117 protein-coding genes, 1 tRNA gene and 2 pseudogenes (2 of these 120 running past the window's edge) are annotated in these 115,343 nt (G+C 45.2%); 37 read left to right on the plus strand and 83 right to left on the minus strand.

The features are described from left to right. Nucleotides 1–1,175: the 3' end of an acyl-CoA dehydrogenase FadE gene (gene fadE, locus HGO23_RS14235; protein ID WP_209027042.1), read on the plus strand. The gene continues 1,273 nt to the left of window position 1, outside the view; only the last 1,175 of its 2,448 coding nucleotides appear in the window; the start codon falls outside the window, past its left edge; its stop codon occupies nucleotides 1,173–1,175. A gap of 72 nt (nucleotides 1,176–1,247) precedes the next feature. Here the strand turns inward: fadE and lysA are convergent, their stop codons facing one another. Then, a complete protein-coding gene (lysA, locus tag HGO23_RS14240; protein WP_209027043.1) occupies nucleotides 1,248–2,540 on the minus strand; it encodes a diaminopimelate decarboxylase in 1,293 nt (430 codons plus the stop codon). Nucleotides 2,541–2,746: 206 nt separating this feature from the next. Here lysA and HGO23_RS14245 point away from each other — a divergent pair, with 206 nt between their 5' ends. Next, a complete protein-coding gene (locus tag HGO23_RS14245) occupies nucleotides 2,747–3,676 on the plus strand; it encodes a LysR family transcriptional regulator (RefSeq protein ID WP_209027044.1) in 930 nt (309 codons plus the stop codon). On the opposite strand, the gene HGO23_RS14250 is transcribed toward HGO23_RS14245, so the two are convergent. Beyond that, on the minus strand, nucleotides 3,659–4,573 hold the full coding sequence (locus tag HGO23_RS14250) for a LysR family transcriptional regulator (protein ID WP_209027045.1): 915 nt from the start codon (nucleotides 4,571–4,573) through the stop codon (nucleotides 3,659–3,661). The genes HGO23_RS14245 and HGO23_RS14250 overlap by 18 nt on opposite strands. Nucleotides 4,574–4,767: 194 nt before the next feature. On the opposite strand from HGO23_RS14250, the gene HGO23_RS14255 reads away from it, so the two are divergent. Next, nucleotides 4,768–5,598 (plus strand): MBL fold metallo-hydrolase, encoded by an 831-nt coding sequence (locus HGO23_RS14255; protein WP_425330518.1) that lies wholly within the window; start codon nucleotides 4,768–4,770, stop codon nucleotides 5,596–5,598. 957 nt (nucleotides 5,599–6,555) lie between these two features. On the opposite strand, the gene HGO23_RS14260 is transcribed toward HGO23_RS14255, so the two are convergent. Continuing rightward, nucleotides 6,556–7,080, minus strand: coding sequence for a prepilin peptidase (locus HGO23_RS14260; RefSeq protein WP_244589832.1), 525 nt, complete (start codon nucleotides 7,078–7,080; stop codon nucleotides 6,556–6,558). 359 nt (nucleotides 7,081–7,439) lie between these two features. Between HGO23_RS14260 and rsmE the strand changes: the two genes are divergently transcribed. The 4 genes from rsmE (at nucleotide 7,440) to ruvX (ending at nucleotide 10,236) form a co-directional block, all read left to right on the plus strand. Next, nucleotides 7,440–8,171, plus strand: a complete 732-nt coding sequence (rsmE, locus tag HGO23_RS14265) for a 16S rRNA (uracil(1498)-N(3))-methyltransferase (protein WP_209027047.1) — start codon at nucleotides 7,440–7,442, stop codon at nucleotides 8,169–8,171. 9 nt (nucleotides 8,172–8,180) lie between these two features. Further along, nucleotides 8,181–9,140, plus strand: a complete 960-nt coding sequence (gene gshB / locus HGO23_RS14270) for a glutathione synthase (protein ID WP_209027048.1) — start codon at nucleotides 8,181–8,183, stop codon at nucleotides 9,138–9,140. A gap of 110 nt (nucleotides 9,141–9,250) precedes the next feature. After that, the gene (locus HGO23_RS14275) at nucleotides 9,251–9,814 is read left to right on the plus strand and encodes a YqgE/AlgH family protein (RefSeq protein ID WP_209027049.1); all 564 of its coding nucleotides are present in this window, start codon (nucleotides 9,251–9,253) and stop codon (nucleotides 9,812–9,814) included. After that, nucleotides 9,814–10,236, plus strand: a complete 423-nt coding sequence (ruvX, locus tag HGO23_RS14280; protein ID WP_099134418.1) for a Holliday junction resolvase RuvX — start codon at nucleotides 9,814–9,816, stop codon at nucleotides 10,234–10,236. The genes HGO23_RS14275 and ruvX overlap by 1 nt, the downstream gene beginning before the upstream one ends. 54 nt (nucleotides 10,237–10,290) lie before the next feature. Here ruvX and HGO23_RS14285 read toward each other — a convergent pair whose 3' ends face one another. After that, on the minus strand, nucleotides 10,291–11,307 hold the full coding sequence (locus HGO23_RS14285; RefSeq protein ID WP_209027050.1) for a type IV pilus twitching motility protein PilT: 1,017 nt from the start codon (nucleotides 11,305–11,307) through the stop codon (nucleotides 10,291–10,293). Nucleotides 11,308–11,329: 22 nt separating this feature from the next. On the opposite strand from HGO23_RS14285, the gene HGO23_RS14290 reads away from it, so the two are divergent. The 5 genes from HGO23_RS14290 to hemW are packed head-to-tail and all read left to right on the plus strand — an operon-like array spanning nucleotide 11,330 to nucleotide 15,246. Continuing rightward, nucleotides 11,330–12,055 carry a YggS family pyridoxal phosphate-dependent enzyme gene (locus HGO23_RS14290; RefSeq protein ID WP_209027051.1) on the plus strand — a complete coding sequence of 242 codons (726 nt, stop codon included), beginning with the start codon at nucleotides 11,330–11,332 and terminating at the stop codon, nucleotides 12,053–12,055. Nucleotides 12,056–12,082: 27 nt separating this feature from the next. After that, nucleotides 12,083–12,904 (plus strand): pyrroline-5-carboxylate reductase, encoded by an 822-nt coding sequence (gene proC, locus HGO23_RS14295; RefSeq protein ID WP_099134421.1) that lies wholly within the window; start codon nucleotides 12,083–12,085, stop codon nucleotides 12,902–12,904. A gap of 33 nt (nucleotides 12,905–12,937) precedes the next feature. After that, nucleotides 12,938–13,501 (plus strand): YggT family protein, encoded by a 564-nt coding sequence (locus HGO23_RS14300; protein WP_099134422.1) that lies wholly within the window; start codon nucleotides 12,938–12,940, stop codon nucleotides 13,499–13,501. A 28-nt stretch (nucleotides 13,502–13,529) separates the two neighbouring features. Next, nucleotides 13,530–14,123 (plus strand): XTP/dITP diphosphatase, encoded by a 594-nt coding sequence (locus HGO23_RS14305; protein WP_099134423.1) that lies wholly within the window; start codon nucleotides 13,530–13,532, stop codon nucleotides 14,121–14,123. Further along, nucleotides 14,116–15,246: a radical SAM family heme chaperone HemW gene (gene hemW, locus HGO23_RS14310; RefSeq protein WP_209027052.1), complete on the plus strand. Its 1,131-nt coding sequence runs from the start codon at nucleotides 14,116–14,118 to the stop codon at nucleotides 15,244–15,246. Before HGO23_RS14305 ends, hemW begins: the two co-directional genes overlap by 8 nt. Nucleotides 15,247–15,352: 106 nt before the next feature. Here the strand turns inward: hemW and HGO23_RS14315 are convergent, their stop codons facing one another. The 5 genes from HGO23_RS14315 to trmB form a co-directional block, all read right to left on the minus strand. Beyond that, nucleotides 15,353–16,297, minus strand: a complete 945-nt coding sequence (locus HGO23_RS14315; RefSeq protein ID WP_209027053.1) for a siderophore ABC transporter substrate-binding protein — start codon at nucleotides 16,295–16,297, stop codon at nucleotides 15,353–15,355. A 125-nt stretch (nucleotides 16,298–16,422) separates the two neighbouring features. After that, complete coding sequence (locus tag HGO23_RS14320) at nucleotides 16,423–17,145, minus strand: DUF2884 family protein (RefSeq protein WP_209027054.1); 723 nt, start codon at nucleotides 17,143–17,145, stop codon at nucleotides 16,423–16,425. A gap of 80 nt (nucleotides 17,146–17,225) precedes the next feature. Further along, complete coding sequence (gene glsB, locus HGO23_RS14325; RefSeq protein WP_099134427.1) at nucleotides 17,226–18,197, minus strand: glutaminase B; 972 nt, start codon at nucleotides 18,195–18,197, stop codon at nucleotides 17,226–17,228. A 47-nt stretch (nucleotides 18,198–18,244) separates the two neighbouring features. After that, entirely contained in the window at nucleotides 18,245–18,571 is a 327-nt protein-coding gene (locus HGO23_RS14330) for a YggL family protein (protein ID WP_099134428.1), read from the minus strand. Continuing rightward, the gene (gene trmB, locus HGO23_RS14335; RefSeq protein ID WP_099134429.1) at nucleotides 18,571–19,290 is read right to left on the minus strand and encodes a tRNA (guanosine(46)-N7)-methyltransferase TrmB; all 720 of its coding nucleotides are present in this window, start codon (nucleotides 19,288–19,290) and stop codon (nucleotides 18,571–18,573) included. Before trmB ends, HGO23_RS14330 begins: the two co-directional genes overlap by 1 nt. A gap of 256 nt (nucleotides 19,291–19,546) precedes the next feature. Between trmB and mutY the strand changes: the two genes are divergently transcribed. The 4 genes from mutY (at nucleotide 19,547) to HGO23_RS14355 (ending at nucleotide 22,312) form a co-directional block, all read left to right on the plus strand. Continuing rightward, complete coding sequence (gene mutY / locus HGO23_RS14340) at nucleotides 19,547–20,587, plus strand: A/G-specific adenine glycosylase (protein WP_099134430.1); 1,041 nt, start codon at nucleotides 19,547–19,549, stop codon at nucleotides 20,585–20,587. A 58-nt stretch (nucleotides 20,588–20,645) separates the two neighbouring features. Further along, the gene (locus tag HGO23_RS14345; protein ID WP_099134431.1) at nucleotides 20,646–20,918 is read left to right on the plus strand and encodes an oxidative damage protection protein; all 273 of its coding nucleotides are present in this window, start codon (nucleotides 20,646–20,648) and stop codon (nucleotides 20,916–20,918) included. 92 nt (nucleotides 20,919–21,010) lie between these two features. Further along, nucleotides 21,011–22,084: a membrane-bound lytic murein transglycosylase MltC gene (gene mltC / locus HGO23_RS14350; protein WP_099134432.1), complete on the plus strand. Its 1,074-nt coding sequence runs from the start codon at nucleotides 21,011–21,013 to the stop codon at nucleotides 22,082–22,084. A 152-nt stretch (nucleotides 22,085–22,236) separates the two neighbouring features. Continuing rightward, a tRNA-Phe gene (locus HGO23_RS14355) sits at nucleotides 22,237–22,312 on the plus strand. 348 nt (nucleotides 22,313–22,660) lie between these two features. Here HGO23_RS14355 and HGO23_RS14360 read toward each other — a convergent pair. From HGO23_RS14360 to HGO23_RS14410, 12 genes are all read right to left on the minus strand, one after another. After that, nucleotides 22,661–23,668, minus strand: coding sequence for a tyrosine-type recombinase/integrase (locus HGO23_RS14360; protein WP_209027055.1), 1,008 nt, complete (start codon nucleotides 23,666–23,668; stop codon nucleotides 22,661–22,663). Between the two features lie 101 nt (nucleotides 23,669–23,769). Beyond that, complete coding sequence (locus HGO23_RS19730) at nucleotides 23,770–24,369, minus strand: hypothetical protein (RefSeq protein ID WP_425330499.1); 600 nt, start codon at nucleotides 24,367–24,369, stop codon at nucleotides 23,770–23,772. After that, nucleotides 24,305–24,781, minus strand: coding sequence for a TraI domain-containing protein (locus tag HGO23_RS19735; protein WP_244967811.1), 477 nt, complete (start codon nucleotides 24,779–24,781; stop codon nucleotides 24,305–24,307). The genes HGO23_RS19730 and HGO23_RS19735 overlap by 65 nt, the downstream gene beginning before the upstream one ends. A 227-nt stretch (nucleotides 24,782–25,008) precedes the next feature. Continuing rightward, nucleotides 25,009–25,698 carry an N-6 DNA methylase gene (locus HGO23_RS14370; protein ID WP_209027056.1) on the minus strand — a complete coding sequence of 230 codons (690 nt, stop codon included), beginning with the start codon at nucleotides 25,696–25,698 and terminating at the stop codon, nucleotides 25,009–25,011. Between the two features lie 108 nt (nucleotides 25,699–25,806). Further along, a complete protein-coding gene (locus HGO23_RS14375; RefSeq protein ID WP_099108873.1) occupies nucleotides 25,807–26,730 on the minus strand; it encodes a DUF1281 domain-containing protein in 924 nt (307 codons plus the stop codon). A 90-nt stretch (nucleotides 26,731–26,820) separates the two neighbouring features. Continuing rightward, complete coding sequence (locus HGO23_RS14380; protein WP_209027057.1) at nucleotides 26,821–27,114, minus strand: TA system toxin CbtA family protein; 294 nt, start codon at nucleotides 27,112–27,114, stop codon at nucleotides 26,821–26,823. 31 nt (nucleotides 27,115–27,145) lie between these two features. Beyond that, on the minus strand, nucleotides 27,146–27,688 hold the full coding sequence (locus tag HGO23_RS14385) for a hypothetical protein (protein WP_209027058.1): 543 nt from the start codon (nucleotides 27,686–27,688) through the stop codon (nucleotides 27,146–27,148). Between the two features lie 118 nt (nucleotides 27,689–27,806). Beyond that, nucleotides 27,807–28,271, minus strand: coding sequence for an antirestriction protein (locus HGO23_RS14390; RefSeq protein ID WP_209027059.1), 465 nt, complete (start codon nucleotides 28,269–28,271; stop codon nucleotides 27,807–27,809). 103 nt (nucleotides 28,272–28,374) lie between these two features. Then, nucleotides 28,375–28,959 carry an antirestriction protein gene (locus tag HGO23_RS14395; protein WP_244967812.1) on the minus strand — a complete coding sequence of 195 codons (585 nt, stop codon included), beginning with the start codon at nucleotides 28,957–28,959 and terminating at the stop codon, nucleotides 28,375–28,377. Nucleotides 28,960–29,353: 394 nt separating this feature from the next. Continuing rightward, nucleotides 29,354–30,646 carry a DUF6602 domain-containing protein gene (locus tag HGO23_RS14400; protein WP_209027060.1) on the minus strand — a complete coding sequence of 431 codons (1,293 nt, stop codon included), beginning with the start codon at nucleotides 30,644–30,646 and terminating at the stop codon, nucleotides 29,354–29,356. A 418-nt stretch (nucleotides 30,647–31,064) separates the two neighbouring features. Then, complete coding sequence (locus HGO23_RS14405) at nucleotides 31,065–31,982, minus strand: integrase domain-containing protein (protein ID WP_209027061.1); 918 nt, start codon at nucleotides 31,980–31,982, stop codon at nucleotides 31,065–31,067. Nucleotides 31,983–32,222: 240 nt separating this feature from the next. Continuing rightward, the gene (locus HGO23_RS14410; protein WP_209027062.1) at nucleotides 32,223–32,414 is read right to left on the minus strand and encodes a hypothetical protein; all 192 of its coding nucleotides are present in this window, start codon (nucleotides 32,412–32,414) and stop codon (nucleotides 32,223–32,225) included. Nucleotides 32,415–32,588: 174 nt separating this feature from the next. Between HGO23_RS14410 and HGO23_RS14415 the strand changes: the two genes are divergently transcribed. The 5 genes from HGO23_RS14415 (at nucleotide 32,589) to HGO23_RS14435 (ending at nucleotide 40,954) form a co-directional block, all read left to right on the plus strand. Then, a complete protein-coding gene (locus HGO23_RS14415; RefSeq protein WP_209027063.1) occupies nucleotides 32,589–32,768 on the plus strand; it encodes a hypothetical protein in 180 nt (59 codons plus the stop codon). Between the two features lie 655 nt (nucleotides 32,769–33,423). Then, a complete protein-coding gene (locus HGO23_RS14420) occupies nucleotides 33,424–35,613 on the plus strand; it encodes a type VI secretion system Vgr family protein (RefSeq protein WP_244967813.1) in 2,190 nt (729 codons plus the stop codon). Between the two features lie 94 nt (nucleotides 35,614–35,707). After that, on the plus strand, nucleotides 35,708–36,118 hold the full coding sequence (locus HGO23_RS14425; RefSeq protein WP_231571671.1) for a DcrB-related protein: 411 nt from the start codon (nucleotides 35,708–35,710) through the stop codon (nucleotides 36,116–36,118). A gap of 13 nt (nucleotides 36,119–36,131) precedes the next feature. Beyond that, entirely contained in the window at nucleotides 36,132–40,727 is a 4,596-nt protein-coding gene (locus HGO23_RS14430; RefSeq protein ID WP_209027064.1) for an RHS repeat-associated core domain-containing protein, read from the plus strand. Beyond that, complete coding sequence (locus HGO23_RS14435) at nucleotides 40,727–40,954, plus strand: hypothetical protein (protein WP_187652303.1); 228 nt, start codon at nucleotides 40,727–40,729, stop codon at nucleotides 40,952–40,954. The genes HGO23_RS14430 and HGO23_RS14435 overlap by 1 nt, the downstream gene beginning before the upstream one ends. 70 nt (nucleotides 40,955–41,024) lie before the next feature. On the opposite strand, the gene HGO23_RS14440 is transcribed toward HGO23_RS14435, so the two are convergent. Both HGO23_RS14440 and HGO23_RS14445 read right to left on the minus strand, forming a co-directional pair. After that, nucleotides 41,025–41,345 (minus strand): SymE family type I addiction module toxin, encoded by a 321-nt coding sequence (locus tag HGO23_RS14440; protein ID WP_209027065.1) that lies wholly within the window; start codon nucleotides 41,343–41,345, stop codon nucleotides 41,025–41,027. Nucleotides 41,346–41,442: 97 nt separating this feature from the next. After that, nucleotides 41,443–41,814: a helix-turn-helix domain-containing protein gene (locus HGO23_RS14445; RefSeq protein ID WP_244208751.1), complete on the minus strand. Its 372-nt coding sequence runs from the start codon at nucleotides 41,812–41,814 to the stop codon at nucleotides 41,443–41,445. Nucleotides 41,815–41,915: 101 nt separating this feature from the next. Between HGO23_RS14445 and HGO23_RS14450 the strand changes: the two genes are divergently transcribed. The 8 genes from HGO23_RS14450 to HGO23_RS14480 all read left to right on the plus strand — a co-directional run bounded on the left by HGO23_RS14450 (nucleotide 41,916) and on the right by HGO23_RS14480 (nucleotide 48,823). Next, complete coding sequence (locus HGO23_RS14450; protein ID WP_209027066.1) at nucleotides 41,916–44,612, plus strand: CHC2 zinc finger domain-containing protein; 2,697 nt, start codon at nucleotides 41,916–41,918, stop codon at nucleotides 44,610–44,612. A gap of 233 nt (nucleotides 44,613–44,845) precedes the next feature. Next, a complete protein-coding gene (locus tag HGO23_RS19980) occupies nucleotides 44,846–45,535 on the plus strand; it encodes a tyrosine-type recombinase/integrase (RefSeq protein WP_342355489.1) in 690 nt (229 codons plus the stop codon). A 1-nt stretch (nucleotide 45,536) separates the two neighbouring features. After that, nucleotides 45,537–45,956 (plus strand): tyrosine-type recombinase/integrase, encoded by a 420-nt coding sequence (locus tag HGO23_RS19985; RefSeq protein WP_342355490.1) that lies wholly within the window; start codon nucleotides 45,537–45,539, stop codon nucleotides 45,954–45,956. Nucleotides 45,957–46,513: 557 nt separating this feature from the next. Continuing rightward, nucleotides 46,514–46,777, plus strand: a complete 264-nt coding sequence (locus tag HGO23_RS14460) for a hypothetical protein (RefSeq protein ID WP_244967814.1) — start codon at nucleotides 46,514–46,516, stop codon at nucleotides 46,775–46,777. Between the two features lie 268 nt (nucleotides 46,778–47,045). Continuing rightward, nucleotides 47,046–47,378, plus strand: a complete 333-nt coding sequence (locus HGO23_RS20080; protein ID WP_425330519.1) for an HNH/ENDO VII family nuclease — start codon at nucleotides 47,046–47,048, stop codon at nucleotides 47,376–47,378. Then, nucleotides 47,375–47,806 carry an SMI1/KNR4 family protein gene (locus HGO23_RS14470; RefSeq protein WP_209027067.1) on the plus strand — a complete coding sequence of 144 codons (432 nt, stop codon included), beginning with the start codon at nucleotides 47,375–47,377 and terminating at the stop codon, nucleotides 47,804–47,806. Before HGO23_RS20080 ends, HGO23_RS14470 begins: the two co-directional genes overlap by 4 nt. A gap of 310 nt (nucleotides 47,807–48,116) precedes the next feature. Continuing rightward, a complete protein-coding gene (locus tag HGO23_RS14475; protein ID WP_244967815.1) occupies nucleotides 48,117–48,296 on the plus strand; it encodes a hypothetical protein in 180 nt (59 codons plus the stop codon). Next, nucleotides 48,296–48,823: an SMI1/KNR4 family protein gene (locus HGO23_RS14480; protein ID WP_209027068.1), complete on the plus strand. Its 528-nt coding sequence runs from the start codon at nucleotides 48,296–48,298 to the stop codon at nucleotides 48,821–48,823. The genes HGO23_RS14475 and HGO23_RS14480 overlap by 1 nt, the downstream gene beginning before the upstream one ends. Before the next feature lie 284 nt (nucleotides 48,824–49,107). Here HGO23_RS14480 and HGO23_RS14485 read toward each other — a convergent pair whose 3' ends face one another. From HGO23_RS14485 to HGO23_RS14510, 6 genes are all read right to left on the minus strand, one after another. Next, nucleotides 49,108–49,533 carry a hypothetical protein gene (locus HGO23_RS14485; RefSeq protein WP_209027069.1) on the minus strand — a complete coding sequence of 142 codons (426 nt, stop codon included), beginning with the start codon at nucleotides 49,531–49,533 and terminating at the stop codon, nucleotides 49,108–49,110. Between the two features lie 633 nt (nucleotides 49,534–50,166). After that, entirely contained in the window at nucleotides 50,167–51,681 is a 1,515-nt protein-coding gene (locus tag HGO23_RS14490) for a conjugal transfer protein TraG N-terminal domain-containing protein (protein ID WP_209027070.1), read from the minus strand. Next, nucleotides 51,678–52,016 carry a hypothetical protein gene (locus HGO23_RS14495; RefSeq protein WP_209027071.1) on the minus strand — a complete coding sequence of 113 codons (339 nt, stop codon included), beginning with the start codon at nucleotides 52,014–52,016 and terminating at the stop codon, nucleotides 51,678–51,680. The genes HGO23_RS14490 and HGO23_RS14495 overlap by 4 nt, the downstream gene beginning before the upstream one ends. A 5-nt stretch (nucleotides 52,017–52,021) precedes the next feature. Then, complete coding sequence (locus tag HGO23_RS14500; protein ID WP_209027072.1) at nucleotides 52,022–53,461, minus strand: integrating conjugative element protein; 1,440 nt, start codon at nucleotides 53,459–53,461, stop codon at nucleotides 52,022–52,024. A gap of 11 nt (nucleotides 53,462–53,472) precedes the next feature. Further along, complete coding sequence (locus HGO23_RS14505) at nucleotides 53,473–54,441, minus strand: TIGR03756 family integrating conjugative element protein (RefSeq protein WP_209027073.1); 969 nt, start codon at nucleotides 54,439–54,441, stop codon at nucleotides 53,473–53,475. Beyond that, a complete protein-coding gene (locus HGO23_RS14510) occupies nucleotides 54,438–54,836 on the minus strand; it encodes a TIGR03757 family integrating conjugative element protein (protein WP_209027074.1) in 399 nt (132 codons plus the stop codon). The genes HGO23_RS14505 and HGO23_RS14510 overlap by 4 nt, the downstream gene beginning before the upstream one ends. Before the next feature lie 167 nt (nucleotides 54,837–55,003). On the opposite strand from HGO23_RS14510, the gene HGO23_RS14515 reads away from it, so the two are divergent. Then, nucleotides 55,004–55,669, plus strand: a complete 666-nt coding sequence (locus HGO23_RS14515; protein ID WP_209027075.1) for a CPBP family intramembrane glutamic endopeptidase — start codon at nucleotides 55,004–55,006, stop codon at nucleotides 55,667–55,669. A 199-nt stretch (nucleotides 55,670–55,868) separates the two neighbouring features. On the opposite strand, the gene HGO23_RS14520 is transcribed toward HGO23_RS14515, so the two are convergent. The 11 genes from HGO23_RS14520 to HGO23_RS14570 form a co-directional block, all read right to left on the minus strand. Further along, the gene (locus HGO23_RS14520) at nucleotides 55,869–56,345 is read right to left on the minus strand and encodes a hypothetical protein (protein ID WP_099125729.1); all 477 of its coding nucleotides are present in this window, start codon (nucleotides 56,343–56,345) and stop codon (nucleotides 55,869–55,871) included. Between the two features lie 77 nt (nucleotides 56,346–56,422). After that, complete coding sequence (locus HGO23_RS14525) at nucleotides 56,423–59,170, minus strand: conjugative transfer ATPase (protein WP_209027076.1); 2,748 nt, start codon at nucleotides 59,168–59,170, stop codon at nucleotides 56,423–56,425. Next, nucleotides 59,170–59,571: a TIGR03751 family conjugal transfer lipoprotein gene (locus HGO23_RS14530; protein ID WP_209027077.1), complete on the minus strand. Its 402-nt coding sequence runs from the start codon at nucleotides 59,569–59,571 to the stop codon at nucleotides 59,170–59,172. The genes HGO23_RS14525 and HGO23_RS14530 overlap by 1 nt, the downstream gene beginning before the upstream one ends. Continuing rightward, nucleotides 59,559–59,909 (minus strand): hypothetical protein, encoded by a 351-nt coding sequence (locus HGO23_RS14535; RefSeq protein WP_209027078.1) that lies wholly within the window; start codon nucleotides 59,907–59,909, stop codon nucleotides 59,559–59,561. Before HGO23_RS14535 ends, HGO23_RS14530 begins: the two co-directional genes overlap by 13 nt. Then, nucleotides 59,909–61,321: a TIGR03752 family integrating conjugative element protein gene (locus tag HGO23_RS14540; RefSeq protein WP_209027079.1), complete on the minus strand. Its 1,413-nt coding sequence runs from the start codon at nucleotides 61,319–61,321 to the stop codon at nucleotides 59,909–59,911. The genes HGO23_RS14535 and HGO23_RS14540 overlap by 1 nt, the downstream gene beginning before the upstream one ends. After that, complete coding sequence (locus HGO23_RS14545; RefSeq protein ID WP_209027080.1) at nucleotides 61,311–62,144, minus strand: TIGR03749 family integrating conjugative element protein; 834 nt, start codon at nucleotides 62,142–62,144, stop codon at nucleotides 61,311–61,313. The genes HGO23_RS14540 and HGO23_RS14545 overlap by 11 nt, the downstream gene beginning before the upstream one ends. After that, a complete protein-coding gene (locus tag HGO23_RS14550) occupies nucleotides 62,141–62,797 on the minus strand; it encodes a PFL_4703 family integrating conjugative element protein (RefSeq protein ID WP_209027081.1) in 657 nt (218 codons plus the stop codon). Before HGO23_RS14550 ends, HGO23_RS14545 begins: the two co-directional genes overlap by 4 nt. Continuing rightward, nucleotides 62,797–63,171 (minus strand): TIGR03750 family conjugal transfer protein, encoded by a 375-nt coding sequence (locus HGO23_RS14555; RefSeq protein WP_209027082.1) that lies wholly within the window; start codon nucleotides 63,169–63,171, stop codon nucleotides 62,797–62,799. The genes HGO23_RS14550 and HGO23_RS14555 overlap by 1 nt, the downstream gene beginning before the upstream one ends. Before the next feature lie 10 nt (nucleotides 63,172–63,181). Then, complete coding sequence (locus HGO23_RS14560; RefSeq protein ID WP_241538216.1) at nucleotides 63,182–63,514, minus strand: TIGR03745 family integrating conjugative element membrane protein; 333 nt, start codon at nucleotides 63,512–63,514, stop codon at nucleotides 63,182–63,184. 79 nt (nucleotides 63,515–63,593) lie between these two features. Then, complete coding sequence (locus tag HGO23_RS14565) at nucleotides 63,594–63,830, minus strand: TIGR03758 family integrating conjugative element protein (protein WP_209027084.1); 237 nt, start codon at nucleotides 63,828–63,830, stop codon at nucleotides 63,594–63,596. Continuing rightward, nucleotides 63,827–64,156, minus strand: coding sequence for an integrative conjugative element protein, RAQPRD family (locus HGO23_RS14570; protein WP_209027085.1), 330 nt, complete (start codon nucleotides 64,154–64,156; stop codon nucleotides 63,827–63,829). Before HGO23_RS14570 ends, HGO23_RS14565 begins: the two co-directional genes overlap by 4 nt. Before the next feature lie 146 nt (nucleotides 64,157–64,302). On the opposite strand from HGO23_RS14570, the gene HGO23_RS14575 reads away from it, so the two are divergent. Next, entirely contained in the window at nucleotides 64,303–64,995 is a 693-nt protein-coding gene (locus HGO23_RS14575; protein WP_209027086.1) for a DUF5710 domain-containing protein, read from the plus strand. A 129-nt stretch (nucleotides 64,996–65,124) separates the two neighbouring features. Here HGO23_RS14575 and HGO23_RS14580 read toward each other — a convergent pair whose 3' ends face one another. The 9 genes from HGO23_RS14580 to HGO23_RS14620 all read right to left on the minus strand — a co-directional run bounded on the left by HGO23_RS14580 (nucleotide 65,125) and on the right by HGO23_RS14620 (nucleotide 72,531). Continuing rightward, the gene (locus HGO23_RS14580; protein WP_209027087.1) at nucleotides 65,125–65,763 is read right to left on the minus strand and encodes a hypothetical protein; all 639 of its coding nucleotides are present in this window, start codon (nucleotides 65,761–65,763) and stop codon (nucleotides 65,125–65,127) included. Between the two features lie 134 nt (nucleotides 65,764–65,897). Further along, on the minus strand, nucleotides 65,898–66,656 hold the full coding sequence (locus tag HGO23_RS14585; RefSeq protein WP_209027088.1) for a TIGR03747 family integrating conjugative element membrane protein: 759 nt from the start codon (nucleotides 66,654–66,656) through the stop codon (nucleotides 65,898–65,900). A 9-nt stretch (nucleotides 66,657–66,665) separates the two neighbouring features. After that, complete coding sequence (gene traD, locus HGO23_RS14590; protein ID WP_209027089.1) at nucleotides 66,666–68,729, minus strand: type IV conjugative transfer system coupling protein TraD; 2,064 nt, start codon at nucleotides 68,727–68,729, stop codon at nucleotides 66,666–66,668. Then, nucleotides 68,726–69,265, minus strand: a complete 540-nt coding sequence (locus tag HGO23_RS14595) for an integrating conjugative element protein (RefSeq protein WP_209027090.1) — start codon at nucleotides 69,263–69,265, stop codon at nucleotides 68,726–68,728. The genes traD and HGO23_RS14595 overlap by 4 nt, the downstream gene beginning before the upstream one ends. Further along, nucleotides 69,241–69,939 carry a TIGR03759 family integrating conjugative element protein gene (locus HGO23_RS14600; RefSeq protein WP_209027091.1) on the minus strand — a complete coding sequence of 233 codons (699 nt, stop codon included), beginning with the start codon at nucleotides 69,937–69,939 and terminating at the stop codon, nucleotides 69,241–69,243. Before HGO23_RS14600 ends, HGO23_RS14595 begins: the two co-directional genes overlap by 25 nt. Then, entirely contained in the window at nucleotides 69,939–70,481 is a 543-nt protein-coding gene (gene pilL2 / locus HGO23_RS14605) for a PFGI-1 class ICE element type IV pilus protein PilL2 (RefSeq protein ID WP_209027092.1), read from the minus strand. Before pilL2 ends, HGO23_RS14600 begins: the two co-directional genes overlap by 1 nt. A 165-nt stretch (nucleotides 70,482–70,646) precedes the next feature. Further along, a complete protein-coding gene (locus HGO23_RS14610; protein WP_209027093.1) occupies nucleotides 70,647–70,928 on the minus strand; it encodes a helix-turn-helix domain-containing protein in 282 nt (93 codons plus the stop codon). A gap of 336 nt (nucleotides 70,929–71,264) precedes the next feature. Next, on the minus strand, nucleotides 71,265–71,732 hold the full coding sequence (gene tenpIN, locus HGO23_RS14615) for a type III toxin-antitoxin system TenpIN family toxin (RefSeq protein ID WP_209027094.1): 468 nt from the start codon (nucleotides 71,730–71,732) through the stop codon (nucleotides 71,265–71,267). Between the two features lie 205 nt (nucleotides 71,733–71,937). Beyond that, the gene (locus HGO23_RS14620) at nucleotides 71,938–72,531 is read right to left on the minus strand and encodes an SMI1/KNR4 family protein (protein WP_209027095.1); all 594 of its coding nucleotides are present in this window, start codon (nucleotides 72,529–72,531) and stop codon (nucleotides 71,938–71,940) included. A gap of 277 nt (nucleotides 72,532–72,808) precedes the next feature. Here HGO23_RS14620 and HGO23_RS14625 point away from each other — a divergent pair, with 277 nt between their 5' ends. Then, the gene (locus tag HGO23_RS14625; RefSeq protein WP_209027096.1) at nucleotides 72,809–73,777 is read left to right on the plus strand and encodes a hypothetical protein; all 969 of its coding nucleotides are present in this window, start codon (nucleotides 72,809–72,811) and stop codon (nucleotides 73,775–73,777) included. 83 nt (nucleotides 73,778–73,860) lie between these two features. Here the strand turns inward: HGO23_RS14625 and ssb are convergent, their stop codons facing one another. The 25 genes and pseudogenes from ssb to HGO23_RS14745 form a co-directional block, all read right to left on the minus strand. Continuing rightward, entirely contained in the window at nucleotides 73,861–74,376 is a 516-nt protein-coding gene (gene ssb, locus HGO23_RS14630; protein ID WP_209027097.1) for a single-stranded DNA-binding protein, read from the minus strand. Nucleotides 74,377–74,392: 16 nt separating this feature from the next. Further along, on the minus strand, nucleotides 74,393–74,698 hold the full coding sequence (locus HGO23_RS14635) for a hypothetical protein (protein WP_416776488.1): 306 nt from the start codon (nucleotides 74,696–74,698) through the stop codon (nucleotides 74,393–74,395). After that, a complete protein-coding gene (locus tag HGO23_RS14640; protein ID WP_069317030.1) occupies nucleotides 74,679–75,143 on the minus strand; it encodes an STY4534 family ICE replication protein in 465 nt (154 codons plus the stop codon). The genes HGO23_RS14635 and HGO23_RS14640 overlap by 20 nt, the downstream gene beginning before the upstream one ends. Before the next feature lie 306 nt (nucleotides 75,144–75,449). Then, entirely contained in the window at nucleotides 75,450–77,450 is a 2,001-nt protein-coding gene (locus HGO23_RS14645) for a DNA topoisomerase III (RefSeq protein ID WP_209027098.1), read from the minus strand. Nucleotides 77,451–77,463: 13 nt separating this feature from the next. Next, nucleotides 77,464–78,177 (minus strand): PFL_4669 family integrating conjugative element protein, encoded by a 714-nt coding sequence (locus tag HGO23_RS14650; RefSeq protein ID WP_209027099.1) that lies wholly within the window; start codon nucleotides 78,175–78,177, stop codon nucleotides 77,464–77,466. Nucleotides 78,178–78,555: 378 nt separating this feature from the next. Further along, nucleotides 78,556–79,279: pseudogene (gene arsH, locus HGO23_RS14655) on the minus strand (arsenical resistance protein ArsH). 6 nt (nucleotides 79,280–79,285) lie between these two features. After that, nucleotides 79,286–79,720, minus strand: a complete 435-nt coding sequence (gene arsC, locus HGO23_RS14660) for an arsenate reductase (glutaredoxin) (RefSeq protein WP_209027100.1) — start codon at nucleotides 79,718–79,720, stop codon at nucleotides 79,286–79,288. 52 nt (nucleotides 79,721–79,772) lie between these two features. Next, entirely contained in the window at nucleotides 79,773–81,056 is a 1,284-nt protein-coding gene (locus HGO23_RS14665) for an arsenic transporter (protein WP_209027101.1), read from the minus strand. A gap of 60 nt (nucleotides 81,057–81,116) precedes the next feature. Further along, on the minus strand, nucleotides 81,117–81,470 hold the full coding sequence (locus HGO23_RS14670) for a metalloregulator ArsR/SmtB family transcription factor (RefSeq protein WP_209027102.1): 354 nt from the start codon (nucleotides 81,468–81,470) through the stop codon (nucleotides 81,117–81,119). Between the two features lie 195 nt (nucleotides 81,471–81,665). After that, complete coding sequence (locus tag HGO23_RS14675) at nucleotides 81,666–82,889, minus strand: STY4528 family pathogenicity island replication protein (RefSeq protein ID WP_209027103.1); 1,224 nt, start codon at nucleotides 82,887–82,889, stop codon at nucleotides 81,666–81,668. Nucleotides 82,890–82,997: 108 nt separating this feature from the next. Beyond that, a complete protein-coding gene (locus HGO23_RS14680; RefSeq protein WP_209027104.1) occupies nucleotides 82,998–83,252 on the minus strand; it encodes a ParE family toxin-like protein in 255 nt (84 codons plus the stop codon). Nucleotides 83,253–83,287: 35 nt separating this feature from the next. Then, the gene (locus tag HGO23_RS14685; RefSeq protein WP_209027105.1) at nucleotides 83,288–83,863 is read right to left on the minus strand and encodes a DUF2857 domain-containing protein; all 576 of its coding nucleotides are present in this window, start codon (nucleotides 83,861–83,863) and stop codon (nucleotides 83,288–83,290) included. 76 nt (nucleotides 83,864–83,939) lie between these two features. Beyond that, on the minus strand, nucleotides 83,940–85,514 hold the full coding sequence (locus tag HGO23_RS14690; RefSeq protein WP_209027106.1) for a ParB family protein: 1,575 nt from the start codon (nucleotides 85,512–85,514) through the stop codon (nucleotides 83,940–83,942). A gap of 3 nt (nucleotides 85,515–85,517) precedes the next feature. Further along, the gene (gene dnaB-PI, locus HGO23_RS14695) at nucleotides 85,518–86,879 is read right to left on the minus strand and encodes an SPI-7-type island replicative DNA helicase (protein WP_209027107.1); all 1,362 of its coding nucleotides are present in this window, start codon (nucleotides 86,877–86,879) and stop codon (nucleotides 85,518–85,520) included. Further along, a complete protein-coding gene (locus HGO23_RS14700; RefSeq protein ID WP_209027108.1) occupies nucleotides 86,866–87,258 on the minus strand; it encodes a hypothetical protein in 393 nt (130 codons plus the stop codon). Before HGO23_RS14700 ends, dnaB-PI begins: the two co-directional genes overlap by 14 nt. Beyond that, nucleotides 87,255–88,142, minus strand: coding sequence for a ParA family protein (locus HGO23_RS14705; protein WP_209027109.1), 888 nt, complete (start codon nucleotides 88,140–88,142; stop codon nucleotides 87,255–87,257). The genes HGO23_RS14700 and HGO23_RS14705 overlap by 4 nt, the downstream gene beginning before the upstream one ends. 339 nt (nucleotides 88,143–88,481) lie before the next feature. After that, a complete protein-coding gene (locus HGO23_RS14710; protein WP_209027110.1) occupies nucleotides 88,482–89,540 on the minus strand; it encodes a tyrosine-type recombinase/integrase in 1,059 nt (352 codons plus the stop codon). Nucleotides 89,541–89,585: 45 nt separating this feature from the next. Further along, nucleotides 89,586–91,208, minus strand: coding sequence for a TraI domain-containing protein (locus HGO23_RS19740; protein ID WP_244967965.1), 1,623 nt, complete (start codon nucleotides 91,206–91,208; stop codon nucleotides 89,586–89,588). 3 nt (nucleotides 91,209–91,211) lie between these two features. Beyond that, a pseudogene (locus HGO23_RS19745) lies at nucleotides 91,212–92,702 on the minus strand (UvrD-helicase domain-containing protein); the annotation flags it as partial. Between the two features lie 136 nt (nucleotides 92,703–92,838). Continuing rightward, the gene (locus tag HGO23_RS14720; protein WP_099137425.1) at nucleotides 92,839–93,036 is read right to left on the minus strand and encodes a TA system toxin CbtA family protein; all 198 of its coding nucleotides are present in this window, start codon (nucleotides 93,034–93,036) and stop codon (nucleotides 92,839–92,841) included. Nucleotides 93,037–93,044: 8 nt separating this feature from the next. Further along, nucleotides 93,045–94,013 (minus strand): ArdC family protein, encoded by a 969-nt coding sequence (locus tag HGO23_RS14725; protein ID WP_099137426.1) that lies wholly within the window; start codon nucleotides 94,011–94,013, stop codon nucleotides 93,045–93,047. 138 nt (nucleotides 94,014–94,151) lie between these two features. After that, nucleotides 94,152–94,523 (minus strand): hypothetical protein, encoded by a 372-nt coding sequence (locus HGO23_RS14730; RefSeq protein ID WP_209027112.1) that lies wholly within the window; start codon nucleotides 94,521–94,523, stop codon nucleotides 94,152–94,154. 333 nt (nucleotides 94,524–94,856) lie between these two features. Beyond that, nucleotides 94,857–95,486 carry a hypothetical protein gene (locus HGO23_RS14735; RefSeq protein WP_209027113.1) on the minus strand — a complete coding sequence of 210 codons (630 nt, stop codon included), beginning with the start codon at nucleotides 95,484–95,486 and terminating at the stop codon, nucleotides 94,857–94,859. 416 nt (nucleotides 95,487–95,902) lie between these two features. Next, nucleotides 95,903–96,196 (minus strand): hypothetical protein, encoded by a 294-nt coding sequence (locus HGO23_RS14740; protein WP_209027114.1) that lies wholly within the window; start codon nucleotides 96,194–96,196, stop codon nucleotides 95,903–95,905. Between the two features lie 89 nt (nucleotides 96,197–96,285). After that, nucleotides 96,286–97,203 (minus strand): integrase domain-containing protein, encoded by a 918-nt coding sequence (locus tag HGO23_RS14745; RefSeq protein WP_209027115.1) that lies wholly within the window; start codon nucleotides 97,201–97,203, stop codon nucleotides 96,286–96,288. 1,136 nt (nucleotides 97,204–98,339) lie between these two features. On the opposite strand from HGO23_RS14745, the gene HGO23_RS14750 reads away from it, so the two are divergent. From HGO23_RS14750 to HGO23_RS14765, 4 genes are all read left to right on the plus strand, one after another. After that, nucleotides 98,340–99,308: an IS30 family transposase gene (locus tag HGO23_RS14750; protein ID WP_209027116.1), complete on the plus strand. Its 969-nt coding sequence runs from the start codon at nucleotides 98,340–98,342 to the stop codon at nucleotides 99,306–99,308. A 344-nt stretch (nucleotides 99,309–99,652) separates the two neighbouring features. Beyond that, nucleotides 99,653–101,152, plus strand: coding sequence for a hypothetical protein (locus HGO23_RS14755; protein ID WP_209027117.1), 1,500 nt, complete (start codon nucleotides 99,653–99,655; stop codon nucleotides 101,150–101,152). A gap of 83 nt (nucleotides 101,153–101,235) precedes the next feature. Further along, complete coding sequence (locus HGO23_RS14760) at nucleotides 101,236–101,895, plus strand: hypothetical protein (protein WP_209027118.1); 660 nt, start codon at nucleotides 101,236–101,238, stop codon at nucleotides 101,893–101,895. Between the two features lie 13 nt (nucleotides 101,896–101,908). Beyond that, the gene (locus HGO23_RS14765; RefSeq protein WP_209027119.1) at nucleotides 101,909–102,310 is read left to right on the plus strand and encodes a hypothetical protein; all 402 of its coding nucleotides are present in this window, start codon (nucleotides 101,909–101,911) and stop codon (nucleotides 102,308–102,310) included. A gap of 100 nt (nucleotides 102,311–102,410) precedes the next feature. On the opposite strand, the gene HGO23_RS14770 is transcribed toward HGO23_RS14765, so the two are convergent. The 3 genes from HGO23_RS14770 to HGO23_RS14780 form a co-directional block, all read right to left on the minus strand. Beyond that, a complete protein-coding gene (locus HGO23_RS14770) occupies nucleotides 102,411–105,011 on the minus strand; it encodes an autotransporter family protein (protein ID WP_244967816.1) in 2,601 nt (866 codons plus the stop codon). Between the two features lie 1,031 nt (nucleotides 105,012–106,042). Further along, the gene (locus HGO23_RS14775) at nucleotides 106,043–107,011 is read right to left on the minus strand and encodes an IS30 family transposase (protein WP_209027116.1); all 969 of its coding nucleotides are present in this window, start codon (nucleotides 107,009–107,011) and stop codon (nucleotides 106,043–106,045) included. Between the two features lie 277 nt (nucleotides 107,012–107,288). Next, the gene (locus tag HGO23_RS14780; RefSeq protein ID WP_209027121.1) at nucleotides 107,289–108,797 is read right to left on the minus strand and encodes a hypothetical protein; all 1,509 of its coding nucleotides are present in this window, start codon (nucleotides 108,795–108,797) and stop codon (nucleotides 107,289–107,291) included. 443 nt (nucleotides 108,798–109,240) lie between these two features. Here HGO23_RS14780 and HGO23_RS14785 point away from each other — a divergent pair, with 443 nt between their 5' ends. Continuing rightward, a complete protein-coding gene (locus tag HGO23_RS14785) occupies nucleotides 109,241–109,585 on the plus strand; it encodes a hypothetical protein (protein ID WP_209027122.1) in 345 nt (114 codons plus the stop codon). 350 nt (nucleotides 109,586–109,935) lie between these two features. Here the strand turns inward: HGO23_RS14785 and HGO23_RS14790 are convergent, their stop codons facing one another. The 6 genes from HGO23_RS14790 to HGO23_RS14815 all read right to left on the minus strand — a co-directional run. Further along, nucleotides 109,936–111,450 (minus strand): conjugal transfer protein TraG N-terminal domain-containing protein, encoded by a 1,515-nt coding sequence (locus HGO23_RS14790; RefSeq protein ID WP_209027123.1) that lies wholly within the window; start codon nucleotides 111,448–111,450, stop codon nucleotides 109,936–109,938. 2 nt (nucleotides 111,451–111,452) lie between these two features. After that, nucleotides 111,453–111,767, minus strand: coding sequence for a hypothetical protein (locus HGO23_RS14795; RefSeq protein WP_209027124.1), 315 nt, complete (start codon nucleotides 111,765–111,767; stop codon nucleotides 111,453–111,455). Next, on the minus strand, nucleotides 111,764–113,143 hold the full coding sequence (locus HGO23_RS14800) for an integrating conjugative element protein (RefSeq protein ID WP_244967966.1): 1,380 nt from the start codon (nucleotides 113,141–113,143) through the stop codon (nucleotides 111,764–111,766). Before HGO23_RS14800 ends, HGO23_RS14795 begins: the two co-directional genes overlap by 4 nt. Nucleotides 113,144–113,189: 46 nt before the next feature. Continuing rightward, nucleotides 113,190–114,167, minus strand: a complete 978-nt coding sequence (locus HGO23_RS14805) for a TIGR03756 family integrating conjugative element protein (RefSeq protein WP_209027126.1) — start codon at nucleotides 114,165–114,167, stop codon at nucleotides 113,190–113,192. Between the two features lie 3 nt (nucleotides 114,168–114,170). Next, a complete protein-coding gene (locus tag HGO23_RS14810) occupies nucleotides 114,171–114,590 on the minus strand; it encodes a TIGR03757 family integrating conjugative element protein (RefSeq protein ID WP_209027127.1) in 420 nt (139 codons plus the stop codon). Between the two features lie 211 nt (nucleotides 114,591–114,801). Beyond that, a protein-coding gene (locus HGO23_RS14815; protein WP_342355491.1) for an autotransporter domain-containing protein crosses the window boundary here: on the minus strand, nucleotides 114,802–115,343 show its 3' portion. The gene runs 79 nt beyond the window's last position; only the last 542 of its 621 coding nucleotides appear in the window; the start codon falls outside the window, past its right edge; its stop codon occupies nucleotides 114,802–114,804.

Consider the following 115,343-nt stretch of genomic DNA (forward strand, 5'->3'; position numbering starts at 1 on the left):
ACCTGATGGATGCTGCGGCAACAATGATCACAAGCGGCATTATGCTGGGCGAAAAACCTGCCGTTCTGTCTGCTATCGTGAAATATCACTGTACCCACAGAGGCCAGCGTTCCATTATTGATGCAATGGATATTGCTGGTGGTAAAGGTATCTGCCTCGGCCCATCCAACTTCCTGGCTCGTGGTTATCAGGGTGCACCTATCGCCATTACCGTAGAAGGTGCAAACATTCTGACCCGCAGCATGATTATCTTTGGTCAAGGTGCAATCCGCTGCCATCCTTATGTTCTGGCTGAAATAGCCGCAGCAGAAAACAATGATGTTAAAGCGTTTGATAAAGCATTGTTCGGTCACTTAGGACACGTTGCCAGCAATACATTGCGCAGCCTGTGGTTAGGTATTACCAATGGCAGAACCAGCAATACCCCAGTCAATGATGCAACGCGTCGTTACTATCAGCACATCAATCGACTGAGTGCAAACCTTGCCTTAATGTCTGATGTTGCCATGGGGGTATTGGGCGGGAGTTTGAAACGCCGTGAACGTATCTCTGCCCGTTTAGGAGATATTCTGAGTCAACTTTTCCTGGCAACAGCGACCTTAAAACGTTACGAAGATGAAGGTCGCCAAAAAGAAGATTTACCACTGGTTCAATGGGCTGTAGAAGATGCCTTGTATCAGGCAGAACAAGCCCTAAACGATTTGCTGCGTAACTTCCCAAATCGCCTGGTTGCCGGTTTAATGCGAGTTATCATCTTCCCGTTAGGTCGCTCACATACTGCACCATCCGATAAATTGGATCACAAACTGGCACAGATATTACAAACACCTTCCGCAACTCGTGACCGGGTTGGTCGTGGGCAATATCTGACACCAAGTGAGCATAATCCTCATGGATTACTGGAAGAAGCACTGCATGACATTATTGCCTCAGAGCCTATTCACACTCGCCTGAGCCGTGAAGCAGGTAAAAATCTGAGTTTCACATGTCTGGATCAGTTGGCTGAAAAAGCATTAGCGGATAATAAGATCACTAAGGAAGAAGCTGATATCCTGAAACGTGCAGAAGTCAGCAGACTGCGTTCAATCAATGTTGATGAATTTGAAGCAGATGCATTTGCTGTCCCCAATGCAACAAAAAAGTCTAAAAATCAGCAACAGACTAAAGCAGCCTGATGCTGGAATGGTACAGATATTAAATAAGTAATGAGAAAAATATGGGGGCTTTATGCCCCCGTATTTTTACATTTATTCCAATGACAACAATTCTTGTATTGTCTGCCGACGTCGAATTAAACGAGGTTCACCATCAACAAACAATACTTCAGGGATCAGAGGCCGACTATTATAATTTGAGGACATAGATGCACCGTAAGCACCTGTATCATGGAAAATCAGATAATCACCGACAGCAACATTAGGCAACATACGGGGAATAACCTCCCCTCCTTCCAACTGAGTAAAGACATCTCCCGATTCGCATAATGGCCCTGCCACCAACGTCTCCTGTAAGTTTGTCCTCTCGCTGCTCTTACCTTCACTATTTTGCCCATTTCCAGATAACTCATTTTCAGACAACACAGAAATATGGTGATAACTGCCATACATTGCTGGACGCATCAAATCATTGAAACCTGCATCTGCCAGCACATAATGGCGACTTCCCATCGACTTTACCGCCCGTACTTCTGCCATCAAAATCCCTGCTTCGGCGACCAAAAAACGGCCGGGTTCAATTTCCAGCTCAATATGATGCCCCAAATGCTGCTCAATACGTTGGCGTGCTTCATGCCATAAACTGTAATAATGGCCAGTATTTACAACTTCTTCACCGATTTTATAGGGGATGGATAACCCTCCTCCTGCTGAAATGGCCTGAATATCCACCTCGCACAATACAACCTGCTCCACCATAGCATTACAGACATTAGCGAGATGTTGATAATCAACTCCTGAACCAATATGCATATGCAAACCTATCAGGTTCAGTTTATATTGACGAACTTTCTCAAGTGCTAAAGGTAGATCCTGAAACCAGATCCCATGCTTACTATTTTCACCGCCGGTATTCGTTTTCTGGCTATGACCATGACCGAATCCCGGATTGATGCGCAGCCAAACCGAATGGCCTGACTGACGCTGACCAATCTGCTCCAGCATATCGATAGAGCCTGCATTAACGGGGATATCTAACTCAATTACACGATCCAACGTCTCTTCATTAATCAGATCAGCAGTGAATACGATTTCAGATTTATCACGTCCTGGCTGAAATCCGGCATGAAGCGCACGTTCAATTTCTCCTAATGACACCGAATCCACTTTGACGCCTTGCTTCCTCATCAAACGCAGAATATGGGTATTGGAACAGGCTTTTTGTGCAAAACGAATAACATCAAACTTATTTAATTGATTTATTTTATTGACAATTATAGCGCTGTCATAGATCCACAGTGGTGTTCCATAAACAGTGGACAAGCTAAGGAGGTTCTCTGGTGTAAAATTATTGCCGAAAGAAACGGTAAGAGTTGGTTTTGTCATTGGGGTTTTCTCATATCAGCAGATGCTTCATTATTGACACCAATAAGACAGGAATAAAAATATCCTTTTTACTATCACCTATTCATCTACGATATCGTTTTGCTTTCTTTTTAAACGCATTATTATATGGTATCCAATTTATATGACTCCCAATATAGATAATTACCTGACGTGAGACAGCAAACCAAATAAAAAGGGGGAAAGTTATGCACGCCTGTTCATGGCGACATATAGAGATTTTTCATGCAGTCATGACCACCAAGAATCTGACTGATGCAGCGGTTTTATTGAAAACCTCACAACCAACGGTGAGCCGTGAACTAGCACGCTTTGAACAATTGCTGAAATTTAAGTTGTTTGATCGGATAAAAGGGCGTTTATTCCCAACGACACAAGGAATAAGACTATTTGAAGAGGTACAGCGCTCCTATTACGGGCTGGAAAGAATACTCAATACGGCAGATTGTATCCGCCAGTTTGAATATGCCCAACTATCCATTACCTGTTTGCCAGTATTCTCCCAATCCTTATTGCCTAAAGCCTGTCATAGCTTTATCCAATCCTACCCTGATGCGCAACTAACAATCATTCCACAAGAATCTCCACTACTGGAAGAATGGCTTTCAGCACAACGCCACGATCTCGGTTTGACTGAACATATGCAGACACCCGCAGGAACTGAACGTGAAACTTTGATGACATTGAACGAAGTTTGTGTTTTGCCTGCCAACCATCCACTCACGCAAAAATCGCGACTAGAACCAGAAGATTTTCATGGACAGCCGTTTATCAGCCTTTCTATTACAGATAGCTACAGGCAACTGATTGATGCGATATTTAATAAGCATCAGGTTTCACGCAAGATGATTATGGAAACCCACAGTGCGGCATCAGTATGTGCCATGATCAGTGAAGGTATTGGTGTATCGATTATTAACCCGCTGACGGCACTGGATTATCTGGATAAAAATGCCGGGTTCTGCATACGACCATTCAGTATCGAAATTCCGTTCACAGTCAGCTTAATTAAACCTATTCACCGCCCATCTTCAGAACCCGTCGAAATATTCATTGCTCATCTAAAACAGCAGGCTGAGCTATTTCCACAAAAATTAGCATTAGCTTTTCAACATTAATTGTTGCCAGTCGGGAGAAGATGCAAACCACTCAACCAGAAAATCCAACAATGCCCGCAAAGTAGCGGGCATATTTTGACGACTAACATAAATACCGTAAATTCCCATTGCCTGAGGTTGGTAATCAGGTAATAGATCAATCAACTGGCCGGATTTTAAGTAAGATGAAACGGAATAATAAGGTTGCATAGTGATACCAGCTCCTTGCAATGTGGCTTCCATAAGTACCGTTGATTCATTGGCACTTAACGTACCACTGACAGGAACTGAATACTGCTGATGCTGTTTTTCGAACAGCCATAAGCTTTTACCAAAAAAGTTATATGTCAAACAATTATGTTCTGCCAGATCGGCGGGTTTTTGCGGGATTATTTTCCCATCTAAATAAGAAGGAGCGGCACAAACAACAGAATGACAAGTCGATAGCGGGCGAGCAATCAAATTTGGCTCCAGATTATTGGTAATGCGGATTGCTAAATCAATACGTTCTTCGACTAGTTTAATGACTTTATTATTGATTTGCAGATTAACAGCGACATGAGGATACTTCCGCATAAATTCAGGAATCGCCACAGACAGAGCGCTGATTCCCAACGATTGAGAACAACCTACCCTTAATAATCCTTTCAGGGTATGAGCCTCTGCCGATTGCTGAGCCGGCATCGCTTCCGCTAACTTCATTAATTTAAGGCTACGCTGATAAGCCTGCTCTCCCGCTGAAGTCAGACTTATTTTGCGCGTTGTGCGATGCAGAAGACGAACTTCTGCCCAGCTTTCCATTTCAGATAGATAACGTGACACCATTGCCCGTGACATATCAAGTCGTTCTGCTGCTGCACTCAAACTGCCTTGTTCAACAATTGTGACAAAAACCTGTGCTGCGGTGATCCTGTCCATCTTGTCTCTGTATCTCCATGTTGATTAGCTCGATATATGCAACAAATAGTTGCCAGTTATGGGATTTTTAAATCGAAATATGCAATTTATGATACGAGTGATTCAAGCAAATAAGCATTTTTGTATATAGGAATTCGATTATGGCTCATAAAACAATACGAAATACCGTTCTGGCTGCAACACTCTCTCTGGGAATGGGGACATTCGCTCAAGCTGCCGATCTTAAGTTAGATGTCTACAATCCGGGCGAAGCCGGCATCTTCCCAGTCTCTTCTGAAATCATCAGTGGCAAACATGAAGTTGTACTGATCGATGCACAATTCAAAAAAAGCGACGCTCAAGAACTGGTCAAAATGATCCAACAGACCGGTAAAAAACTAACAACGATCTACATCAGCCAGTCTGATCCTGATTTTTATTTCGGCCTTGATGTGATCACTGAAGCTTTCCCTGATGCCAAAGTGATCGCCTCACCTGAAACGATTAAAGCTATCAAAGAAACCAAAGATGGTAAACTGGCCTATTGGGGTGGCATCTTACAAGATCAAGCACCCGAAAAAATTATTGTTCCTAAACCATTGAAAGGAAAAACCTTTACTGTAGATGGTGAAAAACTGATTGTTGAAGGTTTAAATGGCCCTGCCGCAGACCGCACTTTCGTATGGATCCCGAAATTAAAAGCAGTTGTTGGTGGTGTAACTGTTTCTGACAACATCCATGTATGGATTGCTGATACTCAGACTAAATTATCGCGCCAGCACTGGATGCAGACATTAGAGCGAATCAAAAGCTTAAAACCTGAAACTGTGGTTCCCGGTCATTATTTGGGGAATTCATCAATGACATTGGAATCAGTAAATTTTACCCAAAATTATCTGACAACACTGGAAAAAGAATTACCAAAAGCAAAAGATTCAGAAGCATTAATTTCAGCCATGAAAAAACATTACCCAAACCTTGCTGATGAATCCAGTCTTGAGTTAAGTGCCAAAGTATTGAAAGGCGAAATGAAATGGCCTCAATAAATTAAAAATATGGGTGTTACGAAAAGTAGCACCCATATTTTATTAGAACAGAAAGCCCTAAAATAAGTACTTTCATCCAACATAAAACTCAAAATATCTCACACTACAATTATAAAACTTAAAAGACTAACGAATAAAATAAACGCTCTCAACCATTCTGCCCAACCACTCTAACAAAAAATAAAGTATCAGAACAAATTAGTGATAACATTTATTTAAAAACTTCCTTTAATGCTTTATATTTATCACTATACAAAACTTAACAAGATAATAGGAAAAACAACAAAAAAACCTATTAGATGAACATAAAATAGCCTTAATTAATATGACATTTATCTCCCTTTTAAGTTCTAAAATAATTAATTAATTTAAGTTGTGATCAATAGGCCATAATTAAATAAATCCGCTTGAATAAAAATCTCACTTTTTTTTAAATTTGGTGTCGGCGGAGAGATAAGCAAACAACCTAAGATAATTAGATGCTTTTAACATCTAGATTATGCAAAGTGACCTGCTTAAAGCCAACTAGATGCTTCTAACGTCTAGCGCATGCAAGATGAGCTGCCTACACCCACTAGATGCTTCCAACGTCTAGCGTATGCAGGATAGCTGCCCAAGCCTACTGGATGCTTTTAACATCCATTGTATGCAAAAAGCAGTTGAGTACATTAGATGCTTTTAACATCTACCATGTGCGTAATGTGTACACTAGGTTCAAATCTTGCTCTCTCCGCCACTTTTTATTTCCCCACAGCCTGTCATTGCCATCAATCAAGTTCAATAGGCTGTCCGGCAGAAATATTCTTTGCATTCGGCAACCATAACCTTCCCCACATACCACTACAGTGACAAGCATAAACATGTTGTATCTTTTCTTTTTTTGATGTACTCCCTGATGTTTAAAAGGGGAAGCATCATGTTTAGATTTGCTGTGATAATTATCTAAAATTACTAAAGCTAAATCACGTTAGCTCCATGAAAATTAAAAACCATCAAAAGTATGGCAGAAAAACAGAGATAAGGCCCAAAAGCGATAAATTCAGGGTAGCTTTTTCTTTTCAGCCAAATCATAACAAACCCTAATAGACCAGATAATGAAGCCAGCAACATCAACACGGGTATCATATCTACACCAATCCATGCACCAATTGCGGCAGTCAACTTTAAATCGCCGTAACCTATCCCCTCTTTCTTCAATGTATACCGACAAAGCCAATATAATATCCATAAAAATAAATACCCTGATATGGCGCCATATATCGCACTCTTTATTGGAACTACTTCATTATTACTATTAAGTACCAATCCAAGCCATAATAAAGGTTGAGTGAGCATATCTGGTAGCTGATAAGTTTTTATATCGATAACTGCTAATAAAAACAAAACGATGCAGAAAAATAAAATTATTATTTCATTCATACTGACTAAATTATTGGACCATTCATTTTTCTCATCCATGAAAATGTTCAATATAGTTTCCATAAAATAACATCCCTGTTATTCCCGACGTCTTTCAAGTTGCAGCTTTTTGACTACATCTTGAAATCCACAGGGCATACCGATATCCCTTATTTATTCTCTGATATTAATCAGAACACGGTGAATACTAAATTCCCGTTCAGCTCATTGGCAATAGGAAATCCATTAAAACAGTCATAATGAAATAAATATGCGAGCCAACTCGCAACTATACATCGGGTTTCTTTTAGTCTGAGAGATAGCTTGATCATGCAATCAGCGCTCATTTATCATGGCGATAAATCAACTTTATGATATAGCGTTAGGCTATATCTGAACTATCTGGAAAGGAACTATCCGGAAAAAAGAAGGAAAGAAAAAATATGCGAATTCCCCGCATCTATCATCCTGAGTCACTCATTGTAGGAACCGTAATCAACCTGAGTGATGATGCTACCAATCATGTTGGCCGTGTGCTCAGAATGAATAGTGGACAACAATTGCAACTCTTTGATGGTAGCAATCAGATTTTTGATACAGAAATTACTGAAGCCAGTAAAAAAGCAGTCAAAGTGCGCATCCTTGCAGGCAAATTGTCTAACTGCGAATCACCATTGGATCTGCATCTGGGGCAAGTCATGTCCCGTGGTGAAAAAATGGAATTCACAATTCAAAAATCCGTTGAATTAGGCGTTAATACTATTACGCCATTACTTTCTGAACGCTGTGGTGTGAAACTGGATGCAGAAAGGCTGGAAAAAAAATTACAGCAATGGAGAAAAATCGTAATTTCTGCCTGTGAGCAATGCGGACGCAATCAGATCCCTGAGATCCGTCCGGTTATGTCACTCGAAGCATGGTGTGCAGAAAACGATAGCAGCCTAAAATTAAATTTACATCCCCGTGCCAGCCAAAGTATCAATACACTGCCATTACCAGTGAAAAAAGTTCGTCTGTTGATTGGCCCAGAAGGGGGATTATCCGACGAAGAAATAGAAATGACGGCAAATCACCAATTTACTGATATCCTGTTAGGCCCTCGCGTCCTGCGGACAGAGACGACGGCACTCACTGCAATTACAGCATTACAAGTGCGTTTTGGTGATCTGGGTTAAGGAGAAAGAATGATCAAGCTCGGTATAGTGATGGATCCAATCTCATCCATCAAAATTAAGAAAGACACTAGTTTTGCCATGCTGCTGGAAGCACAGAAACGCGGATGGGAAATCCATTACATGGAGATGAATGACCTCTATCTGCATCAGGGAGAAGGTCGTGCACGAACCCGTTTACTTACAGTGGAGGAGAACCCTCAACAGTGGTATCAGTTTGGCAGCGAACAGGATATTGCCCTTGATACACTGCATGTTATCCTGATGCGCAAAGACCCTCCTTTTGATACTGAATATATTTACGCTACTTATATTCTGGAAAGAGCTGAAGCCAAAGGCAGCCTGATCGTCAACAAACCACAGAGCCTGCGTGACTGTAATGAAAAACTGTTTACCGCATGGTTCCCCGAATTGACACCAGATACTCTGGTAACACGCAACGCAAAAACTCTGCGTGAATTTCACCAAAAACATGGTGATGTTATCTTTAAACCACTAGATGGTATGGGCGGCGCTTCCATTTTCCGCCTGAAGCAAGATGATCCGAATATCGGTGTGATTATTGAAACCCTGACCGAACATGGTAGCCGCTTCTGTATGGCACAAAATTTTCTGCCAGCCATTAAGGATGGAGATAAACGTGTACTGGTTGTTGATGGCGAGCCAGTGCCTTACTGCTTGGCTCGTATCCCAGCCCAGGGTGAAACCCGTGGTAACCTTGCAGCAGGCGGGCGTGGAGAAGCTCGTCCACTGTCAGAAAGTGACTGGACTATCGCACGCGCAGTCGCTTCTGTCTTAAAAGCGAAAGGTTTAATTTTCGTTGGGCTTGATATCATTGGTGACCGTTTAACTGAAATCAACGTTACCAGCCCAACTTGTGTACGTGAAATAGAAGCCGCTTTTCCTGAAATCTCCATTACAGGCATGTTAATGGATTCGATTGAAAAACGATTGGAAAAACAGACAGTATAATAGGTTAGACAGCTTCCATTGCCTGACAGCATTTGCCATTTATCATGTGAGCCCACATACTGTGTGGGCCAACCCATTCGTACATTGTAAAAATAACTATCAGAAAGCACATGAATCTACAGCATCATTTTCTCATCGCCATGCCTTCGCTCACAGATCCTTATTTCAATCGTTCTGTAGTTTATATCTGCGAACATGATCAAAACGGGGCAATGGGGTTAATTATTAATAAACCGATAGCTCAGATTTCTATTCAAGGGATCTTGAAGAAGTTGGGTATCGCCCCCGGAGACAGAGACGATAATATCAATCTGAATAAGCCTGTAATGGCTGGCGGCCCACTGTCTGAAGAGCATGGTTTTATTTTACACACACCACAACCCGGCTTCAGTTCCAGCATCCAAATCTCTAATGAAACGATGGTTACCACTTCCAAAGATATGTTGGAAGCACTAGGTACACCACGCCAACCGAAAAATGTTTTAATGACTCTTGGATACTCAAGTTGGGAAAAAGGCCAACTGGAAAAAGAAATTATGGAAAATAGCTGGCTTACCGTCAGTGCAGAGGCCTCCATTATTTTCAATACCCCTGTTACCGACCGCTGGCGTGAAGCCGCATCCTTATTGGGAATTAAGATCCACAATCTCGCATTACAAGCAGGACATGCCTGATGAAAAATCGCACAGTGATTGCATTCGATTTTGGTACTCGTAGTATTGGTGCAGCTATCGGGCAGGAAATAACCAGCACAGCCAGAGCATTAGATTCTTTCAAAGCAAAAGAAGGTTCTCCCAATTGGGATATGATTGAAAAGCTCCTCAAAGAGTGGCAACCCGATTTGGTCATTGTTGGCCTGCCACTCAATATGGATGGTACAGAGCAACTGGTTACAGCACAGGCACGCAAATTTGCTAACCGTTTACACGGTCGTTTTGGCATCCAGGTTGAGCTACACGATGAACGCCTAACCACGGTAGAAGCACGATCTCACCTGTTTGATCATGGTGGATATCGCGCTCTTGATAAAGGCAAAGTTGATTCCGCTTCTGCTGTCGTCATTCTGGAAAGCTGGTTTGAGCGACAGTATTCATAGCCAAAAACAGCGATCACTGTGAATTCTGGTCATGATGAATTTTCCATCATGCCATTATTCCACTAGCAACCCCGACGATTTGCGCTGTTGGCGGCTTTGCTCGTAAGTTTGCATACCGCAGGCAGATCCTGTCTGCATTAATGTTGCTATCTGGTGATTTTTTCCTTCCCTGATCAAATGGCTGACTGCCTGGTTGACGACTAGAACTTCATAAATAGCCACCCTGCTTTCGTTTTTAGCAGGAAGCAATTGTTGGGCAATGACCGACTTTAAACTACCCGCCAGTTGACTGCATATCCATCCCTTTTCGTCAGCAGAAAAAACATCCACCAGACGATCTATGGCCTGAATTGCCCCACGAGTATGTAGTGTTGACAGAACCAAGTGTCCGGTTTCAGCGGCTGTCAATGCTAATCGGATCGTTTCCTTATCGCGCAATTCCCCTAGCAAGATCACATCAGGATCTTGCCGTAACGCCCCTTTTAATGCAGTTTGATAATCCGGCACATCTTTCCCGATTTGCCTTTGCTGTATTAAACAGTTTCGGCTGCGGTGTACAAATTCTATCGGATCTTCCAACGTGACAATGTGTTTTCTGACGTGATTGTTAAGAGCATTAATCATCGCTGACAATGTCGTCGATTTACCGCTTCCGGTTGCTCCTGTCACTAATATCAAGCCATTTTCTGTCAGATTGTTTTCTTCCTGTAAAATAAGGCGTTGGATAACCTCTGGAGCATATAGTTGTTCCAACGTCGGGCACTTATCAGGAATTAACCGTAGCACCAATGAAATATGATCTTGTTGATAGAATAGATTTCCCCTTAGCCGCCGTTTATCCGACATTTCTAAGACAAAATCGACATGCCCGACTATCTGTAACTGTTGCTGCTGTTCTTCGGACAATACTGCTTTGCTCCATGCCATGATGAAGTTACCATCAATTTCTGATAGTTGTGTTTGTGGATACAACATATCATTGATGCGCAAAATTGGTACTTGCCCGACACAAAGATGCAGATCGGAAGCATTATGCTTTACACTAAGGGCCACTAATTTTTCCATATTCATTTTTTAATCTCCTGAGTTTCTTATGCACAATATCGAACAAAATCTTCACGATGTCAGGAACCACATCATCCTTGCGGCTCAAAAATGCGGACGCTCTCCAGAAGAAATTACGTTACTTGCAGTCAGTAAAACCAAACCTGTGGAAGCTATCGCAAAAGCTATAGCTACAGGCCAACGGGAATTTGGTGAGAATTACGTTCAGGAAGGTATTGAAAAAATTCAACAGCTTGCTAACCACGACGATTTAGTGTGGCACTTTATCGGCCCTTTGCAGTCTAATAAAAGCCGTCTGGTAGCCGAACATTTTGACTGGTGTCATACCATTGACCGTTTGAAAATCGCCCAGCGCTTGAGCGAACAACGACCTAAAAGCATGGCCCCACTGAATGTCCTGATCCAAATTAATATCAGTGGGGAAAGCAGTAAGTCAGGTATTCTTTTGGAAGAACTGGAGGAACTGGAGGAACTGGCAGCAATTATCAACTCCCTGCCTAATCTGGTATTGCGTGGTTTGATGGCTATCCCTGCACCAGAAAGTGATTCTGAACGACAAACAGACGTTTTTCGCGAAATGGAACAAGCGTTTATTAAATTAAAGGCACAATATCCACAAATAGATACACTTTCTATGGGAATGACTGATGATATGGCAGCAGCTATAGCTTGTGGCTCAACTTTAGTACGCATTGGAACAGCAATTTTCGGTGCCCGCCAATATAGCTCTGCCAAATTAACTGAACAAAATTAACCAGATAATATTCGAGGCAATTTCTTCATGGAAAATAAAAAAATCACCTTTATCGGCGCTGGAAATATGGCTCATGCCATCATCGCCAGATTGGTCAAAAAAGGTTATCCTGCCGAACTTATCACTGTCTGCTCACCAAGTACGACTCGCCGTGATGTTTTGGTTGAAAAGTATGGCATTAACAGCCAAAGTGATAATATTCGCTATGCCCAAGAGGCAGATGTTATTGTGTTAGCAGTTAAGCCTCAAATGATGAAAGAAGTTTGTGGCCCCTTGCGTTCACAGGTAAATCTCGACCAAAAACTCGTTCTTTCCATTGCTGCCGGTATTCCTGTTTCCCGCTTTTACTCATTTCTGCAAGATAATCTCAATATTATCCGTATTATGCCAAATACCCCTGCTCTGATTGGACAAGGGATCAGCGGAATGTTCGCTCCTGAACAGGTCAGCGAGTCTGATCGCCAATTTGCTGAATCATTGATGAATAGTGTCGGTAAAGTCTGCTGGGTGGAGGATGAGGATCGTATCAACAGTATTATTGCGGTTGCAGGAAGTGCCCCGGCTTATTTCTTCCTGTTTATGGAATCGATGCAACAGGAAGCTGAACGTCTGGGCTTCGACAGCCAGACAGCCAGAGAACTTGTCCTGCAAACGGCCATTGGTTCAGCTAAACTTGCTGAATCACAGGCAGAACTTCCTTTTTCTCTCCTGCGCGAACAGGTAACATCTAAAGGGGGAACAACCGCCGAAGCATTACGTATTTTTTACGAAGGCGATCTGCCGGAAATTGTATCCCAAGCCATGCAGGGAGCAATCCGCCGGGCACAAAAAATGGAAAAATTATTTTAAATCAATCAAATATAATTTAATCAGGGCTGTTACATGCAATTCTTAAACTTTCTCCTTTTTACGGTTCTGGACTTATATATCGCAGTTTTACTGCTTCGGGTCTGGATGCAATGGGCGCGTTGCGATTTTTATAATCCATTCTCACAATTTATCGTCAAAATCACCCAATTTGTGGTACGCCCATTGCGTAGAGTCATCCCCGCTATTGGTCCCATTGATACAGCATCAGTTGTTTTAGCTTACTTGCTTGTCCTTATCAAAATGTTACTACCTTTCTGGTTAGCAGCAGGACAATTCTTACTGCCTTCTGCCATGATATTCCTGATCGGGCTAATCGAACTGCTTACCGCTGCCGGAAAATTGGTATTTTGGCTTGTCATCGTCCGTGCATTATTGAGTTGGATCAGCCAGGGACGTAATCCTGTTGATTATGTTCTGTTCCAACTGACAGAACCACTGATGGCGCCGATCCGTCGAATTATCCCTGCAATGGGAGGGATCGATTTCTCAGCCATGATTGTTATATTGATCCTATATGCGCTAAATGCTCTCCGATATGATGTTTTGGCGTGGTTAGTTCCGACCTTAATTGGTTAATAAATAATAAGTTAATTGGATAATAACAATGCAGAAAGTTGTTCTCGCAACGGGAAATGCTGGCAAAGTACGTGAACTGGCCGATTTGCTGGCTGACTTTGGTTTAGCTATCGTAGCCCAAACTGAATTGGACGTGGACTCGGCGGATGAAACAGGTCTGACCTTTATTGAAAATGCTATCATCAAAGCTCGCCATGCCGCGGCTGTCACAGGTTTACCCGCTATTGCTGACGATTCAGGGCTATCAGTCAATGCGTTAGATGGTGCTCCGGGCATCTACTCGGCCCGTTATGCGGGAACAGATGCTTCCGATCAAGATAATCTGGAAAAATTGCTAGAAGCTATGCGCGATGTTCCTGATGAACAACGCCAAGCACAATTTAATTGTGTTCTGGTCTATTTACGTCATGCAGAAGATCCAACACCCCTGGTTTTCCACGGTCGCTGGTCTGGTGTTATCACCCAGGAGCCTGCTGGAAGTGGTGGTTTTGGTTATGATCCCATTTTTTATGTACCAGAATTTGGCTGTACAGCAGCAGAGCTGAGTCGTGAGCAAAAAAATGCTGTTTCACATCGTGGGCAAGCCTTAAAAATGCTGTTGGAAGCTATGCGTAATGCTTAAATTACCACCACTTAGTCTCTATATTCATATTCCCTGGTGTGTACAGAAGTGCCCTTATTGTGATTTCAATTCACATGCGTTAAAGGGGGATGTACCACATCAGGAATATGTCGAACATCTACTGGCTGATTTACGTAATGACCTGCCGATGGTTGATGGTCGTGAGATATCGACGATATTTATCGGCGGTGGTACACCCAGCTTACTAAGCGCTGTAGGGATGCAACGATTTCTTGATGGAGTCAGAGATTCACTGCCACTTTCCCCACAAGCAGAAATTACAATGGAAGCTAATCCGGGAACCGTTGAAGCTGATCGTTTCAGTGCCTATCAACAAGCGGGTATTAACCGGATTTCAATAGGGGTACAGAGCTTTGGCTCTGATAAACTGATCCGTTTAGGGCGTATCCACGGCCCGGAAGAAGCTAAACGGGCGGCACGATTAGCGGATGGGCTTGGATTACGTAGTTTCAATCTGGACTTGATGCACGGTTTGCCTAACCAGACATTGGATGAAGCGCTGAACGATTTGTGCCAGGCCATTGAACTTTCTCCCCCCCATCTGTCCTGGTATCAGTTGACGATTGAACCCAATACCAGTTTCGGTTCCCGCCCACCAATTCTGCCAGATGATGATGCACTATGGGATATCTTCTCTCAAGGTCACCAATTATTAACATCGGCAGGCTATCAGCAGTATGAAACATCAGCATATGCCAAACCCGGCTATCAATGTCAGCATAATCTCAATTACTGGCGTTTTGGCGATTACTTGGGAATTGGCTGTGGTGCGCATGGAAAGATCTCGTTTGCTGATGGGCATATCTTGCGTACAGTGAAAACCAAACATCCGCGCGGCTATATGCAGGGGCGTTATTTGGATCAACAAAATCAGGTGGATAATGAAGATCGTCCATTTGAATTTTTCATGAACCGTTTTCGTCTGCTGGAAGCAATGCCACGGCAAGATTTCAGCCATTTTACTGGATTACCAGAAAACGCTATCCGTCCACAAATTGATAAGGCGCTGGCGAAAAGCTATATCACTGAAAGCGATACACACTGGCAAATTACTAAACACGGCAAATTATTCCTAAATTCACTGTTGGAATTGTTCCTGTAGAAAACTGTTCTTGCAGAAAACCATTCTGGTAAAAATAAGGCTGCACCTGAAACCAAAGGAGCAGCCTTATTTGATCATGTAAGAGAAAATAGATTAGTGTGTATAATTACAACGCATCAGCAACAGCATTAACCTGACGTGTCAAACTATCTAACCCACCACCAGACAGATACCATAAATCAGATTGCAGATAGACTATTTTGCTATTTTTATAAGCATTCGTTGATTTCACCTGTTCAGTTTCAAACTGAGATTTTGTCAGTTCCCCTGCCCCAATCGCTTTACTGCGATCGATAATAAAAATCACATCAGGATTTGCCTGCGCAATCATTTCTGGTGTAACAACTCGGCTCTTATCGTTATCTGATTTAGGCGGCAATTCTGCACGTTGTGTTTTTATCACATTGTAAACAATTGCTTGATTATTCGGATATAATTCACCAGCATTGTGCAATAAAACCAGTGCCTTACTATTTGACGATTTTGCTTTTTTCTGCGCTACCGCAATGGTTTTCTCCAAATCAGCCAAATGAGTTTTCACGGCATCCTGTTTATTAAATAATTCACCTAATAATTTAATGTTACTTTCCACGGATGGCAGGTAGTTTTTACTGTCCGTACTTAAATCTACAGTTGGTGCAATTTTTGATAAACGATCATAAAAAGATCTCTGACGCCCAGTTATAACAATCAAATCCGGTTTGATTTCAGCCATTCTTTCCAAATCCGGTGATTTCATTCCTCCGGCATCATACATATTTTCAGATATGCTACTGCGCACATACTCAGGCAAGCTTTCCTCAGGCAATGCAATAACACGTTCAGCTAACCCTAACTTTGCCATGGAATCGTAAGTACCAAAATCAAATAAGACCACTCTTTCAGGGCTTTTTTTGACCTTAGTTTCACCGGAAAGATGTTTTATTGTGACATACTCACCAGACTGAACTATTACTGAATTTGGCGTAAATGTTTCGGATTGCTGGCTAAATGCGGAATGACTAGTGACAGAGAACAATGAGGCTAAAACAATTGGCAGGATCTTTTTCATTGTGGCACCTGAATTAATCATGTGAATAAAGAAGTGATTTGCATTCTAGGGGCCAAACATAGGATGTCAATCAAATAAGAATCAATTTCATATTGATTCTTATTTGATATAGAGCGTATTGTGATTTAGTTAATGTAATTCAAAAGGTTGGTACGTAACTGTTCCAGCTTATCAGCTTTATTACACACCTCTCCTCTAAAGCGTTTCAGCTCTTTTTCCTGTTTTTTCCATTCTGCGTCAAAGTCATTTTGTGCACCTCCCAATCCACCAAGGAGAGACATTAACATCTGTTTGCCGTCACCATTCTGATTACTCGTCTTACGGCTCATTTCATTAATACTGTCCTGCAAAATACCGCCTAAACTCTGTTGGATAAGGTTCTGCCCTTCCGTTTCTACCTGTTTGACTGCCTGATAATTAAAGGTAATACCATTGGGGCGGGTTTCCAGTACCTTATCAATTTGCTTATTCAGGCCAGATTCCAATTGGCTCAAGCGGACACGAATATTGCTATCCTTTCCCATTGTTTCAGCAACAACTTGATCCAGTGCCTGACGCGCGCCTGCCAAATGACTTAAAGCCGCCTTCTTCACCCAGGGTAAATCCTGACGGACAAGCTGCTGATACTGTTTCGCTTTGCTACATTGATCAGCATTCAGCGACAATGCCTTATCATTGCGAAACACAGAGCCATCAGGCAGAATTTTCAGGTTGCCATTTTCACCAATCATCTGGACAGATTCTGGTGTAACAATAATGTCATCTTTAAGTGTTGTCCGGCATTCTGAACCCGCTTGTACCTGAGCAACAAATAACAGCGATGCAGCCATCACAATTTTTCGTAACATATATTCTCCTGGTATCCTCGGCTTTGCGATCCCTTACTCATCATCATGGGGCTTCCGCAATTATCTGCTAAGGTTTCAAATTAAAAAATAGAACGCCCGATACGTCCGGCTAATTTTTCCAGCGCTGCGCAACCTGCCAAAGAGTTGCCCGAACGATCCAGTTCAGGAGCCCACACCGTGACAGTGAATTCCCCCGGAACCACACAGACAATTCCTCCGCCAACACCCGATTTTCCGGGCATACCGATCCTGAAAGCAAATTCACCTGAACCATCATACATACCGCACGTCAACATAAGGGCATTAATCTGTCTAGTTTGTCGGAGACTTAAAATTTGCTGACCGGAATCTATCATTCGCCCTTGGTTAGCCAAGTAAATAAAACACTGAGATAACTCAACACAATTCATTTTCAGGGCGCAGTACTGAAAATAAGTTTTCAGAACAGTGAGCACATCATTTTCAAAATTACTGAATGACTTCATCAAGTAAGCAATTGCGGCATTACGGCTGGAGTGTTCCATCTCTGAGCGGGCAACAATATCATCATAGCCAATAACTTTTTGCCCTGTGAGGCTGCGTACAAACTCCAGCATTCTACGCTTAGGCGCACTCAAACGTGATTGCAGCATGTCACAGATAACTAATGCTCCTGCATTAATAAAAGGATTACGGGGAATACCTTTTTCCAATTCCAACTGCACTAATGAGTTAAATGGTTGTCCCGAAGGCTCTGTACCTACCCGTTGCCAGATGTCTTCTTCCTTATAACGTGTCATTGCCAATGTCAGACTTAACACCTTGGAAATGGATTGGATGGAGAAACGTTTTTCTGCATCTCCTGCTTTAAAAACCTGCCCATCAACCGTACAAATAGCCATCCCAAAATTATTTACCGGAACTTCTGCCAGAGCGGGAATGTAATCTGCTACTTTTCCTTGGCCAATCAAAGGGCGTACTTCATCTAAGATATCTGCCAATAACGAATTAGAGAACCTTACCTTCACCACTTTTTCTCCAGACAAAAAAGGGCTCACAAGGAGCCCCTGCATACAGCGTTGTTAATTGTGTAAAACACGATTTTTAATGCAACAGCAAATCAATCCCACCACACATCAAATAGTTCTGATGTAACAACCCCTTCCATACCACAATCTTTCAACCAGTTAGCAACCAGCTGACGATGTTCTTCCGTACATTTACCGATTTTCTGCAAGCAGATCATTCCTTCCCACTGCAAATAACCGCTGGCATCCAGAGCAAGGCCATTTGGCTCGATTAGCTCTTCAATCAAAGCAGCAACTGTGCTATCTACAACCTCAACTGAGGTATTGGCTGGGAAGTTCCACTTTACTGAAAAACCCAATTCCTGAAACTCATCAATACGCAGTTTTTTACGCAGACGACGACTACGATTTTTAGCCATTATTTTACCCTCTCGAACATTAGATCCCATACACCATGCCCTAAACGATGACCACGCACCTCGAATTTAGTAACAGGGCGTGAATCAGGGCGTGGTACAAAATCACCACTTTCCGATATGTTGCGATACCCTTCAGCTTCGCTCATAACTTCTAACATATGTTCAGCATATGGCTGCCAGTCCGTCGTCATATGGAATACACCGCCAATTTTCAGTTTTCTTCTGATCAGTTGAGCAAAACCAGGCTGCACAATTCGACGTTTGTTATGACGGGCTTTATGCCATGGATCAGGGAAGAACAACTGAACCATTTCCAGACTTTGTTCCGGGATCATATTTTCCAGCACTTCAATAGCATCGTGACACATCACACGCAGATTGCTAAGATTTTCATCTTGTGCGGAAGCCAGACACGCACCGACTCCCGGAGCATGAACCTCGATCCCGAAAAAATTTTTCTCTGGGTTCTGATTTGCCATCATGACCAGAGAAGCCCCCATACCAAAACCAATTTCCAACACAATAGGGGCAGCACGACCAAACAGTTCTGCCATATCATGCAATTCTGGCTGATAATCTACTCCCATCTTCGGCCACACATTATCAAGTGCTTGCTGCTGACGACTCGTTAACCGTCCCTGCCGACGCACAAAACTGCGGACACGGCGCAAAGCCCTGCCATCTTCATCATATTCCGGTGAAATTACGTTATTTATCATGGTACTGTCTATTGGTACTTTCTATCAGTTTTAAAGGTATTTGCTCAGGCGTCTGAGGCGTTATGTACCGCAGGATTGCCCAAAGAGAGCGCAATTATGCAAAGATGGCTGAGTTTATCAAGTTCGATGCCTGTAAGCACAACTTTAATGTTAAATTGTGTGGCGCTTCGAAACAAAGTTCGGGTTTACACTGAGGTTACACTATGTTGCAATCCTGTTCACGAAACTATTATCAGATATAAAGACAATTATTCTAATGATGGAAGCAGAGCAATTTTCACAAGCAGTACTTGAATGGTATCACCGTTATGGTCGCAAGACATTACCGTGGCAGTTAGAAAAAACATCCTATCACGTCTGGCTCTCAGAAGTGATGCTGCAACAAACACAGGTCGCGACAGTTATACCCTATTTCCAGAAGTTTATTTCACGTTTCCCTGATGTGGCATCACTGGCAGCAGCACCATTGGATGAAGTTCTGCATTTATGGACTGGCTTGGGGTACTACGCACGAGCCCGTAATTTGCACAAAGCGGCTCAACAAATTGTTGAACGGCATCATGGAAAACTCCCGACTACTTTTGATGACGTCGTTGCTCTGCCCGGTGTCGGCCGCTCTACCGCAGGTGCCATCCTTTCGCTTTCTCAAGGAAAACACTTTCCTATCCTTGATGGCAATGTTAAGCGCGTTCTGGCTCGCTGCTATGCCGTTGATGGTTGGCCGGGAAAAAAAGAGGTGGAAAACCAATTATGGGATATCAGTACCCGCGTTACTCCCAACCTGAATGTTGAATATTTTAATCAGGCGATGATGGATTTGGGAGCGATGGTATGCACCCGTAGTAAACCCAAATGTGAAATTTGCCCTCTCAATGCAGGCTGCATCGCTTATGCCAACCACAGCTGGGCAAACTATCCGGGGAAAAAACCGAAACAGAGTATTCCTGAAAAAACAGCTTACTTTTTATTGATGCAGCATGGCGATACAGTTTGGTTAGAACAACGCCCACTATCCGGCATCTGGGGCGGACTATTTGCATTCCCGCAATTTACTGATGCAACTTCACTGGAACTGTGGCTGAAAGCATCGGGTATTTCTCATAACAAGCCTGAACAGTTAACAGCATTTCGCCACACATTCAGCCATTTTCATCTGGATATCGTCCCCATTAAAATTGATATTTTATCTTTTGATTCCTGCATGGATGAAAGTAAAGGACTTTGGTATAACTTACGCCAGCCAGCAACGATTGGATTAGCTGCACCCGTTGAGTACCTTTTGCAGCAGTTGGGCTAAACTTTGCCCCACTATTTTTTGCTCCATTCCATTATTTTGAGGATTAAGAGGATTTAGCATGAGCAGAACTATTTTTTGTACTTTTTTGCAACGAGAAGCAGAAAGCCAAGATTTTCAGTTATATCCAGGGGAACTGGGAAAACGTATTTTCAATGAAATTTCTAAAGAGGCATGGCAACAATGGATGAGCAAACAAACCATGCTGATTAATGAAAAGAAATTAAACACTATGAACCCAGAAGATCGCAAATTACTTGAACAAGAAATGGTGAAATTTCTGTTTGAAGGGAAAGATATTCAAATTGACGGTTACACTCCGCCAGAAAGATAATCTTTAACATCTATTATTTATTGGGTGAAACTAGGATCTAAAAATCACCCAATAAATGAGAATTTACCCTATATACCCAACGGCATCATAAAATGAAAAGACTGCTGGCACTACTTCTGCTCACCCCACTTCTAATTTCCTGTTCTAGTAAACAAGATATTGAATACAAAGAAGAGTATATAAAAGATACTAATGGCTTTGATATCTTAATGGGGCAATTCGCTCATGACATTGAAAATATCTGGGGATTACAAGAAGTTTTAATCGCTGGCCCTAAAGATTACGTAAAATATACAGATCAATATAAAACCCGCAGCCATATTAATTTTGAAGCGGGGACGATCACTATTGAAACAATATCTCCTATTGATCCTACTGAATATTTACGCAGGGCGATTGTAACAACATTGTTGATGGGGGATGATCCAGGTTCTATCGATCTTTATTCTGATTCTAATGATATCGAGATTAGCAAAGAACCATTTCTATATGGACAAGTTTTGGATAACACGGGTGAACCAATTCGTTGGGAATGGAGAGCAAACCATTTTGCCAATTACCTGCTCCAGAATAAATTACAGAAACGTCAATCAGGGCTACATGTAATTTGGTCTGTCACCATGCAGTTAGTTCCTAACCATCTGGACAAACGAGCTCATAAATATCTGTCAATGGTTCGCAAAGCATCTATTAAATATGGTGTTGATGAATCGCTAATCCTTGCCATTATGCAAACAGAATCCAGTTTTAACCCTTACGCCGTCAGCCATGCCGATGCACTGGGATTAATGCAGGTCGTTCAACATACTGCCGGAAAGGATGTATTCAAGATGCAGGGTAAATCTGGTCAACCAAGCCGCAATTATCTTTTTGATCCTGCAAATAACATTGATGCGGGCACCGCCTATCTGGCGATATTACAGAGTATCTATTTAGGTGAAATCCAAAATGCAACCTCTCGTCGCTATGCGGTTATCACAGCATATAACGGTGGTGCGGGCAGTGTATTAAGGGTATTTTCCAGTGATAAGAAGAAAGCTGCTCAAATAATCAACTCAATGGCTTCGGGCGATGTTTATGAGACACTGACAAATAAACATCCATCGGCTGAATCACGCCGTTATTTGATGAAAGTAAATAATGCACAGAAAAGCTATCGTCGATAATTAATCACCACAAACAAAGGGTGGAAAGGAATTTGTCTTTCCGCCCTTTGTTTATATTTATAACTAATTGAGCAAATTGGAAGCACTTAAATAAATTTATGCAGAAAGTCATTGACGAATTGGGCTTAATACGGTTTAATGCGTCCCCGTTAGCCCGGATAGCTCAGTCGGTAGAGCAGGGGATTGAAAATCCCCGTGTCGGTGGTTCGATTCCGCCTCCGGGCACCAAGATTTTAAAGCTAATTTGTTGAATCTTATCAGATAATTAACAAATAAGTTAAAATTTAGGGCTGTTAATTCAATGTTAAACAATTGATCGCCTAATTTGCACACTCAATGTTTAAGAAAGCCGTAAATAATGAATACAGGGTGCCTGCATTTGCAAGCACTCTTTTTTCATTTAAAATAATGATTTCAGTAATTGATTCTGATGTCAAGTAAGGGAAAAACTTTACGGGATGCCGGATCGGTATTAGCCATTTTTCATACCATCGATATTGATGCAGGGCCGTACACTAAGACCTCCACTTCCTAATCCTGTCTGAGGCCTGCCCTGTCTTTTTTTCCCTGATATCCTTACACCGAAATATCCAGATATATCGCCAGTTCATTCTCCAGCGTTTTACCCGCGATTTCCATATCGATATCAATATATTCCAGGGTGGTTGCCAGACTACGATGACCCAGCAAACACCTGACCAGCTGCAAATTACGATCCGGTGCTTTCATCAGCTCTGTTGCCAGTGTATGACGAAAACGGTGAGGCGAGACCGCAAAACCACACTCTTTCGACAACCGATTGAAAAAAGAACGAATATGCTGCCTTTCTTTATCGTGATCATACTGGTAACTGGCCATCCGCCCGTGATGACGAAAACTCAGACGGGTTAAATCAAACAGCGGATCATCATCTTTCGCCCCACAGGCTCTCGCCTGTTCAAGGAGTTGCGCCAGCCGGGGTTTAAGCTGCCGGATCATCGGTATCCGCCACTCACTGTGATTTTTACTGCCCTCGACGCGCAATACAATATAATTGCCATCCAGGTTGATATCCCGTAATCGCAGGTGCAGTAACTGGTTCTGACGCATGCCCGTCAGCCGGAACGTATCCAGCACCGTCAGCCAATACCCGGTCGGGTATAAAGCACAACGCCCTCCCCGGGGAGCAACCTGTGTTCGCTCTTCTTCCCCATACTGCCCCATCAGCAGGTAGAGACGGGTTATCTGGACTTTACTCAGAATTTTCTTCTTTTTCTTCTCTTTTTTCACCGCCGCATTGCTAAACGGGTTCTCGGTAAATGGCAGCAGTTTCCTGTCCATTACGAAGTTAAAAATGGCCCGCAGGTGGGCCACCTTATTGTTCCAGGTATGGCTCGACTGTTTTTTCTCCATCAAAAGATGACGCCGCCACCGTAGCACATCCCGGTGAGTGACCTGTTCCGGCAACACCGTTTCTCCCATAAACTGGATAAAGACCCGGGTAACTTTGCGATAACTCCACTCGGTGGCCGGTCGCAACATATGTGAAAAAAAGTACTCTTCCAATAACTCATCCCAACTGATTTTTTCTGCGGCAGGCAACATGTTATTTTTTCCTTAATATATTAAATAAATCATGACACTCAATTGTTCATAAACTGTTTTATGGAAATACAAGATATAAATAATCAGTTAAACTATTTACATTACAATAATGTATTGTGGTTATCTTTTCTGGCAACATTTTCTTTATCCGATACAGACTGTTTGGCGAATTTCGAGCCGTGATGATGATTTTTTGCCTTCTCCTGATGAGAGGACCCATGACCGGATTGAAATAAAGACAATAACGTCTGGGTATCACTCTCGCCGGATGGCTCAGATGCCGGTGCCATTTCTAATGGGAAATCCGGAGAAGCCTGGCCAGGTTCAGGTGATACCCCAGCGACATCAGACAATTCTGCAGAATTCCCCGGTTTCAATAAAGGCGACTCCACCTGTCCGGCGGCTTCCTGAAGTAATTCATCAATCAACGGTACAGAGGATGAATGGCCACCAAGATGCAATGTCAGACAGGTCCATGCGTCCGGTACCAGAAACAACCAGGTCACCGCGGCTTCCGGCAGTAAACGGGCTGCCATCATGGCGTTCAGTGGCACAGACAAATCTGGCCGGGACGACCGGAACCGGAAACGAAAGCGACGGTCTGGCGTCCACAATCCCGGCTGCCAGTCATGCCTATCATCCAGCTCCCCTTCCAGGTGCTGCAACAGGGGCAGGTGGTAAAATAATGCCGTCCAGAACACAACCGCCTGCCATAGCAGGCTCTGGGCAGCCTGAGTTTCCGGGGCTGCCCCGGGGGGGTAACAGATGTCCCTTCGCCAGCCGCACGGCACAGGTGGTAAACTTTAGCGTCAGGTCAGCAAAATTCCCGCTGCCCGACCAGTTACCTTCCGGTGTTGCCGGCACCTGTTGGACACGGCTCAGCAATTGCTTCACCGGTGCGAGATAAAAACGCTGATACAGCCCTTCGGGCAAGGCAGTGTTTTGCCATAATTGCTGAAGATACTGACGGCGCTGGGAGGTTGCCAGTAACTCGTCAGCCGATTGCGGCCGGAAATAGCCCCGGCTGTCACGAATGGCCTCCGGTTGTTGTTCGGATGATTTTTGCGGTGTGGCAGACTGGCGGGCAAAATGCGATTTAAAACGCTGAAACATGGCTTTTCCTCTTTCGGTTCAAATTGGGCTCAGTGTCGGTGAATCCCGGTCTGAAACAAGGAAAAACTCTTTTTGCGGAAATGAAAATTAAACTGACTCGATTCACCCACCGACTCGCTTATCGGATCACCTTAATTTTCACTATAAATCAATATATTAAAACTACTCGAAAATAAGAAAGCGCCCCGAAAGGCGCATTAGAGTAACAGAACAGAGGCTGAAAAAATTCAGGCGGCCTGTGGCTGCTGATGCGCCCGTAAACGGTTCGACCAGTTACCCAGATAATGGGCCGGCGTGTAACGTGTCCGTTTGCTGCCGCCATCATCCAGCGCATTGCCGACAGTGACCGCTGCCGGAATGCCGGCCAGAGAAAGCTGGACGTAAGCCATCACCGCGGCCAGCGGATCAATATCAATCGCTGACACCCACAGGCTGCATAACGGATCATGTCCCTGCTCTCTCAAGACGTCGGCAGCGGCCAGTGTCATACAGCCCGCCCCACAAGCCGGCTCGTACAGGGTCACAAAGGGTTTCTCCTGCAAGCGTGCGGAAACATCCTGCAACTGTATCTCCGCCATCATTCTGACGACACTCCAGGGCGTAAAGAACTGCTGAAGGTGTTTATTCCCCAGCTCCAGCCGCATAAACACCGTGCCGAGAAAATCGCCGGGCGCTTCTGCCAGTGCCAGCACGGTAGTGGAAAAGAGTTTTACAATCCGGTCAACATCTTCCCGCGCATATTTCCTGATGGTTTTCAGATAAAACTGCTCCAGCTCCTCACTGAAACAATATTTATTGTGAATGGCCGCCATTGCGCAGTGACAAAAATCCCGGAAGACCTGATAACGAGGCTGATAGCGGGCGGTTTGATTAAACAGCGAGATAAATTCCTGTTGGTAATCGGTACGAGACGCCATGGCGTGTTTTCCTTGTCGCATAAAAATAGGGAAAACACGCCCCGGAAGGGGAACGTGCTTCCCCCTTCGGTTGAAGTGAAAATAAAGAATAAGGTACTGAACAAATCGCTACTGTCCGACAGCAATCGCCGGCAGTGCCTGACTGATTTCGGGTTGTTCACCGTTAACCAGATAGAGTGCAGGCCGGTTTTCGCGTCCGGGTAAGCCGTTACCGCTGTCTACATGCTCACCCTGATCATAACAATCGTAGCCTTTGAGGCTTCCTGACGGTTCGCTGTACCAATGGCGGATCTCGCAATCAAACATCGCTGACAGTTCCCCCATCAGTTCCGCAGAGGGCGGTGCCCACGGTGAATCAAAACGCACGGTTAAGCTGCTGACATTACGCCGTTCCCAGCGGACATGGTGACCGAACGGCCATTCCAGCCCGTAGTGCTCGTCGTAGAACTGTACGGTGGAGGCAATGCCTTTCAGCAATCCGCTGCTGCCGTTAATCTCGGTCGCTAACCGGGTCGGCATGATCATCAGCATATCGCAGGGCTGGGCGGATGTCGGAGACACATTCAGCCTGTCCCAGCAGGCGCCGGTATCGGGACTATCAGACCAGCTCACCATACCGAACCAGTCGGTATACTGGCGGATCAGGAGTGATGCGATAATCTCACGCGCCGGTTCCGGAATATTTTCCCAGCGCAGCAGACTTAAGCCCGACTGACGGTACAGATGGTCGATACGTTTAATGGTGTCGCCGGTTAGCAGCGCATTATCCTGTAACAACATCAGCCACTGCTCAAAGGCCAGATGTTGCGCAGTCGGTGCCGCAGTACCTCGTATCAGCGCCGGATAAGGCGCGTAAGTCAGGGGTTTGGTGGGTTTCAATATCCCGGCGCACCCGGCCAGAAACAGCCGCAGACTCTGCAAGACTGCCTGACGGTAACGGGGCGCTTCTTCGCCACAGACCCATTGCTGCATCACATCGATACAAACGGATTTGCCGGTGATGTCCAGTTGATTCGTGATCCACTCTGCCATGGTTAAGTTCCTCTTGATTGATAATGTTAAATAAAGGAGGAACTGTCCCGGCGGGGAGTCAGTTCCCCCGTTGGGTAAGTAAAAAAGGATTTAGTGACTATCCGGTTTTAAAATATCAGCCAGCTGACTGTCGAAAGTGACCATCAGTTCGTCATGCACCTCCAGGTAAGGCGTACTGTGCGTGATGACCGGAGCATTCAGCCGGGTTAAATCGTACTTATCGACTAATTCGTTAATGGCCTCAGAGGGTCGGATGCCGTTTTGTATCAGTTCAGCGACCGTGTCTGTTTCACACAGCGCCGTGTCCTCCAGGTTCAGGCCAAAATGACGCTTCAGCAGCGTACCGGCAATCACCTGCCAGACGGTTAAACGTAAAGGTGCCATAGTCATACCTCATGTGTTCATACCTCATGTGTTAAACGCTGACTGTCGTGCCGTGCCGGAGAATATCCTGCACTTCACGGCACTGTTGGTAACAGGGCGAAACCGCATGCAGCGACAATAAATGCGCCTTATGCCATAATGCCCGGGCAGCCTCTGTATTCTGCCACCCCTGCTCAAGCACGGCTGACTGACACAACTGCTGCTGTTGCTTTTCCAGTAACAGGCGTTCTGATGCCCGTGTCACCGGCTGCGCCCAGACAATCTCGTCATAAAACCGGCCACCGAGCACTTTTCTGTCCCCGGCGTCATAAATCATCACGGTCAGCGGGAAAAAAACGCCCTGCGTTTGATGAGATAACGTTTCCGGCACCGGCCAGTCACCCAGTAAATGGATAACTTTCAGGCGCTGCACCGCTTCGGTTACCGAGGCTGCTTCGCACACGGTCAGGGTTTCTTCCCGCAGTGATTGCCTCGCTTGCGGGTGTTGCATCAGGCCAGTGACCTGCACGGTAAAAATGTCTTCATGGAATGTCGTACCGGCTTCATCTGATGCCGGTAAAAAAATCGGGTTCATCGGTATTTCCTTGACTGGAGGTCAAATAAAAAAACACCCGCCCGATGCCGGGAAGGTGTTTTCGGTTCCCTGGTCAGGCGCTTAAGAAAAGGGTTAACAGCATCACGGGCTGATAACGTTAGTGAGAGTGATTATTTTGATTTTCGATTAATGACGGGCTGATAAAGTCCTCGTGGGGTCCCAATGTCATGACTGACCCTATCAGAGCGTTTTCCGGATGCTGATTCACATATTCCCGCAATTCGCGAAACCGACAGGCATCCGCATTCGGTTCATTCAGTACCGCGATACGGGCAAGCACGATTGACGTCACCGCCAGCCCGAAGGCATCAGCAGACAACGTGACGGTTAACGCACTGTCCGGCAGACAGACAGAATAGGTGGCGGCGGATGTCGGCACCAGATAAGTCAGCTGTTCAGAAACATCCCGCCTGTCCCAGTATTCATACTGATATTCACCACATAACTGTGAGGCGGTATTGGCAATCAGAAACCCCAGAAACAACCGCTCCAGCGGTTTTTTGCCGGGAAATGCCGCAGACAGCGCAGGACTGTCCAGCATGATAAATTCACTTTTTTGCATCATGTTCTCCTGTCAATAAAAAAGACGGAGAACACCCTGCCCGACGGGAAAAATGTTCCCCGTCCGGGTGACTGGCATCGTGCCAGGGTAGATTAAATTATCGTCATGCTCCCGCTAAACCTAAAGCCGCCCGAATACACGGGGCCTGGGGATGTTGCAGCGCGTATGCCCGCAAATCACAAAACCGTTCAGCGACTTCATCCTGCTTCATCAGTGCCGTCAGATAGCCAAGTACGCTCAGGGTGACCATCAGCCCGAACGTATCCGCGGATACTTCGCCGTTAAAGTCAGTGGTCTCGATTTTGACTCCATACGTGTCAGCGCGTGTCGGCACAGCATAGGCAATGTTGTCCGACACTTTCCGGCACTGCCATGTATCACACCGGTAATCTTCACACAGCGTGACCGCCGCTTTAATGACCGTGTGTTCCAGCAGTATCAGTTCAAGGGGGCTGCTTCGCGGAAAGACGTCCGCAAAAGGGGACAATTCAGACGCCGGTACAGCATGCACCGTTGTCCTGGTTTCGTTTTGTTGCATTGTGGACTCCTTAAAAACAACGGAGAACACCTTGCCCGACGGGAAACGTATTCCCCGTTGGGTGGCTGGCGTCATGCCAGGGTGGATTAAATAACCTTCATCATCAATAAAGATGATATCTGCTTCCAAAGGTGGGCAGATGTACCACACAGTGTGTGCTCCCTTGCAGGCTACGGGAGTATTCGTGTCGCTGCCCGAAGGCGATCCTCACAAGCGACCGGATCATTGATAAGTCTGATTACGCTAACCAATGGGAACAGTACGATCAAGCGGTAATTCATTTTCTGATACTGAAAATAATGTCAGAAACGTGAAGTTACTCACTTGAATTGATTAGAGTACACTCTACCAACGCCAATTTCAGGGTATAACCAGATGCGCTAACTCGCTTCTGGATAGGAGTAAGTTAGGGTAAGGAACAGAATTAACTCCATATATTGAGGCGTGGACATTCTGCCACCAAACCCAGTCCATTACACCCTAAACACGAGACTCCCCTCTGAACTTGGTACGTCAGCCATTGAGAGTCACATTAAATACTCTGTCATAATCTTCTTTTCAGCCAAGCCTCGAAGCGTCCTGAGCTATTTTCTGCAATAACAAAACGACCATCAGGTAATACTGCTGTAATAAGATTTTCAGCGTTTAACGATAGAAATTCACCATCAAATGAAGCAAGATTAGTTGAAGTAATTTCATTTACACACTTACTGACACTTTCAAATTCTCTCTCAGCGAATTCTATAAAATCAGGTTTTTTAGTACACACATTACTTTGCGTTAATTGGCAAAATATAGTATATATAGAAGATGGTATTTCTACCGGTTTCCATTCCACTGATGACTCTCTTGATTCAAGAATATCTTTAGATAGCACATCATATTTAAGCATCCAGCCACCTTGATCTTCATTTATCACTGGTTTGGCTCTTAGAAATTCGTTTAACCTCTCAATCTCGATATCATCTCCCCAAGGCATACCTATATCGAATTCAAACGACAACTTTGTCCAAATTAATTCAAGCATAAGCAATACTGGATTCGCCTTGCTTGACATCATAAAATCCCAATATCCATCTCTCATTGGAGACAAGTACGGTCTACCATTACTTTTAACTAATGAGTGCTTTCCACATATAATCAATTGTGGAAAAGATGGAACTCCATAACCTTCACCTTTTTTTCCTTTTCCTTTTTCTTCTGCTTTTTCTTCAAGAAATTTAATAAGCCCTTCTCGCAAAGCAAATTCAGAAGAAAAACCATCATATCCAAGGACAATTTTGACAGGCATTAATTGCTCCATAAAAACTGTGGTGTAGATTAGTTCATTTTCTTGAGTAAGGGTTTCTCTGTCATGATAACTTGGAGCAGTAACACCTGTAATTTGTGAGAAGGTTTTGTAAGAAGGAGATAAATCTATTGTTTTATTTTCCTCATGTTTTCCCTCAAAAAGGTAGTTGAAGTAACTTTCAGTCACCTGTCTTAATTTATAAAATGAGTTGATAAGATCTTTTGAGTACAAGTTTTTCTTTACTTCAAATACAACCAACACATCTTTGACATGCCATTTATACGAGTTGGTATACGGAATTTTCTCTCCTTCACCACGTACTAGCATACAATCCATTTGACCCGATAAAAATTTATCACCATCAGTTACAAACCCATCTACGATTTGTAAATTGAGCTGTGGTGGAATTGCTCGATTCAATAGCTCAGTAGATAATCCTTCATACATATCTCCGATTGTTGGACCATGCTTCAACTCATACGTATTTAGCTTGGCAGTCTCTTCGTTCATGAAAGCTTGCAGCAGTTCCGCAATATTTTTTATCATGTGTGTCTACCCCAATTAAAATATTAGATTTATCTATATTGACAGCAAAAGCATCACTTTTTTCGTTAAAACGTAACGGTGCTTTTTACGTTGATTTTGTTGGTTTTCTTGCTTGGTCTTGACAAATTTACGAGCAAAGTGCGCAGCCACAGCTATCTGCATAATGGTATGTATAACTGATTAATAAATCGATTTGTTTCATGCGACTAACATGGACAAATATGAATAAGCAATACACAAATTGAATTAGAGATGCTCAATAAATCGATATAACTGACGTCAATACAAAGTATGTTTAACTCACTTCGGGGCAAAAATCAGTTAGAGATAGATAAATGAATGGTTAGCCAAATATAAGATTAAGCTGTATTGTACCTACCATAAAATCAGGCTCGTGTATAAATCAGTACACGTTTATTTATTCACCCTCAATATTCTGGTAATACACTTGCCGGATATAGCGTCCCCGCGCATCGCCATGCCCCAAATCCATTGATACCAGTGCCTGTGCTTCCTGCTCGCTGAAACCCTGCGCTTTGTAATGTTCACCAGATTGCTGAGCAAAATGGTAACGCATACTGTGTGGGGCTTTCTTGCCGCTCAGACCGGCACTTCTGACAATATACCGGTAACGATCTATGGCCTGAATAACCGTCGGTTTATCAATCAGTTTGCCGCTGCGCCCTGCCTGCTCGCATTCAGCGTAGACAATAGCATGTAGTAAGGCTTCCCGATCCAGTATCAGCGTCTGTCTGGGGCGCCCGCCTTTGGTGCCGAATACCACCCGCACTGAGGTATACCCGTTTTCCAGCGCTTTTTTCCAGGTCGCTAAGGATTTATAAGCTTCCACCGCTTCTTTGGTACGCAGCCCCAGTACATATGCCAGTTGCATGACCGCCGCCACGCACCGATCTTTTTGCTCAACCTGCTGGAAAACCGCCTGAAACTCCGCAGGCATTAATGCCGTTTTAGTGCCTGTGCGACTCGTCTCGACAATACCCAGTGCCTGGTTACTCAGACGGGGGTTATCCGGTGCGGCCAGTTTAGGTTTGCCCGCCAGCCTTAAAATCGTCCGCAGGGCTGACATCTCATTTTGCAGGGTTCGGTGGCTGATCTTGTTGGCCTTACGCTCAGCAATATAGCGCTCAATATATTTGGCTTTGAGACTGTCCATTTGTCGAAGCCTGATACCCTTGTCTTTCAGAAAGTGAAGGAATTGCCGGGCAATCCGTTCTCGATCTGCGACCGTAGCAAAACTTCCGCGCCCGTTTCGGGCATGGGTGATAAATTCTTTTCTGAATCGTTCGATTTTTGAACGTGCCGATTTCTGCGTCATCCCCGCATCTCCTACTCATTTGCTTATTTTTTCATTTGTTCTTAAATAAGTCCCTGCGTGTCGGTTCAGGTTCACCGTTCCGTGGTGCGTCAGATAATGTGTAGCAGGGGAAAATTGCGTTGAGTTTTTGCAGGAGTTCGCTACGTGCTGAACACGGCGGTGGAGTACTCCCCGTTCAGTGCCTGATTTTCGTCAGGATGAACGCCTCATTAATCATGACGTGGTGTGATTTCTCCTTTTTTACTGCATCAGCCTGTTGTCAGGCATGGGGTTAAAAAACAAACGAATAAAAGGATTCAGGATTAGAAAATGCCTGAAATAACGGGTGACTTTGAGTAATGCGTAGTTCAAATCGGTCGTAAAGCCAGACCGGATATGCTCTGGACGTTGGCCGTCCAGCGGCGTCACTTGGTAATCGCTGCGCTTCAACACAAGTGACGCCGCGCAATATGCGGGACGTTTATTGTGATAAATTCAAAACGCAGTTAAATTTTGTACCGATGAAAACGGTCTTGTTCTGCGTAAGACAGAGCCTATTCTGCCCTGCCAGATGAGTAGCCGGTGGTGAACACACCGGGAGACTTTCATCATCAGACGGAGGGTTAGGTGTCCGAAGATATCTGCTTCCAAAAGTGCGCAGATTTACCGCAATGTTTGCACTCCCTTTCAGGCTACGGGAGTTTTAATTTCACCACCTCATGGGTGATCCTTGCAGGCGATGAGATCACTGAGATAACAGTGACAGAGGTTAATGACTGCATTCGCTCCGGTCAACCTTTTGTTTGACGCAGTGCTTTATTTTATCCCGGATATGTTTAATTCAATTAATTCTCTGTTTCGCTAAAAAAGATAAAAACCATTTTTATATTTCCTATATAAAAATTATCACAAAGTGATATTAACGCTATATGGCAACAGATGATGTATCCCTATTTTAAATTTAACTCAAATAACAATTATTATTATGACGACTTATTTAATAATGGCGTTAATAAATGCGCTTATTTATTCAAAAATGATTTCTGTGATATTAATCATAAAACGAGAATGATCATGACTTTTAAATTTTCTTTATATTTAATATTCAAGTTTTTATGTCATTTTTGCGCTATTTCTTGACAGAAATGGATAAAATAACCGCACTTCCATAGATAAAAAATCAGCATATTATACCAGAACGGCAAGTATTTTAATTTTTTACGCTGTTATTGCCGGGGAAGATTTTCTATTTCACTGAGTCTTATTTGGTTTTTATCCGCGCGTTATTTATTATTCCCACTATTTTACTGAACCGAATTAACCGATTTATTGGACAATAAATTGCGTCCTGGATTAATACCTTTGTCAGCGACAACGTGAGTGAAGTTTAAATTGTGTGCCGTACTGTTTGTCCGGACAGGCCATGTCAGCATGTTTCGTCATCAACTCAGGGAGATACACCGTGTCAGAGAAAAAAATCTTCGATAATTTACAACAGGGGCAATCGTATATTCAGCAAGGGAAAGAGGCTTCCGATTTGCTGGGCGGCGGAGGCAAAGACCTTGCAGACAAACTGACCCGGCGTATTGCCGATAAAGAAGTCCTCGCCAAACTAAAACAGAGGCAATCTTTGGTGTCGCAGGGCAACCCGGCCAGTAGTTTGCCGGGGGGTATCAGAAACGCTATCCCCGGTGGTGGCTTTGCGGGCGGGCTGGCCCAAAAAGCGGCTTCCGGACACAGTGCAGCCAGCAAAGCCCTGCAAAAAGCCAGTCAGTTACCGGGCGGCAGTGGGGGTGCAGGAAGTTCCCCCAGTGGTCTGCAATTTACGCTGACGGCAGGCGGTTTACCCCCGGAAACCTTTGTGGTGACCGATTTCACCCTGAGTGAACATTTTTCCCAGCCGTTTCAGCTGGAAGTCGGGCTGGGGAGTGCTGATCCGGCGATTGATTTTCCAGCGGTACTCGATCACACGGCTACGCTGACTATCACGCAGGATGGCGTCGAACAACGCAGTATCACCGGAATTGTAGCCGGCTTTGAGCAGGGCAATACCGGGTTACACCAGACCACCTACCAGATGAGTATCCGTCCGGATTTGTGGCGCACAACGCTGCGCCAGAATTCGCGTATCTTCCAGCAACTGAATATTGCCGCCATTATCACCACGATACTGAAAGAGCACGGTATCCGTGATGTGGTCTTTAGTCTGCGCCATGCCCACCCTGAACGGGAGTTTTGCGTGCAATATCAGGAAACAGATTTCGCTTTCCTGCAACGTCTGACGGCGGAAGAAGGTATTTTCTATTTCTTTGAATGCGGTAACGGACGCAATACGCTGGTGTTTGCCGATGACTGTGGCTCGGTACCACTGGGCAAGGTTTTTCCTTATCAACCGGGGGAGACCAGCACGATAGGTGAGCCGTCTGTCAGCAGTCTGACTCATCGGGCGCAGGTTCGTCCGGCAAACGTGCAGCTTAAAGATTATACGTTCAAAAACCCAGCGTGGCCGGCTGAATTCAGCCAGCAGATGAAAGAAGATACTCTTCAGCAACTGTACTACGAACATTATGATTATCCGGGGCGTTTTAAGGATGAAGCCCACGGGAAAGATTTCACCCGTTACCGGCTGGAAGCGCTGCGTAATAATGCCGTCATGGGACAGGGACGCGGCAATGCCATTGCTATTCAGCCGGGGAAATTATTCACCCTGAGCAACCATCCACGTGAAGATCTGAATCAGCCGTGGCAGGTGGTAGCCACCAGTCATTCCGGCAGCCAGCCGCAAGCGCTAGAAACGGCTAACAGTGGCACAGGTACCACGTTACACAGCCACTTTCACTTTATCCGCCATAACCAGCACTGGCGCCCATCACCGCTGCCGAAACCGGTGATTGACGGCCCACAAATCGCCAAAGTCGTCGGCCCGGCCGGGGAAGAAATCTTCTGTGACCAGTATGGACGTATCCGCCTCCAGTTCCCGTGGGATCGCTACGGCAAGAGCGATGACCAGAGTTCCTGCTGGATACGGGTCACCCAGCCGTGGGCCGGTCAGGGCTGGGGGATGCTGGCTATTCCGCGTATCGGGCAGGAAGTGGTCGTGGATTTTCTGCATGGTGACCCGGATCAACCGATCGTCACCGGGCGCACCTATCACGCCAGCAATATCCCGCCGGGCGGCCTGCCGGGCAGCAAAACCCAGATGGCCCTCCGCTCCAAAACTCACAAAGGTGAAGGTTACAACGAGCTGTTGTTTGAGGATGCGAAAGGCAGTGAGCGGCTGGCTCTGCATGCACAGAAGGATATGCAGACGACGGTAAAAAATGACCAGAGTTTAGTTGTGGAAGCCGGTAACCGGAGCCTGCTCATCCAGACAGGGGATGAATATAAAACCGTGCAGCAAGGCAACCTGACCGAGAACATCTGCCAGAAACGCAGTACACAAGCCAATGTGGTACAGGTGAAAGCAAACGCCGGTAAAGCCGGGGCGGGAACTCAATTGTATGAAGCCCAGGATGATATCACGCTGAAAGTCGGCAGCGGCACCATCCAAATGACGAAAGCCAACATTAAAATTTCGTTCGGGGGCGCCAGTATTGAACTCAATGCCAGCGGGGTTACCGTATTAGGTGGCCAGGTTAACATCAACAAATAACGCATAGTTATTTTTAAATTGCGGCAAGCCAGAAGGAACTTCCATGAACAATCAACCTGATCTCGCGCCTTTCCACTTCAATCAAGGCACTATTATGCTGCCCGCCAGCTGGCAGGATGCCAGTATTCTGGTGTTGAACAGCCCAGATGAAAAAAATGGCACCAGTTTCACCATCTCCCGCGACAACTTACCTTGGGGACTGGCATTCAGTCAGTTCGCTGAGCGTGAAATGACGGCGATTGGCAAGCAACTGAAAGATTATGAAGCAGTAACGCATGAATCCGGTGAGCTGAACGGGTTTGAGACCGAGACCTTTGAGTTTCGCTGGCGTTCGCCGAACGGTGTGGTGCATCAGCTGATGATGATGCTCAATGCTCCCACTCAGGTGTTAATATTCACCGGTACCTGTCAGGGGGAAATGACTGACGTACAGCGAGCGCAAATGCAGGCGATGATGATGACATTCAAACTGCGTGACATGCAAACGTCAACACCAAGATCTTGACAGGGAGGCAGCTATGGGTGTCACACAAAATATCATGTTTGGCGCAGCAGCGGCAGGGCGGCCGTATATTCCGCCGCAGGTCTACGTGCCGTCATCAGCACGGGAGGGGCCGCCCCTTCCTGTACCACCACAAACTGAACCCTCCTTTTCGGATAAGGCTCTGACTTTTTTACAAAGTGAAACGTTCGAAAATATGAGTCTAACTGCCGCAGGGACTTATGCTTTTGCTACCAAGGGACCGGTCGGCGGTGCGGCGTTTGTGGCGGGCGTGGCTTCGGCAAAACTCGGGGCGAAAATCGGCACATGGGTGGGGGATGCGATCGCCCCCACGGTAGCACCGGTGCTTGCCGGTATCTTTGGGCAGCAGAAAGTATCCACTGAAGGTGAGAATCCGGCGCGGGTGGGAGATGCGATTGCTCATCAGAACAAAAATGCGAGCCTGTGGGGGGCGTTAGGAGGGATTTTAATCGGGGCAGTGGCAGCGGTTGTGGTTGGCGCTCTGGTGATCGGCACGGGCGGGGCCGCTCTGGCGATTGTCGTGGGGGCCGCTGCCGGGGGACTGGCGGGGGGATTTGTCGGAGGCGTCTGTTCCAGTATCGGTGCCGCACTCGGGAACTACGGCAGCAATACCGGGACAATTATCGAGGGATCGCCCGATGTATTCTTTGAGGGTAAACCGGTCGCACGGAAAGGCGATCCCGTGGCGTGCAGTGATCATCCGCCGGGGGTGGTTGCCGAGGGCGCGAAAACCGTGTTTGCCAATGGTAAGCCGATTGCCCGGCTGGGGCACCGCACGACCTGTGACGCCAATATCAACAGTGCGGCGGGATCGATTGCTATCACTCAGGAAACAGGAGAGGCTCTTCCTATTTTGCAGGAGGACAACAAGTGGTTGCAGTGGCTGGTGGTGATTGCCGGATTGCTGCCGTTGCCGCACAATAAAAAAAGCGGAGCGAATTCTAAGAAACCGAGAGAATCGGCGCAAAAACAAAGTAAAAACCCCAAAAAAGATGATTGTTGTAGTGATCCGGTCGACATGGCAACCGGGGATTTTCTGCAACAGTGGCCGATGCTCTCCCTGCCGGGCACCTTGCCGCTGTCACTGACCCGTACTTACCGTTCAACCGAAAATTTTGCCGGCCTGTTCGGTCCTAAGTGGTCTGATGACTGGTCGCAGCAGTTGAGGCGAGCGGGGGAAGTGACGCATTTTACCGATGCAGATGGTGTTGTCTACACCTTCCATACGCCGGATGAAAACGTGTTTTCGGTTAACCTGCATGCCGGGCATTATCTTTTGTTTGGCACGTTAACAGGTGGGTTGCACCTGTTTGATCGTCAGACGCAATTAACGCTGAGTTTTGAACAGTCGGCAGGCGATAAACGTTTATTGTCTGCGATCCGTGACCGTCACAATAACCAAATCACTTTCCATTATGATGATCCCTTTGGAGAGCAACAATACCGGCTGTCACAGGTTATCCATTCCGATGGTTATCGCTTATTACTGGACTACGACCAAAACCGCTTGGCTTCTATCGCGTACCTGACTGAAGAACTGCGCCAGACGCTGGTCACCTGTCAGTACAACGCACAAGATTATCTGTCAGAATGCCATTCGTTTCAGTTCAGTCACCTCTGGCACGAATACGATCCCCGTGGCTATATGACCCGCTGGCATGACACGGATTCAACAGATGTGTCGATGGAGTATGATAACCGGGGGCGGGTAGTCTCGGTCAGCACGCCACAAGGCTACTGGCAGGATCGTTTTTTATATGATGATGTCAACCAGGTCACGACCTATCTGGATGCAGAAGGCGGCTGTACCCGCTATTGGTACAATGAGGACGGCCAGATCACCCGCAAAGTTGATCCTCTGGGGCGGGAAACTCTACTGGAATGGGATCTGAGCCATCTACTCTCTGAAACCGATCCTCTGGGCAGAAAAACGCAGTTTGAATATACGCCCTACGGTGAACTGACCCAACTGACACGACCTTCCGGTGAGGTATTTGTCTACGATTATGATGAATACGGTCAACTGTTGCAGGCCAAACTGCCGGATAGCAAAACGTGGCTTTTTCACTACAGCGACCAGGGCGCACTGGATGCGGTGACCGACCCGCAAGGTCGATTGGAAGAGTACCGTTACAACCAGCATGGCGAAATCCTCAGACGGGTACTGCCGGATGGCACCCAATGGCGTTATGAATATGAACAACACCGGCTTCATGGTGTTCTGGCGCCCAATGGTTATACCACCCGCTATGAACAGGATGGACTGGGGCGATTGCGTGGTATAACCGATGCGCTGGGTCAGCAAACCCGTTATCAGCACTGTGCATTCCATGCCAGCCCGGAAAGCAGCGTCACGGAAATTGAATTGCCGGATGGGGTAAAACAGCACATCAGCTATGACAATGAACGCCGGGTCACGGCGGTTACCGATGGCGAGGGTAATAGCACCCGTTATAGCTATGGCGCCTTTGACCTGCTGACTCAGCTCACCCGCCCGGATGGGACGGTTCTGCATTTTGGTTATGATCGCTTAATTCGCCTGAACTGCGTGACGATGGCCACCGGTGAAACGTATCGCTATGAGCGGGATTTAGCCGGGCAAATTATCCGTGAAACCGATTTTACAGGACGTACGATCGACTATACCTATGATCGGGCAGGGCGCCGAATCCTGACACGGTATCCCAACGGCCAGTTGATCCGGGTTTGTTATAATGCTAACGACCAGATTTTGCGGCAGGAATACTGGCAGGCCGGAAAACTGGAATATACCTTGCAGGCCGAGACTGCCTATACCTACGACCCCAAAGGCAGGATGATCCGGGCCGTCTCCGCGGATGCAGTGGTGGAATTTGATTATGATGAGGCCGGGCATCTGATAAGTGAGCGTCTGAACGGGCGTGAAATCTCGCATGAATGGGATGACCTCAACGACCTGCCTGTCGCAGAAACAGTGGGCAAAGATACACTGCATTTGGGTTATAACCGGATGGGCTGGTTAGACCGTTTCCAGTTTAACCAACACAGCCCGCTGTCTTTACAGTATGACCCACTGGGACAGGAAACGGTGCGGGAAAGCGCCCACGGCTTTATCCTGGCCAGCCGCTATACCGCAACGGGTTTGCTGTCTCATCAGTCAGCAGGCAGGTCAACTCCCCTGTTCCGGGAAACCCTGCAACAAAACGATCCTCACTTCCCCCCACAAGCCACGGCAGTCAACCGTAGTTGGCAATATGACCGGGCGTATAACATCCGGGTGATTGATGATGGCCGCTGGGGACAGACGCGTTACCGTTACAATACTAACGGTCAGATAACACAGACCCTGTATCAGGGGGCACGCCCGTATGAAGAGCAGTTCAGTTATGATGCCAATGGCAACTTAAACCAGCATATTCCGACAGATGCGCATGGTGCAATCACACAAATCACGCAACGCCAGAAAGCGGGGCGGGTGGTGCAGTACGGCAATATCCGTTATCGTTACGACACCAGCGGGCGACTTATTGAAAAAACCGAGCAGCGTGACGGTTTCCGCCCACAAATCTGGCGCTATCGCTGGGATGTGCTGAATCAACTGACGCAATGTGAAACCCCGGACGGCTCACGATGGCACTATCAATACGATGCGTTTGGGAGGCGTATCCGCAAGCTGAAAGTATATGATGGTAAACTGGCCACCGCCAATTTACAGCGCTGGCTAGACGGTAAACCGGATTTAACAGTGAAACCCGATGCCATTTTGGGCTATGATTATTTGTGGAGCGGCGACCAGCTCATTGAGGAAACCCCGCTTTATGCGGATGGCACACCGGTGGAAAATCAGCGTGTCCGCTGGCTCTACGAACCGGGCGCACTCACACCGTCAGCACGTTTTGAGCGAGGCAAGCTGCACTATGTGGTGAGTGACCATCAGGGGACGCCGCGCGAGATGCTCAACGAGGCCGGCCAGCTTATCTTGGCGCAGCGGCTGAGAACCTGGGGGCAGGCAGATCATTCTCAGGTGATTGCGTCCAATGATGCAGATTATCATGTTAACTGCAACCTGCGTTTTATGGGGCAGTACGAGGATGAGGAAAGCGGATTATACTATAATCGGTTCCGGTATTACTCGCCGGAGACCGGGCAGTACATCAGCCCTGACCCCATCGGGCTGCTGGGCGGGGTGAATCCGTATTCGTATGTGCATAATCCGCTGTCTTGGGTTGATCCTTTTGGGTTAACGAGTGCACATAATGCCAAATTATTACAACGAAAGATTAGAGCACTGGAAAAAGCTCAAGGAACTGCTGTAAATATTCGTCACTTACCTGATGGTCGAATACGTTATTACGACAAAGAAGCATTAGCTAGAAATCCAGGGCCAACACGTGGACGTTCTCATGTTACAGAGTGGGATCCAGCCACAGGTCGTGTGAGATCATGGGAAGAAACTTATAACCATGAGGGTAAAGTTAATCGTGTGCATCCTAAGATGCAGAATGGTCAAGTCCTTAATTTACCTCATTATCCTCCAACCAAAGCAGATATAGATGCAGGTTTGGCAACTGATACAGGAAAAGCTATTAACTGTAAACAGGGGGGTATCTGATGGAGGAATTAACCCATATATTCATAAATGGTCTAAATAGAATATTGCAAGAGAATTATACACCTTCCAATATTGCCAGATATGCATATGAATTTTACCTTGATTACGATATAGACGATGAAAAACTGAGATATGTCGTGGATTATTTGAAAGGAATGGATGCCGGTCCTGAGTTTGAATTAAGTAAAGAGGAGGTTATTTCTTTTATCCAAGATAATCTTTTCTGAGTTGGAAAAGCCGGAAAGATCCCCATGATCTTCCGGCTTTATTTTTTTAAGAGCGGCTCACTCCCAGCCCTTAGCGGCTTGTGTAGTCGCCAAGCAGCTCCCGCATTTTCAGCTTAATTTCGCTGATTTGCTCTCGCTGGCGCTGGTATTGCTGTTTGAGGCTGTTAGTCTCGTCACTGTCGGGGATCAGCACCAGACAGCCCTCCATAATCTTGACGGTGAGTGTGCCGCCAATATCGAATCCGGCCTGTTTAAGCCATCTTCCCGTTAAATTTATCGCGGGTCTGGGGTTCGGCCTGCCGTTTTGCGGTACGTATCCCACGGTGTAATAACGTTCTGTTTTTACGGCTTTATTTACTGCACGGTTTTGCTTAGAATGCGCCTTAGCCATAGTAACTACTCCTATAGTTGCTTGTGGTTAGCGGCTAGGTCGTGCTCCTACACGGCCGAACCGCGTTAAAAACATTCTCTCTACTTAGTTGCCAGTTCTATTTACTCCGACTGAATCGGTTGGCGTCATGCTTTAAAATCAATGACTCCAGAAGAACCCGCGCCACTTCCTTCTCTTCAGGGGAAAATTGGCTAACCGCTTCAAACTGTAAAAGCAGTTCTTCATCCGGTCCTCGTTCACCTTCATCAAAAATCAGCGTATCTGCTCTCACAGAAAGAGCACGGGACAGCTTACGTATCACATCCAGCGTAGGCTGTACTTCACCTGATTCATAGCGGCGTACCATTGTGATATGGCATCCCACTTTCTCAGCCAAAGCCGCCTGTGTTAGTTTACGATCCTTACGTAGCGTTGCCAGTCGTTTACCAAAGTCCATAGTCATTAACCGAAAAGAAAATAATGACAGCACTTTAACCCCCAGTTCCGTAAGTGGTGCTTGCAATATACCATATATGCATGTAACAATAAACCAATAATGCGTATTGACAGGTTTTTTGAAGGAACGAAATTATGGCTCGCATCCCCGACGCAGAATTACAGCACCTGAAAGCCGCCGTCTCCTTAGTTGCCATCATTAAGCAGCAGGGGCGGCAACTTTTTAAACGCGGCAAAGACATGACCGTGCTGTGCCCGTTCCATGAGGAGAAAACGCCCTCGATGGTCATTACCCCAGCGAAAAATCTCTACCACTGTTTTGGCTGTGATGCGGGCGGGTCGGTGCTGGACTGGGTCATGCAAACCGAGGGCCTGAGCCTGCGCCATGCCGTGGAGCGCCTGCGTGCCGTGCTGGGGCACAATCCGGCGGTCGAGCCGCTGGTGCAGCCGGAAGAGCTGACCAGTGATGCCATCGGGCAGCAGGTGTTGCTGTCACGGGTGGTTGCGTTTTATCACCATACACTTTTGAATGCCCCGGAAGCGCAGGCCTATCTGGCGAAACGGCGGCTCAACCATCCTGAATTAGTGGCGCAGTTTAAACTGGGCTTTGCCAACCGCACGCTGGGCTACCGTCTGCCGCCGAAGAAGATCAAAGCCGGGGCGGAGATCCGCGCCCGCTTGCAGGCAGCCGGGGTATTGCGGGAGAACGGGCGCGAGCATCTGCGCGGATCGCTGGTTATCCCTGTTATCAGCGCTGAGGGGCAGGTGCACGGGCTGTACGGGCGTAAAATCGGCGGCGATCAGCGCCAGTCCATTATCCGCCATCTGTACCTGCCGGGCGCACATCAAGGGGTCTGGAATGCCGCCGCGCTGGGGGCATCCAAAACGCTGATCCTGTGCGAATCGCTGATTGATGCGATGTCGTTCTGGGTCGCTGGTCATCGCAATGTCACCGCCGCCTATGGGGTGAACGGCGTCACCGCTGACCACTGGCAGATCTTTAAACAGCACGGTATCAGGCAAATCCTGATTGCCTTTGATAGTGATACGGCGGGCAATGATGCGGCCGTGAAACTGGCGGCAGCACTGGTTGCTAAAGGGATCACGCCCTTGCGCGTGGTGTTCCCACCGGGAATGGATGCCAATGCCTGCCTGTGCCAGATGGCGGAACCCGAATCGGCCTTTGCCCTGCTGATTGAGAGTGCCGTGCCGATGCAGGATGCCGCGGATATGGTGGCACTTGAGCGCCAGACACCTAAGCCGGACACCGCGCCAGAACCCGCTTCCTCTTTAGCGGCTGAACCCGCGCCCGGCGTGACGCCGAATGTGGTGTGTGAATCCGGTGAGCATGGCGAGCTGCTTATCTCGATCGGCACACTCCAATGGTGCTTACGGGGCATGGGCGCAGTCAAAGCAGGCGCTGCCACGATGAAACTCAATGCGCAGGTGCTGGACACACAAAGCGGCGTCCTGTTCGCCGACGGGGTTGACCTGATGAGTGCCCGCAGCCGAAACAGCTATGCCAGACTGGCCGCCACCGAACTGGGGCTGGGAGAGGCTGAGTTGCGGCGTTCGCTGGGGCAGGTGTTGCTGGCCGTCGAACAGGGGCAACAGCAACCCACCTCAGGCACCGAACCCCGCGTACCGGCGATGGGGATCGCTGAACGGGAAGCGGCACTGGCGTTACTGCAAGATCCCTACCTGACGGCACGTATTACCGCTGACTTAGCCGCCTGTGGCGTGGTTGGTGAATCCACCAATCTGCTTGCGGGCTATCTGGCGGCGGTGAGCCGAAAGTTACCCAAACCGTTAGCCGTGCTGATCCAGAGCAGCAGCGCCGCCGGGAAATCCTCGCTGATGGAGGCGGTACTGAACCTGATCCCGGAGGAAGAGCGCATCCAGTACAGCGCTATGACCGGGCAAAGCCTGTTCTATCTCGGTGAAACTAATCTCCAGCACAAGATATTAGCTATCGCCGAAGAAGAAGGGGTACGGCAGGCCGCCTATGCGCTGAAGCTGTTGCAAAGTGATGGCGAGCTGACGATGGCGAGCACGGGCAAGGATGAAGCGACCGGAAACCTCGTCACCAAAAGCTACACCGTGAAAGGCCCGGTGATGCTGATGCTCACCACCACCGCCATTGATGTGGATGAAGAACTGCTGAACCGTTGTCTGGTGCTGACGGTCAATGAATCCCGCGAACAGACCGAAGCTATCCATGCGTTGCAGCGCCAGAAACAGACACTCGAAGGCCTGCTGGCTGAAAACGAGCGGGACTATCTCACCGCACTGCACCAGAATGCCCAGCGGCTGCTGAAACCGCTGAATGTGGTCAATCCCTATGCCAGCCAGCTGACCTTTATGTCAGACAAAACCCGTACCCGCCGTGACCATATGAAATACCTGACGTTGATCCAGAGTATCGCGTTGTTGCACCAGTATCAGCGGGAGATCAAGACCGCTGAGCATCGTGGCAAGCGGCTTGAATATATCGAAGTCAGCAAAGACGATATCCGGCTCGCCAATCAGTTAGCGCATGAAATCTTAGGCCGGACGCTCGATGAGATGCCGCCGCAGACCCGCAGGTTGTTGCTGCAGATACAGGCGTGGGTCAGAAACAGCGGCCAGCTCCGCCATGAAATGTTGTTTACCCGCAAGCAGTTACGGGATACAGTGCAGTGGGGTGATACCCAGCTCAAGGTGCATCTCTCACGACTGGTCGAAATGGAATACCTGCTGTTGCACCGTCACGGCCTGACGTTCGTCTATGAACTGCTGTTCGACGGGGCAGACGGTGATGCTTCGCATCTGTGCGGCCTGATCGTGCCCTGAATGGTCGGTACGATACTGTCCGGTCGGGGTCAGGTGGTTATCGGTCGCCCGCAGGTCGGCCTCTGATCGGTAGTGGGTCGGGTTGCCAATATCACCGCAAAGGCTGATGCAACAAGGCTTCAATGCTAATCGGTCGGGGCAGTCCCAAAATCACTGTTCCGGCAACATCAATAAACAATCTCATACCGTACTGCCCTCCCTCTACTCACACAACGAAAAATAAGGAAAATCCGATGACAAGCCCACATACCCCTCTGTTCGCCACCCTGCGCCAGCAACTGGAAGCGTACCTGGATACACAGGCCGCGCAGGGAAAAACCCCGCGCACACGGGAAAGCTACCGGGAACGACTGTTACCGTTCGTCGACTGGTGTGAGCAGCGCACCGTACAGTATCCGGCACAGGTCACGCTGGGGTTGCTGGAAAGCTGGCAACGCTATCTGCGGGCCTACCGCAAGGCCGACGGCCAACCTTATAGCAACAACGGCCAGCGTGAACGCCTGGGCACACTGCGGTTGTGGTTCCGCTGGCTGCTGCAACGCCACCACATCCTCTACAACCCGGCCGAGCAGATGGTGTTGCCAAAAGAAGAGAAACGGTTGCCCGCCCAGATTATGAGTGAACGTGAAACCGCGCAGGTGCTGGACAGTCTTAACGACCCGAGTCTCTTGGGGCAGCGCAACCGGGTGATGCTGGAAATCCTCTGGAGCAGTGGCATCCGGCGTATGGAGCTGCGCCAGCTCCGGCGGGGGGATATTGACGTCGAACGCGGGGCGGTGGTCATCAATCAGGGCAAAGGCCACAAAGACCGGGTGGTGCCCATCGGTGAACGAGCGTTAAGCTGGCTGAAACGTTATCTGGTGCAGGGCCGGCCACAGCTGGCTGAAACGTTATCTGGTGCAGGGCCGGCCACAGCTGGCTGAGGTGTATGACAGTGGCTACCTGTTTATCTCGCAGAAGGGCAGGCCGCTCAGTCCGGGGCACCTGACGCACATCGCGGGCAAAGCCATCCGGCAGCAGGCCCGACTGGACAAGCCGGGCGCCTGCCACCTGTTCCGGCATTCAATGGCGACGCAGATGCTGGACAACGGTGTCGATATCCGCCATATCCAGGCGATGCTGGGACATGAGAAGCTCAACACGACCCAGGTCTATACGCGGGTTGCCATCAAACAGCTCAAGCAGGTTCACAGCCAGACCCATCCGGCCGAGCGTAACACCCAAACCCAGTCGGAAGCAGACAGTCATACCGAACCGCCAAAGAGTAGCTCAGGCGGTGCCAGCGGAGAACCCGACACAGACCCGAAACCACAGCGTACCGGACAGCCCGATCTACCCCGTTGAGTCTGCTGGGTTCAGTGCAGGGGCAGACCGTGGCCGGACTGCCCGTCAGCTTCAGTGTCTGCGGGGGTACGTGGGCAATGGCCGGCCTGAGCCACGATGCCCCCGTTCAGACCGTGCAGGCCGCCCAAAGCCCACTCAACATAATGTGAGGGAATTATACGCCACTCACCGGGCAGCCCCGCAGCCAGCCAGAAGTATCAGAGAGCGGTTCGCAGCGTATAATATACATTATGTCTGCGCCCCCGCTGGTCGGCATCGCCGGGTGTGACGCACAAGGCTGCGCCTTCTGCTGTCAGCGTCTGAGCACCAGCTTGGCAAACACCGCGCCGAACCGGAACACCATGCCAGCGTCCGGCATCGGATCGGCTTCTGCTTTAGTTGCCGTGTTCTCATCCACCCAACAACGCTGTAGGCAGGTCGGCCTGCGGCCTCCGCGGTTTTACCTCCCCCGCCCCGACCCCGCTGCACTGGCTGCGCGCGGCTCGCAGTCGCGGCGCTCCTCGCTCGTTGCCGTGCTCGCCATCGCCGCCCCGTGCAGCCCCCAGAGGGGGCTTCCCTTGAATAAAGCGGTCATGCAAAACCGTGGCAAAGCCCAAAGCAACCGTGCACCAGAGCGTCGCAGGGCGCCGCTGGCAGGCTCTGTGCCGCCCGCACCCGCAGAACGTGCGCCCGCCGCTCAAGCAAGTTGGGCGACGTTCGCCCGTTGCCGTGAAAAATCGCACAAAATCAGGCTGTTCAGCCCATCACAGGGGAAAAAGGGCGCTATACTGCACATCGGAGCAAGCGTAAAAACAGGCCAAAAGTGCACTTCGGCATTTTAGGTTCGCGGGAATGGGCGGAACGGGTAAAAACGGTTCTTTAACAAGCTGATAGTCAAGGAAAAAATCGCTTAAAACCGTATAACCGCACCGGAACCTTCCCTATGACCCCCTGAACCTTGAAGGTGGTTTTAATCCGTATTCTTATGTACATAATCCGGTAGGTTGGGTAGATCCATTTGGATTAAATCAGTTTTTTACAGAACAAGTTACCTGGACTTCGGCGGCAAATAAGGGAACTGGCCAGACATATAAGATTTATCAGCAAGATATTGATTGGGATCTAAAAGTTAAAGGAAAAACTAACTTACAACGTGCATCAGAAGGGGGGACTCCGTATATAATCAAGAATGGTCGACCTGCTCAGATAAACCTACATCATTCACGTCAAGATGCCAGAGGATCTTTATTTGAAATTAGTAATGTCACACACAGAGCGCGTAAGGGCAAAGGGAAAGAAGCACTACACCCTTATGGAAATAAACAACATCCAGATTACCCAGTAGATAGAAAAGCATTCGATGCTGATAGAAAGCAATATTGGGAAGATAGGGCGAAACAAGAGTTAGCTCGTAGAAATACTAAATGTGGAGGCGGATCGTGATACCAAAAAAAGTAAGTGATTATATCAAATCCAAAGACTGGTATATATTGAGAGAAGATAACGCTAGTTGCGTTGATGCCATACGCGCTTTGGGTATAGATCTGTCATCAGAGTTCTCATCCTTTTATCAGGAAATATATTGTGATCTAATCAGTCCCAAACCTATAGCGGATCTATTAGATATCGATGATATAAAAGAACAATTTGATTATATAAAAGATAGGTATGAATTATCTGATGATTATATTCCTTTAACATCAGATGAAAGTGAAGGTATGTATTTATTTAATAAGAAAAATAACTCAGTTTATGATTTTAATCTGTCTGAGTATGACTCTTTTATAGAAGGCAAAATAAATCCACGCTGGAGTTCATTTAACGATTTTTTAATATGGTATTTTGACGAAAGTAATTTAGATGATATTTAATTAAATAGATAAAGCCGGAATAATCTCCATGATATTCCGGCTCTTTTTTTGTGTTTTGTGCCTACCGTGGCAAATAACCGTTCAATCCCTGCTCTCCTACTATATATTCTCCAATCAATCCGTTCCCTACAGGTTAATGTCACTGAGTTGGTCTTGTTGGTACTATATACCTTTTCATAATAGTGAGAATATCAGCATGCGGTGTTCCTTACCCCGCGTGACACGCAGGGTAAGGAATACTCCTATCATTTTGAAAAGCTATTCAGTGCTTCATATTGCGAGGCATTGCTGTCAGGGATCAGCATCAAGCATGAGTGAAATAGAAGGAAACATAAGGAAAGCCTTAGAACGAGGAGAAATTGTTGAAATGAATTCCATTCCTATTTATAAAGGACCTTTCAGAATTCCAGCAAGTATCACAATAAAAGCTGAAGGTTCAGGTGGCTTCTATGAATATGTAACTATTCTTAACCCCCAGGAATGTAGGTAATGAGTATGAAAAATTTAAATAGTATATTGCCCCTGCCTGAGCATCCAAATGAGAATGGCCAGAATGAAAATTGGACATTGATAGATGATCAGCACTCTTTCCCTAAAGATTATATTGATTTTATAACGCAATATGGCACTGGAAAAATTGCTGATTTTATCACTATATTTAACCCGTTTAGCGAAGATGATGATTTGAATTTTTTCAGGCAGAAGGAATGGATTATAGAAGATTTTCAATCTCTTGTTGATTCTTATCCAGATTATTATCCTTTTATTCTTTATCCTGATCCTAATGGGCTACTTCCTATAGGTGTTACTGATAATGGTGATTATATTTTTTGGGTCGCATCATCAGTTAATAGTGATTCATGGAATGTAGCAATTATTGCAGCAAGGGCACCAGAAGTTGAATATAGAAAAGAAAATTTCTCTGATTTTTTAGAGGGTATTTTATCAAAAAAAATCAAATGCACGTCATTTCCTGATAGTTTCCCCTCCAAGAAGATAGAATTTAGTAGTTTTTAAAAATTGGCCAGAAGATCCCCGCGCTCTTCTGGTTTATTTTTTACCGTAATGAAACTATGTTATTGATATTTTCGCTAAACATAATGGTACCGTATGTTTCAGGCATAGCGGGAAGCCATATTAATCCTCTTATCAAATTGGAGAGTTATTCTCCCGCTCATTGTCAATCTTTCCCCTAAAAAAGCTATTTAATTTCCAATGATCTACTGCTATGGAAACAGGAAGATCTCACATAGAATAAGATGTATTCTTCAAACTCAATCCCGAAGCACAACGCTGTTTTCTTATTCTTTTATTTCCAAAGGAATTTTACATTTAATTCCGGTTAGTTCTGACAAATCCACATCGTCTCCTGTCGTGTGAAAGATTTCTTTACGCCTTCGATTAAACAGGTGCTGGCAATGCACACACATGTCATTAACATTATTCGGATTTCTTATAGCTTTTAATGTTCTGACCGCATATTTACCACACCGGCATCTGACGACATAGATGGAATTATTTTTCCCACCACTCCGCTGAGACCAAGGACGGACACCCAACACGGTAAAAAATCCATATTCATAGCCTTGAACCTGTCTCAGTATGTTGATTAAATTAGGCTCCCTTTTACTTAAACGTAAATCATACGTCGTTCTGTAAGGGATAAAATAGTCAGTATGTTTTTTATTTTTCTTGCTCTTACCCTTTTCATTTATATCGTTCGTCACTTTTTTTTAATCCATTTTTTAGCCCATTAAATGCGTTCTAATCTAACTATTTTCATTATTAATTCAATAACGAAATAACTAACCTGCACATTTAAATAAAATCAGCCAAATCAATTTTTCTTATTGTGATACATTAAAAATAATGAAAACACCTATTCCTCAAGACACACAGAATATGGGAACCACCTGAAATTTTATTTAATTATTTAAATAAGACATCTAATCCCATGAAGATTTTCCAATAACTACTTTTACACACTATTTATTGACATGATAATAAGTAGCGAAGCCTCACGGGTTGCAACCCGTGAGGCTTCTATCTTAAATTATCGTCTACTACCCTAAAGAGGATATCGATATAAACATGATATTATAGCAATTCATATATAAGCCATATTGACTGAAATGGCCTTCAATAATTTACTGCTTTGTGATGCAGGTCATCAGTGTTGGGTATTTATGTGAATATAAAATCCAAATGGAGAAGAGTATGCATTAAAACATTAACGCGTCAACATAACTTCTTTAAATTATCGAAATAATTATCAATAGATTAAAAAAAGGAAAATATAAAATTCAGACTCAACTTAAGGAACAGCATCCTGTCCCTTAAGTTTTAAAGAGTGAATCTGATTACTTTCCTTTGGACATCATCTTCTGCATCACCATCTGCCCGAACATGCCGGCAGACTGCCTGACCTGCCCCACGCCCTGACTCATCATGCCAGCTACATCGCCCATCCGCACCCCGGCCCACGCTAATGCCCCCAGCCAAACCATTGGCAGGACAATAAACAGCGTCCCCATCACCAGCCCCATGATTAAATCATCCGAGGTGTTCTGAATACCCGCCAGATTAAACAGGCTGTGAGTGTCTGAGCCGTACAGCGCTTCCAGTAAATGGCTGTCCAGCCAGCGCGCCAGTTCCCACCAGAACGTCAGGAAATTCAGTGCGAAAATCACAAACGTCAGCGTAAAGATGGTCTTAAATTCATAGGCCGCAAACAACAATATCAACGGGATTAAGATATACAAGGCCATCAAAATCACTGCCTGCATCATCGGCAGTGCCTGACGTACCGCATCGAACATCGGCATACTGAGTAATCCACCCAATAAAGCCCCTGCGGAAGTGCCGATTCGATTAGCGCCATCCAACAAGGTGGGATCGGCATTGCCTCCATAGCCTGCGTAGACATAGCCCTCCTGAGAAATCGTCAGATTCACCGGGCTGACCAGACGGCGGATCACCGCTTCCTGATAAGCCGACGTGTTTTTACCCAGTATTTTCAGGGTCGCTGACAGGCGCAACCACACCCCCGGATCGGCCTGCGCCAGTACCCGGTCTTTCAGACCGGTTTGAGCGGCTGACCACCAGGCCTGACACGTCGGATAACCATTCGGCCCGGTATACGGCCGCCCGTTATCCCGGCTCTCCTGCCACGGAAAATCCGCCCGGGGGAGGCGGGATTGCAGCGTCCGGTAATCCCCGGCTAAAAACGTCCGGCTACCCAGCCAGCCGATATCATTCAGGATAATCGGATCGGTGGTGTGTTCCCGATCGCGTTGTTTCCATTGATAAAGCGCTAAAGCATAGCAATCGTGGGTAAAATCCTGCAATTCCGCCGCCAGTGCCGGGTTGCTGATGCGGGTGTGCTGCACGTCAAAGCGCAGTTGCCGCAGATCCGGCCGACAGGGAATGGACGCCACCGCCGCCTGTGTCAGTCCCTTGGATAACCGGTGCACCACCGCCCACCAGAGCGGCACAGCCGCGGTCTGATTATTCAGGCTGGATATCACCGGCGCATAGCCACTGTTATCCGGCGCTGTCGGTGTCCAGGTGCCACAGCTTTTGGCACGGGAAGTATCGTACTGAAGGGTGGTCAGGCTGACATTGACCAGCGGCACACAACACACCACCATCACGAAGAACGCGCCATACAGGGTGTTTTCAATCCGGGCCAGCGACTGTAACCCGGCCTGACCGTCTTCTTCGCCATATTCTCTGACTTTCAGCCAGACAGCAATCACTTTTACCACTAACGGCAGCGTAAACAGTCCGGTCGCAATCAGGATGTGCCACAGGCCATTGTTGATGACCCAGCCAAGTAGTGTCAGAAAATATTCCAGATAGCTGTTGGCCGTCATCGTGTGCCTCCGGTATTGCCTGACAGGGCATACTCACCCAACAGGATAAACAGCAGGCTGACCACCATCATCCGCATCAACGCGGCGCGGTATGCCGGCAGATGTTTTACCCTTTGCCAGGTTTTCTGACCGCCCCAACCCAGTACCGCATACAGGCCTAACCGCCAGACTAACCAGACTCCCCCGGTTTCGGTCACCCAGTGGTGAATGCGATTAAGTTTTTCTGCCTGATGCAGCCCGACCCAGCCTGCCGCTACAGTAATGACCATCACCACAGCGATAACCAGTGATAACACCGCACCTTTTCTGAATACTGAATGCTTCTCTGCTATCATTCGCCTTACCTGCGCTCACGTTTGGGTACTTCCAGCTGATAAAAACGCGCATCGGTGTTGTCCGGCACCTGTTTTTGCGGATGCATATTGATGCGCTGGGTGTCCCGCTCAATAATGGTCAGGATGGCATTACGGAACAGGGCCTGTTTCAGCTGCATTTCATTCTTCAGCGCATTGATTTCCCGGTCCAGCGAGGCAATCCGGCGTTCCCCTTCGGCCAGCGCTTCTGACTGTGCCGCCGCATTGGGTTCAGACATGCCGGTGATAAGCATCCGCCGCATCAGTAACGCTGTTTCTACGGTTTCCGCCATCGCCAGCTCCCCCGCTAAACGGCCCGTCAGGGCAGCTTTGTCCGGGTCACGCTGCAATGCCTGAATGACGCCTTTGGTCACCGTCAGACTGCCGGTTTTCAGTTTCGCCAGATTGACCATCGTCGGTTTTTCCGTGCCACTGACCAACTTCACCAGTTGTTCCGTATTGGTTTGGGTATGGGCTTCCAGCATCGGAGCAAAGCCCGTGCCCGCAACGGTGGTGCCCGGCTGGTGTTTCTCTCCACCGCTGGTGCAGTCTGCCGCCTGAGCACAGGTGCGGATGACCCGGTCGCCCAGCACGCTGACCACCGCTTCGGCTGCCTCACGGGCATTGCTGAATTTACGGCAGGCACTACCCTCACATTTCAGGTTGCTGACCGACGACTGGCTCAGCACCGGCAACTGGTTCATCATATTAAAACCGGCACTGGCTAAATCCCGGGTCGGACGAATGGCATTTTGTCCCTTGCCCCCCTGCCGTTGCCCGCCAACCCACGGATGCCCGCCGGCACCGGTGGCTTTGCTGCCGGCGTTATTGACACGCACCGCATCACCATCGCCGCCGTTAACCAGACTTTTATACTCCTGCAAGGCTGCTGACTGAGTCCATTTATTATTCTGCGCAAAATCCATCATCTTATTGGCCATCGCCTGACAGTTGAACTGGGCTTTATCGAATGCCACATTGGCCTGCAAGACCCCGTTGGTCAGCATGTCGTACAATCCCGGATTGGCGCGTTGGATAATCATCGCCGGCAGGCTGGCCACGGCCCCAGTCGCGCCCTGAATCACATCACCCATCAGGTTCTTGAATCCGGCCGTAATCCCGTTCAACTGATTGCTGACGGTCGCTTTCAGGTCGAAATTACCGCACATCAAATCCGAGCGCCAGCCCAGCTCTAATCCACCGAGAGTGGTGGAACCACTGCGACTGGCCGGTTCAGAAATCACCGAACCTCCCCCTAAGGTATAGAACAACGTATCGGACACCGCACCGCTGGCGTCTGCCCCATAGCCCAGTGCACTGCGGTTCACCTGCGGTAAGGTCAGGGACAGCCCGGTGGCATCGACCTGTGCCGAAGTGATGGCCAGTCCACCGGCTATCAGCCATAACGCGTTTTTTTTCATTATCATTCATCCCTTGTTCAGATATCCGTACTGCTGAGAAAACGCTGTCCGCGCCGCTGGCAACAACTGTAAGGCTGCCACAGGGCATACGCCTGATTGCCATTGATTGCCGCCGTGTGCTCCCCGTCCGGAAACACGGCGCAGGACTGACTTAACGTCGGTGATAACCGCTGCCATTGATGATTTTTGATGCCGGTGTTTTCGGTGACCGATTCAGGTGGCCAGTAACCGTCAGTGCGGGTGCCTTTTAATGTCTGATAAACATGAGGTTGCCCGACACGGGTAATGATATCTGCGACCCGTTGCGCCACCACAGCCGAGGCCTTGTCATCATCAGTCTGATTGACAAACCCTGAGCGCGGGTAAATATTGCCCCACATAGTGCCAGCCATCTGGCTGCCCAGCTCCCGCTGACCGGGTATCAGAGCTTCCGGGTAGAACGATTCCGGCAACCCGGAGCGCCACACCACCGAATCCAGCGTACTGAGAAAATAAGGCATCAGCGGGGTGGCGGCACTGCGACACGAATAGCCGGGAATTTGCCCGCCTATCAGATTAGTTGCCGGATGCCCGATGGCATCGGCATATTTGAAACGCAGACTGGTACGCCGTTGCCCGGCAATCTGGACATTGTGATTCCCTCCACCGGCATTCAGGTGGGATAACGCCCCGGTCACGGTATTTTCCACGCCACCGGAGAGTTGACTGACCTGTGCCAGTTCTGTCCACGGATTATCGCCGGGAGCATGATAGGTGGACACCACCACTTCGGGGAGATAATGGGTCACCTTCACCGAAGTTTTCACCGTACAACCGTGCAGGCCACAGAGCAGCCAGTAACAGATGCCGCTGACCCGCCATTGAATGCAGGCGGGTGAGAGACTGCCAGCAACAATCTGAGCCGTATTGATGGAAGCCTGTGTCGCCGGGGAAAATGCCGCTATCAGGGTGATGAGTGCAGGAAACGTCACACGTTGAAGACTCATGGTTGATGTTGCTCCCTGAGTGCGCGGGCTTTTGCCACATCCGCGGTGCCATACACCACCTCCCTATCATCAAAGACCACGGCCGGATACTTTTTTACACCTGATTGCCAAGCCTGCACCACGGCACGGTAAGCCTTGATGAGCTGTTGTTCCTGCTGATGCCAGTGGGATGATTGGAGTATTGCCTGCGCTTGTTTTGTGGCCTGCTGTGGATCAGCAGAAAGCTGAGCAAAAATTTGCTTTTGCTGTTGGTCAGCGGCATCCAGCCAGACGACCGGTGTTTCAGAAGAAAGGTTAATGGGTGGGTGTTGGCTGTCGGTATAAACGACAATTTTTGCGCTGGCTGATAACGGCAGTACCAATCCTACACAAAACAAGAAATTCAATTTCCTCATAAACCATTTCCCATCAGACAAAATATCGGAATAGCCTGAAGAAACATTTTATCGATGTCAGTAATTAATTAGTTTTCGGGAGAAGGAAATTGATTTATACATCAAAATAAGATGCAATCATAACCTAATGAATTATAGATTAAATCTATTTAATGGATATCTGTTGTATGAATTTATCATGGCGTCAAGTAATACGTTTTTTCATTTTGCTATTAAGTCCAATCATTGTCGAATGTATAGCAATCGCTATTGCCTATGGTGTAGATAGCCTGCCTTTTTTTGATTGGTATTGGCGTTACACATATTGGTACTACCGTGCTTTTGTTTTGTGGCTGACAATGGCCTTGGTTGTACTTTTCCTGACATGGCCATATCGTCGGTGGATTGCTGATTTGCCTTTAGGGAATCTGAAAAATTTTTCTTCTTTTTGGCTGGCAATCGGAGTCGCAATATTACTTTGTCTTACTTTCTATGGGTTTGGTATTCTCTATTTTACACCATCGGAGCATATGCTCGCTGAGTATGATTCAGCATCATTATGGATCTATCTGTCATTTATTTTATTTCCCCCTGTCATAAACGAAATTATTTTTCGTGGGATGCTACTAAACGCCTTCAAGTCAGAATACCCATGGACTTTATGGATAGGCACCTTTATAACTGCCTCAATATTTGCAGGCGTGTCAATGGAAGAACCTTATATCAGCAATTTTGTTCAAAATTTTATTCTAGGAATACTATTAACTATTGCTCGTATACGTAGTGGTGGCTTGCTATTACCCATTTTGCTAAGTATAGAAGCCGCATTGATAGCAGTTATTTTGATAAGTTAACCCGCATCTTGGATGAAAAAAATAAACATCCCCGCCGCAAGCTGCGGGGTATTCAGATATGAAATCACCCGCTTCGCATCGTTCAATTCTTATTTTGACGGATTACTATCCTTTTCATTAATGATAAAAGCGGTAACATGTCGAAAAAGTGCTTCTCAGGCTGTGCTTACATTCTTTTTTTGCCGAGTAAATTGCTAAGTCATCGGTGGATAGGGATCCCATTAAATGTATGAGTACAGCACTGGCACAGGATAGGTATATCATTTTCTGACAGATTTGGATTAACTGTTCTCAAAAAACCAGCGTTATCGACAAATAACCCATTATAATAACTTGATTCACCACAACGGATATAATCTCTTTGTTCATGCTCATGTAACGCAACTATCAAAAATATAGGCTCTGGACGGTCCAGTCGCTGAATGGCTTCACTGTGAACTACATCCCATTTCTCACCCACTTTACTCAGTAAAAACATAAAGAGCGGCGTGTAATCTAAGCCATGCCTTGGCTTACCTTTCATTGACTGAAAATACGGCATATCTTCCCGGATGCGTTTTTGTTTGGCGCGCTCCCATCGATATTCACCACCATGAGAATGAAAAACACAATGAGTTGCTGTATTGACTCGACGATAAAGTTTCTTTTTTCTATGATTTGATTGATGATTTTTCATTCTTATTTTCATCTCATTTTTTAGGTAAGAGGGTGAATTTTTTCTCCGTCAATATATCCGATAATACGGCTGAATATTTATGTCAGTTTCAACCCCCGCGCCAGATCCATTCTCCTTGCCACCAACACCGCCGCCTCCAGTTCACTGCACTGATGTTCCCGCATTAATGCCCGCCGTTCGGCTTTTTCTTCTTTTTCTGTCATACCTAGCGCCAAGTAAAGACTCGGCGGCACGACCCGGAACAGCGCTTCAATCTTTTTCGCCAACACTACGCCTTCGGTGTAACAGCGAGGTAATTTACTGGCGGAGAGCAACACCGCTTTTTGTTCTTCGGTCAGTTTCTTGAAACGCGCGATTTGTTCCACCTCATCCGGTGGCATGGTCAGACACAGCCACCATTCCGCCATATTCAGCATCTTTTCAGCGGTATCCGGGTAGTCGGCCAGGTTCTGCGTCGCCAGCCACAACCAGGCCCCCAGTTTACGCCACATCTTGACGACTTTAGTCATATAGGGAGACAACAGCGGATTGGTGGTGGTGATATGCCCTTCGTCTATCACCAGTTGCAGTTCCCTGTCCTGATACTGGTCGCGTTCGGCGAGGTTATTGACGGTGTTAATCAGTGACACCATCGCCAGTGCCATCTGTGCCGAGTAGTTCTCACGTGCCAATGTCCCCAAATCAATTAACGTCACATCCACTTCCGGCCACGGGGTGCCGGGTTGGTTGAACAGTTCTCCTTCAAAGCCCTGCGTAAACATCGACATGGACCCGGCCATTTCATCCGCTCGTGCCCGACGGTGTGCGGTGATTAATGACTGACCATGTTCATCCTGTCGATGGTTACGGGCGATGGCATACAGCGCAGTTTGTAAATCCGAGGCCACCATCTGATGCCCTGCCTCATAGCTGGTCTGTGCGGCTAACATAATCGCTTCACGAATTAACCCGCGATCTGAACGGGTCAGACGTTCTTCTTCTTTTTTCTCACCGCCGGTGATCATCAGCCGGGCGGCAATTTCCATCTCCCCCAGAATATCACGCTGTTCATCACCGTCTTCCTGTGCTTCATCGGTCTCCGGAATATCGGCTTCATTAATCCGCAATTGTTTGGGACTAAGTTTCAGTAACTGATGCGCATCAGCAAACAGGGCCAGACTGACGCCACAACCCGGTTTGATACCAATTTTATTTACTGTCAGCCCCAGACTGGCGTAATAGTCTGCCAACAGTCCAAAACTGTTTCCCGCTTCGACAATAAACAGACGCGGACGGTGGATCGCCATCAGTTGTACCAGCGAAGCACACAACGTGGCGGATTTCCCTGCCCCGGTCGGGCCAAACAGCAATAAGTGCGCGTTCTGGGTGCGATCCTGTTTGTTCATTGGATCAAAGGTCAGTGGCGCGCCGCCGCGATTAAAAAAACTGAAGCCCGGATGCCCGGTACCGGTTGAGCGTCCGGTGACCGGCATAAGTCCTGCCAGATGCTGGACCCACGTCAAACGACTGTACCAGTGTTTTTTGTCTTTCTGCGGGTTAAAGCCCATCGGTAGGGCGCGTAAATAGGCATTCAGCGGGGACACACTGAACTCCGGCCGCACAGGCTGTAATCCTGCACTCAACAATGTGGAAGAAAGCTGATGTACCCGATGATTCAGATTACCCAAATCTTGCCCCCGCACCAGAAAGGTCAGTGCACTGCGGTACAGTTTATGGCGTCGTCCCAGTAATTCCTTCACGGCCTGTACATCCTGCCGGACGCGCAGCGATTCGGTATTTTCCCCTACGGCATTTTTTGCCAGTCGGGTGAAGCTCTCTTCCAGTGTATCCTGTGCCTGCGCCACAATGGTCAGCGTGACCACCGTGCCTTCCGGCATCATATCCATCAGCGCATTGATATTGTCTCCCCGTTTCACTTCCCCCGTCAGCGTGCCTGGTTCCGGCGGACGCCGCAGGCGCTCAACCGGCACTGCTTTATGCGGCAGGCCGTCAAACCACCAGACACCGTTATCGGGATCCGACACCGGCGGGGTAAACCATAGACTTTCGGCAAAGTCATTATTCACCGGGAGATCCGGCTGTGTGGGGGATTCATAACGCACTGCCCGGTAAAAATCGGCTTTGGCCATGCCCCAGTCCGGGGCCGGATTAAAATGACGCAGCAACCAGCTGTGGATCTGCCCGCCATCCTGCCGGGTCGCCACAATACCGGCTGATGCCAGTGAGGAAACCAGTCGTTCACAGACCTGATTGAGTGCTGCCACCGACGATACCGTTTGAGGGTGAGCCTTCGATTTATGCGCAGGCAACCAGCGGTAGACGACCATGCGCGTCTGGCGCTGCTGCCCTCGCCACGGTTGCCCGGTAATTAAGCTATCCTGAAATATTCCGTCAGGCTGGGCAATGCTGTTCAGGTGACGTGCTGATTCTGCCAGAAAAGCGTCAGTAAAGGCGGTACCCTGCGCCCACGGTTTCACATAGCCCCGCAAGGTATTGAGATAATTGTCAGGATCATCTTCATCCTGACAAAAAAACTGCACTACCCATGGCGACATATCGTCCTCGTCCAGACTGTCCTGAATGGCATCTTCCAGTTGGTCGCGGATTTCAATCAACCGTTCAGCTGGACGCCCTTCGGTGGCGACCGGTTCAATCTGATAGACGGCCCCCACGGACACACCATCATCCAGCAATAAACACTGCCCGTCTTCCAGATATTCCACCCAGGGCAGGTAGTCGATAATAGACGGATTCGCCCGGTAAATCGCCGCTTCATCCGTTTCACTCAGTGTGCTGGGACGAGGCAATGCGTTGGGATTGTCCATTACCGTGCCTCCGTTCGTTCACCCGGCAGGGCATACTGCACCTGCTGATAAAACGGGAATACCGTGCTGTAGCCCGGTATCGGAGTCTTGCCCGCCACCAGATGCGGGTAGACATACATCACCATATCGGGATTGGGGAGCCGGGGAAACTGCTGGCTGATTTCATGCTCTGCCGAACGGCTGTAATGGTTGGGTTCTTCTGACGCCCTGTGGCGTTCAACCGGGGTTAATGCGCGGCGCAGGGTTTGTCTGGCCTTTGTTGCGCTCTGCCCCGCTTTGTTTCCCTGCCACATCGCCAGCACCGTCTGTTCGCCGGCTGGCAGTAACGTATCTTTCGACGTTGAACAGCCTGCCATCAGCCCCGTCAGACCTAACACGATAGCGTAGGTTATTTTTCGCATCCCTGAGCCTCCGTGCTACTAATAAGGGTAAACGTGGCAAATTCCGGGTGTACCGCCAGTTCCGATAAAGTAAACGGCAAGCGCTCCCAGTGTTCAACCTCGCTGTTACCTGCAATCATTGATTGCCACTGAAATTCGCTCAGACGAAAAACGGTAAAATCCCCGTCATTCAGCCGTCGGCATTCATGGCCGCTGGCGAGAGTCAATTGACTGCCTTGGGTACGCCCGGGTCGCCAGTCAAGCTGAACCGGTGTGGGTTCAGCCTGTGGCGTTATATCGATTTGCAGACAATAAGGCGGACTGGCACTAAACAGCCATGGAGAAGAAATCGTTTCCATTAATCTAAGGCTTCCTGATGATGACGTTGAACTGGCTCACTAAAACCGTAATGCACCTTACGACCTGTTGTTTCATAATCAATCGCCAGACTTTGGGTGATATGCACCACTAGCTTCCCGCCGGGCGGAACGTAAATGGCATCGAAGGTCTGGCTGTAGCGTTGTTTGAACCATTCACTCATCTCATTCATGCCCCCGGCCACGGCTTTGCCGAGTGTTGCTTGCCCGGCATTACCGGTTAATGCGGAGGTGATGCCGCCGGCGCCGTTGGTTTGTGCGGTTTGCTGGCTCTCGTTCAGGGCATTGCCGGCGGAATTCATAGCTGACAACGCAAACAATGTTGGTAAATAAGTACTGGCATTGGATTTACGCTCACCGCTGATGCAGGGAATGCCGTTCTCATCAGACAACCAGCCGATACCCTGCTGATTCTGTCCGTTGCCCGGCAAAGTGCGCACGGTGCCATCCTGAAACACAAAGGTGATGGAATTGACCTGACCGCGCACGCAGGACAATGTCCAGTCGCCACTGGCGGAACCGGACACCACCGCCCCTTCCACCTCCGGCAGTTCGATACCGTTAGCGGTCAGGTTGTCTTTGCCGATAATAATTTTAAACGGATAGGGGTCAGTGACTGTGCCATTAACAGGAACGCGACCTAATAATGCGGTCATAGCCTGACTGCCCACCAGAGTGGCATTTTCCGGCAGGGTGTAGACCGTTTTTTCGTTGTCTGCCTTAGCCGATGGAACTTGTGGATGATTTTTTACGGTGGTCGGTTGTTCGCTTAAAAAAGAAGTGGGAAACTGAGTCGCCGTTTTTCCATTGCCCATCGCTTGCCTGTCGGGGATTTTTTCATCGGCCGGGGTAACCCAGATAAGCTCATCCTGTCCTCTGATAGTGCTGGCAGAATATGAACTCCCTGCCAGCCCGCTACCCGGCGGCATCTGATTATCCGGTGCCGACAACGGCGTTGAATTTAACCGTTCAGTGAGCAAATCAATCTGGACCAGCAACCCCTGCTGCTCATCTTGTAGCGTACGCTGGCGCTGTTCATCATCCTGCCGAATAGCCGCAACCGCGGCTTCTATCTGACCGGCAACATCCTGATTTTGTCCTTTTAACTGGTCATTTTCTTTTCGCATCGCAGCATTCTGCTGGTCTAAGCGTTTCTGCTCTGCCCGTACGGTATTGAGGGTCCCGACCAGCGTGCGCAGGGTATCTTCCGGCGTATCCCCGCCGACCCCCAATGCCTGTAACTCTTCCGGAGAGAGAGTCGCCAGCGCGTTATTCTGGGGTTTATCCGGCACGCTATTCTCTGTTGAACTGCAACTTTTAATGCCGATAAAACCGCCGATAGCCAGTACCGTCGGCACCAGTATTTTCACCAGACTATTGGATTTAATCTGCATCACGGCCTCCCGGTTTTACTGGTACCGGCTCAGGGATTAACGCGTTACCCGGCGCCCCTTGGGTAACGAGATAGAGTACCGTGGTATCTTCCGCCGTTCCGGCTTTCCCCAGCCAGCGATGCTGGAAGGTGGCGGTAACGAACTGTCCCTGTAAGGCGCGTGGGTCAAGCATGATAATGCGTTTGGCGGTATTGCGCAGTTTCAGGGCCATCACCGTGTGATGATGCAGCCGCCAGCCGGCCAGCGGGGTCACTTCAATCGGCTCTGACGGATAGAGGGTGGTGATGGATGCGGGTAGATGCAGGTTCACCGGTTGAATGTCGTTGACCGGTTCAACGGTGCGTAGCGGCGCATACAGTTGCTGGGCCGCATAGCGGGTTAACAGCACGGGAATGGGTGCAGACCATGATGATTTGCTCTGTGAGTGCGGTTTATCTTTTGAATCAATTGATTTTTCAGCCGGGTAAATAATACGCATGGGTTCGCTGGCCCCGGTTTTGCCGGCGGTCACATCCAGTAAGATAATTTCGCCATTCTCACTGTCCTGCAATTGCAGGCGGGTAGCTGGGAACGCGCTGTTGGCTTTCAGGTAAACCGCGCCGCCGGTGCTCTGCACCCGCAATTTCTCACCCAGTGCCGGGGGCAGACCGACACGGACATTGCGGTCAGCAAAAATAATCCGCTCCTGACCGACCTTAAGCGTAACCGGTAACGGGATCCGTTCCCATGTCAGCAGCTCATCGGCCTTTACGCTGATGCTGAACAGCAGGATACTGGCCAGTCCCAGCCAGACACCGCGCCAGTCAAATACATCTCTTCTCATTGAAATACGCCTTTTTTCTCTTCCGCTGGCGGTGGCAGAGCTTCCAGCCGCTGTGGCATCCCGTCGTAGCAATCCAGTGCCAGACCGAAGGGGTTACGCTCGGCATCTCCTTCCCAGCGCACCACTTTCAGCGGATAGCGCACCAGTGCCCGTTTCACCGGTTCGGCGTGATAATATTCATCCGCCACCAAATCCAGCCGCACCACCCAGTTATCGCGGTCACGTACCGTCACACTGCGCGTCTCGTAGCCCCGGCCGGGCACTTCATACACCACCCGCACCCGGTCGAGCAGTTCACCGCTGTCGGCGCGGGTTCGGGCATCCTCGCGCAGAAAATCCTGACAGGCCGGCGTCAGATAAGGGGATAAGGCCTCAATTTTGGCCGGATAGTCCTGCGCCCCGTTTTTCGGCCAGGCATGCAGTTGCTGGAAAATATAAAAGGCAAAGCTGTAGACACTCGGTGCCGGCACTTCCCACCACGCCCGGGTGCTGCCACTGCGTAAATCCGGCGGGTTATGAATGGTGAGGTTGCGCGGGGAAGCCATCCAGCCCAGCAGGCTCAGCAGCAGCACCCCCACCAGAATGCCGCACGCCACCCGCAGGGTCAGAATATGCTGGTCCCGGTTTCTGACCGCATGACGAAAACGACTCATCACACGACTCTCCCGTTGCGGTGCGCTTGCCTGCTGCGGCGTAATGACCAGCCCTGCGCCGCAATAATCAATGTCGGGTCATCCAGACCGAACCGGCGTTTTTTCTCGGCCAGTTTCTGCCAGAGATAGTTTTCCGGCTTGCCCCGTTTTAAGGTGGCGAGCCATCGCCCGCCAACGCTCATCAGTAACAACGGCATCATCAGCATTCCGGTCGGCAGCATCACCCAACCGGCAAACGGAATGAAGGGAAGGCTGACCACCAGACCGAGTGCCACCCCCGCAATGGCCGCCAGCCCCATCTCCGGCGTGGTGAAGCCGCGGAATACGACAGGTTCGGCGTTTAAGCGATCGGGTAAAAAGGGGATCGTCTGCATCCGCGGCACCTTAAAAAATAATGTTGGCCGATTTTGCCAGTAACCAGATCACCGCAACCAGCAACACAATACCGACCACGATAATCGAGCCGAACTGGGTCCACGTGGCTTTGCCATCGCGCACTTCGGAGAAGGTTTCCACCGCAGCCGAGGCCACTTTAAAGAACGCCACCGCGGAGAGGATCAACCCGCCAATCACAATGCCATCCTGTGCATACCCTTTCACTTGTCCCATTAATCCGCCACGACCCCCACTTGAGGGCGGTTCAATCGAAGGTAAATCGGCCCAGGCCGACTCACAGGAAAGCCCCAGCAGCAACAGAAAAGTGCTGACCCGGGTCATCAGGTTTGTGCTGAACTGACGGCAGGCCGTAAAAATTCGTTTCATAGTGATTCAGTTCCTTTTTATTGTGTTTATTGACTCAACTGGCAAACATCCAGACAGCCACGACCAGCAATACTGCGGTTCGAAGAGCAAACTGCCTGAGGGTCTGATTACGCACTTTTTCATTCGCCCAGCCGTTCCAGACATCCACCGCCGCCCAGGCCGCCCACAGAAACAACGTGGCCAGAAAAAAGCCGACACACACCAGAGACAGAAAATAAATATCAAAGTGTCCTGAAGCCGCTTCAAAGGCATGGCGCTGGGCAGGGGTCATTGTGGATGTTCCTGACGGTAATCGCCGGAGAGGGATACAGGATCACGGGGCTGATCGCGGGAAGGTGTCAGGTAGTGATCGATACCGGTTTTGATGGTGTTGAGATCCGCCCTGATACGGGAGTAATCAAACTCATAACGAGGATGTTCTGACGGGTCAGATTGTTTTTCTACGATACTGGCACGCTCCAGCGCCATCTGTACCTGCTCAATCAGACGGTTGGCACTGGCCAGCTCATCTTTCTCAGCCGCATAAGCCAGTGGCATACACAATACAGTCAATCCCAGCAAACAGACAGAACCGGATATCGAAAAGCAACCACGCATAAAGACTCCCCTCATCATAAACTCCGAGTGCGAGGATGCGGTGTTTTCTAAATCAGATCAGTAATAAACTCTTTATGCTTTGATGAAAATTAGCTAAATAGTCTGACTAATTTATTTGATTAATGATTTCACAATGAAGGAATAATATGCTGCGGATTGATTTACACGTCCCCGATGATGAGTATGAGACAGTGAAAAAGCTGGGCGCACACTGGGATGCGACCGCCCAAATCTGGTATATCGATGGCAGTTTTGACCCGGAGCCGTTTATGCAGTGGCTGCCGTTTTACAATGTGCATGCGGAATATTGGTATCTCGCCCAAACCCGGATACCCTGTCCGCACTGTCATGAACCCACCACCGTCACTGCCTTTATGTTGCCTGCCAGACATCAATTACTGGAAGCAGATAAGGATGAGGAACCCGACACGGAAGTGGACTACACCGAACAAGACAGCCCGGCATTTGTGTTTTATATCGTCGATATCCCGTCTATCGTGCGTAATGTGCTACCCGGCTTTCACCACACCCTGCGCAAAGCCATCAGCCAACAGTTACACCGACAGCACTGGATAAACCACTGCGAACACTGTGACGCACAGCAGGACGATACCGAACTGTTTGCTGACGTCGGTGGCGCGTTTTTTCCGGCCTCCAAAGAACAGGCGGCGACTATTCAGCTGCACCGAATCGATCAGCCATTCGTAGTGTATTGTGAAGATACTTCGCACGAACATTACTGTTTCGATCCAAAGGGAAGCAACCGAGCCTGTCAGGCCTGTGACTGGTTTGAATGCATGACACAGGTCGTAAATGTACCTTCAAAATATCAGCATTAACCGGAAAAACTGACGCGCCGCCAAGCGGCTTGTCTGCTAAGTCATGGCAGGCAAAACAAATATCCGTTTTGTTTTGCCTGCCATGACTTAGCGACATAAATAATAATTATTAGGAAATCTAAGCTTTTATCAGAATAATTCAGTATCATCTACCTTATACTTAGATAAAATTTCATTTAATTTCTTTATTCTTTTCTTTGATGGACTAGCTATCATAATATATACAGATAAAACCCCAATGGCAGTAATAAACATACTAACAAGTAAAAAATAATATTCTGATGAATTTTTATTTTCAAAATAAAAAATAAGAAAAGAAATATAAATCATAGCAATAAAGAATATGCTTTTCAGCATAACCTCCGAGAACTTGTTTAATTTATAATATCGATCAATTTTAATAATTGGATTTTCATAATTAAATGACACATAAAAATTCAATCTTTTAATATCTCGCACATAATCAAATCTAACACCATCTTTCTCCAAGTTTGGAATTATACTTCTTAATTTTGGCGATCTGGTTTTTGTTACCTTAAACATCACATCTTCATTTATAATATATTTTAAGTATGCTTTATTTTTATCATTTAAAACATCCGAGTATTCATTAAGATAGTGCTTATTTTTTGATGTTTTTCTATTACTGAATAAAGTAATTCCTTTATAAACTCGATGAATTGTTATTCCAACACCAGAAAAAAATGCGGCAATCAACTCCAATACACCTGAATAATTTTGAATTAAATAATTAATAATATCTTTCATTATTTCCTCATCTTGCGGGTTAAAAAATAAGTAAGGATATTATGGATAAGACACTCTATGCTAGCCTTGAAACCGACAATGGGAGATGAGTCAAAAATAATATTGCCATTATACTGCTAAGTGAAAATATGTATTCACAGGTATTTCTTAAACATCGAAGTTGTTATGACTACTGTCATCCCCAGCAAGAGTGCCGCGGGCAGCAATATTACCGTAGGATACACCACATCCGGCCACGATAAATACAATACACAGGGAATGGTACAGGCCGGTTTAATGCCCCGTTTGGCATGATGATAAACAAAACTGGATTCATAGCCTGCCCCATAACGCCGTAAATCCCGCCGTCCCAGTCCATCAACCAGTGCGACCAAAATCACCATCACAAACAACGGAACGGATAACAGCAGGAGCGCCAGCCGGATTAGGGTCACCATTGTGATAAACACGGTAGCCAGACAATATTCCTGCAAATAACCTGATACATCCTGTAATACCGCATTGAATTCACGCAGAAAATCATTGCGGCTATTTAGTTGATATTGTTGCTGCCCCTGTATCCAGTGCATAAAACCACTATCCACAAACAGCCATTGATAGACCTGTAACAGCCATGTTGAGACGATTTGTGCGGGATTTGACAACAGCAGGCTTTGCGTAAACTCCGTGGATAAAAATTGCAGCTCCGTTTTCATCATCGTCTGGCTGTGAGCCGCGCCCTCGTCCGGCCAGAAAAAAGTCATCCCGAGGTATTCCAGTAACAGACTGAACAGCCACGACATCACAATAAAGCCAATGAGCTGCCACGGCCATTCCCATAACACACGATACAGCAACCCATGCTTACGGGGTGGTTGAGAAGGCTGACGGGATGAGTTTTCTGACGGTGCCATGACGCGAAATTACCCCTTCTCTTCCCACCAATTTTCACTGGTGCGGTAGTGTCGTCGCATCTGTTCGGCGATGTTCTGCAAACTCGCCGGCATCAGGGCATCATCGTCATCACCGGTGGGCAAAGGCATGCGAATTTTCCACAACTGTCCGCCTTCCAGTAGCGCAAATGCCTGCCCTTTCGGCAGGTTAATCATCTCAGCCGGCGTCACCAACGGTGTTTTAACCGTGCCGACCCTGTCCTGTGTAGACGAGGTAAAATCCTGCCCCTGCTCGACATCAGCAATATCCGAGTGCCCTGAAACCAATGTCTTACTGTAGATTTCCACTTCCGGCAGCTGGCTGGTGAGTAACTCGGCTGTCCGGTTATCCCGTACCCGCAGCATAATCAGGGTATTGAAGTTGCCAATTACCTGTGCCGTTTTAGCCGGGCTGCCGATACGGGCTTCAATATCCGAGGAAGTCTGGGTATAGGCGGTAACCTGCATACCGGCACCCCCGCCCTTATTAATCAGCGGAATAAACTCATCCCCCATCAGTTCATTGAATTCGTCACAATGCAGGTTAATCGCCAGTTTCCCGTCCTGGCGCACCGGCAACCCCGCATTCATACCGTACTTATAAATCTGCCCGGCCACACTGACCAAATCCGCAAACATGCTGTTGCCCACTGCCGAAGCCACATCACTGTCAGACAATGCATCCAGGCCGATATAAACAATGCCGTTTTTGCGGATCACCTGTTCCCAGTCGAAAATGGGGCGCAAGTCCGCCATATTGAGATAATCCGGTGATAACAGCTCTGCGATTTTTCCTGTGGTCAGTTTTTCCAGCAGAGGCAATAGCGAGGCGACAATTTTATCAAAATAGGTGCGGTCATAACGCACGGCTGAACGTAACCCGTCCAGAATAGGGTCATAGAGCTGTTTACCGGCCTCAGAACTGAGCGTCATTTCCATTGCCCAGAGCCGGAGCGCATCCGGCTGCCCCTGCATATTGCGCGGAATATCTTTTTCTTTCAGCTTGCCGAGGATTTGATTGATTTGTTCCAGCAACACAGGCTGACTGTCTGCCATCACTTTAGTCGCATAGAGCTGATACAGTTCGCTGATATTATTGACGTAACGTGTGATAAGCGTGTAATCCGGCCGATGCCCCAGTGCCACCAACGCACGGGCGACAATATTGACAAACCGCCAGGCAAATTCCCGGAACGCCGCACTGTTCCCTTCCCCACTCAATTGCCCCGCCAGACGGGAAGCCACTTCCGATACCCGGCCAAACCGCCCGACCGCATTATAACGGGCTGAAATCTCCGGCCAGCCCAGATGAAAGAGAGACAGTTCACTGCCACGCCCTGCCCGGTGCGCTTCTGCCCAGATGCGTCTTAATAAATCAGCATCCCCTTTGGGATCAAAGACAATCACCACTTCACCGCGCCGGATATCCTGCGTTATCAGCAATTCAGCCAGCCGGGTTTTTCCCACGCGGGTCGTCCCCATGACTAAGGTATGCCCGACCCGCTCACGCAGATCCATATACACTTCGGCTTCCTGCGGTTCAATACCGTGGATCATCGGATTGCCCCCAACCGGCGGCAATGGTCGCACCGGATTCAACGGGGAATCTTTACACAACAGATTTGACAATGCCGGCCAACGGTATTCGGTTCGATGCTCCAGTAAACGGGCAAGCTGATAAACCTGAGAGGGTTGCACAAATCGTTCGACTTCCGGTCGCCGCGTATCCTGCAAACGCTGGGTATGCTTCTGCTGCCAGCGAAAACCCCGGCCCAGAAACAAGCGCTGATGACTGACGGGAATGTGTTTTGTGCTCATCTGGTAACGCGGTAAACGACTCAGATTTCGGCGATAGCGGATAACCTGAATGCCCTGCCAGGTGCGTATTATCGCTAATACAGTAAAACCCCCGGCCATCACGTAGCTGACTGAAGGTGCCAGTGCAATCGCCCAGGGTGCCCGAATGCAGATAAATGCGGCAACCGCTGAAACCACAGCGGTATTCAGCTCGACAGCCGGACGCAGCAAGGCTTCAACCACATAACGACGGCTCATAGTGAGGGCTGCTGCGTAAGTGCATTTTCAGTGATCAACACCGGATAATGCTGTAACTGCAAACGACGCGCCAGCTCTGTGCCGGAAGCCGGTGATAACAGGATATCCGGTGCTAAAGCGCGCAGTGACTGTAATCCAGTCATTGTACTGACATTAACGACCAGTCCCACCGCGTGCAATGGTGCCAGACGGGCTGCATGCTGACTTAGCCACTGACGAGAGTCAGGATCATCGCCAATCAAAAATAACGCGCCAATCCCCGGCAATTGCAGTGAGCGGTTTACTATTTTTCCCGGTGTCAGTTCCGGTGTGTTAACCGGCAGCATGGCTGCTTCCCCCTCCACTTCTGGCGAGAAAGGGTGTGATTGTGCAGAACGATAATTCGGCTGGGCATTAATGCTTTCATAAAAGGGCGAGGCATCTTTGCCGCCTAAATCGGCAATCACGTTCAGTTCGGCCTGGCCGGTAGTCACCCATAACAGGCCGATAATGGGGAATACATTCACCCGCTTCATGGTAATGACGTAACCTGCCATCCTTGTTTCCCCTGTCGTAATAATGCCGGCATCAATCCTTTACCAAACCGGAACCAGTATCCCGCATCATGATTCAGCGTGATTTGTCGGTTACGGACCTGTTCAACCGGAATATGATGCGTTTTAGCCCACTGCCGTAAGGTGTCATCATTACGTTGGCTGTCGACCAGATAGATATCCACCGGCTGCTTTGCCGCCAGCACTTCGGCCAAACGGGTGTCACATTGCGGACAATCTTTGGCTCTGACAAACAATGCCAGCCGACCATTGTTCTCACGCGATTTTTCCATATTGACCGGCAAAACATCCGGAAACAGCCGCTGCCAGGCAGTATTCACTTCCCGCTGGAAACGCAGCTCTTTTTCCGTTCGGGCAAACTCTGCCTTAACCCACTGTTCAGCATAACGGCGGCGTTCGACATCGCTTTCGGCTTCAATCCCTAATGCGGTCAACGGATCAAGTCCCGGCGACTGAATACCCCTTGGCCCGTTCATCAGTTGCTGATAACGCTGATATTCATCGGTACTTAACTGCCACTGTTCAGCCTGATTATTCAGGGATTGCGGCTGGCTTTCAGTCGTTCGTGTCTGCTGCGAAGCTAACGGTGTCGGTGTTACTGCCCAGACCGAACTGCTCAGCAACCCTGCCAACAGACTGAACTGGTGTAATTTCATCAGCGCCCCCCCGACTGAGTAGATTTAGCCGGAGCCGGGAGCTGATAGCCCTGTCGCAAATGGTGACAAACAACACGTTGTACCTCGTCGACTTCCAGTTGCCAGGCCGGGCCTGCCATCACCTGCAATGCTGTGTGTAATCGAATCGGACCCAACTGAGCGTGTACGGATGGTAGCGGCTGGCGATATAAAATGTCATTCGTCTTGTCAGGCACACAGAGGGCGTAGCCGGATTGACGCGATGCATAACGCATGGCATCAGCCACAGTGGGGCTCTGGGATGTGGGAAGCTGAATATCAATCAACTGGGAAAGTGGATCACGCTGCGCTGCTGTCGGGGCGGTATTGACCAGCACATAGCGCCCGTAGCGGACGACTTCAGGTGTTTGCTGATAAATATCCGGTGAAACAGTTTGAATGTTTTGTGTCAACGTAACGGAAGAAAAACTATTTTGGGAAGATTGAGGGAGCGGTTGTTTCACGGGAGTCGTGCATCCCGTCAGTATAACCGCGATTAAGCCGATTAACACCGTTATTTTCATGCCAAATAGGTTCCTGCTCAGTCGTAAAATAATCCTGACTATGCAAGGAACCCGGTAATGTATTCAATGAACAACTCAACTGTGTTTGCTGAAAATAAAAATACTGAAACAAAAAAGAATGGATAGTCTCTGAACAGGTATTATCACATTGATGATATCAGCGCGTTATTCAACCTCTGGCTGGCTTTCATCAACCGTCTGGCGCACTTTTCGCTCAATAAAATTGCCGTAGTCATCGAAATAACGGCTGGGCCAGATTTCAGCGGGTTCCATTCCCAAACGGGTGGCGATGATGAGTTCCCCTTTGGGCCATGAGCGGGATAAAGTATTTGCCAGAGTGGAAGAACTTAGCCCCGATTCACGGGATAAAGCGGCGAGTGTGGTACCACGTTTGCGTAATGCACAAATAATTTCGGCTGGGTGCCAGTCTTGTTGAGTGTTAATCATACCTGCTTCCCCTTCTGTTGATTATTGGTGGTGGTTCAGACAGGGATTCTCAGGTACCGGAAACACTCAACCGGCGAGGCCGAAGCCTCCCCCGCCTGAACCGCCATTGAAGGTACGATAACAGGCACACTGGTAGAAACTACCTACCAGTGGAGTGTTTTTATGAGGCCTGAGATTCCTCACTACCGGATTTTGCCGATAGCTTTTTTACTTTAACTGATTGAGTTATCTAATTCAATAATAGAATGTGTAAGTTTAACAGGTAAATTTAATTATTTTAGTCACTAGCATTGTTTAAATATAATACAAACCAACGGTAAGGCGATTACAATATACTCAAACGTTTAACTGCTTATGGTAATTTTGCAATGTCGTAAAACGATATTCCAGACTGTTAAGAACATGCCTATCCTTTCTTTTAACTGCCTTAATATATTTTTCCACGTATTTCTCAAATTTTCTTGTGATGAAAAATTCCTTTCCCTGAATATTTTTATGTTGTTCTGGTGGGATCAAAAATATTTCATCAGAAATATATTTCGGATTGGTAATTAATAATGCTTTCGAGTAATCCAATCCTTTACCTTTCATTCCTTTCTGGTTATATTTTTGCGTAATATAGGCTGCATTATGTTTAATCGCAGTTCTCAGAGGAATAGCAAAAGTTAATTGGTTTATGTTAATTACAACAATACCATGTCCGCGCGTTTTACCGGGTGCCCACTTACCATCTTCATTATCAAGTGCTTGTATGAGATAAACATTTTCATCATAGAAGGTTTGATCTAATTTTCTTAATTTCATCCTGATCACTTTTATCTGGAACAAAAAAAACCCCAGTTCAGGGGTTTTTTCTGGCAGTTAATTCAATCTGGAGGCTTCTGTTTTTTTACGTGGGGCGCTCCTACCACCACTATACTTCTGTTTGGAGGTTTCTGTTTTTTACGTGGGGTTCTCCTACCACCACAAACTGCACTTATATGATATAGCTGATGTTTGATCTTGTCAATCAACGATATTGTGGGACGAACTGGTAATCAGTATTAGTTAATTTATCAAGGTATTCATCAAAAGAATTAGCTAATACAATATAACTATCAGGGTCATGCAAATAGCGTATTACTTGTCCAACTTTACCATCATTAATAGGATTGAAATCTATATATAATATAGAGGTACCACCATTATTCATACAATGAGCAAAACAAAGACGCTTATCCATCGGCATATTTATATCAATACGTTTATCAACAAAAATGATGTCTTCTTGTTCTAACCACTCACCATAATCATCTGCAATACTTGTAGCACATTTATTCTCTTCAATGATACCATCACAGGATAAAAGATAATATCCAAAATCTTCACCAACATCCGAGCCAAACAACAAAAAACTGACTGTTACCTCTCCATACTTACGCCAATATGTGCCATCTACACGTTTCAGGAGTTCAAGCAGAGTGATAGGACAATCCGGGTATATAGAAAGTAACTTATTGATAGCATCATCACTTGCTCCTTCTATAACCTGCCAATTATCTTTATCTTCTTCATCCAAGTGTTGCTCTACTCTTTTTAAGTGGGTATCGATCAAAAATTTCATATAAGATACTCGATTTTTTATTTAAAAAATAATTATCATAAAAAAGAAAAAATAACAACCTCATTATTAAAGAAATCACTATAAATATTACCATCTTATGGTTGAGCATTATCTCATGAAAAAGATAAATATTATTTTATAGATATAAAAACAGTGATACAGTGATTAAAATCACACCATAACAGGAAATTAAAATGCATAATGTATTTTATGTAAAATGGATAAACCATATATATATATTATCATTGATAATTAAATTAGTATAAATGGAGGGAGCATGTCAAAAAAAACCATATCACCCGCGAAATATGTTTATATTTATCATTTATTATGTTTCTATATTTCAATATCATTTTTATTATATTATATGAAATCACCCAAAACACCAGTTATTATTTTTTTAGGCATGATATTTATAGTATTAATTATAATATTTCATGAAAAAATAGGTTTAAAAATAAAAATAAATAAAAAAATATCCCTTTATTATACAAGCATCATTTTTTCAATGTTATCATCTTTATTTTTATTATCATCTTGCTTTACTTTTATATTCATAAAAAAAACCGGGGACTCAGCAAGCACAATAGTTCTATTTATATGCTCCATTCTATGCCTACTTATATCCATACTAACATTCACATCGAATTCTATAAACAAAAAAAATAATTTAAATCCTGCATTTTTATCCATAGTTAAAGTTATATGGATTTTATTGAGTTATTTTTTTTATTCTTTTTCAAGAGGTGCTGTTGCAGAAGAATTTGATATAAGTTATGAATCTACACTATCCAAGCCAACCACAATAGGATTAACAATAATTTTTATAACGATGGTGTATTTAACATTCACAGTATTTCTTCCTGTAATTTTAGCTCTTTTTGAAAAAAAACCATTTGATAATAAAAAATCAAAAGAAATATATTACAGCAGCCTACCAATAGCTATTCCAATACTCCTACTTTGGCTTTTTACTTGCATTTTACTCAATGTTAACATTGATAAAGCAATCAATTCAATCATAGAAATAACTATTCCTATGGAAACCAGAAGTACTTTTTTTTGCAATGAAAACTATATGAGTTTACCTGAGAAAAATACAACTCGGTATATGAGTATTAGTAATGACGAATATAGAGCATTTATAAAAACACAAAATTCATGGACAGTTTCAAGATTAAAATGTCAGGATAAGGAACCTTATTATAAGTTAACTCCAGTAAAAACAATTGAAAGTATAAATTAAAAAGAACAAAATTGCCCCATTAATGGGGCATATCAGTTTAATCAATAAAACAAAAATCAGAGTTCATTCTATCTCCTAAACACTCAAAATGGGATCTCATCTGCCCAATCTACGTCTTCTCCTTCTTCCGGCAACGCTGGAATCTGTGCCATTTGTGTTGGCGCACTGCCCTTTTTAGCGTCTTGAGCAGGCTGAAGCTTCTGAACGGGTTTCGGTGTGCTCTGCGGCGCAGCCACGGGTTTTGTATCACCACGACTGCCCAGCATCTGCATGGCGCCATTCACATTGACCACCACTTCGGTGGAATAGCGATCCTGCCCTTGTTGGTCCTGCCACTTACGTGTTTGTAACTGGCCTTCAATGTACACCTGAGCCCCTTTTTGCAGATACTCCGCCGCAATTTCGGCTAATTTTCCGAAGATCACTACCCGGTGCCATTCGGTTTTTTCCCGAGTCTCACCGGTTTGTTTATCCCGCCAGCTGTCTGACGTCGCCAGTGACAGCGTTGCGACCGTACCACCCGTTGGCAGGTAACGGATTTCCGGAGCTTGCCCCAGATGACCCACTAAAATCACTTTGTTAATGCCGCGCGAAGACATGCTGATTTCCTCCCTGTTATGCTGACTGGCGTTGTGTCCAGCGCCCTTGTTGCAGCGCCAGTTCTGCCTGCTCACGGCTGGCAAAATATTCGGTTGATTCACGGGAGCACGGAACGCCCGCCTCCATGGTGCCGATATAAAATCCGGCACGGCTCCGCAACACGGTTAACGGTAACTGTTTATGGCAGTATTGCAGAGCCAGAACACCAATCAGGGAAATATTCATCTCTGTATCCTGTTGTCTTTGAGAATAAAAGGACTGCCCTGAAATATCAGGGCGAGTCGGTGGGGTAAAAGGAATATCAGAATGAATTTTCTGCATATTCAGTTTGCGCAACTCCGTTCTGGGGAGGAGCCGAATCAGACTGTTCGGCCTGATAGACTTTGTCCTGACCGATTTTGATCCAGTCAACTTTAATCAGGCGGGCTTTCAGGCTGACACGCTGTTCGCCGGCATGATCACCGCGTTTCAGGGTAAAAATGTCGGTGGAGGGATTGCTTAACGTAAATCCCAGTAGCACTTTTTTATCCTCATCCACCGATTTCTGGCAACGACCGATCAGACTGGTCGCTTCCTTGCCAACCACAGTAATATCAAAACGCACATAGACCGGGTTATCACCCGGGCCATTTAATGCATTGATCACACAACTCAGAAACGTACCGCTGGCCGTGCTGACATGGCGGATATTATTCAGATAACCCAGTCCTTTAATATTCAGGTTGAAATAGTCGTTTTTGGTTAAGGTTGTGGTGTTCTCAGACATACGATGTTCTCCATAGAAATAAGGTGTGACGGAGAAAATCTCTCCCCTGACGGGAATGATTTTTCCCGCCGGGAGTCAGACTCAGACGTGACTGACGTGCTGATAAAGAATAAAAAAACCTTCATTGCCATTGAGTTGGCAATATCTGCTTCCAAAGGGGGGCAGATGTACCGCGTTGACGCGCTCCCTTTCAGGCTACGGGAGTCTGGCAGCCACCCGGAGGCGATCGTTGCAGGCTTACCGATCTTTAAGAAACAGACTGATTCTTCAGGCATCCCATCAGCGCGTCAATCAACAACCAGATCTTCATGCCCGTTGATTTGCCCGCCTGACCTTGCGCGATTGGGTGACCGCTTTGTCATTCAGCATTCCTTTACAACCCGGGTAGTTCACACAGCCCCAGAATGGCGAGGTTTTTCCCTGCCGCTGCCGCATCCGGCTGCCACAGTTCGGACAGTCCGGGATTTTCGGTAACGTCAGGTGCAGCGGCTGGGCCTTGCCGCGTTCGACTAAATGCAAAAGCCATTGCGCCTGTTTCTGCATAAACACCGCCAGCGATGTTTTGCCCTGCGCAATATCCTCCAGCGACTGCTCCCATAACGCGGTCATCCCCGGACTGGTCAGGACCTCCGGCAGTCCGGCAATCAGTTCCCGTGCCAGCGGAGTTGCGTGAATGGCTTTCTTTTTCCGTTCAATCAATTGGCGTTTAAACAAGGTGTCCAGAATCCCGGCCCGGGTCGCTTCCGTGCCTAATCCGGCACTCTCACGCAGGATCTGCTTTAATTGTGGATCACTGACCAGACTGGCGGCATTTTTCATCGCGGCAATCAGTGTGCCTTCGGTAAACGGGGCCGGTGGTTTGGTGTGCAGTGACTGAATACTGACTGCAATAATCTGGCAGCGATCGCCCTGATGAAAGCGCGGCAGGAGTGAATCCGCTTCGAATTTGTCCTGATCTTCCGCGAAGTTTTCCATAAATAATGTTCTCCAGCCCGTGGTCACATTGACCCGCCCTTTCGCCCGGAAGCGTTGCCCGCCGATATCCAGTGTCACTTCCGTCACATCCGTTTCCTGCGTGGGCAGAAACTGCGCCAGATAATGCTGACGAATAAGCTGATAAACCTGTAACTCGTCGGTCGTTAACCGGGTGAGATCAAAGGCGTGACGGGTGGGGATAATGGCATGGTGGGCCGTGATTTTTTTGTCATTCCAGACCCGGGAAACCTGTTGTTCGTCCAGCTGACTGATAATGTCAGTCATGGCCGGGTCGGTTCGCGTCAGTGCCGTTAATACCACCGGAATATCCGCCTGCATGGACACAGGCAGATACCCGCAATCCGTGCGTGGGTAAGTCGTGGCTTTATGGGTTTCATACAGGGACTGGGCAATCGTCAGCACCTGACTGGCGCCCATACCCCAGAGACGGGATGCCGTCTGCTGCAACGTGCCCAAATCAAAACAGAGCGGCGGCGGGGTTTTCTCCCGTTTTTTGCTGACGGCCATCACTGTGGCCTTTGTGGCCTGCTGGCAACATTGTTGCACAGCCTGTGCCACGGCCTCCCGGGTACAACGGTTTTCTTCATCGCCCTCCTCCGGAGCGGGCAGCCATTTCGCCTGAAAGCGGACAGTGTCTTTTTCCAGATTAGCCATCACCTGCCAGTAGGGTTTCGGCACAAAATTCGCAATGTCCTTATCCCGGCTCACCACCAGTGCCAGTGTCGGTGTCTGTACCCGGCCAATGGATAAGACCTCGCCAAAACCCAGAGCCTGCGCTTTCAGGGTATACAAACGGGTCAGATTGATACCCGTCAACCAGTCGGCTCTCGCCCGCCCCAGTCCGGCTTGATATAACGCTTCCGTCTGCTCCCCCGGTAAGATGACAGCCAGAGCCTGCCGGATGCTGGTTTCATCCAGTGCCGACAGCCACAGCCGCCTGACTGCACCGCTGAAATGGCAATATTCCAATAATTCACGGGCAATCATTTCTCCTTCCCGATCGGCATCGGTGGCAATAATCACTTCATTAGCCTGTTTTAACAGTTGTTCGATGACAGCAAATTGTGCCGCCGTGGCTTCCTTCACCGACCATTGCCACTGTGCGGGCAGTACCGGCAGCACCTCCAGCCGCCACGGCGGACCAAATTGCTCACCATACTGTTCGGGTGCCGCTACCTCCAGCAAATGCCCGATGGCCCAGGTGACAATGATACGGGCACTGAAGAGAAATCCCTGTCCGCGCTGTTTCACCCCCAGAACGTTAGCAATGTCTCTGGCCTGAGAAGGCTTTTCACATAAATAAAGCTGCATCTTTTCCCCTCCGTTAATCGTGTTCGATGGAACGTAACGGGGAGGCGAACGCGGAACGCTGCTTGCCTGACAGACTATCGGGATGCGGTTCACCCAACAGTTTAATGGCATCCAGCCCGGCTGGGGTTTTCTGGGCAATATCCTGCCGGGTGACCGCCAGTGAACGATAAGAACGCACAAAACCATAAATCTGGCGAATGGCTCGGCTGCCGTTATGCAGAAAGGCATCTCGCTCTGCCCGTGAAATCAGTCCGTAATGAAAAGCCTGAAATGTTTTCATCGCCAGCTGGTCGTAACCAACCAGCAACCAGACACAGCGGTAACCTAATGGCGAATGACTGTAAACCCCAATATTCAACGGTTCGACAGAGGAAACGGCGGATAAAGTGATCTGCGGTGGGACAGCATTCAGGGTATCCTGCAAAATAGCCAGATTCTGCCTGAGATTGGCCGATGCGGCTTCCAACGCCTGTTCCAGCTTCACCAGCCAGACATCGGCATACGGATTATCGGCAGCGGAATCCACACTGATATGACCTGCCCGTTTGATCACCTGCGGCATCCCCAGGATCTCCGCAACCTTATGCGTCTTGCTGATTTCTTCCCGCCGGCGCCCCGCCCATAACCGGATGGCATAGTGGGTATGCAGTTCAATCGTTAACGAGGATGTTAAGACACCGGCGCGTAAATGCGGCTGAGATACGTTTTTTTCTTCTGCATCAGACATACACAAAAACTCCTGTTTTGCCCTGATAAGTCAGTCAAACTATCAGGGCAAAACAGGCGGTGATTCAATGGATAACCAGTTATGGGACAAGAAGAAAAGCCGGCAGAATTAACCTGATGTTAAAAATTGATCATTTTTAAATCAATGCTGGCAGTGCCAGCAGTGTGTGATATTTATACAACAGAAAGGTAAAAGTCCCAGAACAAAGATTGAATCTCTGAATGTACCGGATTGTTGATGTTTGCCATCAAAAGGAGATAGCTATTCAGTCTCCGGAAAATAGCCTAAACACCGAAGGAAAAATGGTGATTCAGAGCATCGTAGTTGTCGATGAGGCTGAGCATGAACGCATTCTTGAGCGTACCAATAACGGCCACCCTAAATCTCCTGCTTATTCACTCTGGCTGAAAGTTGTGCTGCACTTTCCTTTGCGTTCACTGTAACGATCAGCAAGATAATCACTGTTACCCCGGATAAGCAAAGTGAACTTCATCATTTCCTCCATAACATCCACAATACGGTCGTAATAGGAAGAAGGTTTCATTCGTCCTGTATCATCAAATTGCTGCCATGCTTTGGCGATGGATGATTGATTCGGAATGGTAAACATACGCATCCAACGCCCCAGAATACGCATTTGGTTGAGTGCATTGAAGGATTGTGAGCCGCCACTGACCTGCATAATTGCGAGTGTTTTCCCCTGTGAAGGCCGTATCGCCCCTTCAGAGAGGGGTATCCAGTCTATCTGCGCTTTCATAATCCCCGTCATAGCACCGTGGCGTTCGGGAGAACACCATACCATCCCCTCTGCCCAGCGTACCCATTCTCTAAGTTCCTGCACTTTAGGATGGGTGTCTGGTGCATCGTCAGGCAACGGCAATCCTGAGGGATCGAAGATATGTATCTCTGCCCCCATCGCCTCCAGCAAACGAGCCGCTTCTTCTGTTGCCAGTCGGCTATATGAACGCTCTCGTACTGAGCCATAGAGCATCAGAATTTTTGGTGGATGATTAAATTGATTCGTATTAAACCATTGCGCTGAAATTTCCGTATCAAATATTTCTGGTTTAATATTGTCTAGCTCATTTTTAAATATTTTCATTGTTCCTCACGGGCATTCTGCTATTCGACAACCCTGCTCATCAATAATTTTTTCACCGTCTTCTTTAATGAATGTGCCTTTTTGTGGTTTCGGTAAAATATCCAATACAACTTCAGACGGACGGTACAGTCGGGTATGTGTTGGTGTGATAACGATCAACCAGTTAATCAGGATAGGATTCGTTAGCATAGTATCAATCAACTGATCATCGCTGAATTTATCTTCGATCAGACCCTGTTCTTCATACGGTTCGACATTTTTGCGTAACAGTGCACGAGGAGTCATGCTCATATCTGCCATCAGTCTGATCAGAATCTCACGGGAAGGCGGGGTTTCTAGGTACAAAATGACTTCAGGTTCAACGCCACTGTTACGGATCAGTCCCAGTGTATTGCGCGAAGTGTCACAGGTCGGATTATGATAAATAGTGATATCTGTCATTATTCATTCTCTTTCTGTTTATCCGGTGATCCAATCCATAATTAAAGGTTTATTAAAACGATAGGCGCAGTGCCAGTGTAGACAACGTCACGAAAAGAACCGGAATGGTCATTACTATCCCGACACGGAAATAATAGCCCCATGAGATGATGATATTTTTCTGCGCGAGAACATGCAGCCAAAGTAACGTCGCCAGGCTGCCAATAGGAGTGATTTTAGGTCCCAGATCACTGCCAATAATATTGGCGTAAATCATGGCTTCTTTGATAACGCCCGTTGCCGTACTGGATTCAACAGAAAGTGCACCAACCAGAACGGTAGGCATGTTGTTCATCACCGATGACAGAATTGCTGTCAGGAAACCCGTGCCCAACGTAGCTGCCCAGAGACCATAATCAGTTAGGATATTCAGTATGCCAGACAGGGCATCGGTGAGACCAACATTACGCAGGCCGTACACCACCAGATACATCCCAAGTGAGAAAATAACGATTTGCCAGGGTGCCTTTTTCAGTACGTTACCCGTATTAATCACATGACTTCGGCGAGCAACCAGCCAGAGGACAAGAGCGGCGACAGCAGCAACCAAACTTACAGGGACGCCTAAAGGCTCAAGAGCAAAGAAACCTGTCAACAACAAGACAAGCACAATCCAACCAGTTTTAAATGTGTGCACATCACGAATAGCCTCATGCGGTAATTTCAATTTCGTAACGTCATAGGTCTTAGGAATATCTTTGCGGAAAAACCAATGTAACATGGCAAGCGTAGCGGTAATAGCAGCGATATCAACCGGTACCATGACTGAGGCATAATTATGAAATCCCAGTTTGAAGAAGTCAGCAGAGACGATATTCACCAGATTGGAAACGATTAACGGTAAACTGGCCGTATCGGCAATAAATCCTGCTGCCATGACGAACGCCAGCGTGGCTCCCCTGCTGAAACCGAGCGCCAGAAGCATAGCAATCACTATCGGAGTCAGAATCAACGCCGCACCATCGTTTGCGAACAGCGCGGAAACACTGGCTCCGAGCAAGATAATATAGGTGAACAGCCAACGGCCTTTGCCACCTCCCCAGCGTGCAACATGCAGAGCTGCCCATTCAAAAAAGCCCGATTCATCAAGCAACAGACTAATGATAATAACAGCGATAAAGGCTGCCGTTGCGTTCCAGACAATTTGCCACACCACTTGAATATCACTGATATGGACAACACCTGTAATCAAGGCAAGTGTGGCACCAATGACGGCACTCCAGCCAATACCAAGCCCCTTTGGTTGCCATATCACCAGAATCAGAGTCAGAATAAAAATTGCTCCTGCAAGCCACATGGTTTTCTCCTAAATATACATATGTGAAAAATCAAATGTGTTTGAATAAATTTTTTCTTGTTACTGACAGACGGATTTACCACTTGTTGCCGAGTTAATCTTCTGAAGTCGCGTACTCAACTGAGCTATCTCAACCTGCTGACATTGAAAAGCCTGTTCAAGCACATTGGCTGCCCAGACCGGTATATGTGGAGACAAACGATAGTAAATCCACTTGCCTTCACGTCGATCTAAAAGCAACCCAGCTTCGCGAAGCATGGCCAGATGGCGCGAAGTTTTAGACTGCTGTTCCTGAAGTGCCGTTGAGATGTCGCAAACACACAGCTCGCCAGTCTCACGTAGCAACAGCATGATGCGGAGGCGCGTCTCATCTGAAAGATATTTGAAAAAATGAAGTGGGATAAGCTGAGTCATAAACACTCCTATTGCTGAACTGAATATCATACTCAGGAGTAACGGATCGTCAATAATACATTTGTTTAAGTGAATATGTTTTTGGGGAAAAGTTAAAAGCCCAATTGCTCAGTATGATGTATTCCACGGGAAATCAGCTGATTATAAGAAGGCGATTATTTAATCACTGCTGGCAGTGCCAGCAGTGATCATTTTTCAATCAATTACATTATAATGATATTTTGCCTGTGTCAGTCGCTGGCGAATCTCTTTCACCATACTGCGGACATGGGTTTGTGAGGAGGGTGACGTAGGGCGTTCAGTTTCCTGTACGCACCTCACCGGCATTTTTGCAGGGACAGAAATAGCGATGGTGGTTTCAGCCTGTGCATACAGTTGCCCGTCCCGTGCCCGTTTCATCATCGTCAGCAGCCAGCCGACCGGATTACCGATTTTCCCTGCCCGTAGCGCCTTGTCCAGACAACTCAGCACGGTCTGCGCCTGTTCAGCGGGCAGCGCCTGCAACTGGCTGGTCAGCATCGTCACATCTTCCGATTCCAGTTGTCGGCACAGCCCTTCCGGCAGAAAAACCGCAGATTGGGGTTCTACGTATGTTTTTTTATTCACACTCTGTGTGAAAGAACGTACATAACAGTTCGGTTTAGCTGAACCACTATAAGACGTTGATTTCAGGCTGAGTTCGGTATCCGAATTCAGTTCAGCCTGCTCCTCTTGTTGACTCAGTCCGGTTTCCGAACCCGGCCTGATTTCCCTGAGTTCGGTTTGATTGTCCTCTTGTTGAAGAGACTTGCGAATCACCCTTTGCTGAGGCGTCTGAACGGCACTTAACCTCTCTTCCAGCAAACGAATATGACTGTGGCGATGTCGCATCAGAGGATCTTCTTTGATGTCGGTCATAACATCCCAAGCCGTCTGGCTGATAGTGCGGTTTTTGCTGCGACAGGCTTCGGCGATGGTATCCAGCCAGTGGGGATCGAGTATTTCGGCATCACGGCAGGTCAGCGGCTCATCGTGTTGCGCATAGATGTTGCCCCGTACCCGCCCGTGCTCATCCCGGATACGTTTGCATAAACTCAGCCAGCCGGTTATTCGCAGCATCAGTAACACCCGGCTGACGGTTTCACGCGAGGCCTTGCCTTTATAAGGCGATGCCAACAGCACCTGCAATTCGTCATAGCTGGGAAACACCGCACCTTCATTATTCAACGCATACAGCCGGATCATCATCCAGCCCGTTTTATCCAGCGGCGACAAGCGATCATCCAGTAACAGGCGGCGGGGATAGGCATCCTGAATATTCCCCATAAACAGCAGACCACTGCGAAGTTGTGAAATGTCATCGTCTGCGCGGTGTTCCAGACGCATTTTCATCTTAGCAATCGTGTGTGTAATTATGCTGTCTGCTGACAGGTTTATCATGATCCTTGATCTCCGGCCTTGGCTTTTAAATTGAATCGGTAAAAATAATGTCAGGGCTGCACCCTGTGACGTTGAACAGGATGCAAAATGACACGACTTCAATACGGACTATTTACGAATTTCATTGTTATAACGTTCATGGAGCATCAGCTCCCACGATTGCCCGTTATCACGGCTTAACAACCGCCAGAACAACCCCACATTGATTTTCAGATACCCGGTCCCTTTTTCTTTCAACCGGACGTAATTGCGCTCGCCCCGCTGGTAGCTGCTCACCTGATGTTGCGCCTTGCGACGCAGTGACAAGGGCGTCGTCAGTGGCACATTCAGGCCGGGCATGATTTCGGTTAATTTTGCTGACATCGTTTCCTGTTCTGTTGAGGGTTAACGGAGGGCTTTCAGGCCTGTTTTTTGACCGGTTCCGGTGCATCGCCCTGCTGCCACTCCTTCACCGCGTGCCAGACGGCCGTCAGCGAAATCTGGTGATCCGCGGCCATCTCCAGCATCATATCCAGCCCTTCGGCGCTGTCCGCATCAGCAATCTTTGCCGATTGCCAGCGCTGCCACAGGTCACGGTTTTCGTCTTCCGTCAGGGGCGAGCCCCGCCCCGGCCGCACGGTCATGCCGGCAATACGACGTCGGGCAGCAATTTCCAGACTCGACAGACCGAAAAAATAGTGCATCAGTTCAATCGAGCCGCCTAACTCCAGTGCCTGGTCAATACGTTGCATCCGCTGCTGTTCAATCCGCGCCTGATGTAAGATGCGGGCCAGATTGGCGTGATGAATATGAACGCTCAGCACCGACACCGGGCTGTTGCCCAGATAATGCAAATCCTCAATCGTCAGGCGCTGCAACATCAGCATTTCAGCGGGTGCCAGCCCCAGTGCCTCACAACGGCGGATATAGCCGTTCTTCAAATCCATCACCAACTGCATCAGCAGGCTGTTGGTTGCTTGCGATAAATGATTCATCTACTTCCTCCACTATCAGGCCAGTCAAAACACAATGAATGAACAACACACGGAAAGCAGGCACCTTGTACGGGTATCACGACATCGTTATATTCTCCCGCGTTATCTGGCGTTGAAGTTCACGCAAACGCCGGAGTACCCGGATAAGACGCAGGAATTTCACCGTCTGGGCATCATCCAGTAACGGTGCGTCCCCCCGTCCCGCAGTGCCGAGCAGAACGGCTGTCAGCGTCAATTCCGTGGGCGCAGCCGCCTCTTCGCCGATCAGCGACAGTAATAAACGTGAAAAAGCCCGTGCTTCCTGCGCATTCCCCAGACAAAAGCCTGCCGACCCTTCATCCGACACGGGCAGCAGGTCGCTGTCACAGCCCATCACTTCCGCCAGTTCAAATGCCAGCCGGAACGCCATGCTTTGCAGATGTTCGATATCGTCCTGCATCGGGGAAATGTCCCAGACGGAACTGACCGGCTCCAGACCAGTCTGAGCAAAATGCAGGCATTCAACCTCAGGAGCTGGCAGGGCAGGTTCAGGTGAATTCTCCTCGCTCTCCGACTGATAAGGCGGGAGCACAGGGTTATTTTTTCGGGGAGAGGGAGCATGCGTTTGCGCCTTATCGGCCGGGGCGTGTATTGTCCCAGAGTCAGGTTGAGAAATTATTCGCGGATTCGGTTCCTTGTTCTGTACCCGAATCCGATTCGCTTTATTCGTCTCAGGTTCTTCCGGCATAGAGCCAAACGCTGTAGCCTGTTCGCCAAAAAGTTGCCGACGGTTACTTTCTTTCGGATCTAGCTCCAATATCCAGCGGTCATAGTTCAATAATGGATGCGGCAATGCTTGTAATAAATCACCGATCAGTTCATCGCGGAACATCTCCGGTGACCAGTCTTCCAATGCATCAAACTTACGGCAACAGAGACCAAAAACCTCATCAAAGGTTACGGTAGGTTCCTGGTTTATACTGAAAACATGTTGTTGCCAGATGTTATCTGCATTCTGACGCAACACCAATAAAGGACGTATTTGTGGTGTTCCCAACCCGGACGCCAGCAGATTAGGCATCCACGGGTAGAGGTACTTCACGGTATGTTCCATTCGACTGATGTGACCATCGCTAACAGGAAAACCTGCTTCACTGAGCAACGCTGAAAATTCACGCAAACTGATTTTTTTCTGTTTCTGCGTTTCATAAATCATTCTGGCTTTGCAGATACCCAGCGCTTTTTCAATAAAGCTGAGATCGCCCCGCAATTCGTTTTCCGCCAGATGCCCGATCACACACTGCAACCGTCCCGGCCACGGTTTAAACAGGCAATGCACCCGGTAAAACCGCTCATCACCGGTTTCCTGCCACAGCTCGGACAAAATCTGATAGCGCGTATTCCCACCATCACTGAAGATATAAACCTCGTCACCGTCCGGATCGCGGGTGACTTTCGGCACCGTATCCAGCCCACGGACTTTGATCGAGGCTTTGATATCGTCATAGCGCGGGTTGCGGCTGGTACGGGGGTTATCCGGATTGGGGCGAAGTTGATCCAGCGTTAACACCATCGGCATTTCCGCCATCGGCGGGCTGTCATTGAGTGTGGCGACGGCCTGCCGCCCCTGCTGTAACAAGGCATGACCTAAATTCAGTGTATTGCGTCCCATAGGTTACCTCCCGCTGCCATCGAAATCAGAAAAACGGGTATATTGCGCCTCAAACCGCACACGCACCGTGCCTGTCGGTCCCTGTCGCTGCTTACCGATAATGATTTCGGCAACTCCCACATCCGGCGTGCCCTCGTGATAGACTTCATCGCGGTAAAGGTGCAATATCAAATCGGCATCCTGCTCCAGTGATCCTGAATCACGCAGGTCACCATTATTGGGCCGTTTATCAGGGCGGTTTTCGACTTGTCGGTTAAGCTGGGACAGTGCCAGTATTGGGCACTCCAATTCTTTACCTAATGCTTTCAGGCTGCGGGAGATATCGGCAATTTCCTGTGTGCGGTTTTCCTGTCCGGGTGCACACATCAGCTGGAGGTAATCCACCATAATCAGGGCCGGTTTACCGTATTTGCGGGTATAACGGCGGGCACGGGCACGTAATAAAGCGGGGGTCTGGAGGCTGCAATCATCAATAATCAGCCGCTGATCCCAACGAGAAAACTGCTCCAGACTCTGGCTGATGCATCCCCACTGTTCATCATCCAGCAGGCCGCTACGCAGCGCGGTTAACGCCACGCCGCCTTCCATCGATGACAAGCGCAGCATCAGTTGAGCTGTCGGCATTTCCAGACTGAAAATCTGGACCACCGCATCATCCCGCTGCCGCAGGGCACCAAGGCAACAGGCCAGACCCAGTGCGGTTTTGCCCATTGAGGGGCGGGCAGCCAGCAGGATAAGGTCACCCGGCTGTAAGCCACAGGTCATGTCATCCAGTACCTGAAACCCGGTCGGTGTTCCGGTAATCCCGTTACTGCCCTGAATGCGTTCCAGATGGGAAATCAGCGCCTCCGCCCCTTGCAACAGGGTCACTGCCTGCTGTTGCCGGGCGGCCCCTTTTTCGGCCAGACGGAACAACTGACTTTCGGCCTGTTCAGCCAGAGTAGCGGCCTGAGCATGGGGTTGAAAAACCTCCGTGCTGAGGGTGTTGCCCAGCGCCAGCAACTGACGTAACTGGCTTTTTTCGGCCACCATGCGGGCATATTCCACAATATTGGCAGCACTGGGCGTGTTTTTGCACACTTCCGCCACATAAGCAAAGCCCCCCACGCTGTCCAGATGCCCCTGATGGGCCAGTAAATCCGTCAGGGTAAGCAAATCATACGGGGTATTTTTTTCTGTCAACTCCGCCATTGCCTGAAACAGTATCCGGTGGGCCGGAAAGAAAAAGTCGTCAGGAGTGAGTATCTGAACAAGGTCATCCCAGCGGTCATTGTCCAGTATCAACCCGCCAATCACGGCCATTTCGGCGTGACCATTACAGGGTTGTACTTCATTAGCGGCTTGTAAGAAATCATGCCGGTGCATTATCGGCCTCCCTACTGACAGTATTCAGCGCCGCGATTAACCGCTGTTGCAGTTGAGGGGAAGCCACCCAGAACAGCACTTCGTTGGTGGTTAAATACTGCGGTTTACCCTGCGCCCAGCCGCATTCCAACAAGGCCACATCATCCGGTGTCCCCGGCATCAGTGACTGCGCACGTAATTCTTCTTCACTACGGGGACTGAAATGCTCAACGAGGTCAGAGGAAACGCCCCAGACAGCCGGTAATAATGCCTGAAACTTTGCCTGCGCCGCTTTACGATCCGGTGCATCGATAAACACAAACCACTCATCCTGCGTATCCGTGAACGGCAGTTCGGCATTGTCATAACAAAAACAGACAGCTCGCCAGATAACATTCATTTTGCGCCTCCCGTCGGCTGGCTGACCAGGACCGCATCAAACCTGGCGGCCCATTCGGGGAACAACTCACAGGCAAGACGGTGCATGGTTTGCGCCGCCGCCGGGCTTTTGCGGGTGGTTTTGTATTCCAGACGATGAACGGGCTGAGCACGAACATGCCCCAGTTTGTAGATATCCAGCAGATCAATACGGGTGCGCAGTAGCTGGTAAACCTGTCTTCCACCCAACGCTGACGTATCGTAACGTTGCTGTTCGATAATATCGGTCAGCTCATTGAGCGTATCTCTGTCCAGATTGGTGCCTTCAATGCCATTGGCCAGTATCTGGATCAGCGGCAGCTGAATACCGTAATTCTCAAAGGATTGCAGTCGGGTCAACATCCGCAACGTACCACGCAAAAACTCGCGGACATCCGGCAGGATAGGTTTAATTATCCCCAGCACACACTGCGTGGCGGTCAGGACCACCAGTTCCGTCATTACGCCGGTCGCACCTTTGGAGTCGATGAGAATGACGTCATACTGATGAAACAAGGGATGTTGCAGAATATTACGCAGACGCAGGCGACCATCCGGGGCATGCAGCATCGCGGTTGGCAACAACTCATCGGGATCGTTGGAAACAAGGATATCAAGATGTCGGATCGTCGAATGGGAAATGATCGTGTCTGCCTGACTCAGATCCACGGTCTGCATCAGCAGTTCATACAAACCCGCCGGGGCTTCATAGTCCAGAATAAAAATACTGCTGGCCGTGGGTTGTGAATAATCAGCGTCAATCAGGAGAGTCTGTAGACCAGCATCAGCAAAAAAGCCAGCCAGATTAGCGGCATGGGTGGATTTACCTTCGCCACCTTTGGGGGAAATTATCGGAAGTATTTTCATGTTGTACACTCAGTAGTTTGAGCGTACAAACCAATGCAAAAATCAACTAGTTACATTTTCTTAACTTTGGAGGGGATTGAAAATCCCCGTGTCCTTGGTTCGATTCCGAGTCCGGGCACCAAATTTCCTAGCTTGAACGTTGAAAGTGAGAAAGTCAACGATCAGTAAAAATTTAGGAAACTGAATTTCAATCATGTCTAGTTGGTAGTTACACACATGGTTGAATGTAAGTTTCAAAAAAGAGCGCATGTTACAGCAAGCGTTCTTTTTTTCATTGCTTTTTATACATAGAGTTGAACAATTCGTCAACTCCATGTAAATTTTTTTTAATTTTTTCGTCTAACGCATCACAGTTAAGCGCTGATGTTCTCCACCTAATCCCATTGTCAAATAATCAGACAATTCGTTTTCCAGCATGTGACGAATATTGTGAATATCTAGACCTATATACTCCATCGTAGAAGATAAGCTTCTATGCCCTAATACATCTTTTGTTAACTGCATGTTACGTTCAGGGTTGCGCATTAGTGTTGTCGCTAATGTATGACGGAACCGATGCGGACTAACTGGAAAACCACATTCTCTAGAGAAACGTCGGAAAAATGATTTCACAGGTTGGCTATCAATCATTTTCTCTTTATCTACTTCCCTATCTGATAGACGATGTACATTGAATAATACATCATCAGGCGTAGCTCCCCTTAACACCATTTCATTCAGCAAATTCTGTAATAATGGAGTCAGTGGGCTTAATAAAGCTACTTGGTATTCACAATGATTTTTACTGCTTTCACTTCGTAGGGTAATGGAGTTTTCTTCGAAATCAATGTCTTTTATTTGAATGTGAGCTAATTGATTTAAACGCATCCCCGTTAATCTAAAAGTTTCCATTACAACAAGCCAAAATCGTGTCGGATATAATGCGCAAGAGCGATAAGTAGCTTGCTGTGCTGACATTTCCTTCTCTAGCTGTGTAAATCTCTCAAAAACACAATACATGGTACGAAGCTGTGCTTTTGTAAAAACTTTTTTCCTTTTTATTCCTGGTTCAACCTGACTATCAAAAAATGGATTATCTATTCTAGTTAACAAACCTTTCTTTATCCAAAAACTATATAACACTTGCATGTGTCTAGCCTTTGTATTCCAAGTTCGCTCGGCAACTTTTTTAACATTTAATTCATGCCTACGCCAACGTAAAACATATTTATGAGTTACTTCCTCCGGGAGGATTTGTATATTTTCTATTTCTTTTAAATAATGAAGAAATAGCCTAACCATCTTACTGTACGTCTTTTCAGTATCTGGACGTAGAACCTTTGCATAAAAATATTCATCCAATAATGCATACCAAATAGGATTGTTCTTTTCCTGCACTAAAGACGTTGTTTTTTTCATAAAGAATACTCCTATACTCCTTTTTTAATCGATATCATACTTATATTACTCCGAGGTAAAATCAACGAAGAGGCTATCTGAAGGTGTTTCTTTTACAAAAATTAAACTTACTTTCACTAGATACCCACTGGCACGTATAAACTTATTATTTCTACGTGTTTCCTCATTAATGGGAATTGGGTAGATCTTGCAAGTATAATGGCGCTTCCTTTTGTTACCCTTCTTTTCTATTCGGTGTACATTTAATGATTCGAACGCAGATAACAATTGCTTATGATCGACTTCTAATTCTGGATGTTGACGCAAAAAAAGAAAAAAAATTGCTGGAGTCTGTAAGAATAAAAATCCTGCGACACAATGTACTTTTGCATTAGCTGTATTATATTCAATGCCCTCAGTCAGCAATCCTTGTTTAAGCCATTGCCAAAACTTTATCTTTAATGATTCATTTTCTCCCTGCTTCTGCCTTTCCATCCTTGTATGCGCCTCTACAGTACTTACGTTTTCATTTCCCTTAAGAATTACATTTTTTTCAATAATTTCAAATGATTTATTTTCTATAATTGAACTATCACACACTTTACTTTCACTTTTGGTTACTTTATAGTCACATTTATGATCAGATGTGCTACATAATGGTAAACTTTCAACAAAATCACACTCTGTTACAGTATTTTCTTTTATGTCTAAAAGTGACATTACTGTTTTCACGTCATCACTAATAGATTCTTCTGTATTTACAGTAAAAGTAGTTTCTGCTACTCCTGATAACTCCTCACTCTGTGAATTAACGTTATTAAAAGCACTTTTTAACAATGCTATGTCTGCATTCTGTATCTCTTCATGATTCTCATTCATTCCACTTTGTATATGTGTTGCAGATGGAATAGAAGATGTATCACTAAAATTTTCGCTGACTTCTAAAACAGGACTATCAACAATTTTCTCCAGATCATCATTTGATTCATTTTGTAATTTTAGAGTAATAATTTGTGATGCGGCTATATTTGGTAGCTTACTCACAGCTTCATCAATCAAATCACTAATATCTCTTCCCCCTTCCCATTTTCCGGCTATACAGTGCATTAGAGCCTGTAATGCTTCTGGTGTTTCACTCAACCAATAAATAGCCTTTTCTGGCAATAGGGTATAACTCATTAATGCTCCTGAAATTGATCGCAGTTCTTCTATATTTGAGCTATCAGATTTAAATCGAAAACGGTAAGCTTTATTCGGCGTAATAATTCCAGGCATCCAACAACGCTGATCTATATATTCTCCGTCAAATTGTCTCATCAAAGGCAACCAATGAAGCATAGAAGCATAAAGTACTACAGCGTTCCAAGCACCACTTTGGCTGGCTTGTTCTTCCGGTAACGCTCCTGTTGGTAATAGCTTCTTTTTTGATAGCCTAACCGAATAAACCATAGTAAGTAATATCAGATCAAGAAGACCCCCTTTCTGAGAAAAAGCTCCCTGTTTAAAAGCTGGTAAGTTCTGAATTCGCTCAGCACACTGTTGAAGAGGAGATAAGAAAAACTCTTGATATTGTGATTTTGACAGTGAAACATTCTCCCAAAGTTGCTGTAAACAGTTCTGACGTAATTCAGTATTTAATAAATCACATGACTTTTTAGGCAAAAAATAGCCATCCGGTGCAGTGAGCATTTCATTCTTTGATTTGTTTCCCCCCGAAACATCGGAAGCGCTATCAGATACATTCTGATTAACTAAATTCTCTTCTGATGGTTTTTCTCTATTAGCAAGCACAATGACAATAATGTCATTAATTATAAGCTTCTTACGTGCACGAGTTGCGGCGACATAGAGTAGGTTTATTTCATCTCTCCTGGCGAGTTCTGTCTGCTTAGGATCGAATAAATCAGGAAAGTCATTATTTAATTCAACAAATTCCCATTCTAACCCCTTAGCTCTATGTGCCGTTGAAACCGTTATATCTGCTTTACTTTCGTTAGTTACCGTAAATTTACGCATTATTTCTAAATTTTGTGGTAGCGGAAAATACCGTTCTAACAGGTTGATAGATTGCATCATTTCAACATCTTGTGTAGCTCTGGCTATTCGACAATATTCATCATAATCTTTGTAATCTCGCATTAAACGAGGCTGTTGTACTTTCTGTGGCATATCTACCGAGAACCAATACAGATCTTCCAGTTCCTCAGTTCGATAAGCTTCAATCCCTCCAACCCAATACACTGATTTTTTTTCTTTTGCAGCCCCTAGTGCTGTATCAATTACACCAGCTACCGTTCGGCTCAATACCGCTTTATGAGGTACATCAAAATATTGTGGTAACAAAACTTCATCTTCTTCCCCCAACCCAATAACCTGGTGAGTTTCACCATCCAAGGCAAGTAACGCATTCGCAATCTCAGCAACATGTGGACCAAAACGAAAACTATTTGTTAGCCATAAGCGATCAGCATCAGCTAATTGTGGCGCATCTAAGGCATTATCTGCCCCCCGGAAACGGTAAATTTGTTGATGCTTATCGCCAACTAAAACCACATTTATGTTTTGGCTTAAAACAATTGCATGAGTGACAGGATTAGCATCTTGAGCTTCATCAAACAAAATCGTTTGATAGTTGCCAGATAAATCAGGTTGGGATAATTGATAAAGTTTTAAATAAGTATCATGTGTAACCGGAAAGGATTCATTCAAATTTTTCATCAAATTCCAAATATGTTCTGATCTTTGAATGACTTTAATAGGGTCAATGCCCTGTATTACCTCTTCATCTGGGCAATGAATTAGTTTTATTTTTATATCATCACTGGATAGGAAACGATTTAACGTACTTTGAACTCGATGTGCTAATGACCAATGACGAGTATTTAAAGCTCGCGCAATGTCTGTAATACGCAGTTGATTAACCAATCTATTTTTATAATGACGTCCTTGGTTTAACCAGGCTAATTGATGTGAGGTTTTACATTCAACATTAAAAGGAAACTTACGTTCTGCTTCTTCTCTTACGGCACGATTAAAAGCCAAATAGAGCATTGAAACTTTAGGATTAGCTAACGCATAATTTACTAATGTAGATGTTTTCCCTGTTCCCGCAAACGCATTTACTACTAATTTTGAACCATTCCATTCCACCACTGCTTTTTGTTCATCCGTCAGTGTAAACATGAATAGCGCCTCTATTTAAAATAGCCAATTTAATTTACGATAATAATTAAAAACGCGGGGACTTAAGTACAGTAAAAACTCTTTTTCCATTTTGATAAAAAAACGCCTCCGAAGAGGCGCGTTTACTTTTTATTTTCTAATAAGAGACTGGTACTTTCGATATATCTATCGGTATTCCTATCTTATTAAAAGCTTCTACAGGTGATACACCTTGCTCAATGAAATCTTTTACTGTCTCATCATCACACAATACTGTATCACTTAATGTTACACCTACATGTTGTATTAACAACATGTGCGCCAGCAATTTGAAACGAATAATGTTGTATCGCATATATTCCCCTATGCTACTTTCGCATTATGGGATGTACGCAAATTTAACAAGTATTCACTTGCTTCCCTGGCTTGCTTACATGCTCTAAAAAGAGCTTTTTTATCCTTTTTTAAAATAGATAACCAATGTTCAATATAACTTTCATGGTTAACTTCACCGAACACTTCCAAATGAGTACAAAGAAAAGCACTTCCCATTTCAGCAACTAATTCTTCAAAAGCATATATAGGATCACCGAATTTTCGAGTTATGCTTGTTATTCCCTCCCTATTCAATCGGCTTGCATGTCCGGTACTATGCACCATTTCATGTAGCAGTGTAGACCAATAGTCAGCTTCCGTATTAAATTGCTCCACAAGAGGCATTACGATACGATCACCAATTATTCCGTAATAAGCCCTATTTTGTGGTAATGAAGTCATCTTTACACCAGTAGCATTCAACATTGTGGATACTTCGCTCCTGATTCTAGGTGAAAGAATTTCCTGTCTATCTTCCGGTATTCGTCCACCTTCATGTAATAGATGTTCTGGCAGCCCGTCACACTGAATAACATTGAATAACTGATTACTCTTCAGCATGGCACACTGCTTCATCAGAGGCTGGCCTTCACTGTCAAACAATAAATCGTTATCCTCATCTCTAGCCTGAATTTCATACGATTTATATATTACAGTAAGAGTAGAACGCTCTCCTTTTCGAACCTGTCCCCCTAACTGTTGAGCTTGACGATACGTTAACCAACTGTTGATATTAGTTCCCATCTCCTCCGCAGACATCCACAACAATAGTATATTCACACCATTATAATGGTTTCCAGTCATTGCATTAGTAGGTAACATATCCCCAAATCGTTTAGTCGCAGAACGCCAGGGCCTTTTCCACGGAAGAGTGCCTTTTTCCAAGGCACTAATAATTTTATCAGTCACCTGTTGATAGATATCCTTTTCTACATCTACATTAGTTTTTTTCTTCAATTGAGAGTACTCCCAAAAAAGTGTACTCTCCCAGGCGGTGAGAGTACACCGCCTGGTGAAATAAGTAAGATAAGAGTATTAAATCAACTCTTTCATGTAACCTTTCGGTTCTTGTTTTCTGAACTATCCGTAATCAAATTACCACCATGCCCAAAGAAACAAATTGTATTTATTAAAATCAAAAGACTTTAATAAACTATTAATCCAGTTTTTTACCCTTTCAACATCCGACCAATAATCTTGATCATATTGAATTGAGCCATAGAAAAAACCATCTGCTGTAGGATATATCTGAATACAATTCTCTTTTGTTAACCTATTTAAATCCGCTAACAATTCTTCAAGCTTATGTTTTGGTATCAATACCTCTTTACAGTTATCAACACTTTGAACATTTCTATCAATCCAGTACAAAAGTGGATTAACTTTTCGAAAGTATCCCATTTCTATATCACGATCAGCACATTTTTTTGTTTTTTCGCCTGAGAAAAAGTGAATATCAAGTCCCATTTTTTTAATCCTTATATAATAAAAATAAAAAGCAGGGACTTTCCCACAGGGAAATTTCCCTGCGAGTTGGTTTATACAATTAACTATTGTTAATTAGTTTCTGTTTTTACAAATATTTCGTCCCATAAAACTACAAAATGATGATTACTATAACGATCTACTTTAAGCTAAATTACTCCATGATGTTCACACTTCATACATGTCACATCATCGTTTTCACAAAGAAAATCACTATCATCATTCTTTACGTACACACCTTGGTACTTACAGTTTTTACATGGATTCAGCCAATTAATGAAGACTTTTGAGAATACCTTTTCCATACTTTCCTCACTAATCATTCCATGAAACCGAAGTATCTTGTAGAAGAATATTATCCATTTCTTCATGTACCAAATACTTGGAGTCGGTAACATGTAATAACAACGAATCAGCCTTTGTCCACAAATACTGAGCTGTACTATAGTTATCCCAACCACGTTCATAGGAGCTTTCATCACGCAAACGCTGACGTTCTTTTTCCAACGCAACAAGCTCATCTTTTCGAGTGACAGAGCGCGCCCAAATAATTTTAGGCGTTATATATCCTCCTAAGACTCTCCTGTTATATCGGTCATAAATTGTTACCCTTCGAGGATTAAAGCTTATAGGTCCCATATCACGTCCAAAATCGGGGTCGTAATAATCTACATCTTCATCCCTAAAGGCCCAATTATCTTCCTCAATAAGGACTTTAAGCTTTTGAACTGCATCAGTGAGCGTTGATGTTTTGCAAACGGTTAATGTTTTTTTGCTGTAATATGTACCATAATTAGGATCATCTTCAGGACACTCAGCATCACCATCGACTAAGACAGTGAATTGGCTCTGAAACACATCCGAACGCAACGAAATGCCCGCTTCATAAGGCGTATATAAAAAAGATAGTTTACTAACATCATTATTAGTTAATGTATTATTCATGAAATTTCTCCAACAAAAGAAAGAAGGAGAAATCTTCCCAGTGAGGAAAATTTCCCCATTGGGTGAAAAGAGTAGAATGATTGATGATGCTATTTTAAGCAATCGTTGTGAAAAGTTTCTTAATCGCTTTAGCGATCCCCGTTTTCAAAGAATAAACGGGTTTACCCAGAGTATTTACTGTCTGCTTTTTCAGGTCCGGCAGATAATGTAGTCACCCGAAGGCGTTCCTCTCAGACTATCGGAACATTGATTAATACAGTCACTCGAAAGCGCTTCTTTCAGACTGTCGAAGCATTGATAGGTTGCATAAAGCAACGATAAGAACAATTTTATTTTCTGCTCAGCTTAACTAATTGTCAACCTCGAAAAGTAATTTTTATGTACTAAAAAAGAGGTAATTAGTAGTTCAAGTACGATTAAGGCCAAAAAGGTTCTAAAATCCAATTTGCAATTAGCTGCCGCTCTTTTTTGTTTAAGTAAAGTCCTGCTTCTGTGAAATCAAAATCCCATTTATTACTTTTAGTCCATATAGATATAAAAAATTGAGCCAATATTTTCTCTTGAAGACTAAGTGTATTCTTATCTCTCTCCCATAAATAGAAATCAATCTCGCGTATCTGCCAATCCCAGAAAATTGAAACACGAGGATAATCATTTATCATAGTACGGAATTTTTCCTGTTCTGGAGATAAAATAACATTATTTTTCATAATAAACCTCTCTTGAAATCAATTTAAAATTTCATTTATTCGACTTTATCTAATAAATCAGTCCTCAATTAACAATATCCTAATCATTCTTATTCCTCCCTCCCACTTTGATAATAGACTTGATTAATATATCGTCCTCTTCCATCCCCATGACCTAGATCCATAGATACCTGGGCTAATACTTCTTTTTGGTTAAATCCAGCTTTCTTATAATGTTCACTTAGCTCTTTGGCAACATAATAACGCATACTATGAGGTGCTTTTTTTCCAACCAATCCGGCTGAGCGTACTATATTTCTATAACGATCAATTGCCTGATGAATATTAGACTTATTGATTAATTTACCTTCACGTTCTTTCATTACGTTTTCAGCATAAATAATAGCATTTTTAAATTGTTCACGGTTTAAAATAGTCGTATCTCTAGGGCGCCCTCCTTTTGTACCAAAAACAACTCTAACAGAATGGTGACCATTATTTAAAGATTGTTTCCACGTATTTATAGATTTACAAGACTGAACTGCCTCTTTCGTTCTAAGCCCTAAAATATATGCCAATTGTAAAGTTGCAGCGACACCTTTATCAATTTTCTCTACTTCTTTAAATGCCTGTTTAAATTCATCAGGAGTTAATGCTTTTTTTGTTCCCATACGGCTTGTACCTGCTATTCCAAGTGAATGATTATTCAACCGCTCATTATTTGGATCTGCTAATTTATGTTTTCCTGCTTGTGAAAGAATCCCGCGTAATGCGGACATTTCATTTTGTAAAGTTCGATTGCTAATATTTTCAGATTTTCTTTTGTCAACATATCCTTCTATATACTTAATTTTTAAGCTATCTAACTGGCGCAACTTAATTCCAGAAGAATTTAAATAATTAAGAAATTGTTTAGCTATTCGAGTGCGATCAGCAACGGTAACAAAACTACCTCCTGCTTTACGGGCACAAGTAATAAAATCTTTCTTAAATGTTTCTACCTTTGAACGTGATGTTTTTTTACTCATAAAAATCTCCAATAGCATTAAAATTATGGATAATTTTTATTATTCATAATTCTACTGCCTCCATCCAAATTGTTAGTTTTTCGTCATTACAGACGTTCCCTGCGTATCGATTATGTGTGTCATCCTGACAGTCAGATATTGTGTAGCAGGGCGCTATCATGTTGAGTTATTACAGGAGCGCGCTCTGTGCTCTGCACTGCGCTTTAATGCTCCCCGTTCAGAGCCTGTTATCAGGGTGAACGCCTCAATATCTTTACTACTTATCTCATATTTATCAAAAAGTTAGTTTCATTTATAAAAACTAAGAGTTGAAATTCTCCCAAGCGACCGTTCGTGAAAACGGGCGCGGCGGGCGCTTTGTGAATTATTTAAAACGATCTCTTACAACGTTTTTGAAACATACCAACTGTTGTCTTCATTTGGTAAAACCGTTTGAAAAGATGTCTTAACGTTAGTTGTAATGCGGTCTGGAAGTTTTACGCCTGGCGGCGTCACTTGGTAATCGCTACGCTTTTACTCAAGTGACGCCGCTCATCTTTCCGCTCCCAATACCGCGACTCGAAAATAACGAAGATACCAAATGTTCCAAATGGCATACCGTTATATCGACGCAGGTAAAGGTCGGAAAAGCTCTCGACGTATTTACAAAAGACGTATTACATCGACAAAAATGTTTGATGTTTTTCTACATCAAACAACTCGTTTGAAAGGGTTCATCACCTTTGATGAACGTTAGTTGAATGTTTCTTAATCGCTTTAGCGATCCCCATTTTCAAAGAATAAATGGGTTTACCCAGAGTATTTACTGTCTGCCTTTTCAGGTCTGGCAGATGGTGTAGTCACCCAAAGGCGTTCCTCTCAGACTACTAGAACATTGATATTTGCAATCACCCGAAGGCGTTCCTCTCAGATTGCCAGAACATTGATTGGCTACCATAAGGTAGCGTTACAACGATAAAAATCTTACACTGGCAATTAATGGTCGTCAACGCTTTAAAATCACGCCACAAAAAATGTCTTCTAAAGAATAAAGGCGTTTTTATATAAACTTCTTGGATTCGACTAATAAGTGCAATTTCTGAGAAAGGCGGTCAGTTGCTATAGTAGGCATCTTTCTCGCCAAAGGAAAATGCACTATGGCCTATACACAACTGACCGAAATAGAAAGATATCAGATTTTCAGTTTAAAAGAAGCCGGTTTTACACAACGCTTTATTGCCACGTCGCTCAATCGAGCCCCATCAACGATTAGCCGGGAATTGAGACGAAACCGGGAAGCACAGAAATACTGTCCTAAACAGGCTCAGCTTAAAGCCTCAGAGCGCCGCTATGCTGCTGTAAAAGCAGTCAAAGTTACACCAGAGATCACAAAGTTGATTAAACAGCTAATTTGGCAAGATTTAAGCCCTGAACAAACAGTCGGTTATCTCAAAAGGGAAAATATAATATCTTTGCATCATGAAACAGTTTATAGATTGATTTATAAGGATAAGCTTAATGGTGGTGATTTATGGCAGCATTTCAGGATTGCTAAAAAACCGTATCGTAAACGCTATGGAAGTTATGAACGAAGAGGAAAAATCAAAAACAGAGTCAGCATTGAAAAGCGCCCAAAATGGGTTGATAAAAAGCAGCGTATTGGTGATTGGGAAGGAGATACTCTCGTTGGCAAAGATCATAAAAGTGCATTATTGACCTTAGTTGAACGAAAATCGTTATTTACTATCATCATTAAACTTGAAGATAAAACAGCAGAAGGTGTCGCAAAAGCGGTAACAAGATACTTATCATTGATAAAACATAAAGTTAAAACAATTACTTTTGATAACGGCCTCGAATTTGCCGAACACGAATTTATCAGTAAAAATTTAGAGACAAAAATTTATTTTGCTCACCCGTATTCCCCTTGGGAAAGAGGGATAAATGAGAATACGAATGGATTAATCAGAAATTACTTTCCCAAAGGAACCGATTTTAATAAGGTATCAGAGCGAGAGGTTAACCTTGTGGCAAACCGATTAAATAATCGCCCTCGTAAAACACGAGATTACAAAACACCAAATGAGTTATTTAAAGGAATACCCACTCATTTACTTCGTTTGTAACGATGTTGCACTTATTATGTGAATGCAAGAAATGTAATATTTTTACAGGTATAATATTAGTGTTTTTTAAATATAATAATGTTTTTTATGTTTTTTATGTTTTTTATGTTTTGTGTGTTGACATTTGTTTGTTTGGATGTAATCTTGCTTAAAAATTTCAGTAAAAATACTCCTTCAATAAGTAGACGTTAGTTTATCTATAAAGTAATTTCTAAATATAAATTCTGTCATTTCTATTATTTTCATTATTTTCGAAACAGAGTCAAAACTTGCTGTTGACCATATATATCACAGTGTGTGGTTTTCAGTGAAAAATAAAATTAATACTTTAAAAGGATAATATAATGGCTAACATGACAACAGTTCCTGTGGGTGGTGGAACGATAATCAAAGGGCAACCCTTCAGTGTAGTTGTTTCAATAGACGGTGAACCAGGTATTACGGATACTGTAGAAGTCAGTGCTAAACTCCCATCGGGTATGACACTACTACATAAATTCCCAGGCCAAGTTACTAAGAGAAAATTTTCTCAGGAACTGATATTCCAGGCCGATGACAGCGGGGGGCCTAAAAAGATCAGCTTTACCTCAAACTCACCGAAACAAGCAAAGACGAATGTAACCTATACCTCAGCGGATAACCCAGACCTGGACCCAGACACTTGTGCATTGAGAGGGTCAGCGGCCTATTTGTATGACCCTAATCCTGTTGAATTTACGGGTACTGGCCCAAGGTTAAATAATCCATTTATTTCTGCATCAATCAATCCGACGATAAAAAAGAGTGGTCCAGTTAAAAACTATGATATTCCGCTTCGTACAACAGCTCCTCTAAGAATATACACAGAGGATATGACGGAAATTCTTCCTTATAAGATTGATCTGGATAACCTGTATTATTATTATCTGATTCGAAAAACATCAACCGCTGCGGTGAACCTAAAAATATACGCTACTAAGAGTGTGAGTGGGTTTGTTGAGTTTGATACGATATTCAATCATGAGGAGTTTGACCAAAAACAAGTCATGTTTGTTACCGCTGTTCCGACTGATATAGCTTACAGCTTTGAGCCACCAAAAGTTGAAGAAGCGCTTTTTTCTTCTACTTTGAGAAGACCGGATCAAGCGGATGATTTTACTTTCATGGTTCCACACTATGAGGGATCACAAATCGGCGATTTTATTATCGGGTTTACGACGGACGATACAGAAGCCCCTTTTAAGCAAGAACTCTTTGCTGAGCAGATAACAAGTGAAGAGGACGGATATTATAAATTTAAAGCCGCCTACAGTGACCTGTATTCAGGAGATAATCATCTTAGCTTTGTTGCGCTTGATCAAACAGGTACGCCAGCAATATCTAAGTTTCATTACATAAATTATGATAACGGTGGTATTAATGGTCCGAGTCCCAATGATGGACACCGGATTTTGGTTGCACCAAAAGTATATGACCAGTACGGGCTACCTATTGGCATACACAATCCAGTCAATATCCACAGTATCGGTACAACAGGACTTGAAGTTCGATTGCCATCAGATTCTCATGATCAGGAGCACACGATTGCCGAAGGTGACAAGATCACGATAAAAGTCTATATCTCACACTGTGTTGATACTCAAAACCCAAAACGACCTTTACCTATTGTGATAAGTGACACTGTGGCATCGACAGTAACAACAGTTGGTTATTATAAGACTATCATTACACCTGATAAACTGATGGGTTATGAGGCAGCAGATGAGTATGCTGTAGGATTGATCACGATAGAGTATAGCCGTCTCGCTCAGAAGCAGAAATCGAAACTTTTCATCAGAAGTTTCGGTACAGTCGCACCTCACTAACTTAAATATGTGACAGCTGATAGTGACTGCTATTGGCTGTCACTTTTTATCAAAACAATTGCTTGTGAAGAGGCCATATCGTAATGAACAACAGCCTTGTACCGCCGTTTTTACCACAAAGCTCCAATGGTATTATTGATGTATCGAAACTAAACCAATCCGTATTGGAGGTATTCATAGACCGATATGAATCCGTCCATATTGGTGATAATATCGTTGTTCATCTGAATGACATATCGTCAGAACCATATTATATTAGAACTGAAAATATCGACTATCCAAAATATGAAATAGAAATACTACTTTCTTCTATTCCTCTGGATAGCTATGATGTTTTCTATACGATTACCGATATAGTGGATAATACATCTAGATCTGAAATTACCCTCGTCACAATTGAAAATTCAGATACTTCTCTTCCTCCACCTCTTGAAGCAGCACTAATAATAACTGGATATCAACAAATCGGTGACGAATACGTAATACTGACAATCCAGGTTCATGATAAACAGACATCTGAACAAATTAAAAATACAGTTTTCTCTTATAAAATAGATCAGGCCGTAAATATAAGTAGTGTGTTAGAAATTAATGGAGATCCCGAAACGATACAGCCCATGACTACAGATGAATACGGGCAGTTCAAAATAAACTTGAAAGGTCAAAAGGGAGGGGCTTGTATTATAAGAGTTACAGCCAATAATCATGTCGGAAACATAAAATATATCATGGGACAAAATTAAGGAGATATTAATAATGGCAACGAAAACACTTAAGTTTATTGATGTAAAAAGTGGGTGGTATATTTCGTATTTTTTTATGACAGAAGCGGGCTATGGCTATAACGTGAAAATATACGATGAAGATACACAAGAAATTTATGCTCAATGGACAAAGCCGGACGATGGAGATAGTGAAATAGATAAATATGATGGTAAATCATTTAAATATATGGGAACAGACGGAAGGCTAGTATGTACTGTCGATTGTCCTGAGAGTAGTCATCTTGATAACAGTTGGAGTGAAGGTTCGATACAACCAAGTTCGGGAACTCCGATACTAGGGAGAACTTATTGTGCAGCTTTTGAGGATTTTGGTGGCTCAATCGATTACAACGACTTCTTTGTTTGTTTGGTAGCGTGGTCCCACGAAGGATAAGCACCGCATTTTGTCATCAAAGTATCTCTTTGAATATTATCACTGTGGGATATCATCCCCACAGTTTTTTTAGTTAATTACGTGGTAGGCATTGACTTAATCACCACGTCACCCTTAGACCAATTTTTGCACTCAGCTCATAGCTATCTGCAAAATTATTAAGGCTGGTGTTAACTGAAGTCTGACCATAGACGAAAGAATTACCCTTATTCCAACTATAGGAACCACCGACACCTGTCTCACCCCAAGTGGGGTCATTCCCACTGAGGAAGACAAGATTAGCCACATCAACCGCGTCATTACGCCCCAGAAGTTCCTGACGAATGTTGAAAAGGCCGTAAAGATTAGCGGCTTTTTCATCCTTGCTCTGATCATCGTGCCACTTTTGGCTGTAGTCTATCGTCGTGCCCACGCGTAATTTCATATTCCTGCTTTGATCAAAGCGGACTTTGGCACCAAATATGTCATGGAAGTTATTCATGTCGATGGAGGAGAACACGAGCTGCGCCTGCGGGGTCAGTGACCATTCTGGACTCAAGTCAAATTGTTGTCCTGTTTCCAGGCTCAACGCATATCCCAGAGCGGACTTATTATTCCCCAGTTGCCGGCTGGCAGTTTTTGAATTCAGGTCATTGCCAAAGTAGGTAACCTGAGCTAACCCATCCAAATAAAATTGATTATTGCCGTACCACGTGCTTGTTGTGCCTATTGTGTAACCCTGCGCACGAATGTTACCTTCACCATGCACAGAGCCTGCATCAGCATTAATATTCGAATATTGCAGGAAAACACCGCCTGCCGCTGAGCCTTGGTCATTTTCATAAAAGCGCCTATCTATGCCGATTTGAGCACGGGTCATGTTATAGGTGATGGCGCCAACACCCGATGTAGAGACACGTGGCGATAATTTACCGTAAGAAGCGGTCATCCGTCCCCATACTCCATTGGGTATCTGGCTTGTACTATCGTCTGTGTTGTGCTCACCAGTAGCGTTTCTGACCCCCTCCATTTCAAACTGCTTGCCCTTACGTCTGCCGATCCGGTCACGCAAGGACGCTGGCGTATTCAGCATCTGTAAAACTCGTCCATAAGCCTCGTAAACGCTAACGCCAGCCTGATAAAGCTGTGTCGGTTTAGCGTTGGGTTTTGAACTGATCAACAATGAGCGCAGATACCAGTTTCCATCCGTATTGTTAGTACCATTCTTATAAAGACGGTAGGCATAGGCACCAGCTACAATGGCAGGATCTCCTCTATAATTATAGTCGCCAACCAGATTGAAAATACCATTTGATGCCCCCAGGACATCAATAACCTTGATACCTTCAGTCGTCTGTGCCCCCGTTCCCCCGACGTTTTTGATCACAAGATGAGTTGAACCCGATGTGCTGCCTTTCACTACAAGTTTGTCAGTCTTTGAGTGATCCCCGCCCAACACGGTTGATAAAGTCACTGTGCCGTTATTGCCCTTGTAATCACTTGCGATAGTCAGTGTACGCCCGACATTTTTGTTATCTCCGCCAAAGAACACAGTGCCACTGTTATTCAAAGCGGAAATTGTTGTGTCATGGTTGAAATAAAGACTACCCGCATTATCAATATTACTGGTGATACTTCCCATTTTATTTCTGTCACCCAGGCGCAATGTGCTGCCAGATAATATCTTGACAGTACCGACATTCATATCGTGGGTATAGGTAATATCCAGATTTTCCGTTGTAGCCCCTTTTCCCCCGATGGTGACAACTGAATTTTTCGACCCGGAAACATTGCCATTCAGGGTTGCATTTGGGCCAGACATATAAAAACTGGCGTTGCCAAGTTCCACATCGCCATCAATAGTGCCTGAATTAGAAATACCATGAGTAATGGTGCCTTTATTATTAATAGAAAACTTATCTCCGCGTATCACGCCTCCAGACTCATTCGTGATGGTATCAACAACGCCTTTATCGTCGATAGAAATTCCATTTCGCTTTCCATATAGCAAGGAAGCATTGGTAATCTGTTTTATCCTGGACGGCCTCATGTTGGAATCATCCAGTAGAGCCTCGCCTTGCCCGGCGACCTGAATTGCGTCCTGCTCAGCCGTGATCCCTTTACTTCCAGAGCGATTATTGAGGTTTTCGAACCGTCCTCCATTTTGAACCAGAACACCATGCTTGGGGCCAGTCACTGTTCCATCATTATTGAAAGTATCGACATTACTGCCAGCATCGATAACAAATGTTGCGAGAGTAGAGCTGATATTATCCTTCAGAGATGTCAATATGCCACTATTATCAAGAGTCTTAAGTGTTGAAGTTATAACAGTTATCCCATCAATCGATCCGCGATTTAGGAGGGTATCTACGTATCCATATGGACCATTATTGGAGCCAATCGCTTCTTGGATCATTATTGCATTAAATGAATTAGGATTATTATTGGCTGTGATTGAGCCATAATTATCTAGCGTATTTATTCGACCAGAAACCCATACGGCGCCGCTCACTCCACTTATGGTTCCATTATTAAGCAACCGCCCAACAGAACCATTGGCAGTTACCGTGACCCCACTGATTCCCTGCAAAAATCCATTATTTTCAATGCTAGTAACGGAAATTTTTTTTTCCAGAATATGGTTAGTACCGATATTGACCGCACTGTATTTCAGACCGTAGATATCGTTGTGGTCATTCCCTTGAGGAACATCAATCAATACGTCCTTCTTGATAGTAAGATTTTCGCCTGATGAGAGATTACAAGAGGTTGTCTCATTTCTAGAAATAGTAGTCTTTGTATTCGACGAGCCGCATGATGATGAATCCGCGATTGCATCAACGCTTATTCCAGGAAAGAAAAATAAAGCCACTCTAAGAGTTATTGGGAATACTGCATGTCTGTATATCTTCATAAGAGGAACCCCTAAATAACTTGATTTTCATTTAAATAATTAAGTGGAGACTATTAAAGTAATTATTACTGTAGAATACATTTACCACAGAGTCGATTATTGCAACCAAAATTTTATATTAATGATTGTCTTAAAGTGGTTACTGGTGAAGGTCATATAGGACCTTGTATTCAGGTCTTTGCAAGAATATACTGCTTTAGCTGATTTTTTAAGATTGTTATTTTGCAAAAATAAAATTTTATGGTTTTATATGAAGGGAGTCATCATTAATAAACTAATTTTTAAACTTTAATAGTAAACTATGTGTAAAGAGCAATGTTTATATTTTAAGGATAAAAATTCGGATTTATAACATTGCCTTTGTCACCTGAAAATTAGATTTAAATAATTTTTTTAGAGGGTAAATATCCATTTTTTGTTGTTAATAAATATAACAAATGTAAGATTTAAGTGAAGAAAAAATTATTATGAAATATATTTTATAGTTTAATTGAGGGTTTGGAACTTCGATTTTTTAGTTTATATGTGAATTTTTGTGATGGGTTTGAATTTACAAAAAGTATCAATCATAGAGTTTTATTTATTCTTTATGGTGGTTTTTTATATATTATTATTTTTTATTTTGTTACTTAATGTGTTTATATTTTTGATAAGGATTTGTGATTATATAGGTTGGGGTTAATTTTTTGTTTTCCAAGTGAGCTTAATATTATTGGCGGTAAATATATATGGTAGTCGTTGCCGATATGTTATGTAATAACAGTGTAGTAAAATACTCGAATATATCCATTAGAAATAATTTCTAAGCTTGCATTCACATAATAAGTGCAACATCGTTACAAACGAAGTAAATGAGTGGGTATTCCTTTAAATAACTCATTTGGTGTTTTGTAATCTCGTGTTTTACGAGGGCGATTATTTAATCGGTTTGCCACAAGGTTAACCTCTCGCTCTGATACCTTATTAAAATCGGTTCCTTTGGGAAAGTAATTTCTGATTAATCCATTCGTATTCTCATTTATCCCTCTTTCCCAAGGGGAATACGGGTGAGCAAAATAAATTTTTGTCTCTAAATTTTTACTGATAAATTCGTGTTCGGCAAATTCGAGGCCGTTATCAAAAGTAATTGTTTTAACTTTATGTTTTATCAATGATAAGTATCTTGTTACCGCTTTTGCGACACCTTCTGCTGTTTTATCTTCAAGTTTAATGATGATAGTAAATAACGATTTTCGTTCAACTAAGGTCAATAATGCACTTTTATGATCTTTGCCAACGAGAGTATCTCCTTCCCAATCACCAATACGCTGCTTTTTATCAACCCATTTTGGGCGCTTTTCAATGCTGACTCTGTTTTTGATTTTTCCTCTTCGTTCATAACTTCCATAGCGTTTACGATACGGTTTTTTAGCAATCCTGAAATGCTGCCATAAATCACCACCATTAAGCTTATCCTTATAAATCAATCTATAAACTGTTTCATGATGCAAAGATATTATATTTTCCCTTTTGAGATAACCGACTGTTTGTTCAGGGCTTAAATCTTGCCAAATTAGCTGTTTAATCAACTTTGTGATCTCTGGTGTAACTTTGACTGCTTTTACAGCAGCATAGCGGCGCTCTGAGGCTTTAAGCTGAGCCTGTTTAGGACAGTATTTCTGTGCTTCCCGGTTTCGTCTCAATTCCCGGCTAATCGTTGATGGGGCTCGATTGAGCGACGTGGCAATAAAGCGTTGTGTAAAACCGGCTTCTTTTAAACTGAAAATCTGATATCTTTCTATTTCGGTCAGTTGTGTATAGGCCATAGTGCATTTTCCTTTGGCGAGAAAGATGCCTACTATAGCAACTGACCGCCTTTCTCAGAAATTGCACTTATTAGTCGAATCCAAGTTTAAATATAATTGAATATAATAAAAAAATAGAATATTAAAGGTAGAGGCTAAAAATGTGTCCGATATTTCTTGACTACTACATATTTATAGATATGTTATTACCTTTCACAAACAATTATCTTAATAAAGGTGACTGCCAAAAAGCAGTAACTATTAGCAATCACATATTCTATTATGGATGCTACGCTACCTAGTTTCCTTCTCCTGGGGCTACTGTACCGAAGCTCCTGGTGAAAAGTTTCGATTTCTGACCCTGGGCAAGACGGCTGTACTCTATCGTGATCAATCCTACAGCATACTCATCTGCTGCCTCATAACCCATCAGTTTATCAGGTGTGATGATAGTCTTATAATAACCAACTGTTGCTACTGTCGATTGCACAGTGTCACTTATCACAATAGGTAAAGGTCGTTTTGGGTTTTGAGTATCAACGCAGTGTGAGATATAGACTTTTATCGTGATCATGTCACCTGCGGCAATTGTATATTCTGGATTACTAACGTCGGATTGTAGTCGAACCTCAAGTCCTTTTGTACCGATGCTGTTGATATTAATTGGATTATATATGCCAATATAGCGACTATATTGGTCATACACCTTTGGAGCAACCAAAGTCCGGTGCTCGTCATTAGGATTTGGACCGTTAATACCGCCGTTGTCATAATTTATGTAATTAAACTTGGATCTTACTGGCGTACCTGTTTGATCAAGCGCAACAAAGCAGAGATGGTTATCTCCTGAATACAGGTCGCTGTAAGCGGCTTTAAATTTATAATATCCGTCTTCTTCTCCTGTTATCTGCTCAGCGAAGAGTTCTTGCTTAAAGGGCGCTTCTTTATCGTCCGTTGTAAACCCGATAATAAAATTGCCAATTTTAGCTCCCTCATAGTGTGGTACCATCACCGTAAACTCATCCTCTTCATCTGGCCTTGTTAAAGTAGAAGACATGAGTGTTTCTTCAATCTCTGGTGGCTCCAAGCTGTAAGCTATATCAGTCGGAACAGCGGTAACAAATATAACTTGTTTTTGATCAAATTCCTCATCATTGAATATCGTATCAAGCTCAACGAACCCACTCACACTCTTAGTAGCGTATATTTTTAGGTTCACCGCAGCTTTTGATGCTTTCTGAATCAGATAATAATAATACAGGTTATCCAGATCAATTTTATAAGGATAAATTTCCGTCATGTCCTCTGTGAATATTCTTAGGGGAGCTGTTGTACGAAGCGGAATATCATAGTTTGAAACTGGGCCACTCTTTTTTATCGTCGGATTGATTGATGCAGAAATAAATGGATTTTTTCCCCCTGGGTCAGCCCCCGTAAATTCAACAGGATTAGGGTCATACAAATAAACCGCTGATCCTCTCAATGCACAAGTATCAGGGTCCAGGTCTGGGTTATCCGCAGGGATATAGGTTACATCAGTATGTGCTTTGTTCAGTGAATCTGAGGTAAACTTGATATGTTGAGGCTCCTTACTTTCACTGGCCTGGAGTATCAGTTGTTGGGAAAATGTTCCCTTAGTAACTTTACCTGGGAATATATGTAGTAGTGTCATACCCGATGGGAGATTAGCACTGACTTCTACGGTATCCGTAATATTTGGTTCACCGCTTATTGAAACAAGTACACTGAAGGGTTGCCCTTTGATAATATTTTTACCATCTGTAGGGAATGTTGTCATGTTAGCCATTATATTATCCTTTCAAAGTATAAATTTTATTTTTAACCTAAAACCACATCTTGTGTGATATGTGGTCAACAGCAAATTTTAACTATGTTTTGAAAATAACAGGAATGACGTATTTATGCTTAGAGCGTACTATATAGAAAAAGTAATATCGACTTCTGAAAGGCTATTTTTACTGAGATTTGCAAACCAGATTACGTTTAAAAAAATAAATGTCAATATACATAACATAAAAAAATTATTATATTTAATCACATTCAAACATAATTAAGATACATTTAAAGTCACATACAAATAAAATTTAAAATCAAATCTCTTCTTTGAAAACTATAAAAACAAATAGTGAAATAGAAAAAATAAAAGCAATCACCTCACCTCATGGACAACGAGCAAAAATTAACCTAACATATTGAGGTAGAAAAAGAACGTTAGAAACGGGAGAAAGTATGAAGAAAAAAACAAAAGCAGCATCACGTGGAGAGCAATGGGGAATAAATGCTGCGCATTTCTATAAGTGGCTTTTCAAAAAGTTAAAGGCGTGGGATGCAACTACTGTTAAGAAAGCAAAATCTATGAATATCCCCGCATGGCTTGGTCATATTCCAGTAATTGCATTATGCTTATTGGTTATAACAATTCTAAGCTTCAGTATATTTATTACTATATCAGTAATAATTATTTCCTTTGTTATAGTAAACATATTCCCTAATATGGGTCCCTGGAAACATGGACATTACGAGATAGATGGTTATCACTATCCTGATGGAAGTATTGATCATAATGATAGATAGTAACCTTTAGCTGCCTGCATTCAAAGTGAGTCATATTTGCAATCATCGTTCTTTTCCAATGCAAGCAGCTAAATTTAAATTACACCTTAACGATATCCATCGGAAAACTAATCATAAAATAACTTAATTGTTTTACCATCATCATGAACATCTATATCTATTGCTTTGTTACTTTTAATTTTTTATTTAAAATTTCTCTTAACTCCAAACCTTCCGAGCTACATTGACTTATATCTGCGGATATATCAACACAATGGAAAAGACATTTATTAAGCTTTTTATTTTCTTTTTCTGTCAACATGATAATGAGAACCTTATTAAAACATTTCGGTATTGTCAGTTATGAAAAATCATTTTTTCAATTTATTAACTGCCGCTTGACCACCTTGACCACCCGCGTTTTTAGATTCGGCAGTTCCTCTTTGCATCGCTCCGTTTTCCAACGTTCCACCGACTTTGACTCCAGCCCAAGATAAAGCTCCCATCCAAACTGCGGGTAATACTAAGAACATTGACCCCATGACAAAGTTGATAATAATGTCATCTGAAGTATTTTGTATTCCCATCAAGTTCCAGCGACTATGTGTATCTGAGCTATATAACGCTTCGATCATCCAGCTATCCAACCAACGAGCTAATTCCCACCAGAACGTTAAGAAATTCAAGGCAAAAATCACAAATGTTAATGTAATTGCTGTTTTAAAGTCGTAGGCTGAAAACATTAAAATCAAAGGCAACATTACATATATAGCCATCAGCAATAAACTCTGAACCATAGGCAGTGATTGCCGCATAGCGTCTAGCGCTGGAAATATTGCTAATGATCCCATAACTTGCCCTACCATAGATCCAGCACGTGTCGCCGTACTCGTCATAGTGAAGAAATCAGCATTACCTCCATATCCCATATATACAGAATTGCCCTGAGACACTTGTAAGCTAGCGGGGCTGACTAAACGGCGAATAACAGCTTCTTGAAACTCCTTTGAATCTTCGTTTATCAATCTTATGGCTGATTTTGCACGTAGCCACATTCCCGGCTCAGCTTGCTCCATTACTAATTTTCTCAGTCCAACTTTTTCATCTGACCACCACTGAGCACAAGTCGGATATCCTCCTATTCCAGTACTAGGATAACCATCATCACGTTTAGAATCCCATGGAAAACCCTCTCTTGGAGTACGTGATTGCAAAGTCTGATAGGCCCCATTTAAAAATGTTCGAGATCCTAGCCATTCTACATCTCTCAAAACACTTTCATTCAACTCCTTACCTTGGTCTTGACTCTTCCAGTCGTATAATGCAAGTGAATAACAATCATTAGTAAAATCCTGTAATGCTGCGACTAATGCACCGTTTTTTATATAGCTATGCTGGACTTCAAAACGAACCTGGCGTAAATCTGGGCGGCATGGAATAGTTGCAACAGAAGCCTGAGTAATCCCCTTAGATAATTTATGGATCAACATCCACCATATTGGTGCTTTAGCCGTTTTATCGTCTAAAGATGAAATAGCACCTCTATAACCAGAGTCTTCTGGCTTTGCTGCTGTCCACGTTCCACAATATTTGCTCCTACTCGAATCAATTTGCATAGTACTAAGACTGACATTAAAAAGCGGAACACAGCAAAAAATCATTACAACAAAAGCACCATAAATTGCATTTTCAATGCGAACAATAGATAAAGTTCCTTTATTCCCTTCATCTTCTCCTTCTTCACGCACTTTTAGCCATATACCCACTACTTTAAATAATAGTGGCACAACAAAAATCCCTGTACTGAGTAATATATTCCATAAGCCATTGTTAATTATCCAACCCAAAAGAGTCAGAAAATACTCAAGATAGTTATTTGTGGTCATGATTACTCTCCACTATTTGTCCAAATTATCATTTCATTGGCAAGGACAAATAACACGCACATTAACACAATACGTTTAAAAGATTGTTTTCCTTCTGAAGGTACTTTTCCTGACCTCCAAAAATCCCATAAAAAGATACCTATCAATATATATATCAGTACCCGCCATAAAAATGAAAAATAGCGCCAATGATACATTAATTGATTAAAGCTTCCGACTAAATCAGGATTAGTCAAACTTAAATGAGCGATAAATAATAACCCCATCATTATAATAATAATAAAAATTGCCCATTTTAAAAAATGCTTAATTTTCATTTTTTATTTCCTTCCATAGCAGGAATACCCAATAAATTTACTCGTTTATCTGTGTTATCCTGAGATTGAGTCTGTGGGTTAGCTAAGGTTCGTTGATGGTCGCGCTCAATAATAGTCAAAACAGTGTTATTAGAAATTTCTCTTCGTAATTGCATTTCATTTTTTAGCGCATTAATTTCACGATCAAGAATATCAATCCGGCGATCACTCTCTTTGACAGCTTGTGACAAATTCGCAGCATTAGGTTCTGATTGTCCGGTCATTAGCATCCTGCGCATGGTTAACACTAATTCAATTGTATCTGCTATGGCTAACTCACCTGCCAAACGCTGTACTAATGCGCCATTGTCAGGATCTCGCCTTAATGATTGAATAACACCTCGTGTAACTACTAAGCTACCCGTTTTTAACTTAGATAAATTTTCAGTTGTTGAAGCAATATTACCGTTGACCAATTTAACTAATTGTTCTTGGTTATATTTAGCTGTCTTTTCAATCACTGGTGCAAATCCAGTTCCAGCTACACTACTTCCAGGCTGGTTTTCTGCTGTTCCGTCTGCACATTGACTGGTGTCTGTACAAGTACGAATTGATTGATCACCCAAAATTTTCACAACAGTTTGTGCGGCTTCTTCACTATTTTTAAATCTCTGACAGGCTCCCCCTGTACACTGACTTGTAGAAATAGTTTGATTACTGTTTACTGGTAAATGATTCATCATATTAAAACCAGCCTTAGCCAGATCACGTGTTGGTTGGATAGCTTTTTGCCCTTTTCCTCCTCGTCTTTGCCCACCAACCCAAGGGATTCCAGCCTCTCCTTTAGCACTATTAAGCTGGTTGTTTGTCCGAACAGCATCACTGCTACCTTGATTCACGATTGTTTTTGACTCTTCCATAACAGCCGCTTGTGACCACCTACTATTATCAGAAAAATCCATCATTCGTTTAGATAGGTTTTGACAGTTAAATTGTGCCTTATCAAAAGCAACATTAGCCTGTAGAACTCCATTAGTCAGCATTTCGTACAATCCTAGATTAGCTCGCTGAATGATTAACCCAGGAAGACTTGCTACAGCTCCTGTTGCTCCTTGAATAACCTCCCCCATTAAATTTTTGAATCCATTTGTAATACCATTTAATTGGTTATTAACGGTAGTTTTTAAATCAAAATTTCCACACATCAAATCATTGGACCATCCCATACCTATTCCCACACGCTGCATAGTACTTCGGCTAGGTGGTTGAGATAAAACAGTGCCCCCTCCAATTGTATAAAACAATTTATCTGATACAGCGCCACTCATATTTTTACCGTAGCCGATTTTATTATCTTCCCAAGCAAAAGAAGAATACGAAATAAATAAAATGCCCATCAATACAGATTGTGAAATAATTTTCTTATTCATTTTTGTTTTTTCCTTAAAAATTAGTACTACTCAGAAATTTCTGCCCACGACGTTTACAACAACTATATGGTTGCCAAAGCGCCCAAGCGTAATTACCATTTTCAGCAACTATCCCCGTTTTATCAGGGAAAACAGCACAGCTATTACTAAGTTGAGGAGATAATCTCTGCCATTTATGATTTTTAGTACCTGTATTTTCTTGCACTGGATCAGGAGGCCAATAACCAGGCTTTCTATTTGCTTTTAGGGGAGAATAAAAATGGGGCTGGCCTGTGCGAGTTATAATATCAGCGACACGCTGAGCTACGACCGCCGCAGCTTTATAATCATCTTGTTGTGTAACAAAGCCGCTACGAGGATAAACATTTCCCCACATATTTCCTGTATATTGCGATCCAATCTCTCTCTTGCCAGGAATAAGAGCTTCAGGGTATAAAGTTTCAGGGATACCTGAACGCCACGGAAAGCTATCTAATGTACTAAGAAAATAGGGATATAACGGCGTTGCAGCACCGCTACAAGAATACCCGGGGATACTCTTTCCAATTAAAGATGCTCCAGGATGCCCAATCGCATCAGCATATTTAAAATGTAGATTATTCTTCCTCTTTGATGTTTTCTGCTCATTATGTCCACCTCCCGCAGATACACCAGACAATGCCCCTGTAACCGCATTTTCCAAACCTCCAGAGGCTCCACTTATCATAGACATTTCTACCCATGGATTTCCGCCTAGTGCATTGTATGTGGATACTACAGCTTCTGGAATAAAATGTTCTACCTTTACTGAAGTTCTTACTTTACACCCCCAAGGAGTGCAGAACAGCCAATAGCAGATCCCTTTTACCCGCCAACTAATACATGATGGCGAGATAGAACTGGCTACAAGAGTAGCACTATTAATACTAGCAACCGCCTGTGGAGTATTAACTACGCCCAGTAACATAGAAACAACCAATAGTTTCAATCTCACTGAAGTCTGCCTTTTCATTAATTATCTCCCCCTACGATACGTATCTACCAAGGTTTGAGCATGATTAATATCAGTACTGCCATACACAACATAACGATCATCTATTACAACGGCTGGATATTTTTTTATCCCAAGCTCCCAGGCACCAGTAATTCCTTGATACGCTGTTACCATATCCCGCTCTTTTTCTCGCCATTCTGGTGACTGTAATAATTCAGTTATCAAAGAAGCGTTATCTGCATTCACAGAAACATTCATAGAACGAAAACAATCTTCTGAAAGTGCATCAGGAGCATCAAGCCAAACAATTTTAATATCTTCTCTGGAGTCAATTTTATTTGGTGGATTTTGATGATCAGTATAAATGACAGTTGACGCTTGAACAGTTGATGTCAAAACTATTACGATAAAACTAGCAAACAATGAGCACCGCTTTTTCATTAGAAATGTCCTCATCCATTAAATTAGGATAAGGTTGCAATAACTTTCTAACAAAATCAGTAAACAATTCATAATCCAATAATTATAATTTTTTTCAATAAAAAAAATTTAAAATCAAATAAATATACCATTTAAAGAAACTTCACTCCTTGCTGTGTAGTAAGTAAGGAGTGAAGTGAAAAAGCAATCTGGTATTTTGAATGCCTAACTATCAAAATCGATATTTAATATTAAACAAACCGTTAACGCCTTGTTTTTCTCCAATATAACCTGTGAATTTAAACTCCCCACTAAAATTAGACTGCTCACCAAAACCGATACCCATTGATGCAAATCCACTCCCACCTTTTGAAGATAAATCTCGAATTTTCATTCTTTCGATAGCTCCTTTTGATTTACCATCAAACTCATACTGATAACCCACTCCAGTATTTAAGGTTACATTTTCCGTAATTTTATTATGTAATATTGCCCCTACCTTAACTTGATGAGAGTTAATTGCATCAAACTTAATATTTTCATTACCCAGTACAGTTTTAATTCCCGCCTTATCATAGTTAATATGTGCATATTGATAATCACCATGGACAGTTAAATTTCTTGTGTTACTAAGCTTAGCTTTTTTATCAATCCCAATATGAGTTCCAATATATAATGAATCGCTATTATATTGGCTCATGATATTCTGGTTTACTCCAAAATCTTGTGATTTGAAGTCATAATTCAGCTTTCCACCTCTTAGAGAACCTGTAA

This window comes from Xenorhabdus budapestensis, assembly GCF_017743015.1.
In the GTDB taxonomy this organism is placed as follows: Bacteria; Pseudomonadota; Gammaproteobacteria; order Enterobacterales; family Enterobacteriaceae; genus Xenorhabdus; species Xenorhabdus budapestensis.

Bases quoted from the DNA above. Each gene is read 5' to 3' on its own strand.
- HGO23_RS14440 (WP_209027065.1), bottom strand. From the start codon at position 41,345: ATGGCTAAGGCGCATTCTAAGCAAAACCGTGCAGTAAATAAAGCCGTA.
- HGO23_RS14430 (WP_209027064.1), top strand. From the start codon at position 36,132: ATGGGTGTCACACAAAATATCATGTTTGGCGCAGCAGCGGCAGGGCGG.
- ruvX (WP_099134418.1), top strand. From the start codon at position 9,814: ATGAAAAATCGCACAGTGATTGCATTCGATTTTGGTACTCGTAGTATT.
- HGO23_RS14500 (WP_209027072.1), bottom strand. From the start codon at position 53,461: ATGATAATGAAAAAAAACGCGTTATGGCTGATAGCCGGTGGACTGGCC.
- HGO23_RS14680 (WP_209027104.1), bottom strand. From the start codon at position 83,252: ATGTCAGCAAAATTAACCGAAATCATGCCCGGCCTGAATGTGCCACTG.
- arsC (WP_209027100.1), bottom strand. From the start codon at position 79,720: ATGACAGATATCACTATTTATCATAATCCGACCTGTGACACTTCGCGC.
- HGO23_RS14345 (WP_099134431.1), top strand. From the start codon at position 20,646: ATGAGCAGAACTATTTTTTGTACTTTTTTGCAACGAGAAGCAGAAAGC.
- HGO23_RS14580 (WP_209027087.1), bottom strand. From the start codon at position 65,763: ATGAAAGATATTATTAATTATTTAATTCAAAATTATTCAGGTGTATTG.
- HGO23_RS14670 (WP_209027102.1), bottom strand. From the start codon at position 81,470: ATGACTCAGCTTATCCCACTTCATTTTTTCAAATATCTTTCAGATGAG.
- HGO23_RS14545 (WP_209027080.1), bottom strand. From the start codon at position 62,144: ATGAGAAGAGATGTATTTGACTGGCGCGGTGTCTGGCTGGGACTGGCC.
- HGO23_RS14685 (WP_209027105.1), bottom strand. From the start codon at position 83,863: ATGAATCATTTATCGCAAGCAACCAACAGCCTGCTGATGCAGTTGGTG.
- HGO23_RS14375 (WP_099108873.1), bottom strand. From the start codon at position 26,730: ATGGCAGAGTGGATCACGAATCAACTGGACATCACCGGCAAATCCGTT.
- HGO23_RS14390 (WP_209027059.1), bottom strand. From the start codon at position 28,271: ATGCAAAAAAGTGAATTTATCATGCTGGACAGTCCTGCGCTGTCTGCG.
- HGO23_RS14535 (WP_209027078.1), bottom strand. From the start codon at position 59,909: ATGGAAACGATTTCTTCTCCATGGCTGTTTAGTGCCAGTCCGCCTTAT.
- HGO23_RS14505 (WP_209027073.1), bottom strand. From the start codon at position 54,441: ATGAGTCTTCAACGTGTGACGTTTCCTGCACTCATCACCCTGATAGCG.
- HGO23_RS14705 (WP_209027109.1), bottom strand. From the start codon at position 88,142: ATGAAAATACTTCCGATAATTTCCCCCAAAGGTGGCGAAGGTAAATCC.
- HGO23_RS14520 (WP_099125729.1), bottom strand. From the start codon at position 56,345: ATGAAAAATCATCAATCAAATCATAGAAAAAAGAAACTTTATCGTCGA.
- HGO23_RS14370 (WP_209027056.1), bottom strand. From the start codon at position 25,698: ATGGCGTCTCGTACCGATTACCAACAGGAATTTATCTCGCTGTTTAAT.
- HGO23_RS14250 (WP_209027045.1), bottom strand. From the start codon at position 4,573: ATGGACAGGATCACCGCAGCACAGGTTTTTGTCACAATTGTTGAACAA.
- HGO23_RS14495 (WP_209027071.1), bottom strand. From the start codon at position 52,016: ATGATAGCAGAGAAGCATTCAGTATTCAGAAAAGGTGCGGTGTTATCA.
- glsB (WP_099134427.1), bottom strand. From the start codon at position 18,197: ATGCAGGGGCTCCTTGTGAGCCCTTTTTTGTCTGGAGAAAAAGTGGTG.
- lysA (WP_209027043.1), bottom strand. From the start codon at position 2,540: ATGACAAAACCAACTCTTACCGTTTCTTTCGGCAATAATTTTACACCA.
- HGO23_RS14640 (WP_069317030.1), bottom strand. From the start codon at position 75,143: ATGTCTGAGAACACCACAACCTTAACCAAAAACGACTATTTCAACCTG.
- HGO23_RS14255 (WP_425330518.1), top strand. From the start codon at position 4,768: ATGGGGACATTCGCTCAAGCTGCCGATCTTAAGTTAGATGTCTACAAT.
- HGO23_RS14400 (WP_209027060.1), bottom strand. From the start codon at position 30,646: ATGATAAAAAATATTGCGGAACTGCTGCAAGCTTTCATGAACGAAGAG.
- HGO23_RS14610 (WP_209027093.1), bottom strand. From the start codon at position 70,928: ATGATTAACACTCAACAAGACTGGCACCCAGCCGAAATTATTTGTGCA.
- HGO23_RS19980 (WP_342355489.1), top strand. From the start codon at position 44,846: ATGACAAGCCCACATACCCCTCTGTTCGCCACCCTGCGCCAGCAACTG.
- tenpIN (WP_209027094.1), bottom strand. From the start codon at position 71,732: ATGAAATTAAGAAAATTAGATCAAACCTTCTATGATGAAAATGTTTAT.
- mltC (WP_099134432.1), top strand. From the start codon at position 21,011: ATGAAAAGACTGCTGGCACTACTTCTGCTCACCCCACTTCTAATTTCC.
- HGO23_RS14645 (WP_209027098.1), bottom strand. From the start codon at position 77,450: ATGCAGCTTTATTTATGTGAAAAGCCTTCTCAGGCCAGAGACATTGCT.
- HGO23_RS14650 (WP_209027099.1), bottom strand. From the start codon at position 78,177: ATGTCTGATGCAGAAGAAAAAAACGTATCTCAGCCGCATTTACGCGCC.
- HGO23_RS14550 (WP_209027081.1), bottom strand. From the start codon at position 62,797: ATGAGTCGTTTTCGTCATGCGGTCAGAAACCGGGACCAGCATATTCTG.
- HGO23_RS14745 (WP_209027115.1), bottom strand. From the start codon at position 97,203: ATGAGTAAAAAAACATCACGTTCAAAGGTAGAAACATTTAAGAAAGAT.
- HGO23_RS14625 (WP_209027096.1), top strand. From the start codon at position 72,809: ATGTCAAAAAAAACCATATCACCCGCGAAATATGTTTATATTTATCAT.
- HGO23_RS14300 (WP_099134422.1), top strand. From the start codon at position 12,938: ATGCAATTCTTAAACTTTCTCCTTTTTACGGTTCTGGACTTATATATC.
- trmB (WP_099134429.1), bottom strand. From the start codon at position 19,290: ATGATAAATAACGTAATTTCACCGGAATATGATGAAGATGGCAGGGCT.
- HGO23_RS14320 (WP_209027054.1), bottom strand. From the start codon at position 17,145: ATGTTACGAAAAATTGTGATGGCTGCATCGCTGTTATTTGTTGCTCAG.
- HGO23_RS14735 (WP_209027113.1), bottom strand. From the start codon at position 95,486: ATGAATAATACATTAACTAATAATGATGTTAGTAAACTATCTTTTTTA.
- HGO23_RS14755 (WP_209027117.1), top strand. From the start codon at position 99,653: ATGGCTAACATGACAACAGTTCCTGTGGGTGGTGGAACGATAATCAAA.
- HGO23_RS14565 (WP_209027084.1), bottom strand. From the start codon at position 63,830: ATGACCCCTGCCCAGCGCCATGCCTTTGAAGCGGCTTCAGGACACTTT.
- HGO23_RS14515 (WP_209027075.1), top strand. From the start codon at position 55,004: ATGAATTTATCATGGCGTCAAGTAATACGTTTTTTCATTTTGCTATTA.
- HGO23_RS14750 (WP_209027116.1), top strand. From the start codon at position 98,340: ATGGCCTATACACAACTGACCGAAATAGAAAGATATCAGATTTTCAGT.
- HGO23_RS14775 (WP_209027116.1), bottom strand. From the start codon at position 107,011: ATGGCCTATACACAACTGACCGAAATAGAAAGATATCAGATTTTCAGT.
- HGO23_RS14700 (WP_209027108.1), bottom strand. From the start codon at position 87,258: ATGAATGTTATCTGGCGAGCTGTCTGTTTTTGTTATGACAATGCCGAA.
- HGO23_RS14555 (WP_209027082.1), bottom strand. From the start codon at position 63,171: ATGCAGACGATCCCCTTTTTACCCGATCGCTTAAACGCCGAACCTGTC.
- HGO23_RS14805 (WP_209027126.1), bottom strand. From the start codon at position 114,167: ATGAAAAGGCAGACTTCAGTGAGATTGAAACTATTGGTTGTTTCTATG.
- HGO23_RS14260 (WP_244589832.1), bottom strand. From the start codon at position 7,080: ATGGAAACTATATTGAACATTTTCATGGATGAGAAAAATGAATGGTCC.
- HGO23_RS14690 (WP_209027106.1), bottom strand. From the start codon at position 85,514: ATGGGACGCAATACACTGAATTTAGGTCATGCCTTGTTACAGCAGGGG.
- HGO23_RS14600 (WP_209027091.1), bottom strand. From the start codon at position 69,939: ATGAAATTACACCAGTTCAGTCTGTTGGCAGGGTTGCTGAGCAGTTCG.
- HGO23_RS14675 (WP_209027103.1), bottom strand. From the start codon at position 82,889: ATGATAAACCTGTCAGCAGACAGCATAATTACACACACGATTGCTAAG.
- proC (WP_099134421.1), top strand. From the start codon at position 12,083: ATGGAAAATAAAAAAATCACCTTTATCGGCGCTGGAAATATGGCTCAT.
- HGO23_RS14525 (WP_209027076.1), bottom strand. From the start codon at position 59,170: ATGGACAATCCCAACGCATTGCCTCGTCCCAGCACACTGAGTGAAACG.
- HGO23_RS14380 (WP_209027057.1), bottom strand. From the start codon at position 27,114: ATGGCACCTTTACGTTTAACCGTCTGGCAGGTGATTGCCGGTACGCTG.
- HGO23_RS14435 (WP_187652303.1), top strand. From the start codon at position 40,727: ATGGAGGAATTAACCCATATATTCATAAATGGTCTAAATAGAATATTG.
- HGO23_RS14795 (WP_209027124.1), bottom strand. From the start codon at position 111,767: ATGAAAATTAAGCATTTTTTAAAATGGGCAATTTTTATTATTATTATA.
- HGO23_RS14570 (WP_209027085.1), bottom strand. From the start codon at position 64,156: ATGCGTGGTTGCTTTTCGATATCCGGTTCTGTCTGTTTGCTGGGATTG.
- pilL2 (WP_209027092.1), bottom strand. From the start codon at position 70,481: ATGAAAATAACGGTGTTAATCGGCTTAATCGCGGTTATACTGACGGGA.
- HGO23_RS14475 (WP_244967815.1), top strand. From the start codon at position 48,117: ATGAGTGAAATAGAAGGAAACATAAGGAAAGCCTTAGAACGAGGAGAA.
- HGO23_RS14385 (WP_209027058.1), bottom strand. From the start codon at position 27,688: ATGAACCCGATTTTTTTACCGGCATCAGATGAAGCCGGTACGACATTC.
- HGO23_RS14790 (WP_209027123.1), bottom strand. From the start codon at position 111,450: ATGACCACAAATAACTATCTTGAGTATTTTCTGACTCTTTTGGGTTGG.
- HGO23_RS14765 (WP_209027119.1), top strand. From the start codon at position 101,909: ATGGCAACGAAAACACTTAAGTTTATTGATGTAAAAAGTGGGTGGTAT.
- HGO23_RS14305 (WP_099134423.1), top strand. From the start codon at position 13,530: ATGCAGAAAGTTGTTCTCGCAACGGGAAATGCTGGCAAAGTACGTGAA.
- HGO23_RS14450 (WP_209027066.1), top strand. From the start codon at position 41,916: ATGGCTCGCATCCCCGACGCAGAATTACAGCACCTGAAAGCCGCCGTC.
- HGO23_RS14635 (WP_416776488.1), bottom strand. From the start codon at position 74,698: ATGCAGAAAATTCATTCTGATATTCCTTTTACCCCACCGACTCGCCCT.
- HGO23_RS14480 (WP_209027068.1), top strand. From the start codon at position 48,296: ATGAGTATGAAAAATTTAAATAGTATATTGCCCCTGCCTGAGCATCCA.
- HGO23_RS14560 (WP_241538216.1), bottom strand. From the start codon at position 63,514: ATGACCCGGGTCAGCACTTTTCTGTTGCTGCTGGGGCTTTCCTGTGAG.
- HGO23_RS14290 (WP_209027051.1), top strand. From the start codon at position 11,330: ATGCACAATATCGAACAAAATCTTCACGATGTCAGGAACCACATCATC.
- HGO23_RS14620 (WP_209027095.1), bottom strand. From the start codon at position 72,531: ATGAAATTTTTGATCGATACCCACTTAAAAAGAGTAGAGCAACACTTG.
- HGO23_RS14315 (WP_209027053.1), bottom strand. From the start codon at position 16,297: ATGAAAAAGATCCTGCCAATTGTTTTAGCCTCATTGTTCTCTGTCACT.
- HGO23_RS14720 (WP_099137425.1), bottom strand. From the start codon at position 93,036: ATGCGATACAACATTATTCGTTTCAAATTGCTGGCGCACATGTTGTTA.
- HGO23_RS14575 (WP_209027086.1), top strand. From the start codon at position 64,303: ATGCTGCGGATTGATTTACACGTCCCCGATGATGAGTATGAGACAGTG.
- HGO23_RS14540 (WP_209027079.1), bottom strand. From the start codon at position 61,321: ATGCAGATTAAATCCAATAGTCTGGTGAAAATACTGGTGCCGACGGTA.
- HGO23_RS14530 (WP_209027077.1), bottom strand. From the start codon at position 59,571: ATGCGAAAAATAACCTACGCTATCGTGTTAGGTCTGACGGGGCTGATG.
- HGO23_RS19735 (WP_244967811.1), bottom strand. From the start codon at position 24,781: ATGTTTCAGCGTTTTAAATCGCATTTTGCCCGCCAGTCTGCCACACCG.
- HGO23_RS14785 (WP_209027122.1), top strand. From the start codon at position 109,241: ATGAAGAAAAAAACAAAAGCAGCATCACGTGGAGAGCAATGGGGAATA.
- HGO23_RS14330 (WP_099134428.1), bottom strand. From the start codon at position 18,571: ATGGCTAAAAATCGTAGTCGTCGTCTGCGTAAAAAACTGCGTATTGAT.
- traD (WP_209027089.1), bottom strand. From the start codon at position 68,729: ATGAGCCGTCGTTATGTGGTTGAAGCCTTGCTGCGTCCGGCTGTCGAG.
- HGO23_RS14730 (WP_209027112.1), bottom strand. From the start codon at position 94,523: ATGGGACTTGATATTCACTTTTTCTCAGGCGAAAAAACAAAAAAATGT.
- HGO23_RS14275 (WP_209027049.1), top strand. From the start codon at position 9,251: ATGAATCTACAGCATCATTTTCTCATCGCCATGCCTTCGCTCACAGAT.
- HGO23_RS14595 (WP_209027090.1), bottom strand. From the start codon at position 69,265: ATGGCAGGTTACGTCATTACCATGAAGCGGGTGAATGTATTCCCCATT.
- HGO23_RS14810 (WP_209027127.1), bottom strand. From the start codon at position 114,590: ATGAAAAAGCGGTGCTCATTGTTTGCTAGTTTTATCGTAATAGTTTTG.
- HGO23_RS14780 (WP_209027121.1), bottom strand. From the start codon at position 108,797: ATGGCTAACATGACAACATTCCCTACAGATGGTAAAAATATTATCAAA.
- HGO23_RS14760 (WP_209027118.1), top strand. From the start codon at position 101,236: ATGAACAACAGCCTTGTACCGCCGTTTTTACCACAAAGCTCCAATGGT.
- HGO23_RS14585 (WP_209027088.1), bottom strand. From the start codon at position 66,656: ATGGCACCGTCAGAAAACTCATCCCGTCAGCCTTCTCAACCACCCCGT.
- HGO23_RS14710 (WP_209027110.1), bottom strand. From the start codon at position 89,540: ATGAAAAAAACAACGTCTTTAGTGCAGGAAAAGAACAATCCTATTTGG.
- HGO23_RS14245 (WP_209027044.1), top strand. From the start codon at position 2,747: ATGCACGCCTGTTCATGGCGACATATAGAGATTTTTCATGCAGTCATG.
- HGO23_RS14800 (WP_244967966.1), bottom strand. From the start codon at position 113,143: ATGGGCATTTTATTTATTTCGTATTCTTCTTTTGCTTGGGAAGATAAT.
- HGO23_RS14425 (WP_231571671.1), top strand. From the start codon at position 35,708: ATGCTGCCCGCCAGCTGGCAGGATGCCAGTATTCTGGTGTTGAACAGC.
- hemW (WP_209027052.1), top strand. From the start codon at position 14,116: ATGCTTAAATTACCACCACTTAGTCTCTATATTCATATTCCCTGGTGT.
- HGO23_RS14285 (WP_209027050.1), bottom strand. From the start codon at position 11,307: ATGAATATGGAAAAATTAGTGGCCCTTAGTGTAAAGCATAATGCTTCC.
- HGO23_RS19740 (WP_244967965.1), bottom strand. From the start codon at position 91,208: ATGCTCACTGCACCGGATGGCTATTTTTTGCCTAAAAAGTCATGTGAT.
- ssb (WP_209027097.1), bottom strand. From the start codon at position 74,376: ATGTCTTCGCGCGGCATTAACAAAGTGATTTTAGTGGGTCATCTGGGG.
- HGO23_RS14360 (WP_209027055.1), bottom strand. From the start codon at position 23,668: ATGTTGCCTGCCGCAGAAAAAATCAGTTGGGATGAGTTATTGGAAGAG.
- HGO23_RS14405 (WP_209027061.1), bottom strand. From the start codon at position 31,982: ATGACGCAGAAATCGGCACGTTCAAAAATCGAACGATTCAGAAAAGAA.
- HGO23_RS14665 (WP_209027101.1), bottom strand. From the start codon at position 81,056: ATGTGGCTTGCAGGAGCAATTTTTATTCTGACTCTGATTCTGGTGATA.
- rsmE (WP_209027047.1), top strand. From the start codon at position 7,440: ATGCGAATTCCCCGCATCTATCATCCTGAGTCACTCATTGTAGGAACC.
- HGO23_RS14740 (WP_209027114.1), bottom strand. From the start codon at position 96,196: ATGAAAAATAATGTTATTTTATCTCCAGAACAGGAAAAATTCCGTACT.
- dnaB-PI (WP_209027107.1), bottom strand. From the start codon at position 86,879: ATGCACCGGCATGATTTCTTACAAGCCGCTAATGAAGTACAACCCTGT.
- gshB (WP_209027048.1), top strand. From the start codon at position 8,181: ATGATCAAGCTCGGTATAGTGATGGATCCAATCTCATCCATCAAAATT.
- HGO23_RS14510 (WP_209027074.1), bottom strand. From the start codon at position 54,836: ATGAGGAAATTGAATTTCTTGTTTTGTGTAGGATTGGTACTGCCGTTA.
- mutY (WP_099134430.1), top strand. From the start codon at position 19,547: ATGATGGAAGCAGAGCAATTTTCACAAGCAGTACTTGAATGGTATCAC.
- HGO23_RS14490 (WP_209027070.1), bottom strand. From the start codon at position 51,681: ATGACGGCCAACAGCTATCTGGAATATTTTCTGACACTACTTGGCTGG.